The organism is Bacteroides reticulotermitis JCM 10512, assembly GCF_000517545.1.
Classification (GTDB): Bacteria; Bacteroidota; Bacteroidia; order Bacteroidales; family Bacteroidaceae; genus Bacteroides; species Bacteroides reticulotermitis.
The window spans coordinates 1-115,343 of record NZ_BAIV01000017.1 but is presented as its reverse complement, the minus strand read 5'-3'; the positions used below and the strand labels follow the sequence as shown (position 1 = coordinate 115,343).

72 protein-coding genes, 3 tRNA genes and 20 pseudogenes are annotated in these 115,343 nt (G+C 44.3%); 33 read left to right on the top strand and 62 right to left on the bottom strand.

Going from position 1 to position 115,343, the window contains the following annotated elements:
* The first annotated feature begins 693 nt into the window (after positions 1-693).
* Complete coding sequence (locus JCM10512_RS22780; protein ID WP_158332214.1) at positions 694-864, top strand: hypothetical protein; 171 nt, start codon at positions 694-696, stop codon at positions 862-864.
* A gap of 121 nt (positions 865-985) precedes the next feature.
* Here the strand turns inward: JCM10512_RS22780 and JCM10512_RS24845 are convergent, their stop codons facing one another.
* From JCM10512_RS24845 to JCM10512_RS11795, 9 genes are all read right to left on the bottom strand, one after another.
* On the bottom strand, positions 986-1,612 hold the full coding sequence (locus JCM10512_RS24845; RefSeq protein ID WP_369346470.1) for a glycoside hydrolase family 76 protein: 627 nt from the start codon (positions 1,610-1,612) through the stop codon (positions 986-988).
* A complete protein-coding gene (locus JCM10512_RS24840; RefSeq protein ID WP_369346469.1) occupies positions 1,588-2,160 on the bottom strand; it encodes a glycoside hydrolase family 76 protein in 573 nt (190 codons plus the stop codon). The genes JCM10512_RS24845 and JCM10512_RS24840 overlap by 25 nt, the downstream gene beginning before the upstream one ends.
* Entirely contained in the window at positions 2,154-2,561 is a 408-nt protein-coding gene (locus tag JCM10512_RS23885) for a hypothetical protein (protein WP_244437138.1), read from the bottom strand. Before JCM10512_RS23885 ends, JCM10512_RS24840 begins: the two co-directional genes overlap by 7 nt.
* Positions 2,562-2,579: 18 nt before the next feature.
* Entirely contained in the window at positions 2,580-4,217 is a 1,638-nt protein-coding gene (locus JCM10512_RS11820) for a LamG domain-containing protein (RefSeq protein ID WP_044163295.1), read from the bottom strand.
* A gap of 59 nt (positions 4,218-4,276) precedes the next feature.
* Positions 4,277-5,248, bottom strand: coding sequence for a BT_3987 domain-containing protein (locus JCM10512_RS11815; protein ID WP_044163293.1), 972 nt, complete (start codon positions 5,246-5,248; stop codon positions 4,277-4,279).
* A gap of 21 nt (positions 5,249-5,269) precedes the next feature.
* Positions 5,270-7,249 carry a RagB/SusD family nutrient uptake outer membrane protein gene (locus tag JCM10512_RS11810; RefSeq protein WP_044163290.1) on the bottom strand — a complete coding sequence of 660 codons (1,980 nt, stop codon included), beginning with the start codon at positions 7,247-7,249 and terminating at the stop codon, positions 5,270-5,272.
* A 17-nt stretch (positions 7,250-7,266) separates the two neighbouring features.
* Positions 7,267-10,371, bottom strand: coding sequence for a SusC/RagA family TonB-linked outer membrane protein (locus JCM10512_RS11805; RefSeq protein ID WP_044163288.1), 3,105 nt, complete (start codon positions 10,369-10,371; stop codon positions 7,267-7,269).
* A 22-nt stretch (positions 10,372-10,393) separates the two neighbouring features.
* Entirely contained in the window at positions 10,394-11,758 is a 1,365-nt protein-coding gene (locus JCM10512_RS11800) for an IPT/TIG domain-containing protein (protein ID WP_044163286.1), read from the bottom strand.
* Positions 11,759-12,091: 333 nt separating this feature from the next.
* Entirely contained in the window at positions 12,092-16,126 is a 4,035-nt protein-coding gene (locus JCM10512_RS11795; RefSeq protein ID WP_044163284.1) for a hybrid sensor histidine kinase/response regulator transcription factor, read from the bottom strand.
* Positions 16,127-16,383: 257 nt separating this feature from the next.
* On the opposite strand from JCM10512_RS11795, the gene JCM10512_RS11790 reads away from it, so the two are divergent.
* The 5 genes and pseudogenes from JCM10512_RS11790 to JCM10512_RS11770 all read left to right on the top strand — a co-directional run bounded on the left by JCM10512_RS11790 (position 16,384) and on the right by JCM10512_RS11770 (position 23,629).
* Positions 16,384-18,618: a GH92 family glycosyl hydrolase gene (locus JCM10512_RS11790; protein WP_394354208.1), complete on the top strand. Its 2,235-nt coding sequence runs from the start codon at positions 16,384-16,386 to the stop codon at positions 18,616-18,618.
* Positions 18,619-18,668: 50 nt separating this feature from the next.
* Positions 18,669-19,609 (top strand): annotated as a pseudogene (locus JCM10512_RS11785) (endonuclease/exonuclease/phosphatase family protein).
* Positions 19,610-19,644: 35 nt separating this feature from the next.
* The gene (locus tag JCM10512_RS11780; protein ID WP_044163279.1) at positions 19,645-20,802 is read left to right on the top strand and encodes a glycoside hydrolase family 76 protein; all 1,158 of its coding nucleotides are present in this window, start codon (positions 19,645-19,647) and stop codon (positions 20,800-20,802) included.
* Between the two features lie 62 nt (positions 20,803-20,864).
* Positions 20,865-22,310, top strand: a complete 1,446-nt coding sequence (locus JCM10512_RS11775) for a glycoside hydrolase family 125 protein (RefSeq protein ID WP_044163277.1) — start codon at positions 20,865-20,867, stop codon at positions 22,308-22,310.
* Positions 22,311-22,477: 167 nt separating this feature from the next.
* Entirely contained in the window at positions 22,478-23,629 is a 1,152-nt protein-coding gene (locus JCM10512_RS11770) for a beta-1,2-mannosidase (RefSeq protein ID WP_044163310.1), read from the top strand.
* Positions 23,630-23,951: 322 nt separating this feature from the next.
* Here the strand turns inward: JCM10512_RS11770 and JCM10512_RS11765 are convergent.
* From JCM10512_RS11765 to JCM10512_RS11745, 5 genes and pseudogenes are all read right to left on the bottom strand, one after another.
* A pseudogene (locus tag JCM10512_RS11765) lies at positions 23,952-26,239 on the bottom strand (GH92 family glycosyl hydrolase).
* Between the two features lie 242 nt (positions 26,240-26,481).
* A pseudogene (locus JCM10512_RS11760) lies at positions 26,482-28,748 on the bottom strand (GH92 family glycosyl hydrolase).
* A gap of 135 nt (positions 28,749-28,883) precedes the next feature.
* A complete protein-coding gene (locus JCM10512_RS11755) occupies positions 28,884-29,555 on the bottom strand; it encodes an RluA family pseudouridine synthase (RefSeq protein WP_044163308.1) in 672 nt (223 codons plus the stop codon).
* A gap of 9 nt (positions 29,556-29,564) precedes the next feature.
* Positions 29,565-30,311, bottom strand: a complete 747-nt coding sequence (gene fabG, locus JCM10512_RS11750; protein WP_044163273.1) for a 3-oxoacyl-[acyl-carrier-protein] reductase — start codon at positions 30,309-30,311, stop codon at positions 29,565-29,567.
* A 16-nt stretch (positions 30,312-30,327) separates the two neighbouring features.
* A complete protein-coding gene (locus JCM10512_RS11745; RefSeq protein WP_044163271.1) occupies positions 30,328-30,918 on the bottom strand; it encodes a TetR/AcrR family transcriptional regulator in 591 nt (196 codons plus the stop codon).
* Between the two features lie 238 nt (positions 30,919-31,156).
* Here JCM10512_RS11745 and JCM10512_RS11740 point away from each other — a divergent pair.
* A tRNA-Met gene (locus JCM10512_RS11740) sits at positions 31,157-31,229 on the top strand.
* Positions 31,230-31,690: 461 nt separating this feature from the next.
* On the opposite strand, the gene JCM10512_RS11735 is transcribed toward JCM10512_RS11740, so the two are convergent.
* The 19 genes and pseudogenes from JCM10512_RS11735 to JCM10512_RS11645 form a co-directional block, all read right to left on the bottom strand.
* On the bottom strand, positions 31,691-31,978 hold the full coding sequence (locus tag JCM10512_RS11735; RefSeq protein WP_500778527.1) for a DUF4890 domain-containing protein: 288 nt from the start codon (positions 31,976-31,978) through the stop codon (positions 31,691-31,693).
* 274 nt (positions 31,979-32,252) lie between these two features.
* Positions 32,253-33,044: a sialate O-acetylesterase gene (locus tag JCM10512_RS11730; RefSeq protein ID WP_081741292.1), complete on the bottom strand. Its 792-nt coding sequence runs from the start codon at positions 33,042-33,044 to the stop codon at positions 32,253-32,255.
* A gap of 57 nt (positions 33,045-33,101) precedes the next feature.
* Positions 33,102-34,523: a sialate O-acetylesterase gene (locus tag JCM10512_RS11725; protein ID WP_044163269.1), complete on the bottom strand. Its 1,422-nt coding sequence runs from the start codon at positions 34,521-34,523 to the stop codon at positions 33,102-33,104.
* 24 nt (positions 34,524-34,547) lie between these two features.
* Positions 34,548-37,223 (bottom strand): glycoside hydrolase family 2 TIM barrel-domain containing protein, encoded by a 2,676-nt coding sequence (locus JCM10512_RS11720; RefSeq protein ID WP_044163267.1) that lies wholly within the window; start codon positions 37,221-37,223, stop codon positions 34,548-34,550.
* Between the two features lie 62 nt (positions 37,224-37,285).
* Complete coding sequence (locus JCM10512_RS11715; RefSeq protein ID WP_044163265.1) at positions 37,286-39,082, bottom strand: glycoside hydrolase family 99 protein; 1,797 nt, start codon at positions 39,080-39,082, stop codon at positions 37,286-37,288.
* 38 nt (positions 39,083-39,120) lie between these two features.
* Positions 39,121-40,104: a DUF6528 family protein gene (locus JCM10512_RS11710; protein ID WP_044163263.1), complete on the bottom strand. Its 984-nt coding sequence runs from the start codon at positions 40,102-40,104 to the stop codon at positions 39,121-39,123.
* A 57-nt stretch (positions 40,105-40,161) separates the two neighbouring features.
* The gene (locus tag JCM10512_RS11705) at positions 40,162-41,718 is read right to left on the bottom strand and encodes a hypothetical protein (RefSeq protein WP_044163260.1); all 1,557 of its coding nucleotides are present in this window, start codon (positions 41,716-41,718) and stop codon (positions 40,162-40,164) included.
* A gap of 364 nt (positions 41,719-42,082) precedes the next feature.
* The gene (locus JCM10512_RS11700) at positions 42,083-43,621 is read right to left on the bottom strand and encodes a hypothetical protein (protein ID WP_044163257.1); all 1,539 of its coding nucleotides are present in this window, start codon (positions 43,619-43,621) and stop codon (positions 42,083-42,085) included.
* Positions 43,622-43,648: 27 nt separating this feature from the next.
* On the bottom strand, positions 43,649-44,257 hold the full coding sequence (locus JCM10512_RS11695) for a fasciclin domain-containing protein (RefSeq protein WP_044163305.1): 609 nt from the start codon (positions 44,255-44,257) through the stop codon (positions 43,649-43,651).
* A 13-nt stretch (positions 44,258-44,270) separates the two neighbouring features.
* Positions 44,271-45,731: a RagB/SusD family nutrient uptake outer membrane protein gene (locus tag JCM10512_RS11690; RefSeq protein WP_044163255.1), complete on the bottom strand. Its 1,461-nt coding sequence runs from the start codon at positions 45,729-45,731 to the stop codon at positions 44,271-44,273.
* A 14-nt stretch (positions 45,732-45,745) separates the two neighbouring features.
* On the bottom strand, positions 45,746-48,883 hold the full coding sequence (locus JCM10512_RS11685) for a SusC/RagA family TonB-linked outer membrane protein (protein WP_044163254.1): 3,138 nt from the start codon (positions 48,881-48,883) through the stop codon (positions 45,746-45,748).
* Positions 48,884-49,099: 216 nt separating this feature from the next.
* Positions 49,100-53,100: pseudogene (locus JCM10512_RS11680) on the bottom strand (hybrid sensor histidine kinase/response regulator transcription factor).
* 77 nt (positions 53,101-53,177) lie between these two features.
* Positions 53,178-54,077 carry a helix-turn-helix domain-containing protein gene (locus JCM10512_RS11675; protein WP_044163252.1) on the bottom strand — a complete coding sequence of 300 codons (900 nt, stop codon included), beginning with the start codon at positions 54,075-54,077 and terminating at the stop codon, positions 53,178-53,180.
* A gap of 139 nt (positions 54,078-54,216) precedes the next feature.
* A pseudogene (fucO, locus tag JCM10512_RS23080) lies at positions 54,217-55,369 on the bottom strand (lactaldehyde reductase).
* A gap of 81 nt (positions 55,370-55,450) precedes the next feature.
* Positions 55,451-56,259, bottom strand: a pseudogene (gene rhaD, locus JCM10512_RS11665) (rhamnulose-1-phosphate aldolase).
* Positions 56,260-56,273: 14 nt separating this feature from the next.
* Positions 56,274-57,288: pseudogene (gene rhaT / locus JCM10512_RS11660) on the bottom strand (L-rhamnose/proton symporter RhaT).
* A gap of 3 nt (positions 57,289-57,291) precedes the next feature.
* Positions 57,292-58,548, bottom strand: coding sequence for an L-rhamnose isomerase (locus JCM10512_RS11655; protein ID WP_044163250.1), 1,257 nt, complete (start codon positions 58,546-58,548; stop codon positions 57,292-57,294).
* Positions 58,549-58,594: 46 nt separating this feature from the next.
* On the bottom strand, positions 58,595-60,052 hold the full coding sequence (rhaB, locus tag JCM10512_RS11650; RefSeq protein ID WP_044163248.1) for a rhamnulokinase: 1,458 nt from the start codon (positions 60,050-60,052) through the stop codon (positions 58,595-58,597).
* Positions 60,053-60,399: 347 nt separating this feature from the next.
* On the bottom strand, positions 60,400-60,657 hold the full coding sequence (locus tag JCM10512_RS11645; protein ID WP_044163246.1) for a hypothetical protein: 258 nt from the start codon (positions 60,655-60,657) through the stop codon (positions 60,400-60,402).
* A gap of 33 nt (positions 60,658-60,690) precedes the next feature.
* Here JCM10512_RS11645 and argR point away from each other — a divergent pair, with 33 nt between their 5' ends.
* The 8 genes and pseudogenes from argR (at position 60,691) to JCM10512_RS11605 (ending at position 68,347) form a co-directional block, all read left to right on the top strand.
* Entirely contained in the window at positions 60,691-61,164 is a 474-nt protein-coding gene (gene argR / locus JCM10512_RS11640; protein ID WP_044163243.1) for an arginine repressor, read from the top strand.
* A gap of 26 nt (positions 61,165-61,190) precedes the next feature.
* Positions 61,191-61,769: a GNAT family N-acetyltransferase gene (locus tag JCM10512_RS11635; RefSeq protein WP_044163241.1), complete on the top strand. Its 579-nt coding sequence runs from the start codon at positions 61,191-61,193 to the stop codon at positions 61,767-61,769.
* 13 nt (positions 61,770-61,782) lie between these two features.
* Entirely contained in the window at positions 61,783-62,991 is a 1,209-nt protein-coding gene (locus JCM10512_RS11630; protein WP_044163239.1) for an argininosuccinate synthase, read from the top strand.
* Positions 62,988-63,959, top strand: a complete 972-nt coding sequence (gene argC, locus JCM10512_RS11625; RefSeq protein ID WP_044163237.1) for an N-acetyl-gamma-glutamyl-phosphate reductase — start codon at positions 62,988-62,990, stop codon at positions 63,957-63,959. The genes JCM10512_RS11630 and argC overlap by 4 nt, the downstream gene beginning before the upstream one ends.
* 21 nt (positions 63,960-63,980) lie before the next feature.
* Positions 63,981-65,102 (top strand): aspartate aminotransferase family protein, encoded by a 1,122-nt coding sequence (locus tag JCM10512_RS11620; protein WP_044163235.1) that lies wholly within the window; start codon positions 63,981-63,983, stop codon positions 65,100-65,102.
* A 134-nt stretch (positions 65,103-65,236) separates the two neighbouring features.
* Positions 65,237-66,009 (top strand): annotated as a pseudogene (gene proC / locus JCM10512_RS11615) (pyrroline-5-carboxylate reductase).
* 121 nt (positions 66,010-66,130) lie between these two features.
* A complete protein-coding gene (locus JCM10512_RS11610) occupies positions 66,131-66,685 on the top strand; it encodes a helix-turn-helix domain-containing protein (protein WP_044163232.1) in 555 nt (184 codons plus the stop codon).
* A gap of 7 nt (positions 66,686-66,692) precedes the next feature.
* Positions 66,693-68,347, top strand: a pseudogene (locus JCM10512_RS11605) (AMP-binding protein).
* 334 nt (positions 68,348-68,681) lie between these two features.
* Here JCM10512_RS11605 and JCM10512_RS11600 read toward each other — a convergent pair.
* Positions 68,682-71,161, bottom strand: a pseudogene (locus JCM10512_RS11600) (DUF4962 domain-containing protein).
* A 522-nt stretch (positions 71,162-71,683) separates the two neighbouring features.
* Between JCM10512_RS11600 and JCM10512_RS11595 the strand changes: the two are divergent.
* Positions 71,684-72,592, top strand: coding sequence for a DMT family transporter (locus JCM10512_RS11595; RefSeq protein WP_044163229.1), 909 nt, complete (start codon positions 71,684-71,686; stop codon positions 72,590-72,592).
* A 98-nt stretch (positions 72,593-72,690) separates the two neighbouring features.
* Here the strand turns inward: JCM10512_RS11595 and JCM10512_RS11590 are convergent.
* From JCM10512_RS11590 to prmC, 7 genes are all read right to left on the bottom strand, one after another.
* A tRNA-Leu gene (locus JCM10512_RS11590) sits at positions 72,691-72,775 on the bottom strand.
* Positions 72,776-72,790: 15 nt separating this feature from the next.
* Positions 72,791-72,863, bottom strand: a tRNA-Gly gene (locus JCM10512_RS11585).
* A gap of 92 nt (positions 72,864-72,955) precedes the next feature.
* A complete protein-coding gene (argH, locus tag JCM10512_RS11580) occupies positions 72,956-74,296 on the bottom strand; it encodes an argininosuccinate lyase (RefSeq protein ID WP_044163227.1) in 1,341 nt (446 codons plus the stop codon).
* Positions 74,297-74,313: 17 nt separating this feature from the next.
* The gene (locus JCM10512_RS11575) at positions 74,314-74,724 is read right to left on the bottom strand and encodes a hypothetical protein (protein WP_044163303.1); all 411 of its coding nucleotides are present in this window, start codon (positions 74,722-74,724) and stop codon (positions 74,314-74,316) included.
* Between the two features lie 98 nt (positions 74,725-74,822).
* Positions 74,823-75,461, bottom strand: a complete 639-nt coding sequence (pyrE, locus tag JCM10512_RS11570; RefSeq protein ID WP_044163224.1) for an orotate phosphoribosyltransferase — start codon at positions 75,459-75,461, stop codon at positions 74,823-74,825.
* Between the two features lie 78 nt (positions 75,462-75,539).
* Positions 75,540-76,022: a regulatory protein RecX gene (locus JCM10512_RS11565; RefSeq protein ID WP_044163223.1), complete on the bottom strand. Its 483-nt coding sequence runs from the start codon at positions 76,020-76,022 to the stop codon at positions 75,540-75,542.
* Positions 76,019-76,858 carry a peptide chain release factor N(5)-glutamine methyltransferase gene (gene prmC / locus JCM10512_RS11560; RefSeq protein WP_044163221.1) on the bottom strand — a complete coding sequence of 280 codons (840 nt, stop codon included), beginning with the start codon at positions 76,856-76,858 and terminating at the stop codon, positions 76,019-76,021. The genes JCM10512_RS11565 and prmC overlap by 4 nt, the downstream gene beginning before the upstream one ends.
* 56 nt (positions 76,859-76,914) lie before the next feature.
* Here prmC and ribD point away from each other — a divergent pair, with 56 nt between their 5' ends.
* From ribD to JCM10512_RS11520, 8 genes and pseudogenes are all read left to right on the top strand, one after another.
* Positions 76,915-77,967 carry a bifunctional diaminohydroxyphosphoribosylaminopyrimidine deaminase/5-amino-6-(5-phosphoribosylamino)uracil reductase RibD gene (gene ribD, locus JCM10512_RS11555; RefSeq protein ID WP_044163219.1) on the top strand — a complete coding sequence of 351 codons (1,053 nt, stop codon included), beginning with the start codon at positions 76,915-76,917 and terminating at the stop codon, positions 77,965-77,967.
* A 134-nt stretch (positions 77,968-78,101) separates the two neighbouring features.
* Positions 78,102-79,601: a BamI family beta-barrel-assembly machinery protein gene (gene bamI / locus JCM10512_RS11550; RefSeq protein WP_044163217.1), complete on the top strand. Its 1,500-nt coding sequence runs from the start codon at positions 78,102-78,104 to the stop codon at positions 79,599-79,601.
* Between the two features lie 25 nt (positions 79,602-79,626).
* The gene (locus tag JCM10512_RS11545; protein WP_044163216.1) at positions 79,627-80,361 is read left to right on the top strand and encodes an isoprenyl transferase; all 735 of its coding nucleotides are present in this window, start codon (positions 79,627-79,629) and stop codon (positions 80,359-80,361) included.
* Between the two features lie 28 nt (positions 80,362-80,389).
* Positions 80,390-83,043, top strand: a pseudogene (locus tag JCM10512_RS11540) (BamA/OMP85 family outer membrane protein).
* A 24-nt stretch (positions 83,044-83,067) separates the two neighbouring features.
* Positions 83,068-83,583, top strand: coding sequence for an OmpH/Skp family outer membrane protein (locus tag JCM10512_RS11535; protein ID WP_044163214.1), 516 nt, complete (start codon positions 83,068-83,070; stop codon positions 83,581-83,583).
* A gap of 61 nt (positions 83,584-83,644) precedes the next feature.
* Complete coding sequence (locus JCM10512_RS11530; protein ID WP_044163302.1) at positions 83,645-84,160, top strand: OmpH/Skp family outer membrane protein; 516 nt, start codon at positions 83,645-83,647, stop codon at positions 84,158-84,160.
* A gap of 202 nt (positions 84,161-84,362) precedes the next feature.
* The gene (gene murI, locus JCM10512_RS11525) at positions 84,363-85,205 is read left to right on the top strand and encodes a glutamate racemase (protein WP_044163212.1); all 843 of its coding nucleotides are present in this window, start codon (positions 84,363-84,365) and stop codon (positions 85,203-85,205) included.
* 74 nt (positions 85,206-85,279) lie between these two features.
* Positions 85,280-85,513: a DUF2007-related protein gene (locus JCM10512_RS11520; RefSeq protein WP_044163210.1), complete on the top strand. Its 234-nt coding sequence runs from the start codon at positions 85,280-85,282 to the stop codon at positions 85,511-85,513.
* Here the strand turns inward: JCM10512_RS11520 and JCM10512_RS11515 are convergent.
* Positions 85,482-86,632: pseudogene (locus tag JCM10512_RS11515) on the bottom strand (pyridoxal phosphate-dependent aminotransferase). The gene JCM10512_RS11520 and the pseudogene JCM10512_RS11515 overlap by 32 nt on opposite strands.
* Positions 86,633-86,737: 105 nt before the next feature.
* Here JCM10512_RS11515 and proB point away from each other — a divergent pair.
* Positions 86,738-87,820: a glutamate 5-kinase gene (gene proB / locus JCM10512_RS11510; protein WP_044163208.1), complete on the top strand. Its 1,083-nt coding sequence runs from the start codon at positions 86,738-86,740 to the stop codon at positions 87,818-87,820.
* Positions 87,821-87,868: 48 nt separating this feature from the next.
* On the opposite strand, the gene JCM10512_RS11505 is transcribed toward proB, so the two are convergent.
* The gene (locus JCM10512_RS11505; RefSeq protein ID WP_044163206.1) at positions 87,869-88,723 is read right to left on the bottom strand and encodes an alpha/beta hydrolase; all 855 of its coding nucleotides are present in this window, start codon (positions 88,721-88,723) and stop codon (positions 87,869-87,871) included.
* A gap of 259 nt (positions 88,724-88,982) precedes the next feature.
* Between JCM10512_RS11505 and JCM10512_RS11500 the strand changes: the two are divergent.
* Positions 88,983-90,235 (top strand): annotated as a pseudogene (locus JCM10512_RS11500) (glutamate-5-semialdehyde dehydrogenase).
* Positions 90,236-90,282: 47 nt separating this feature from the next.
* Positions 90,283-91,237 (top strand): annotated as a pseudogene (locus JCM10512_RS11495) (Rossmann-fold NAD(P)-binding domain-containing protein).
* 1,208 nt (positions 91,238-92,445) lie between these two features.
* On the opposite strand, the gene JCM10512_RS11490 reads toward JCM10512_RS11495, so the two are convergent.
* The 8 genes from JCM10512_RS11490 to rpmH all read right to left on the bottom strand — a co-directional run bounded on the left by JCM10512_RS11490 (position 92,446) and on the right by rpmH (position 98,311).
* Positions 92,446-92,805 carry a hypothetical protein gene (locus JCM10512_RS11490; RefSeq protein WP_044163204.1) on the bottom strand — a complete coding sequence of 120 codons (360 nt, stop codon included), beginning with the start codon at positions 92,803-92,805 and terminating at the stop codon, positions 92,446-92,448.
* A gap of 112 nt (positions 92,806-92,917) precedes the next feature.
* Positions 92,918-93,310: a rhodanese-like domain-containing protein gene (locus tag JCM10512_RS11485; protein WP_044163202.1), complete on the bottom strand. Its 393-nt coding sequence runs from the start codon at positions 93,308-93,310 to the stop codon at positions 92,918-92,920.
* 13 nt (positions 93,311-93,323) lie between these two features.
* On the bottom strand, positions 93,324-94,034 hold the full coding sequence (locus JCM10512_RS11480; RefSeq protein ID WP_044163200.1) for a NigD1/NigD2 family lipoprotein: 711 nt from the start codon (positions 94,032-94,034) through the stop codon (positions 93,324-93,326).
* A complete protein-coding gene (locus JCM10512_RS11475; protein ID WP_044163300.1) occupies positions 94,031-95,179 on the bottom strand; it encodes a myosin/kinesin family protein in 1,149 nt (382 codons plus the stop codon). The genes JCM10512_RS11480 and JCM10512_RS11475 overlap by 4 nt, the downstream gene beginning before the upstream one ends.
* Positions 95,180-95,196: 17 nt before the next feature.
* Positions 95,197-96,171 (bottom strand): D-alanine--D-alanine ligase, encoded by a 975-nt coding sequence (locus tag JCM10512_RS11470; RefSeq protein ID WP_044163198.1) that lies wholly within the window; start codon positions 96,169-96,171, stop codon positions 95,197-95,199.
* Complete coding sequence (locus JCM10512_RS11465; RefSeq protein ID WP_044163299.1) at positions 96,168-97,241, bottom strand: RluA family pseudouridine synthase; 1,074 nt, start codon at positions 97,239-97,241, stop codon at positions 96,168-96,170. Before JCM10512_RS11465 ends, JCM10512_RS11470 begins: the two co-directional genes overlap by 4 nt.
* Positions 97,242-97,266: 25 nt before the next feature.
* Positions 97,267-97,914: a PASTA domain-containing protein gene (locus JCM10512_RS11460; RefSeq protein ID WP_044163196.1), complete on the bottom strand. Its 648-nt coding sequence runs from the start codon at positions 97,912-97,914 to the stop codon at positions 97,267-97,269.
* A 232-nt stretch (positions 97,915-98,146) separates the two neighbouring features.
* The gene (gene rpmH / locus JCM10512_RS11455; RefSeq protein ID WP_044163193.1) at positions 98,147-98,311 is read right to left on the bottom strand and encodes a 50S ribosomal protein L34; all 165 of its coding nucleotides are present in this window, start codon (positions 98,309-98,311) and stop codon (positions 98,147-98,149) included.
* A gap of 188 nt (positions 98,312-98,499) precedes the next feature.
* On the opposite strand from rpmH, the gene efp reads away from it, so the two are divergent.
* Complete coding sequence (gene efp, locus JCM10512_RS11450) at positions 98,500-99,066, top strand: elongation factor P (RefSeq protein ID WP_044163192.1); 567 nt, start codon at positions 98,500-98,502, stop codon at positions 99,064-99,066.
* Between the two features lie 104 nt (positions 99,067-99,170).
* Positions 99,171-100,570 (top strand): annotated as a pseudogene (locus JCM10512_RS11445) (alkaline phosphatase).
* A gap of 668 nt (positions 100,571-101,238) precedes the next feature.
* Here the strand turns inward: JCM10512_RS11445 and JCM10512_RS11440 are convergent.
* The 6 genes and pseudogenes from JCM10512_RS11440 to pta form a co-directional block, all read right to left on the bottom strand.
* Positions 101,239-102,002, bottom strand: a pseudogene (locus JCM10512_RS11440) (UDP-2,3-diacylglucosamine diphosphatase).
* Positions 102,003-102,058: 56 nt separating this feature from the next.
* The gene (locus JCM10512_RS11435) at positions 102,059-102,370 is read right to left on the bottom strand and encodes a metal-sulfur cluster assembly factor (protein ID WP_044163191.1); all 312 of its coding nucleotides are present in this window, start codon (positions 102,368-102,370) and stop codon (positions 102,059-102,061) included.
* A 45-nt stretch (positions 102,371-102,415) separates the two neighbouring features.
* Positions 102,416-103,110 (bottom strand): annotated as a pseudogene (gene radC, locus JCM10512_RS11430) (RadC family protein).
* 20 nt (positions 103,111-103,130) lie between these two features.
* Positions 103,131-104,219, bottom strand: coding sequence for a glycosyltransferase family 2 protein (locus JCM10512_RS11425; protein WP_044163188.1), 1,089 nt, complete (start codon positions 104,217-104,219; stop codon positions 103,131-103,133).
* Positions 104,220-104,400: 181 nt separating this feature from the next.
* Positions 104,401-105,603 carry an acetate kinase gene (locus JCM10512_RS11420; protein WP_044163186.1) on the bottom strand — a complete coding sequence of 401 codons (1,203 nt, stop codon included), beginning with the start codon at positions 105,601-105,603 and terminating at the stop codon, positions 104,401-104,403.
* A 26-nt stretch (positions 105,604-105,629) separates the two neighbouring features.
* Positions 105,630-106,649: a phosphate acetyltransferase gene (pta, locus tag JCM10512_RS11415; RefSeq protein WP_044163183.1), complete on the bottom strand. Its 1,020-nt coding sequence runs from the start codon at positions 106,647-106,649 to the stop codon at positions 105,630-105,632.
* A 191-nt stretch (positions 106,650-106,840) separates the two neighbouring features.
* Between pta and JCM10512_RS11410 the strand changes: the two genes are divergently transcribed.
* The 4 genes and pseudogenes from JCM10512_RS11410 (at position 106,841) to JCM10512_RS11395 (ending at position 109,871) form a co-directional block, all read left to right on the top strand.
* Positions 106,841-107,179, top strand: coding sequence for a CidA/LrgA family protein (locus JCM10512_RS11410; protein ID WP_044163182.1), 339 nt, complete (start codon positions 106,841-106,843; stop codon positions 107,177-107,179).
* Complete coding sequence (locus JCM10512_RS11405; protein WP_044163180.1) at positions 107,176-107,871, top strand: LrgB family protein; 696 nt, start codon at positions 107,176-107,178, stop codon at positions 107,869-107,871. Before JCM10512_RS11410 ends, JCM10512_RS11405 begins: the two co-directional genes overlap by 4 nt.
* Positions 107,872-107,929: 58 nt before the next feature.
* Positions 107,930-108,844 (top strand): annotated as a pseudogene (locus JCM10512_RS11400) (DUF2156 domain-containing protein).
* 13 nt (positions 108,845-108,857) lie between these two features.
* The gene (locus JCM10512_RS11395; RefSeq protein WP_044163178.1) at positions 108,858-109,871 is read left to right on the top strand and encodes a GNAT family N-acetyltransferase; all 1,014 of its coding nucleotides are present in this window, start codon (positions 108,858-108,860) and stop codon (positions 109,869-109,871) included.
* On the opposite strand, the pseudogene JCM10512_RS11390 reads toward JCM10512_RS11395, so the two are convergent.
* From JCM10512_RS11390 to JCM10512_RS11370, 5 genes and pseudogenes are all read right to left on the bottom strand, one after another.
* Positions 109,839-111,000 (bottom strand): annotated as a pseudogene (locus tag JCM10512_RS11390) (glycoside hydrolase family 88/105 protein). The gene JCM10512_RS11395 and the pseudogene JCM10512_RS11390 overlap by 33 nt on opposite strands.
* A gap of 16 nt (positions 111,001-111,016) precedes the next feature.
* Positions 111,017-112,309, bottom strand: coding sequence for an alpha-l-rhamnosidase (locus JCM10512_RS11385; protein ID WP_044163174.1), 1,293 nt, complete (start codon positions 112,307-112,309; stop codon positions 111,017-111,019).
* Between the two features lie 3 nt (positions 112,310-112,312).
* The gene (locus tag JCM10512_RS11380) at positions 112,313-113,356 is read right to left on the bottom strand and encodes a glycoside hydrolase family 43 protein (protein WP_394354207.1); all 1,044 of its coding nucleotides are present in this window, start codon (positions 113,354-113,356) and stop codon (positions 112,313-112,315) included.
* A gap of 22 nt (positions 113,357-113,378) precedes the next feature.
* A complete protein-coding gene (locus tag JCM10512_RS11375; RefSeq protein ID WP_044163169.1) occupies positions 113,379-114,632 on the bottom strand; it encodes a DUF2264 domain-containing protein in 1,254 nt (417 codons plus the stop codon).
* A gap of 24 nt (positions 114,633-114,656) precedes the next feature.
* Positions 114,657-115,343 (bottom strand): annotated as a pseudogene (locus JCM10512_RS11370) (family 43 glycosylhydrolase); the annotation flags it as partial.

The following is a 115,343-nucleotide window of genomic DNA, read 5'->3' as shown; positions in this document are numbered from 1 at the left end:
CAGGGCATTTCTCAAACAGCCCGGGGCTATTGACTCAACCACCCACTTCTTTTGGAATGCCCAAGTAATGCAAAAGGAGCAATCCTACTTTCATGCCCAAAAAGAAGAGTAAACTGACTGAAAATAGCGCATTACAATGCCTAAATACTTTGTTTTGTTTTTCCCTTTCAGCTTTCAGTTTCAGCTATAAACAACTAGCAATTAATAACTTAATCCTGAAACCTATTACAAAGTCGGCCTTCAGCCTTTCTCTATCAGATTCGATTCAGTTGTTCTCCGCACTAACCCGGCAATTTATGTAAGGAGTTTGCAGGGCAAAGGAACTGAAAGAGGCATCCCCACCTTCAGCCTCAGGTTTCAGCCTTATTCAACTGTATATCTGCTTATTATCTAGCAAACTGAAACCTGAAAGCTACAAACAAACATTGCGTAGAGGAGCTGTAGCTATGGTAGGAAGGCAGACGGGCAAGTGTGGAAATATTCCACACTCGATTCCACACTTTCCACACCTTTTGCACACTCTCCCCGGTTGCCCGTTTTAGAATAAACACTGATTTAAAGCAAGTTACCCAACACATTCATCTTTGGCATGCGCTTTGATCCTTATTAGATAGAAATAATAAAACAACCGTTTCCTTAACGTCAAACGAGAGAATTGAAAATAGAAAAAGAATCATTTAAAAGTAACTGGTTATGAAAAAGTTAGTATTAGTAGTAGCAATGTTTATGTTTGTTTGTGGTGGTTCATTCCTTGTAAAGGCTCAGAATGCAGCAAGTGTTTCTATGGAACAGGGGGCTGTAAAAGACACAGTAGTTACTGACACAGTAGCTAAGCCTGCACAAGACGAGCCTGTCAAGGAATAACCACCCACAGCTTCGCGGCAAGTCTGCTGAATAAAAGTAAGCACACTACAAAAAAAGCCATCCCCACTTGTCTATTCCAGGGATGGCTTTTTTCTTTGTTTAAATCCTTATCGATTCAGCACTATCGATTGCCTCGCTCCAACACGGCCAATTGGGCATACAGTTCAACCAAGGCCCCCTGCTGTAAGATCTCCCAACTATCTTTAGATGTTCCACCTCGTAAATCATTATCGTTCAACAGATTGTTACTCTGGTGGCAACTACTGCTCCAGGCATGAAGCATTGACTTCTCAATATCATCTACATACTTCCGATCGTTATCGATGGAGTAGAGTTCAAAAAAGCCCCTACACATTATCGTATTGAACCAGGCATGTCCCGGAGCGAGAATATTGAAAGATAAACTCAATTCTTTTGAGCGATAAGGCATAAACCACTTATTATGGCAAGCTTCCGCTATAGCATAAGCTTCGTCCAAATACTTCTGCTCTCCCGTGATTTTATATAGCAGACACGCCGCTTGCAAAGGTTGCCCGGAATTATAAGAATACTTATTGGTTTCAATATCTCCCGGTAAATTCGGATCGTCCTTATTGGGGCGTACGTTGTCATAAAACAGATGATCAGACTTATCCTGCAAAACATTCAACATATAGTCGTAACATTTGATTGCCCAATCCAGGTATTCCTGTTCGTGCGTGACCAGATACATTTTGCATCCCATTACGGCCGTTGGCCGGTAGAGCAAGCGTGTTTGCTCTTAGTATGCTCATTCAACTCTTTCCAGTGTACACCTCCCCCACAAGTTTCATCCCAGCCGTGATCAATGAGGTAACGCCACACTACCTTGGCCTGCGTTAAGAAACGCATTTCTTTGGTTTCTACATACCAGTCCACCATATCAAGTCCGATCCAGACATTGTCATCATAAAAGCGTTCGTTACCTGTAGCCGGATAACAAGAATAGGCCAACACTCCACGATCTAACTGACAGAAGTACTGTATGCCTTTGAACATCATATCATCCATGGCATGATACATATTCTCCACTTCACTCTCTTTGGTTGCCTCACGCATAGCGACAAAAGCCGAAAGGCCTCCACCTTGCCCCCAAACGAGCGCATCACCATCCCAATAACCTTTTCCATCATAAGGATAATTACTGCGCCAACAGCTTCTGGAACTCTTACCAAAATAATAGCCAATAACAGAAGTCATATACGAATGCGCACGTCCCAACATGGCTGGTAACTTCAATTCCGGTTCCTCTACTTTCTCATGATAAGGCATCACCATACGAGTTTCGGCAACGGAGCGCTTGCCGCTTTGCTTATAGCAACCGCCGAAACTTCATAAGTTGAGAAGTAAGGAAGCTTCAACAGATACTCTTGCAGCGAGTCACGCTCCACCTGCAAGATAATATGCCCCGGCGTAAAATCAACAGCCCGGGATAAGTTCACCCCTACATCCCGATAAGAGAGTTCTACCATATCCACATCACGGTTACTCGGGTTTATCCATTTCACCAGAAGTTCATTCTCATTACCGGTAGCTTCGACAGCAAACGAACCTACGGGAGAAATATTACCACTAACGGGATCATTCATTTCTGACTTCGACTTATCATCATCACTGCAAGACGGTAGGAGAAGCAGAGCCAATAGAGTGAATGTAAACAGCTTGAATATTATTTTCATTTTAATTCGATTTAAAGGTTACTTAAAAGGCGATTCAATAGGAGCCTCAACAAATCTGGTTATAGGGAATTCAGTATCATTCCAACTATCATACTTCGAGATGTGCATCAACAACTCGTGATCGGAATTGGTTCCATCTTCAATATACGAAGTCGGAGCACCGGCCGAGAAATCCCAACGAGCTAACAAGCCTACAGGGTTTACTTCCTGAAGATTCCATGCGTTGGCTTTAAGTTGTTCTTCCGTACGACACACATACCAAATACGTGCTTCAAGTATAGCACCATCCAAGAAACGCTTGTTATCACTAGCTTTACCGATACTAACCCTTCCACCGTCATTACCGGCACAAAGATCTACCTCCGTGTAATCGATATCCGTTTTGTGGCTATCGTCCCATTTAACCTGCTTGCCATTGATGTAGAGTTTGTATTTCTCATTATAATCATCTTTGCCTTTTGAGCCATCTACCACCAATGCGATATGCGACCACTTTCCGAGTTCAAAGGCTCCGTGTCCGGTTCTGAGTTTAAGCTTATCATTCGTACCTACCAACTCCATCTGTCGGCCTTTGTTGTTTTCCCAGTCACCGCCTCGAAGAATGAAGTAACCTTCTTTACCCATAAAGGTTTGCAGCCAGTTCATTCCATCAATACGGGCAACCAACTCCCAAGTCATTTTCTTCAACTTAAAGTCGTTCGTCGCGGTTTTAATAGCTCCCAGCCCGTCGCCGGTCATCTCTCCGAAATGCGTCCATACGGCATACTCTTTACCCAAATCCATATACCAACGTTTGTCAGGCGCAATTTTCACCTGGATAGGTTGCGATACTTGCCCTTTCGCGTCAGTCAAAGTAAATGAGGTTTCTCCGGGTTTTCTTCCGGTCACTTTTACCACATTGCCATACACCTCCAAGCGAATAGTCTTCGAATCACCTGCGTCCTGAATCTTATACTCGCCGTTACCGGTAAGTATCTTCACTTGCTGAGAACCTTGGTTCGCTTTTATCAAAACACCATTCGCATCAGCATCCGTAGTGATCTGCTTGGGTGCAATCACATTCAGATTGACGAAAGCCTCTTTGCCTTTTTGGTCCGTCACCTTGATCTCGGCATTTCCCTGACCGATACCTTTCACTGTAAACGTTTCCGTATCTTCGAGTGTGGACTGATCAACTTCCACACACTTGTTTTCGTCAATCACTTCCAACGAATAACCTCCGTTGCCGGTATAAATCTTGATCAGCGCTTCGTCGGCACCCTCCACCTGTGAGTAGAGGGTAAATAGCGTCTTATTTAGTTTCAAGTCGAATTCTGCGGCCGTATGCACCAGAATCTTAGCACGTTTGAAATACTTATCATTGATATAGACTACGCCCTGCGCATTGTTCTGCCCTTTGACAGCGGTTAATTTCACGGTGTTACCATCGATCTCTGCCGTCACGACTTCTTCATTTGCTGAAGTCACAACATAGTCTCCATTACCGGATGTTATGTTTATAATACGGGTGTCGCCTTGCGCTATATTGATTTCATTGGTATCAATCTGTAGCTCAACCGCATTGTCGGGAGCCTCACTATTCCGGTTGTCGTCATCATCGTTGCAAGCACAAAGGCAAATCAATAACGAGAGAGCGAAATACTTTATAACTTTCATATATATTATAATTAGGGTTTAACATTTCCGGCTGAATTATTCAGCCGGAAAAAAGTGAATTACTCTTCTACATCTACATTCGGATATTCAACTCTCAGCACATCTTTAGACATGGAGAAAGTTCCTTCGAACGACATTCTCAAGGGTTCGCTTTGTGTTGAGTCCAGATACTCATAGGCAAGTTCAACAGTCGTGATCTCGGTGTAGTAACGTTGATCATTATAATTATATGTATACTTACGACTGAGTTTGGCACTGTATGGCTTAAACTGCAATCCGGCTACCTTGCTGGACAGAGTAACACCTCCCCACTCATCGCGTTCTATCTCAACCACATAATTTAAATAATCCGACGTGTTGGCACGTGTTTTTTCACCCACAAACATATAGCAGATATCATTATTAATCGCATAGAGTTGCGTACTGGTGATCTCTGTCTTATATGTTGTTCCTTGCTGTGTAATAACGCCTTTACCGCTATACGTACCGGAGTAGTCGTTCTTGAAACCAATGTGAGCCAATACTTTAGTATACTTATTCTGCCCCATAGGTTCACCGGTCGAAGAAGCTATACGTATCGGTAATACATAATCGTCGTATAAGCTTCCTACTTCAGCGATCTTATTCAGATCGATTTTGACAGTTGCTGTTGCCTTCAGCTCACCTTTCGGAATGGTCCATGAATTAGCATCAAAAGCATAGGCTTCTTCCGGCAATGTCTTATAATATAGGTTCGTTTGATTCTTATACTTATCCCAGTTATACCCGGCTAATGTATCCGGATCAAGCTCTACTGTTAACACAATTTCTTTATCATTCCCGGAGGTTCCGTTTACCCCGAAGTAAATAGGCAGCATCGTTGTATTGTCTTCGGCTACTTCCAGGGCATATTCCTGCCATCCGTTATGGACGATGTATGAATTCTTCATGAACAGTTCATCGGCCAAACCGTCGTTACAAGAAGTGAGTCCCGCCATTGCAGTGGCCAGAAGGCACCCCATTATTCCATATATATATCTTATTTCTTTCATAACAAGCTCATTTTATTAGTTTTACCATCCTGGGTTTTGTGTCAAATTCACGTTACGCTTCAATTCGTAAGTAGGGAAAGGCCACAAGTACATTCTTTGTTCAAAAACTTTATGCACGGAGGTGATGATTGTCGGTTTATAGAAATCGGCAATGCGCTTTTCGTCATCACTAATATTAATGTTACATCCTTGCAACAACTGGTTTTCCTCTATCATCGCATCCTTCCAACGACGCAAATCAAAGTAACGCATGCTGTTCTCGCCCAACAATTCAATCTGACGTTCTCGCTTTAATTTCACACGGAAATCATTGCGGTTGTTATAAGTCGCATCGGTGTAATCGGGTACTCCGGCACGCATACGAATACGTTTAATGGCGTAACGCATCTCGTCTACATTGCGTTGGATTGCAACGTCACCACCTGTATAAGTCGCTAAATGATAAACCTGTCCATCGCTCAACTCATTCAACGCCTCAGCATAAATCAATAGCATTTCTCCATAACGGATAGTCATTTCGGTTTTAGCAACTAAATATCCACCTTCAGTTCGGGAGTCTTCCTGATTATAGAACTTCTTCAAAGTAACACCTGTAAGCGGACAGTCTTCTTTGAATCCCTGCTTACCGTCATTTAATCCGCGATAGTAGAATACCTGGAAATCGCGAAACTCCGGTTCGGAAGCACTGGAAGCCTCCCAAAGCGATCCATTATACCCTATGGATGCATAGAAGCGAGGCTCACGGTTGTTGTACATCAAGCTAACCTTAGCAGGCAGGAAGGGATTGGTGGTAGCATAGGCTTGTGTGGTAAAGCCTTCCTTTTGATAGTCACCGGCAGCCTGAGCCTCCGTGATCGAACGTCCATCATTCATCGCATAGGCATCCACTTGCTTTTGAGTAACTGCTAATCGATTGTTTCCTTTCAATGTTTTTGGAGTAGCTTGATAGGCCCAGTCATTGATGTGCCCCGTCCCTTCTTTTGTTCTGGTAAATATCAGTTCCGGATTCTTTGAGCCCAAGATAGTACCATCGAAGATTGATTTATACGACAGTAGCGGATCCACATTCGCCCATCCCTCGGGATAATTCTTATCCGAATACAGATCATTATGAGGAGGGCGCTGAGATGGCAGAACGGTAGCTCTAGGCGGTATAACATAGAGTTCATACAAGCCGGAAGCAGTAGCTAAATCAATCACATCCTTAGCGGCAGCAGCAGCTTTCGCCCACTTTGCTTCATCATAAGTCTGAGACACCAATTGTTTGCCATAGCAGTCTTTTACATTAAAAAGATCGGTATTCCCATTGTAGAGTGGACTGGCAGCGTAAAGTAGTACACGGGCACGAAGTCCTAATGCAGCCCCACGAGTTGGGCGTCCGAGGTTATTAACCGTTCTCTTAGTAGGTAGAGAGCGAGCAGTTTCGGACAACTCTTTATCAACGAAATCGACCAAAACATCAAAATGTTCGCGTGGCAAAGAGAGATCTTCATACGAGAGATTAACATCTAAACCTTCTGTCGGAATCAACGGTACCGGACCATAAACCCGCATCAATGCCCAATAACAGTAGGCACGCAAGAAGCGAGCTTGTCCTTTCATATCCGTTTTCTCATCCATGGTCAGTTCCGGGCAACGGTCGACATTCTCCACAAAGGTAGAGGCTTTACGGATTCCTTCGTAATACTTCCACAAACGTGATTCATTCCGGTTATCATCACTTATCTGATGATCGGCGCTGTAATTGCCTTCAACATATTCTTGCATATCGGGATGATAGAGGTCGTCACTAGCCCAGCGAAATGGTTCGCGATACTCACCAATACGGTCCATTACGCCATACGCACTCGACAGCCATCCTTCGACATATACGCGTTTAGAAAACGCCGAGTCCAAAGAGACCTGATCGTAAAAATATTTGTCCACATTGATATAATCGGTACATGATGAGAAAGAAAGTGTACCTAAAGTCAACAATATGGTATATAGTATCTTTTTCATAATTCGTTGTTTTTATATTAGAAGCTAAACTGGAGATAGCATGAATACGTTTTATTTATCGGATAGTTCTTTCCATCTTCTTCTGTTCCTTCCGGATCCCACCATTTAAACGGAGCCCAAGTAAGCAGGTTCTGCCCGATAAATCCAACTCGTAAATTACTCACAAAGAATTTACGTGTCCAGGTCTGTGGGAAATCATAAGATAGTTCCACATTCCTCAAACGCAGATACTTCCGATCTTTCAACCAGAAAGTCGATGCCCGGTTATTCATGTTGTTATTGCCATAAGTCATAAGAGGCCAATCCGCATTCGGATTCTCGGTTACTGCTGTTCCCGAGATTTCCTGAGGAATCCAGCGATTACCATCGACCATTTCCTGTAAGATGTTACCCGTACGTCCCTGGTGGAAAGCATGAGGTCCATAGCCACCTACAAAGAAGTCGCATTTGCCGGTACCCTGAAACAACAGGCTAAGATTCCAATTCTTCCAGTTAGCACTCATACCAAGACCATACTGAAGCCCCGGTTGCTGTCTATATCCCAGAGGCACCATATCATCATCATTGATTATACCATCTCCATTCACATCTTTATACTTAATATCTCCGGGAAGTATCGTTTTATTAGCCAATGACTTCTGCGAAGGGCTACTGTCGATGTCTTCTTGATTTTTAAATAGGCCCAAAGCTATCAATCCACGGCTCTGATTCAACTGAAAGCCTTTATCCATTTTGTACCACAACTCATTAGCAGCCTCATCTTTATCTAGAATATCGGTTGTTTGATACGTGAAGTTAGCACGAAACTGCAAATTCACTTGACCAACCTGTTGGGTATAAGCGACATTTCCATCCCAACCCGTAGATTTCATCTTACCCACATTGGCCATAGGAGTCTGGTCTGCCAACCCGGTGGTTAATGGCATCTGATTACGTTTCATAAAGATGTCATCACGCTTATCCATAAAATAATCGATCGTTCCGGTGAGTTTGCCATCTAGAATACTGAAATCCACACCAAAGTCATATTTCTTAGCGATCTCCCACGTCAGATAAGGCGTTCCCAACGTTTTGATACGATACCCCAGCACTTTATTTGTACCGAACTCACCAAATGTATAAGATCCACTATCATCCGTATCTACTAAAGTGATATAGGGGAAACGACGGCCATCTAATTCGTCATTGCCGACTTCACCGTAAGAACCTCTGATCTTAAACATATCCAACCAAGGCAAAGCCTTCTTCACAAAAGGTTCTTCAGAAATAACCCATCCGGCAGATACAGCTGGAAAAAAACCAAATTGCTTGCCATGCTCGAAGTTCTCCGAACCGGTATATCCCCAGTTGAATTCGGCCATGTACTTATCTTTATACGCGTAGGTAAAGCGTCCGGAATATGCCAGATTACGGTGAGGAATAGATCCCATCAGATCTTTCGCATCGAAATTAACATCCGAAGTTTCCTGTTGATAAACCATAGCAAATGCTCCTAATCGATGCTTGTTAGCAAACAACCGGGTATAGTCGAGTGATGCCTGTAAATAATAACGCTTATCTCCTACTACTTCTTTATTTTGGCTCATCGCACTGGCATTCTGTACTCTTTTCAAAACCAGGTTACCATCTTCATCCCGATAATTCTGTGCTTCCCATAGTTCTTGAGACTTAGAACGAATGATCGTATTTCTATTATAGGTGTCGAAGGCAAATACACCAGAGAATTTCAAGCCTTCTGTTATGAAATTCAAATCCTGATCAATGGCGACACTGGTTTCCAGTTTATTCTCCCAAATCGTACGATATCCGGTCTGTGTCATCCGGTATTCAGGCGTCTCCAGATTATTCACCCGCGCCCATTGCCCGGTAGACCACTTACGTGGTGAAGACAAAGGAGTATATAGGGCAAAGGATTTCCAAATATCATCCGAACTACTGGAAGGAGAGTTGCGGTTTACCAACCAACCTCCTACACTCACCTTCAATATGGTGGTGCGAGTCAAGTTCATATCCACATTCGCACGGTAGTTAAAGCGCTCATAGGTAGCATTGGTGTTATACTTGTTTTCAGAACTCGAAGTTCTGTAACGTCCATCCTCTTTCGTATATTGACCGGATACGAAATAACGTACATTGTCACTACCTCCCGAAAAGTTCATGTTGGCATAATAACTCGGCGCCCCCTTCTTTAACATCAAATCTCTCCAGTCAACATTCGGATATAAATCGGGATCCAAACCATTTTGGATGATGCTCATCTCTTCATTGGTATAAAGCGGAGTCTCGTAACGACCGCTCCGGGCCTCATTGGCCAGACGTGCCCAATCATAAGCATTCGCATATTCGGGAACTTTCAACGGAGTATTCCAGTTGAAACCTGCCTTAACATTAATCTTTACTTTCCCTTTCTCCCCACGCTTGGTTGTAATCAAAACAACACCGTTCGCACCACGTTGCCCATAAATAGCCGTAGCCGACGCATCCTTTAGTACGGAGAAAGATTCAATATCTTCTACCGGAATCTCATTAAAATCACGTTCGACCCCATCCACTAAAATTAAGGCTCCGGATTTAGCGCCGAATGTACTCATACCGCGAATCCAGAACTGCGACATATTTTCACCCGGTTCACCACTCGTCTGCATGGCTATGATGCCCGGCACTACGCCCGCCAACGAGTTAGAAAGATTCACGCCCGGAGAATTCAATTGTTTTATCTCCACATTCGTAATGGCACCCGTTAGAGTTTTCTTCTTTTGGATACCGCTGGCAGTAATCACAACCTCATCAATCTTGCGGCTATCTTCCACAATCTTCACCTTTAGGTTATTTCGGTCTTTGACAGACAATACCGGTATTTCGGCTATCTGATAACCAATAAAAGTAACCTGAATCACGTCATACGGCCCCACCTTGATGGAGAACTCTCCGTCTAAGTTCGTAATGGTACCTACACCCGGCTGGTTCTTGGCAATAATCGATGCGCCGGCAACAGGGCCGAGATCATCTTCTACCACACCCTTGATTATAAGTTCTTGCTTGTTCGCCTGTGCCCACGCACGATCCGGCATGAACAGCATGGCTATCAAGAGCAATACAATATATTTTTGAATATTCTTCATGGATAATTCTTTTTATAGATTATTATTCTACAGTCACGCGGCGGATAACATGATTGTCACGGTCGGCCACATATACAGAGTTGTCCGGATAAACGGTCACACACTCCGGCTGATTAAACTTAGCTTCTTCGGGTAATCCATCACCAAAGCCTTTTTGTCCCGGTTGTCCAGCATATAAAGAAGCGGAACCTGCCGGAGTAATCTTGCGGATAATATGATTCTCTCGTTCCGGCACAAACATATTTCCATCGGCATCAAAGGCTAATTGCTCCGGTCTAGCCAAGCGAACTGTTGCGCCGGTACCGTTTACGTATCCACTTTCATCCCATGAACCTACGAAAAGAGTAGGCACTCCAAATGTCTGGGTATTTGCATCATAGGGAACTTTATAAATACAGTGCCGGTTACAGACCGCTATATAAAGAATGGTACCTTCCGTATTAAAAGTCATACGAGTTTCTATTCCCGTAGCGTTGTTGATTTTGAAAAGAGGTGTGTAGTCTTCATTGTCTGCTCCGTCAAAACGATACACATAACCGGTACCTTTATTCTGGAAAAATATCTTTCCTGTTTTGGGATGCACAGCTATTCCGGTCGTTCCACCTTTCTTGAACCGACTAAGTCCTTTTACATCCACAAACCCACCTTCACGAGTTACATAGAGAATATTGAAATCCGTTTTTGTATTATTTTCATCGGTATATGAATACTGAGAGATATAAAGCGTATCCTGAGCCGGGCTGAACGCCAGGCAGGTTGGAGACTGAAACGGTCCGCTAGAGCATTGTACTAACGTTTCGACTTCGCCACTACGCGCACGACGCAAGGCACCATTCTGCTCTTGTCCACGCCCTTCGTCTATAAAGAAGACGGATCCATCTTTATCCGTCAACAGGAACCAGGTTCTCTGTAACTTAGCTGCCGCATAACTACCATCGTCACGACCATTCTCTCCCGGTTGGCCTACCATAGTCGTCACATTGCGTTTGAACTGGTAGCGGAATCTGGTTTGAGAAGCATATTCCTCTATATTATCATCTTTACCTACAAATAAACGGACGTAACCGGTATCGGCACGAGCCGGAACGATGGCATAGATTATATCATCGGATACTCCCACAATGGATGCCGGTTTATTATTTACTGTTACCTTTAGATAACTAGGATCTGAACCGAAGTTCTTACCACGAATAATCAACTGGGTTCCGATACCGCCACTGTCGGGAGAGAAGCTTTCAAAAACAGTTGGTGCATCCAGATTAGGAGGCAAAGCCTGACTTTGATTTATCGGAGCCAGTTCGTTGCTACATCCCCAAAAGACTGATATAGCAAGGATACAAAACAGGCCAAGTTCTGGTCTGAGGCGTTTTAATAGTTTTAAATTCATAAGTTATTAAATTTAATTCAAACAAAATAAAAAGATAGTAAATACGATATAATGCATTACTCAAATTGGAGGATCGTGTTGCTGGGTCATAGTTATTAGAAATATAAATTAGACATTTTATGTATCAGCAAAAGTAGAGCGTTTGGCTAGCTTATCATATTTTATAGTTGAATTTTACATTGCACGGCAGGGAAGCTTACTACTTTGGCATGATTCTATAATATCGGTTCTCTTCAAAAGTTCCTTTTCAAAAAGTGCAAATACACGCATAGGATATGAGACCGGCAGCATTAACTGCCGATCCATCAATTTATAAGCGAGCAAACGATCCGATTATAGATTAATCTCTTCTAGATGCTTCATCCGAAACTCTTTTGGCGTGCATTCGTACTTTTCACGAAAGGCTTTAAAGAAAGTTACCTTATTGGAGAAGCCCGAGTCAAACACAATTTCATCAATCGTCTTTTTGGTTGTCAACAATAGATCTTTGGCAATATGCAAGCGACATTCTTTGATCAGATTGGTGGGACTATCTTCACCCATCTCTTCCATTTTACGGTATAGACTGCGTGAGCTAATGGCTAGCTTATCAGCAATAAAACGTGGTGATAATTCTCTATCGGTAATGTGGTTATTGATAATCTTCAGTACGGACTGCAAAAACTTCTTCGTCTCTTTATGGGTTAACTTTCCATCCGATTTCTCAAATGAACTGATCGGCGAACTGAAATAACTCTTCAGAACTTCTTTACGCTCCATCATCTGAAACACCGATATGCGAAGGAAGTCGGCATTAAAGGGTTTCGTGATATACATTTCCGCACCGGCAGAGAGGGCTTCCATCTGCTGTTCCATTTCATGGCGGCCGGAGACTATAATGATCGGAATATGAGCTGTTTCTTTGACTGACTTAATCCGCTTCGTCAGTTCAATACCATTCATTCCTTGCATCATTATGTCACTGATAATGACGTCCGGGTAGACTTCATTCATCACCTGCTCTATCTTTTCCGGTTCTTGCAGGGGTACGACATTGAAATCGGCCGAGAATATTTCCCCAATAAACCAAAGCATCTCAACCTCGTCATCAATAACTAATAAGGTAGGCCTCATCTTATCTACCTCATAACGGGGTAGCTTGATAGCTGGGTGTACGTCTATGCTGGGTACGTATCCCGAAGTGACCCGATCAGAGCAAGTTTGTTCAGCAGATAGTTCCATAGTCGGCAGGGTTAAAGTAAAGAGCACCCAACCGTCGGGTGTATTTTCAACTTTCAACTTACCATTCAGCAACTTTGCCATATTATAAGAGATGGCTAATCCCAAACCATTCCGGGAAAAGTTCTTTTCATCCTGTTTCTCAAAGTTATCCAGAATTGCGTACCGGTTGAATATGTATTGAAAATCTTCTTCTTTTATCGAACTTCCTTCATTGGCTACACGAAGTATTAAGCTATTCACGTCAGTAGTATCAACTTCTATCTTAACATGTTTTCCATCCGGCGTATATTTGAAGGCATTGGATATGAGATTGATTACGATCGTATTCAGAAAACCTTTATCGGAATTCCAACTTACCTGATCGGGGATCTTACTCAAAAAGATGATGTCTCTCGACTTAGCCATCTCTACAAAGGTCTTTGCCGTATTCCGCATCAGCGCAGATACATTTATTGACTCAATCCTTATTTCCCGATTACCTGTTTCAATACGCCGGAACTCGATTAATTCGTGAATCAGATTGTTCAAACGCTCCGCATTGGTTTGTATCATCTGCACATAGTCAACCACAAACCGGCTGAGTCCCTTTGATGAGAGGATACGTCCACAAGGTCCGTAGATGAGTGTCAGTGGTGTGCAGAACTCGTGAGCAATGTTCGTAAAGAATCGCAGTTTGGATTCAAAGACATTTTTCTGATGCCGCTTGGCTATTTCATTCAGTAGTTTCTGCTTTTTGCGACGCGAGCGAAGTGCAAAGGAACGCACAATAAGCCCAGCCAGTAAGAGCAGACATAGTGTATAAATTGAATAAGCCCACCACGAAGCATACCACGGATCACCAATCCGAATGATAATGGAATAAACATCGCTCTCCTTATCGAACACACTATTATAGTATTTCACCAACAGCGTATACTCCCCCGGCGCCATATTGGTAAAGGAGACGGCACTTTCCGAACCATTATTAATCCACTGCTCGCTCAAGCCCTTCAACTTATAATAATACACACAGTTGTTCCCATTCAGGTAATCGACAGATGTGAATGAGACGGCAAAGAAGTTTTGGTCATATTTCAGGTTTAACACTTCCTCGTCTTTCTCACGTGTGAGAAATTCGCCCAGATTATATTGCTCGCCGAATATCGACAACTTATCGAAATAGACCGGGGGCATATAGAGTTTTTCCGGTCGACCATCGGCCCGAATAGCAATAAAACCGTTGATTCCCCCAAAGAACAGCGTACCGGTTTGTTCATCCCGAAAAGAGGCTCCGTCACTAAACTCCACAACATTCAGTCCATCGCCAAATCCATACGAGCGAAAGACACTTCGCTTAGCGTCAAAGTTAATCAACCCCAAATTGGTACTCAGCCAGAAGTTATCAGGAGAGTTCTTTAGGATGGCATGAATCGTATTATTCAGAAAACCGTTTTTGGTATTAAACAACTGATAGGTGTTTTCGGAGGTATACTTAATCAGCCCGTAGCTGGTTCCGAACAGATAATTATTGCTACTATCCTTGCTGATAGCCAAGATATTATTTAAGGTTACATTTTCGTACTTATGAGTCGTTATGGGCTCTAACCCACTTGTCGTTTCATTAAATCGGAACACGCCATAGCCTTTGTTACCGAACAAGAGTTTCATATCACTTTCGGGATAGATTGTGAAGAAATAGTTAGAGCCGAATTCTCCCTCATTGATAACGTAACGCTGCACTTCTTCCAGAATGGGGTTGTCGGGCGTTCCCCCGATACGTGCTTTAGCGACTCCCATCCCCACACTTGCCAACCAGAGTTCTGAGTTGGCTGTTTCGTAAATATCATGAATGTATTTAAAGTCTTCTCCATTTACTCGAACCGGCAGTTTCTTCATGCGTCGTTCCCGATATGAATAATAACTTAACCCCTCTTCATCGCCAATCCACAAAACATTACGGCGACTTTTAGCAAAACAGTAAATCGCATTACTCCCAAGCACGCTGTTGGCTGTCGTCAAAATCTCCGTTTGACAAGCGGATATACTCTTATCAATTTCATAATCATAAATTTTAAGAATGCCGCTTCCCTTGGTTCCAATCCAGAAAGTCCGCTCTTGATCCAAGTACAGGGCGCGCACAGGGCGTTCGATCTTCTCTGTATAATTACCCAACACGACCGATTTAATGGAATACAGCGGGTTCGAATACAAATAAACCCCTTGTCCGTCAGTCCCTATCCAGACGATGTCCTGAAAACGATCCTTCTTCAAACAGAATACTCCACTATTGATGCTCAACGGCTGAATCCGGCACCCATCTCCATCCTTTTCCAACATCAAAACTCCATCCATCAGGAATCCGATGAAATAGCTATTATGATAGCGAACGATGGCGGTGATCTTACCACGTGCCTGAATCTCTTTTGTCAGGTTGTAGACAAGCACCTTCTTTTTGCTCTGTATGTTATACGTATAAAAGTTATAGCCCTTATCAACATAATACAGATTCTGTTCATCGTTAAAGCAATAAAGAAGAGATGTTTGATAATCAAACCCATTTTTCCGTTGCACCAACGATACATTACCCGACTCCGCATCCAGATTGATATCATAACAACGGCTATACCCCTTCATGATAATCCACATTTGATTATCGCCATCGACAAAAAAAGCCAAGATATCCGATATGGGTATTCCGGTGATATTGATCTTCTTAAAGATCTCCTCTTTTTTGTTATAATAGTAAATGCAGTTGCTATCCTGGATAATGAATAAAGTCCCTCGGTTGTCTTTATTCATAAAGAACTGTTTCTGGAACTCGTTGTAATGTGTAATCGCATTTGTTCGCCGGTCCAACCGATTCAATCCGTAGTAAGTCTGAACCCAATAGGTGTCATCGCCTGTATATATGATATTATCAATCAGATTGCCGGATAAGTAATCCTCCTTGTCACGGGTTTTAAACTCTTCAATATCCTGGCCATCATAAATATTCAATCCGTCACAGGTACCGATCCACATCAACCCTCTTTCATCCTGACATAAAGAGGTAATTGAACTATTGGACATATATTCTTTATCTGCCACTTGCTTCAAATTATAGGCGTAGGATGTATGAATAAGCATATTCAAACAGCAAAAGCAGTAGATAATACAATGTTTCTTCATGTCATACTATTCTTAGATTTATGATATGACAAAGGTAAACAAAAAAACATTCCGCATTTTTTTCAGGCTGTTTATAAGTAAAGCTTTGCGCCAGAATAGTTAACCACAGCGACAAGCGACAATTATGTGCAGTATTTCCTAGAAGCACATTTCTTTTCTCTCTACTTTCGTCCTAGAAACTATTTTCAACACAATAAATTCATTTGTTCATGAAAGCACATTTTTCATTTAAACACCTATTTTTCCTCGGAGGTGCCATGTTGTGGAGCCTACAATCGTCTGCCGTAAAAGACCCGGTAGATTACGTCACTACATTAGTGGGCACACAGTCCCGGTTTGAACTGTCTACCGGAAACACCTATCCGGCGACAGCATTGCCGTGGGGTATGAACTTCTGGACTCCCCAGACAGGCAGTATGGGAGACGGTTGGGCATATACATACAATGCCGAGAAAATCAGGGGATTCAAACAAACGCATCAGCCTAGTCCATGGATAAACGATTATGGACAGTTTGCCATTATGCCGATTACCGGGAAACTAGTATTTGATCAAGACCAGCGAGCCAGTTGGTTTTCGCACAAGGCGGAAGTGGCTAAACCTTTTTACTATAAAGTGTATCTTGCCGATCACGACGTAACAACCGAGCTTGTACCTACGGAACGTGCGGCTATGTTCCGTTTTACATATCCGGAAACCAAGGATGCCTATGTTGTAATTGACGCGTTCGATAGAGGTTCTTATGTGAAAGTGGTACCGGAAGAGAATAAAATCATCGGCTATACGACAAAGAATAACGGCGGAGTACCGGAGAATTTCAAGAACTACTTTGTAATCAAGTTCGACAAGCCCTTTACTTTCACTTCCACGGTGAAAGATAATACGATTCTTCCGAACGAAATGGAGGTGCAAACCAACCATGCCGGGGCCGTTATCGGATTTTCGACTCAGAAAGGTGAAATCGTTCACGCCCGGGTAGCTTCTTCCTTTATCAGTCCTGAGCAAGCAGAACTAAACCTCAAAGAATTGGGGAACAATAGTTTCGACCAGTTGGTAGCCAAAGGGAAAGAGACCTGGAATCGTGAAATGAGCAAAATAGAAGTAGAAGATGATAATATAGATAACCTGCGCACCTTTTATTCGTGCTTATATCGTTCCATGTTGTTTCCACGCAGCTTCTATGAGATTAATGAGCAGGGAGAAGTCATGCACTACAGTCCTTACAATGGGAAAGTGCTTCCAGGCTATATGTTTACGGATACAGGTTTTTGGGATACATTCCGTTGCCTGTTCCCCATGTTGAATCTGGTATACCCTTCGATGAGTCAAAAGATGCAAGAAGGCTTGGTTAATGCATACAAAGAGAGCGGTTTTTTGCCGGAATGGGCAAGTCCCGGTCATCGTGATTGCATGGTTGGCAACAATTCGGCATCTGTCGTAGCCGACGCATATATCAAAGGAGTGCGGGGATACGACATTGAAACACTTTGGGAAGCTGTTAAGCATGGCGCAAATGCACACCTAAACGGAACAGCCTCAGGACGTCTCGGCTATGAAGCGTACAACAAGCTTGGCTATGTACCCAACAACATAGGGATTGGACAAAACGCAGCCCGTACCTTGGAATACGCTTACAACGACTGGACTATTTATACATTAGGCAAAAAACTTGGTAAACCCGAAAGTGAGATTGCCTTATATAAAGAACGTGCGTTGAACTATAAAAATGTCTACCAACCGGAACTTAAGCTTATGGTAGGTAAGAACGATCAAGGAGTGTTCAATCCCAAGTTTGAAGCAGTGGATTGGAGTGGAGATTTCTGCGAAGGCAATAGTTGGCATTGGAGTTTCTGTGTGTTTCATGATCCGCAAGGTTTAATAGACCTGATGGGCGGAAAAAAAGAATTCAACACGATGATGGATTCCGTCTTTGTCATCCCCGGCAAATTGGGATTGGAAAGTCGTGGAATCATTCATGAAATGCGGGAGATGCAAGTAATGAATATGGGACAGTATGCGCATGGAAACCAACCCATTCAACACATGATCTACCTCTACAACTATTCCGGCGAACCTTGGAAGGCGCAATACTGGGCGAGAGAAATCATGGGTAAACTCTACAGCGCTACTCCAGACGGTTACTGCGGAGATGAGGATAATGGACAAACATCGGCTTGGTATATCCTATCAGCATTAGGCTTTTACACCGTTTGCCCGGGAACCGATCAATATGTGTTGGGTGCTCCTCTCTTCAAATCGGCCAAACTACAATTAGAGAATGGCAAAACCGTAACTATCAAAGCCGAAAATAACAATTGCGAGAACCGTTATATTAAAGAGATGAAGGTAAATGGGAAATCATACAGTCGAAACTACCTGACGCATGAACAGCTGACTAAAGGGGCAAATATACAATATCAAATGAATAAAATGCCTAATAAACAGCGGGGAGTTTCCGAAAAAGATGCCCCTTATTCTCTCTCAGTTGAATAAAATGTCGTACTTTTGAGCTTGTAAATCATCTACCTGATAAAAAGAAAAACATGAAACTGAAAAACCTTTTACTTATTGCTATCGCAATGATTGTTTTTGGCAGTTGTCAAAGCTACCAACCCACTTCGTTCTCTGTTGCGTCTTATAATTTAAGAAATGCCAACCGCTCTGACTCAATCCAGGGAGATGGTTGGGGACAGCGTTGCCCGGTTATTGCCCAAATGGTGCAATATCATGATTTTGATATTTTCGGTACGCAGGAATGCTTCGCCCATCAACTTCAAGACTTGAAAAAAGCCTTCCGGGATATGATTATATTGGTGTAGGCCGTGATGACGGTAAGCAGAAAGGTGAGCATGCAGCCATTTTTTACCGTACCGATAAGTTTGATATTATCGAAAAAGGAGACTTCTGGTTGTCGGAAACGCCCGACAAACCCAGCAAAGGATGGGATGCTGTCTTGCCACGGATTTGTAGTTGGGGACATTTCAAATGCAAAGACACCGGTTTTGAGTTCCTTTTCTTCAATCTGCACATGGACCATATCGGTACGAAGGCACGCGTAGAAAGTGCGTTTCTGGTACAACAGAAGATGAAAGAATTCGGAACAAAGCTACCGGCTATTCTGACCGGCGACTTTAATGTGGACCAGACGCATTCATCATACGAAGCGCTCGTTGCTCAGGGAGTACTTTGCGACTCATACGTAACAAGCGACTTCCGCTTTGCTCTGAACGGCACTTTCAACGGCTTCGACCCGAATAGTTTTACAGATAGCCGCATCGACCATATTTTTGTTTCCCCCTCCTTCCATGTGAAGAAATATGGGGTGCTTACCGATTCATATCGGAGCATTAAGGGAACCGGAGAAAAAGCGAATGTCAAGGACTTCCCGAAGGAAATAGATATTCAAGCCTATCAGGCACGTGTGCCTTCCGATCATTTCCCTGTCAAAGTGGAACTGGAATTCGACAAACGCCGTCAGAAGTAATCCTAACTAGTAACTTATCAATTATCTAATGCCTTATGAGAAATGTATATTTTGTCGCTTGCTTATTATGCTGCTTCTCTTCAGCTTACGGAAAGAAGCATGTAACAACGCCCTATATCACCATTGCTGATTCAATTCTGTACAATGTACTGAACTTATATCAAACTCCGGACGGGTTGCTCACGGAAACTTATCCGGTAGATCCCGAACAGAAAATCACGTATCTGGCGGGAGGAACTCAACAGAACGGAACGCTGAAGGCTTCTTTTCTCTGGCCTTACTCAGGCATGATGTCAGGTTGCGTAGCGCTATATAAGGCGACAGGAGACAAGAAATACAAGAAGGCACTGGAGAAACGCATCTTGCCCGGACTGGAACAGTATTGGGACGACAGCCGTCTGCCGGCTTGTTACCAATCGTATCCGGTTAAGTATGGACAACACGGACGTTACTACGACGATAACATCTGGGTAGCCTTGGATTATTGCGATTATTACCAACTGACCCGCAAACCCGCTTACCTGAAAAAGGCAATCGATCTCTATCAGTATATATATAGTGGTTGGAGTGATGAGCTGGGCGGAGGGATCTTCTGGTGCGAACAGCAAAAGGAAGCAAAGCATACTTGCTCCAATGCGCCGTCTACTGTACTTGGTGTGAAACTATACCGTCTGACTAAAGATAAGAAGTATCTGGATAAGGCCAAAGAAACTTATGCATGGACCAAAAAGCATTTATGTGACCCTACGGATTATGTCTATTGGGACAATGTAAATCTAAAAGGTAAGGTTTCTAAAGCCAAATACTCATACAACAGTGGCCAAATGATTCAGGCCGGCGTCTTGTTATATGAAGAAACAGGCGATAAGCAATACCTACTCGATGCGCAAAAGACAGCGGCAGGAACCGATGCTTTTTTCCGTATTCAGGCCGATAAGCAAGACCCCGCGATAAAAGTACATAAAGACATGGCATGGTTCAACGTCATTCTGTTGCGAGGTTTTAAATCACTTAGCAAGGTAGATGGCAATACGACTTATGTAAAGGCTTTGACCGAAAACGCACTCCATGCGTGGAAGAATTATAGAGATACAAACGGATTACTGGGACGCGACTGGTCGGGACACAAGGAGGAACCACACAAATGGTTACTCGACAATGCTTGTATGATCGAATTATTTGCCGAAATGTAGCCTCCCCTATTCCCCTCCATAAAGTGAGGGCTGTACCATTAACAATTTAAAAAATAACATTCATGAATATAACCAAAACTCTTTGTTTCTGCCTGGCACTCTCCGGAGTTGCCGGTACACAGGCTATGGAAACCTGTGAATTTACAATCCGACAAGACAATACGAAAACTGCCGATTATCGGACAAAGCGTCCGGAAGCTTCCAAACGTTTGTTTGTTTCGCAAGCAGTGGACAAGAAAATCACGTATATCAAACAACTACTCACCAATGCCAAATTGGGCTGGATGTTCGAAAATTGCTTTCCGAACACATTAGACACTACCGTACATTTCGATGGCAAAGACGATACATTCGTCTACACAGGTGATATTCACGCCATGTGGCTACGTGACTCAGGAGCTCAGGTTTGGCCTTATGTCCAATTAGCTAACGAAGACCCGGAATTGAAAAAAATGCTGGCAGGTGTTATCAACCGACAGTTTAAATGTATCAACATCGATCCCTATGCCAATGCGTTTAACATGGGTGCTATCGGCGGCGAGTGGATGAGTGATTTGACAGATATGAAACCGGAATTGCACGAACGTAAGTGGGAGATCGACTCACTCTGCTACCCAATTCGCCTTGCCTATCATTATTGGAAAACAACCGGCGATACCAGTGTTTTTTCCGAAGAATGGCTGACTGCGATTGCCAATGTACTGAAAACATTCAAAGAGCAACAACGTAAAGAGGATGCAAAGGGAGCTTACAGATTCCAACGCAAAACCGAACGTGCACTGGATACCATGACTAATGACGGTTGGGGTAACCCCGTGAAACCGGTCGGGTTAATCGCTTCCGCCTTCCGGCCTTCGGATGATGCTACTACTTTCCAATTCCTGGTTCCCTCTAATTTCTTTGCCGTTAGTTCCTTGCGCAAAGCTGCCGAGATTCTAAACACGGTCAACAAGCAAGCTACACTGGCAAAAGAGTGCACCACGCTGGCAACCGAAGTAGAAAACGCTTTGAAGAAATATGCAGTTTACAACCATCCGAAGTATGGCAAGATTTATGCGTTCGAAGTAGATGGATTCGGCAATCAATTGTTGATGGACGATGCAAACGTACCGAGCCTCATCGCTATGCCTTATCTAGGTGATGTCAAAGTGAACGACCCTATTTATCAGAATACACGTAAATTTGTATGGAGCACAGATAATCCCTACTTCTTTAAAGGAACTGCCGGAGAAGGCATTGGCGGCCCACACATTGGCTACGACATGATATGGCCTATGAGCATTATGATGAAAGCTTTTACCAGCCAAAATGACGCGGAAATAAAAACTTGCATCGAAATGCTAATGCATACAGATGCCAGCACCGGATTCATGCACGAGTCTTTTCATAAAAATGATCCGAAGAATTTCACCCGCGCTTGGTTTGCTTGGCAGAACACCTTGTTCGGAGAACTAATTCTCAAGCTTGTCAACGAAGGAAAGACAGACTTACTGAATCGTATTCAGTAATCCACATTCCTCTCCATCTAGTATTTAAGCTGTTGCTGATGTTTTTCCGCAACACTTCTAGAATACTATCTGCAACAAAATAAGAGACTAATTAGTAACTAGTTAACTTTATTTTGTCGCAGATAGCAGCTAATACTTATTCAATTTATCAACATAATACTACAGATATGAAATCAACTTTTCTACTTTTATTCGCTTCGGTAACACTGACTTGCTCTGTACATGGGCAGTCGCCAACCAACAAAGAAAACAAGTTACCCGAATGGGCTTTCGGAGGTTTTGAGCGTCCGAAAGATGTCAACCCGGTTATCTCACCCATAGAAAGCACTAAATTCTATTGTCCGCTAACCAAGGCGTCCATCGCTTGGGAATCGAATGACACCTTCAACCCGGCTGCCGTCATACATAACGGAAAGATCGTTGTGTTATATCGGTCTGAAGACAAATCGGGTGTAGGAATCGGTCACCGAACATCACGCCTGGGCTATGCAGCATCAACTGACGGCATCCGTTTCCAACGGGAGAAAAAGCCTGTATTCTATCCGGATAATGATAGTCAGAAAGAGCTAGAGTGGCCGGGCGGTTGTGAAGATCCCCGTGTTGCTGTGACCGAAGAAGGTTTGTATGTGATGACGTACACACAATGGAATCGGCACGTTCCTCGTCTGGCTGTAGCAACTTCACGCAACCTGAAAGATTGGACCAAGCACGGCCCCGCATTTGCCAAGGCATATGACGGTAAGTTCTTCGACTTAGGCTGTAAATCAGGTTCTATCTTAACAGAACTCGTCAATGGCAAACAAGTCATCAAGAAGATTAACGGGCTATATTTCATGTATTGGGGTGAGGAGCATGTCTTTGCTGCTACCTCAGATAATTTAATCAACTGGACTCCTGTTGTCAACATCGACGGATCGCTAAAGAAACTCTTTTCTCCCCGCGATGGCTATTTTGATAGTCAGCTTACCGAATGCGGACCTCCGGCAATCTATACGCCACAAGGCATTGTACTTTTATACAACGGTAAAAATCATTCAGGCAGAGGTGATAAGCGTTATACAGCTAATGTATATGCTGCCGGTCAGGCACTGTTCGATGCTGCTGACCCCACCCGCTTCATCACCCGCCTTGACGAGCCCTTCTTCCGCCCGATGGATAGCTTTGAGAAGAGCGGACAATATGTAGACGGAACTGTATTTATTGAAGGAATGGTTTATTTCAAAAATAAATGGTACCTGTATTACGGCTGTGCCGATTCAAAGGTCGGTGTCGCTATTTATGACCCCAAGCAACCGGCTAAAGCGGATCCGCTACCCTAGCAAACAAACTATTAGGGTTTGATTTTAAAAGAATCACAAGGAGGAACCTCGCTCTTTTGAATAAAGAGGAGCGATTCACGCTTTGTGGTTCTTTTTCATTTCTAGTTGTATCTTTTATTGCCGAAGACAGCTTCCAAAACGAGCTTTCGAGGTCAAGATCTTTACAATATTCCATATAAAGAGCTCAGATACTAAACCCCAAAAAAGAACAAATCAAACGATTGGGTACAATGAGCGTTAACAATAAGAATGGCCTCCAAATGCAAGACTAGCAAACATTTGAAGGCCATTTAACCTAACCAGGTATTCTAACTACCGATATTTATTTATTCAAAACAACCGGTCGATCGGCGAAAGCTTTGCCAAAGTTCTTATTGGGCTTCTTACCCATCACAAACGTCAAGGTACTGCCACTTATAATATCATCATAGGTGATGTAGCTCTTAGCATACGGTTTACCATTCAGATACACCTTCTGAATATAAATATTCTCTTTGCTATTATTCGGCGCTTCCACGGTAAAGACTTTGTTACCGCGAACCTTCACCACCACTTTGTTAAATGCCGGACTGCCGAAAGTAAATACACCATCAGATGGATTTACCTGATAGAAGCCCATGGCGGAAAGAAGATACCAGGCAGACATCTGACCACAGTCTTCGTTGCCGATAATCCCGTCGGGCTGATCTGTATAGAAGTCACGCATGATGAAACGGACTTTCTCCGCCGTCTTCCATTGTTCGCCGGCATAAGCGTAAAGATAGGCTATGTGATGACTCGGTTCATTGCCATGTGCATACTGCCCAATAAGTCCGGTAATATCACTGGAAGCTCCTTCGCCCATACTATCATTATTCGCAAAGAAAAGATCGAGCTTGTTCGTAAAAGGTTTGTCGCCACCAAATAAGTTAATCAAACCATACGGGTCCTGAGGAGCGAAGAACGTATACTGCCATCCGTTACCCTCACAGAAATCACCAACCCCATGAATGGAACGTGCCGGATCATAAGGGGTACGCCAAGAACCGTCTTCCAACTTCGGACGAATGAAATGGATGGAGGAATCAAAATAGTTTTTATAGTAATGCGCACGTTTCGAGAAGGTCTCATAATCCGCAGTCCTTCCCATCTTTTGTGCCATCGCAGCAATTCCCCAATCATCGACCGCATATTCCATCGCAATGGAAGTAGCCTCATGAACTCTATCGGCAGGGATATATCCCTTTTCCATCACAAAAGGAACGCCATTTTGTCTTTCGTAGGTAGCTGTGGCCTTCATGGCTTGCAAGGCCTCACTCGCATTGAAACCTGTAAATCCTTTCAGGTAAGCATCGGCAATCACCGGAACAGAGCTATAACCCGGCATACAGTTCGTCTCTCCACTCATCAATGGCCATATCGGAAGTTTATCTTGCTGCCGATAGATAGAGAGCATCGAATTGACCACATCATCTACCCGCTCAGATTGCGTGATAGTCATCAACGGATTCAGCGCACGGTAGGTATCCCACAAAGAAAGCGTTGTATAGTTTGCCTTCTTCGGATCTGTGTAAATCATATCGTTCATGCCTCGATACGCTCCGTCTACGTCACAATAGCGTGTAGGAGCAATCATGGTATGGTAGTGTGCCGTATAAAAGACCCGTTTAGCAGCCTCATCGTTTGATTCTACCACCATCTTCTCTAACTGCTTATTCCAACGCTCACTACTCATTTGCACCACCTTATCAAAGTCCCAGTGAGGAAGTTCGGTTTGCAGGTTCAATGCTGCATTGTCACAACTCACGGAAGAAATGGCAACCTTAAGCTTCACCTCTTTTACATTACCGAAAGTAAGTACGCTCTTGACAGATTCTACCTTCAGTTGATTCCAGGGCTTCGGAGTATTGTCATCATAGGCTGTAAATTTCTCTATTTTCTGATCGCTCTTCAGCACAAAGTAGACCTTTCTGGACGGGCTCCACCCTCTCACGTACCGATAGCCTTCCACCGTATAATCATCTATCTGACGAATATAGCTATCATAAGCATTCGATCCGTTACCTTCACGCAGGTCGATCAGAATAGAAGCCGGCTTCCCTGCCGGATACGTATACCGATGAAATCCCACCCGGTCGGTAGCGGTCAACTCCGCCTTGATGTTATATCGATCCAAAATCAACGAGTAATATTCCGGACGCGTAATCTCATTCTTATGCGAATAGGTAGAGGCATAACCGCCACTTATATCATCCTGATTCCCACGGGGAGTACGAATCTCATTCAACGGCATAATCAAGACATCGCCAGATCGGTACATCCCGTACCACTCAGATGCGTATGTGAGAAACCAATCAAAATACTATCGGAATAGTGATAACCCGAGCACCAGTCCCATCCTTTGTGAATATTGTTCGGTCCCAGTTGCACCATGCCATACGGCACACTCGTTCCGACAAAGACATGTCCGTGGAAACCGGAACCGATATACGGATCCACATACTGCAATAAGCCTTCACTTTTTGCATAATCGTGTTGAGCTATTCCGCTTGTTGCTATGCCTAGGAAGCAGCAAATAAGTGTGAAGAGTTTAAGCTCCTCCAATTGTCGTCTTTTTGTAATTTGTTTCATGGTATGATTTAGTTGATTAATAAAGATTTCGATCTTACAAAGATACTCTCAATCAAACACATACAAGTGAATAATCGGTTTTTTTTCAAAGTATCGGCACTCATTTTAATTCTTTTAGCAGCATGGCTTCTGACCTGATTTACAGGTTCATTCCTAAAAAGGGAGAGGAAAACCAGCAGCTTGTCCCCTCCCCTCTTATCCTGTAACCTCACAGCTACTACCTATCTAAAAAAACTAATGATCTATTTCATTTCAAATGATGGAGGCACGGCGTTATCCTCCGAGGCCCAGGCCTTATTCGGATGGCGTCCCATGACAAATTCGAGTGTACCTCCTCGCATCAATTCCTCATGACTGAACCAAGACTTGTTCCAAACCTTTCCGTTGAGCTTAGCCGACTGGATAAATTTATTCTCCGGAGCGTAGTTGCGGCAGACCACTTCAAACGTTTTGCCGTTGCTCAACTTAATTGTCTGCTTCTCAAACACGGGACTACCAATAACATACATCGGCAAACCGGGAGTAACCGGATAAAATCCCATCATCGAGAAGACAACAAATGAAGTCAATCCGCCTCCATCCTCGTCGCCGGGAATACCCATCAGATCATTGCGGAACCATTGCGTCAGCAAATTACGCACCCGTTTCTGCGTGCGCCAAGGTTGCCCGGCATAATTATATAAATAAGGAATATGCATGGCCGGTTCATTCCCCATTGAGAACTGCCCGACATTACCGGTATGATCACCAAACTGATGATGAAAATCCGGACGTCCTTTGCCCAGAGGCGTATTATACATCCGCTCCAGCTCCTCTACAAAGCTCATTTTTCCACCCATCATATTTACTAAATCACCTACATTGTGCGGAACATCCCACCGATATACCCAACCGTTGTTTTCATCATAGGCATCACGCGCACCTATTCCACTGGAATAGCGATAATCAAACGGTTGTATGAAGTTTCCGAAAGAATCCTTCGGATGAAAGAAGCGAGTTTCTGTATTGAAAATCGTATGATAGTTCAAACTTCGCTTCAAGAAATAGTCCGCATCCTTTTTATCTCCTAAAGTCTTAGCGATATTCCCCAGACACCATTCATCATAAACCGTACCTAAAGTTACCGCTGCGGGCTGACGTCTTTCCCAAGAATGAACCTCCGGCACAGTCTCTTTCTCTCCCACGGCCAGTGCCGGGAAATAGCCATGATCTTTATAGAACTGATCCAACACGCCCGCCGGCTTAGACGACCAAGGCGCCAATGTTTTTTCAGTAATGGCAGCTTTACAAACCTGATAAGCTCTTGCCAAATCAAATGAGCGCATACCTTTATTATATGCATCAAGTACCGTCGATACCCCGTGATTACAATTCATACGCCGGCTATCACCATTGACTTCCGGAAAGGTAGGCATCCAGTTAGGCTGCATCTGGTCGGCCATACGTAGAAATGAATTGATCATATCACTCTCCATTTCCGCTTCAATAATTAAGCGCAACGGATGCGTAGCCCGATACGTATCCCAAATCCAATCATCCACATAGAAAGCAGTCCCTTTATCCTCGTGTACTTTACCATCATAGGCGCTGAAATACTTGCCATCTTCAGAAATGCAGATCATACGCTCATAGGTGCGATAAAGTGAAGTATAAAACACCGTTTTCTCATTCTCCGTACCACCGGTTACCGCAATCTTCCCGAGTGTTTCATTCCACAAGTTGCGGCCCTTACCGGCAACCTTCTCTAAATCATAGGTATTGATTTCCCGTCGAAGATTCTTTTGAGCCTGTTCGGCAGATATAAATGATACGCCATAGCGTAAGGTTACCGAGGAAGTCCCTTCGGGAACTCCATGATGTAGTAAGCGTTGTTCCCCCGAGTCGTCTTATCGGTAGTTTGAATTGTCTGGCCTTTGTGAGTACCTATTTTCAAAGGAGGAGTATTTGTTTCCAGATAGATATAAACCTGAGTCTGATTACCCAACTTCTGATATCCGGTGATTGTTTTGCCATCCGTAACCAACTCCCCGTCACGGGTATTAAAAATAAGATAAGAAGCCTTGTTCGCTTGCGAGAAGGCTATTTGGTAAATACCCGATTGATGAGAAGGAACATACTTCACATAAATCCCTTCGTCATCCAGATCGACAGCATAATAATAAGGAGTAATGATTTCATTGTCATATCCATAATGTATGGTACTGCCTGCATTCAATAAGTCTCCTTGGAAAGGGCTCAAATTGAAGGCCGAACTTCCCCGGTGACTGGTTACGATAAGCGGTAGGCCGTTGATTGTATTTCCGGTAAAGTTCTCACGTTCGGGATATACACGCAGCATACTGTTAGGTAAATGAACGGTGGGATACGTGGGAACCAATAAATGGCTGATATTTCCGATATACGGGTTGACATAGTCGACAGGAGTTTTGCTTTGCGCCTGAGCCGAGGCTACCTGAAAAGACAAAAAGCACGCCAATAAGACGCTTAAAAATGATTTCATTATGTTCATGGTTAGATTTTGGTAATTACGTATTGCTGTCACAAATATAGGCGTAATCTGTTAACAAATACATTGTCGCCGGAGTTTACCGAATGAATGGCAGGTTAGTTTACTCTTTTGGCAAAAGAAAAGGATTTGTACTGACTAAAGCAGTTCAAATCCTTTCCATAAATTATCGTTGGGAACGGGAGCTTCCAACTCGATTAGTTCTTTAGATACCGGATGTGTGAATTTCAACCTTCGGGCATGAAGGCAAATACTGCCATCCGGATTGGAGCGAGGGAAGCCGTATTTCAGATCGCCTTTAATGGGAGATCCCATTTTAGCTAACTGGCAACGTATTTGGTGATGTCGTCCGGTTTTCAGATCAACTTCAAGCAGGAAGTAATTATCCGAATGCCCTATCAGATGGTAATTTAAGATAGCCTTTTTACTATTCGCCACCTCTTTGTCGTACGCATAGCTTTTATTCTGCTTCTCATTTCGCACCAAGAAGTGCACCAATTCACCTTCCGTTTCTTTAGGTTCATTCTTCACCACTGCCCAATACGTCTTCTTAACATCACTCGTCCGAAACATTTCATTGAGACGAGTAAGTGCTTTACTCGTTTTGGCAAAAATAACAAGGCCGCTTACGGGGCGGTCCAGCCGATGGGTCACACCGATGAAAACATTTCCGGGTTTCTGATACTTCTCTTTCAGATACTGTTTCACAATCTCCGAAAGAGGTGTATCGCCCGTCTTATCTCCCTGGACAATCTCGGAAGCGGTCTTGTTGACTACAATAATATGGTTGTCTTCGTATACAACAGTCATTTCGTACAATTACATATTCATACCACCATCTACCTGAATCACTTGTCCCGATACGTAAGATGACATATCTGAGGCCAAGAAAGTAGCGATGTTCGCCACATCTTCAGGAGTACCACCACGGCGCAAAGGAATTTGTTTTGCCCATTCAGCCTTAACCTCTTCGGATAAAGCGGCAGTCATATCTGTGATAATGAATCCCGGAGCGATAGCGTTCGCACGGATACCACGTGAACCCATTTCCTGAGCTACGGATTTCGCCAAGGCAATCATACCCGCTTTGGAAGCTGCATAGTTCGCCTGTCCGGCATTTCCATGAACACCCACTACAGATGCCATATTGATTATATTACCAGCTTTTTGACGCATCATGATAGGTGTACAAGCATGAACGAAGTTGAATGCCGACTTCAGGTTCACATTGATTACCATATCCCATTGTTGCTCGCTCATACGCATCATCAAGCCATCGCGTGTAATACCTGCATTATTCACCAGGATATCAATACGACCAAAATCTTTATGAATTTCTTCCACTACTTTGGCAGTATCTTCAAAGTTAGCGGCATTAGAAGCATATCCTTTCGCTTTCACACCCAAAGATTCGAGTTCTTTCGTTGTTTCTTCAGCGTTTTTGTCAATAACAAGATCGGTAAATGCGATATTCGCTCCTTCAGCAGCAAATTTCAGAGCGATAGCTTTGCCAATGCCACGAGCAGCACCGGTTACAATAGCTGTTTTTCCGTCTAATAATCCCATAATAATCGTTTATTAATTAAATTTCAGTTCTATGAAGTGCGCCAAATACAATGTTTGACACATATTTATTTCTTGTTTGATCATCCAGGTCGGCACCTATTTGTCCACGGATATAAGGGACTTCGATTCCCTTTACACAATAATGTATAATAGCCGCCGCCATATCTATATCATCAATATGAAACACCCCTTTACTCTGTCCTTCTTGCAGCACAGCTTTAAATAGTTGTATTTCTTTCGCATCAAATTTCTTACGAACTTTCTCCACCCTCCATATATCGCGGAAGAAGTTAGCCCGCAAAGTTCCGTTCCGATACACCACCTCTTTAATCGCATCCAAACGTGTATAGATGATTTCAAGCATCTTTTTATCCGGTGACATATCCTTTTCGGAAACTTTTTTCATCATATCCGACAAAATATCCAATTCCGATTCTACAACAGCCAGATAGATCTCATCCTTACTTTTAAAATAGGTATAAAGAGTTCTCCTACCTTTTTTAGAAGCAAGTGCGATATCGTTCATCGTTGTATTTTCCACCCCCATCTTAGCGAAAAGTTGGCGGGCAACATCTACTAACTTAGCTTTTGTTCTAGATACAGTCATAAATTATGAATTGCACATTGATGGATATTTTGAGCAAAAGTAATTCTTTTCTTTAGACCACACAAGATTTTGCCCAGAATATTAACATTTGAATATTAATTATTGGTAAGAAAAAACTTCATCTTATAGCCTTCTCATTCTCAGCAGTATAACGAACAAGCCCACATTTTTATAAAAAATAAATGAGAAATAGTTTGCAGCATTCAAAGAAAGCAGTACCTTTGCACTCAATAAATATCGCGGAGTGGAGCAGTTGGTAGCTCGTTGGGCTCATAACCCAAAGGTCATTCGTTCGAGTCGAATCTCCGCAACTCAGAAGAACCGTCCAAATGACGGTTCTTTTTTTATACCCCTTCGCTAAATTAGCCCGATTGATCCCACTTTCTCCTCTCCCCTACATGCAAGAAATATTTTTTTATCTCTCATGGTCTCATAAGAAAGGAATCAATCAACTGAAATACAACACAATAGTACAATGAGAGATAAATTAAAATAGGCTATCTCTCATCATTTTCTCGTGTTTTTAGGTGTTTTTTAGGCCATCTCTCATACATTTTGAGGTATCTCTCATTGTTTTTTCATGTATTTGGTATCATTTATAGCTGTATATTCACACATCAACTTGGTATTTATCAGCAACATCTCACGATGCGGGGCGATTAAACAAAATAGACTGTGCAAATAGCAAAGTGCAGGATTCAAGTATAAAACCTGAACCCTGCACTTTACTATTTATAGAATACATGAGATAATCCCTCATGCCTGCGGTTACTTATCGATTCGACCGTCTTTCTTTCATTTGTTTCTCACGTTCGGCTTGCTTCTTCACGTAAGAGTCATATTGGTCCTTGGAAAGAATCTTCTTTAGTTGAGCTTCATAATCTTCGCGGGATTTCTTCATCTCATCTATTTTCTTAGCCTGTTCTTCCTTACTCAGCTTAGCAGTTCCTTCGCCCTTCGAACCTCCGGGTAGATTGGCCGCCATCTTTTCCGCCCATGCCAGATTGACTTCCAGCAGTTGCTTGCTTTGTCCTTCATCCAGTGCGTATTCTTTTACCATACGCTCGGTCATATGCTGCGCACGAGTTTTCGGTCCATACGTTCTCCACCTCTGCGATTTCCTTGCTGTGCCATAGCTGTACCACTAACCAGTAGCAAAGCTACCATCCAAAATACGATTCTCTTCATGTCTTTTTTCTTTTAAAGTTAATTTGATACTAAACCAATTGCTGAATGCAATTTCATATTTGACCAAATTAAAGCCAAAAGGTTAATCCAAATTTTCAAGATTAACATTAAATAACCATAAGAACCAGACAGTTAGGTGCTAAATCTCAACGAATCATGCGCAATACCTTTTCAGCATAACGCTCTCCCAGCAGCAATTGGCCTTTAGTTCCGAAATGAGGATCGGTTTCATCTTTATAACAATCTAAGTCTTTGGTAGAAACCCAATCGGTATGTGGGATGAACGACGATACTTTGCGGATCATCTTATTAAAAGGAGCTGTCCCTTCCTTGCGCTTCGTCCAGTTCCATTGAGAAATCTGTCCGACAACTACAGGCAATTCCGGATTATTCAAGTCTTCCCGGAAACTCTTTACCAGTTGTTTCAATTTCTCTTTATACGCATCGGGATTGCCACAATCGGCTTCCCCCTGATGCCAAAGAATCGCTTTTAGCGTACCTCCCTGTTTCAAAGCTTTCCGAACCTGAACTAATGCTTGTTCGTAATAACCATCGTTACTTCCTTTCAGCCAGGAATTAATCGAAGAGCCTCCCCGTGCATTGACAACTAATCCAACGGGACGTTTTGTTTCCTGAACCATCTTTTTAGCAAAGGCATACGAGGGGCCTAAACGTTGCATGGATAATTCTTTCCGAACGGTTGAATACCGATTCAACGGATTCGCCGCAGGTTCAAAGCACCCTTTATCATTTAGTAGATAAACGTTTGGTAACGTATCCATCAATTCCGGAGTTAACTTGGCACGGCCTGCCATATTAGACTGGCCGATACATAGGTAGATATCCAGATTGGACGGGATATTCTCTTTAGTTCCCTGAGCAGAAATTGTCCAAGGGGTTAAGAATAGGATTAATAAAAAACAAAAGAATCTGTTCATTTTTATAATATTGTATTTCATACTTTATCTCATTAAGATTAAATAAATCGTAGAAAACTACTCCACATCATCCCATTTATCCGAACGGAAACTGGAGACAGGTAAGCCATTGGACCCAAATAATGTACCATTAACGTATCCCTTAAACGCATAACGTACAGCCACCGGATGCTCAACCTTATCGGAAACCACCTCAATCGTACGATTATATCTATTGATACTTGCTTCTGCCGGGTAGAACTTACGATCTTCTCCGGCAAGTTCAAAACCAGTCAGTGGTTGTCCAAAGGTTGAAAACCCAAGTCCTACTTTATCAAAAGAAGCTACCGCCTTACCACCTTCTTTGAATACGGCCTCTTTAAATATAGGACCTTCATACGCCAAATTTTGATAACCGTAATCACGAGCTAGAGCAATGTAAGCCAAACGTTCTCCCGCTACACACTTATTAGCCGGATGTACACAATCCAAATCACCGGCATCAGTCAATACAGCTATGCCCGTTCGTGGCTGTGTCTGTGCAATATACATCTGAGCTTCCCGCATGAACGCCTTAGCTGCCTTTTCGGGTTCTCTATGCGGTGCTATCTGACAAAAGTAAATCGGGAAATCACCACATTCCCAAACTTTGTTCCATTCGCGATGCATTGCCTTGAACAGTTCAGGATAACTCCTATACCGACTGGCATTTGTTTCGCCCTGATACCAGATGGCCCCTTTTATGGGGAAACCAACAAAAGGATGAAGCATACCGTTAAACAAGCCGATAGGAACTTCATGAGCGGGTTTCAGATCAGCTTGGCTAGCTGGTAACTTAATATGAGGGAATGCAGCAAAACACTCACGCGGCATCCACGCTTCAATCGAGGCTCCGCCCCAGCTAGCATGAATAATGCCCACCGGTATTTGTAACAGTTCTTGCAGCAAGCGAGCAAAATAATACCCGGTAGCGGTGAAGTCCGGTGTAGTATTCGGCGAAGCCAGTTCCCAGTTACCCACACAGTCTGTTTGAGGAATTATGCTACTATTTCTCTTTACTGTGAAACAACGAATAGAAGAATTGGTGGAATGTACGATATCATCCTGCCCACCTAATATTGGCTGCGAGGGAAATCCTTTCATGGGCATTTCCATATTAGACTGGCCACTGCATAACCACACCTCGCCCATCACAACATCTTTAAAGACTCTCCGTTCTTTACCCGAAGCAATTGTCAATTGAAAACTACTGTTTGATGCTGCCGGAGTATGTATGCGCACTCGCCACGTGCTATCCGAAGCAACCGTAGCAGTATATTGTTTATTGTCCCAACTACTCTTCACCGTCACACGCTCTCCCGGAACAGCCTTTCCCCAAACAGGAACTTCCGACTGTTGTTGTAGCACCATATTATCGCCAAAAATAGCTGGTAACTTTACCTGAGCAACAGCAGCTAGCGAAAAGCTAGCCAACATAAAAGTCAAAACGTGTTTTTTCATACGAATATATGATTATAACTAATCTCAATAGTTTCTATAAATGCGAATCGCATTCAACAGCGTCTCCCCCTCCTTCGGATGGAAGTCAACACGCAGTCCTTCGCCATTCTTGATCGTTACCATAAACTTCTTTATCACAGCACGGGCATAGCCATAATCACGAGCGATATTCAAATCATCCAGCACCGTTACGCCATTCATCGATAGGCCGAAGCTACGGTTTCCGGCAAGCACTTGTTCCGAATCAGCACCCAGGTTGTAGACTAAGGCTTCTTTCTTCTTATCCGAATCCAGTTCCGCCCAGTACAAATATACGGAATATTCTCCATCGGGCATATCTGCTTTAAAAGATTTGATACCCATACGTTGTGTTTGGAAGATGGGATTCTGGTTAGTTCCGTAAATGTCAATATCCGAACCGAGCATCGTTCCGAACCCTGTTTTCCGACGATAGGGAGTTCCACCCACAAATCCCCAACTACCCGGTTTATATTCCTGTTCGGGAATCCAAAGCATATTAGCTTCCCGATCTTCAAAATATCGGGGAGAGCCAAGCATTACATTTAACTCTGTAAACGGTTTCTGACTATCCTTCAAGAACGATTCGATCAGTTCGAAGCGAACGGTCAACAGATCGTGCACCCGGCAACCATCCACGAGCGCCACCGCCTCCAATTGATTGTCACCATCCACAAACGGAACGTCAAAAAACGCACAACCGGCTTCTAACCGCTTGTTTCCCAAACTTTGGCCATTCGTAAACAGTTCAACCTCCTCTGCATTAGAGAAAACAGGAATCGACTGCAAGCACGCGCGATTATCGGTATTCACAACACCGCCCCGCGCCTTCCATTCCCGGTTGCCGATTACAACCATCGGCTTCTGAGTTAGAAGCGCTTTATAAAACCAATACGAATCTTTGTGCTCCCGATCAAGCCCGACTATCCCCTTATTATTAACATGAGGAACGACATCGATACGTGACTCGGAATAGAAATCATTCAGATTCCACAGACTGGCACCGGCAATGAAAGGACGCTTCATCATTTCTTTCATATAATGCCGATGATACACAAGCCCATACTCCTGAGAGAAGTCAAAAAGCTCCGGTTGATAGGAATGAAGACGTTCATCGACACCCGGCCCATACTCCGTGACCATCAAGACTTTTCCTTTATACGTGTGATGCGCACGATCAAGCAACCGTTGAAACTCATTGATGTCCGGCTCGTACCACCCTTGATACAGGTTCCAACCCTGAATCATGGGAATATCCGTCAACCGGGCATCTTCATAATACTGGGGAGCATTGTGATAAGCCATCATTGTATAGCGGGAAGGGTCTTCTTGCCGAACGGTCGCCTCTAAAGCACGGGCTACCTTTTCGGTATACCGGTAATAATCTTCAAGTTGTTTGCCTTCGGTATAAGGACGTCGCAAAAGAATCTCATTCATATACCCCCAAATCATAACTGAGGGACGATTGAAGTCCTGACGTATCATTTCCTTGGCCATTTCCACGGAGTTGTTCAGGAACTCTTCGGTTTCGGTAACCGCATTGACTACGGGAATCTCCACCGAAGTCACAATGCCCAACTTATCGCACATCTCCATGATGACAGGATCTTGGGGATAATGCGAAACCCGCAAGAAGTTACCGCCCATTTCTTTCAATAACAGCACATCCCGTACATGCATCTCATCCCGAAGCGCGTTACCTTTCTCAAAATAGTCTTGGTGACGAGCCGTACCGATGAGTTTACGTGCTTTGCCATTCAGCGAGAAACCCCGTTCCGAATCGAATTCAAACCAACGCAAGCCCAAGGGGTTTACCACTTCGTCCAACAGAGCCCCACGCTTTTTATCCAATATACGAGTATAGACTCTATACCGATACGGATCGTCGATGTCCCACAAACGAGGAGAAGTGATTTTAATCTTCTTCGAAACATCGGTTTTCGTTTCGCCCGCTGCCAAGCGAACGGACGCATCGGTTTTCCGGACCTCTTTCCCGGTAGCATCACAAATCACATTCTCTACAAGCACGTCGACCGCCCGATCCGTTTGATTAGTCAGCAAGGTTGTGACCTCAACGGTCGCTTCGGATTTGTCGACCTGCGGCGTACGGATATAGACTCCGCAAGAAGCGTAATCATGCGTAGCCACATGCACCGGATTCATAAACTGCAAATAGACATCCCGATAGATACCTCCGTAGAAAGTGAAGTCGGCAGACAAAGGCGGGATATTCGGGTTATGCACATTATTCACACAAATGGCGAACAGGTTCTCCTGTCCATAACGAAGATGCGGAGTGATGTCGAAGCAGAAACGGGTATAACCGCCTTTATGCTCGCCGACAAAGGCTCCATTCAGATAGACTTGTACTTCCCGATTAGCTCCTTCGAAATAGATAACGGCCTGACGACCTTCCTGACTCTTATCAAGAAGCAGACTCTTCCGATACCAGGCCGGTCCGCGGTAAAGTCCCGGAGTTTCATCGTCTCCGTCTTTATCATTCCACGTATGAGGGATATTGATCACCTCCCAAGAAGAGTCATCACAGCTTGTCAACTGCGCTTCAAAGAGAGATCCTTTTTTGAACTTCCATCCGTCGTTTATGGTATACACCACACGCTGTTGTGCCTGTGCCCATCCTACAATAAACAACAGAATAAATATAGAGAGAAACTTCTTCATGACTTATGCATACTTATAATTTAAACTAATACCTAATTCTTTCAAACACTTCATCGACACCGTTATTTGACCGTATAGATGGTATAACCTACTGACAGATTGCGAATGATCACATTGCCTTTCAGGTAGAAAGTGGGCTTATTGAACCCGTAGACGATATTGTCTTTGTACAGTTCAACCTTGGCACTCTTCCATTCGCCCGTATCATCGGTACGAATGCGAGATACGATTCGAAACGGTTCGGCCGGTTCACGTGAGGTAGACGACCGGATAAAAAAGGTTTCTTTCCCTCTATCGAGGTATTCAAAATATAGGTAACCCACGTAATTGTTCATTTGCAATTGCGAGACCAGTTCTTTCGGGAAACCAATAGATAATGACTCCGACAGATTGTATCCTCCGGATTTTCGTTTTCCCTGAATATTCAATTCCGACTCACGCAAACGCTTCATCTCGACAGTTAAAGAAGCTTTGGCACCTTTAACGTCATTGTCTATTTGCGACAACAAGCCGATAGCAACCGGATAGCGTCTCTGGCTAATCAATAAAGCAACCTTATCCAACGCACGGATACAGCCGGATACATCCATTTTGGATTTCTCCAGAAAACGTGCTTCTTTGCGCAAACGGAAAAGCTCCAACGGAAGCGTCAGTCCCCGTTCATCCGCTTGTTCGTCTTTAAACTCGGCGGCATATTTAAGAGTCGTCCGCAACTCGCGGTCACCGTTTTCAATAGTCGGCTCAATCTCATGGCCTTCGGTATAGTCGCTCCAAGAAGCGATAAACATCATATCCAAATGTTCCTTTTCCTCCATGCAGAATTTCCACATATTGCTGTAAGTCTCTCCGTTGTTGCGCGGGATGTAGTAGAAGTGTCCACGCCCCCAACCTGCGCATCCCCGGTTATCCATTCCCGGCATGGCAAAACCTGACTTCACCGTATAGGCCGGATTAGTGCTGTGCCAGATAGAATCCCGAAAAGGTTTCATGAATTCGATCACATCATTCGGAGTCGCATAGTTATCCCATGCTGCGTGCGCCTCATCTCTTGGGCGAACGCGTGCCGGTAGCCAGGCAGTCGGCACTTCGCCCACTTGCTTCCAGGCATCCATATCGGCACTCTGCGTAACCGGTATATAGGTATTGTTCTCCAATTTGCCCCAATCGGCCCAGCGGCGTAAGGCAACAGGCTGCTTCATCCCCTGAGGAAGCTTCACCTCCGAGAGCACCTTGCGGTATTCGTCGATTGTGGCTCCGGGACCGAAATGGTAAAACACCGGCATCCCCTTCACAATCGGTGCCGTAGGTCCGGTAAAAACACTATCGACCAAATACTGATAGCACTGCGCCATATATTCAGTCTTTGCTTCGCGGGTATTGATTTCGGGATAGATCTTTGTGATCCAATTGTAATACAGCCAACCGTCACACCAGTTTACTCCGATTTCGAAGTCATACTTGGCCGCTACCTGCTGCATCGCACGCAATAACTCATCGTTCTCATGAGGTTTAAAACCCCATTCGATAAAGAAGCCGTCTATTTGAGCCGTTTTGGCAGATAATATCTGATATTCAATATAGTCCGGATCGAGGTTGGACTGCATACCGACCTGCGGATAATAGACAGCAGCGATCTGATTGCGTCCGTCAGCGTCAATCAAGTCGGCATTATAACACAACGACTTTCTGCCCGTAGCAGACTTCTCGGTGTTGGCATACAATTCCCAACGCCCCAGCTTCCCATCGTGCTGACGCGTATAACGCACGCCGTGAAAGTCAGCATATACTTTCTTTCCGTTCTGTGCCCAAGCAACCTGCAAAGCTGAAAGCATACATAGTATAAGAAGAAGTTTTCTCATGGTTACAAACTTAATTATTCAATTTACCTACTTTATTATTACTCACCCAGCAGCAACTCATGCTTCACCGGATAACTAAAGGTGTTGTCGATCATCCAACGGCCTTTATAAATCTTCGCTCCATCCATTTGGAAGAGCGCTTTGCCTTGCTCGTTCGTCAGTCCTTCCGCCCACCATTCTTCGGTCGGGCTGAGCATTAAGACTCCGTCCGGCCCGTTGCAAACGCTTTTTATATCGGGCAAGCTATATACTTTCTCGCATGTAGGCGTATCTGTAGATAGATCGACCTGATAGACAGCCGAAGCTGCCGTGAGCCACAGTTTATCTTCCGCTCCCACCACCGGGAACAGATCGTGTCCGCCCGATTCTTTCTCGAATGTATAGATACGTTGCTGATTGGTTAGCTTCGGATTGTTCCGGTCGCCGTTGTATTTGAAGCGGAACAAGGCGGTGACGCCTGCCTGCATGGTAGCCGTTGCATAAACACACGCTCTTTTCTGATCCCAAACTACATTATGCGCATTGCCTAACTTCACCGTATTGGCTTTCATACCCAATACTTTAAGCGTATCGACAACGAACGTATTGATTTCGCCCGACCGGGACTCAGCGGTAACAATATTCCCATCCGGCAACAGTTCGGCCGAGTGAGGATTCTGTCCGCAGTTGGCGTAGAACATCAGTTTGTGATCCGACAAACGGATGAGAGCAACCGCTCCACCCGAAGCCGTCATCAGGATATAGCGTTTATTAAATACCGGTTTCACTTCGCTCGGATTGATAAACCAATTCTGATGAGCCGAAGGCACACAAGCCGTATACGGGTCCCAACTCCATACATTTTGATTGGTTTCGGCATCCCGTATCACAATAGCCCGCCTGGATTGTTCGGCCAGTACATAGGCCTTTTCCGGGAGTTGGAACGGTTTATTCTGCGCCACTGCGATCGTGTCGTCATCCGAACAGGCAGCCAACGATATTGTAAGTCCTAAAAGGATTGCAAACAAACTCAACTTCTTCATGATCGTTTCTATTTTAATTTATTTCTTGCTGTTTATTAGTTAATTACCTTGTTCCAATCATTGCCGCGACTGCTTATCATAGTAATCAATCAGCGGATGAACGGACAGATTCAACTGCCGCATATAGGAAAGGAAAGATTCATAAGGTTCATACTCCAGCGAGACAATGCCTTTGTTCGAGGCGTTTCCATCCGCGGCATAGCCATCGTTGTATTCAAAGTGCACCCAACCGATGCAATTGCGGGCTTCGAGCAGACGCAGACCAAAGTTCTGATAAAACTCTCCCCGGTTCTTTTGCGTATGCACCAGCCATCCGCCTCCTTCAATATTGGTGTACTTCTTGCCTTTATAGGCAGCCTCATCGGCTTTGACGTAGAACTCTGAGACCAGAAAAGGTTTACCGATGCACCATGTTTGCAGACTCTTCAGGAAGTCCGGTTCCGGTTGCCAGCGGCCATAATAATTAATGGAAACTACCTCGCAGTAACGGGCGCAGGCTTCCAGCACTTGCTGATTGTATTTGCTCCAATCGTGCAGGCGGGTGCCCAGAATTAAATGCTCCGTGTCATAGCGTCTGACTGTTTCCGTCGTCAACCGATAATAGGTATCGGCAACGAGTGCGCGGAAGCTCTCCTGATCTTGCTGCGTGATCGCTCCGGGAGCGGAAATTCCCCGTTCCTTCATGAACTTCTCCGCATAGGTGCGCGCCGCTCTGTAGCGATCGGGCAAACTCAGGAAATGTTTCAGGTCGATTCCTCGCAACGGGTCGGCATTTTGATAACTTGCGAAGGGCAATTCATTGTCCAGATAGTAGCCGATGAAGTGCTTGTCGCCTGCAAACAAAGCGGATTTCTCACGTACAAGGTCGTCGATATAGGACGCGAAGGTCGGTTCAAAAAGAAGAACGAACCGGTTGTACGTACCATCTTCGAACGCATAACCGAGATTCTTACGCATGTCCCACATAAAAGTCCGAAGCAGACTTAGATTCTCCGCATAAGCTATTTTCTGCGTTTGGGGTGTAAGCAGGTTCGCACGCATCGCAACCGGAAAAGCTTCGATCCGATTCGATCCGTAGGAGATGTAGTTGATATGATTGTCGGCCAGGAGTTTACCCGTTTCTTCGCTCCAGCGGGCATCACTGCCGAACTTCCTGTTGAAAGCTTCCTGATGGGGTACGGATGTTCCCGGACGTACATGCTGGATTCCGTGCAAAACAACCGCTCCGTTATCAGGATCGAGCAGGTAATGGCGGCCTTGGCAAGTAGCTACCCGGAAAAAACCGTCTTTGCCGACTACGGAAGATGCCTGTAAACCTATCCGTCCGCCCCAAGCCGTCCGTTTGTAATCGGTTGATGGAGCGTACCAATTCATCCGATCGATCACACGAGTCTGGTGGGAATCGGTTGTCGCCCACGGTTGGAAAGCTCCGCTCTGCCATTTCCGGTACGCTGTATTCAAAAAGGTGTATTCATCTTCCGTAGGAGCAATAGGTGTTTCGGGCACTTCCGGTTCCGGAATATCCGCCACACGGGAAGAGGAACAGCTGGTGGTCAACTGCATCAGTCCGGCTACATACAAAAAGAGGAAATACGAATAGATCTGTTTGCTCATATCACGTTCATCTATTACATCTGGTTAGTTAATCTTCCTGCTTATCATTACAAGTCGTCGGGTGAACGCTTATTGGTCTTCACCCAAGCTAATACTAGTAAAGTTGTTCTTTACCAATAGATAACTTCATTGCTTCAACAGCAATCTTCCGTTTCTCTAACTGTAAACTTTAAACAAAGGCTTCAGTTATAAAACCAAAAGCTTTGTTTTTATAAACGCAACTTGCAATTATAAAAATGCAAGTTACGTTTATAGTTAAGATCGAACAGCAAGTAACTTTACTTCCACTGAGAAGGAAGTTTAGTACCTATAGAAAGAGAGTTATCTAGTAATACATTATACGGCAAGTAGTATTGCCCATGCGTCACTTCTTCTTAGGGAATTTGATCTCAAGAGTCATTACGCGTGCGGTGGCGTTACTAGGCAGTAGTTCTTTCGGTTCGGTCATGCTGACCACTTTCATGATTCCAACTCTCGCTCCGCCTGCTGTTGACGAACTTCCGGTACGGAAAGCGATCACATCGCCCACCGCGAAAGGAGTCAGCTTGGAGATCGAGATACTGCTCGAGAGTATTTCCGAAATGGAAGTAACCGTAGCATTGTCAAAGTCGAAATCGGTCAAGGTCGCGAAACGAGTCATATTCTTCGCTTTAATAGTCGACAGTTTACCCGTGGAACCATTAAATTCACTATCTTTCTCGGTATTATCCATCGAGTATAAGCGAGGAACACCGGCACCGCCAAAGCAGTAGAACTTCAAGTCCACATTCTTCGCGTTGGCTTCGCTGGATATCGCATAATCAATGGAGTATGTTTTCATATCATTGAAAGAGAGCATACCGAAAGCGTCCGGGAATTTATCGTGTGCGTTGTTAGCCAGTGGCTGACTACCGACATGTACAGTGGCAACATCCATGTTGACATACGTCTTCACGTAGCCAATCGCTTCTTTACCCGCCCGGCCATCGGAAACAACTACTTTGAGTTGAGAGGTGGATTCGGTCAAGTCTATCTTCGGTGCATAGTTCAGGGCGTGTTCTCCGTTTTTCTGTTCCCGGTAAGCTTCAACTTCCTGTCCGTTTTCAATGCGATAGATCACGACTTCGTGGACACCACGAACCGATTCTGCCTGTATGTTTACGCCGGTTTTAACATCGGTATCGGCAAAGATCACTTGATCGGCCAGCGTCAATTCCGGTCCGGGGATCGTTTTGTAGGTAACGGGCAGTGTAGCGATGGTGATATAGCCATAAGTGTCTTCGGCTTTTACCTTGAAACCTTTATCGCCTTCCTTATAATCGATCATTTCGTCGAAGTTGTATTCCGCTTCATTGTTCAGTTCGGCGGTTCCTTTCGATACTTGTCCGCTGACCGATACCAGATACATCTCTACTTTCTTCAAGCCGGCTTCCGAAGTAACCTTGAAGGTAGTACGGGGAATCGTAGGATTCTCTTCCATTTCATCGTACACAATCTCCGCCGGATCGAACGTGATGGCGGGGCGTTCTACTACATCGGTAACGACTATGGGCAACGTTTCGGTAACGACGTGATTGAGTTTGTCGGTGGCTTCGATCACAAATGCCTGAAAGTTGGCTTCGTACTCCACTCTTTCCGAGAGGCTGTAAGAGTTCGGGTTGAAGAAGTCCGTCACGGTTTTATAATCAACCGTGCCCTCGGCCGTTTGTATTTTCATGGTTACACTCCGCAAGCCGGCTTGCGACTTGACTACAGCTACAACGGGCAGGTTATCGACTTTATTCAGGTCAACGTCCAGTTGTTCCATCGGAAACTTGATAACAGGAGCGGCCGCATTCGGGTCGACGTTTTCATGATCGTCGCCGCAAGCCACAAGGTTCAAGCAAAGTCCGATTAATAAGATGGTATATAATTTACGAATCATAATAAACTCTTTTTAATTTAATACTGATTATTGCTGGTAATAACAATATTTCTCGAAGATGTGAATCACACCGTTCGTAGGCAGGATGTTACTTGTTTTGGCGTTACGCTGAGGCGACTTCCCGTTGCTACCGGTTTCATTGACCAAAATCTTACCTACCGCGGCTTGCCAAGGATTCTTCCAAACGGACATGGTCATTAGTCCCCTTTCTCCGGGAAGCAGGGTCAATACAAACATGGCTTCTACCTGCAACTCACCGTACGAGCTATATTCGCCATCGACAATGTGATACAGCAACATGTTCTTCACGGTCTCTCTGTCGCAGTTGGTAATCGAAGTCTCTCCCGGAAACACATTATCACGGTAGGACTGCATGGCGGTATTATTCAGTGCCAGAAAGGTGTATTTATTCTCAGTCTGGGTATAGTAATCTTTCAAGCCGGTATATTCGATGGCCTCGGTAAACTCGGAGAAAATATCGGGATGATCCTGAAAGTATTCCCAAGCCACCACGTTGACATGCGGATCGGCTACCGAGGATTCGTAATCGTAATTCTTCTGTAAGTCGAGTCCACAGCCTGTAAATAGCAGGGCGGCCAGACCGAAGAAGAGGGTTCTGTATAGTGTCTTTTTCATTGTTTCAATCGTTTTAGTTGTTACCATAATATGAGTTCTGAACTAATTTAGGATTCTCCAACACATGGGAATAATGGATCGGGAACACTTCGTTGCCATCTTGGCTCATTCCGTTGATTGGCTCCATTACTTCTTTCCACTTGCCGGTACGCACCAGATCGAACCAACGGCGGCCTTCGCCCACAAGTTCTACCTGACGTTCGCGCAGGATATAGTCGATAATCTCATTTTCCGAAGCAAAGTCGAGCGCGGTAGGAGTCACCAAGCCGGCACGGTCGCGTACTTTCTTCACTAAGTCCAACGCTTCTTCCCATTTCCCTAAGCGGGCACGAGCCTCAGCCTGCAATAGCAGCATATCGGTATATCGGTAAATGGGATAACCGACCTCGCACATTTTGTTTAGCGAGTTGCTCACGTCACCGGACATGTACTTGCGAAGTTCATTACCATTCTGATAGAGTTTCACCGTATAGTCTTTGCGCAAGTCGCCTCGCATATCGGCTTCGTTGAATATATTCATATACTGATCGGACAGAACGGCGGCACGGTTGCCGGAACCGGAGAACCATTGATACATATAGCTGTATCCGTTGGTACCTACTTCATCCATATTGAAATGAACGAGGAAGATAAATTCTTTCGTGGAATACTCGTCATTCTCCGGAGTATCATCCGACGGTTTGTTGTTTAGTTCTTCGGTGAACATGGTATGCCAAGCCTGAATCGATGGTTCGAAGTCGACGAAACGTCCTTTCGAGGAGCTTATATCCGCCATTTTATCAATGGTCTGATCGGCTAGGTTATACTGGCCGGTCCACATATATACATCGGCCATGATAGCCCAAACGCCACAGATAGAGATACGTTTGCGTTCGAAGTTCTTGTTACGGTTGATCAACGTCTCGGCCTTCTTCAGGTCCGGAATAATAACTTCTTCCAGAATCGTTTCGCAATTGGTACGCACTTTATAAATATCTTTCGAGTATTTCTCGGTAGGTTCTACAAAAAGAGGTACATCACCCCATACCCGAATGGCGTAGAAGTAGGCTAAAGCACGCATCGCATAGGCCTGACCGAGGTAGTCGTTGCGGTCGGCAACATCGGGCATGCTGATACCCGGTACATACTTAATGGCGAGGTTTGCCTGATTAATCAGCTGATACAGCGTAGTCCAGCGCGCGCTTCGCTCGTCGGTTGACATCAGGTTGTTGATAACCCGTGCCTGATCGGCCATAACGGGAGCACCGGGAGCTACATTATCCGAACGGAATTCTCCCCAATAGAAGTAGTTTTCGCGCAACGTGGAGCGTAGCAATCCGTAGATTTCATTGACTCCAGCTTTCGCATCACGGGCTGTCTTCCACATTTCGCCGGCAGGAATCTCACTTACCGGTTCTTCATTCAGAAAGTCTGAACAACTAGTTAATGACAGAGCCAGACAGCAGGCTCCAAGCATATATTTTATCTTTTTCATACGATAATCTTCAATTAAAAGTTAGCGGAAAAACCAATACCATACTCACGCTTTCTCGGATAACGATACGAGTCCTTACCAATCTGAAGCGGGTTATTTGTAGAGAACTCAGGATCGAAACCGGAGTAATTGGTCCACGTCAAGGCATTATTCACAAACGCGTATACATTGACGTTCTTCAACAGCAGCTTCTGCACCCAGTTGTTAGGCAAGTCATACGCCATACGTATATTCTGCAAACGGATGAAGGAAGCATCTTCCAGATAGAATGAGTTACCTACACGGGCATTGTTAAAGTCATCATTGTAGGGACGAGGATAAATTGCCCGATCACCCGGACGCAACCACATGTTGTGGATCACTTCGGGAGAAGGTGTTGTGCCCGAATACTTGAACATATTGCGGTTGTGCTCGGCGGCGTTATAGATCTTACCACCCAGTGAATAATAGAATCCCAGGTATAAAGAGAGCTTTTTCCAGGTCACGGTCGTATTCAGTCCACCGGTTACATTCGGCATCGCATTGCCGATAACCATACGGTCGTTGTCATCGATCACGCCATCGCGAGAACCTTCCGGCTCAGACCAGTTGTAGTCGCCGCCACGGAAAGGTTTGCCGTTGGGCAGTGTTTTGCGGTGTATATCACCGGTATACTCTTGTCCGTTCAACATATATTTATATTGAAAGACGCCACCTTCAAAAACAGGGGTCAGCTGTTCCCAACTATCCGTAAATGCGTTCGATTCATCGTACGCAAAGACTCCGGCACTCTTAAAGCCGTAGAAATCGCCTACTTGTCCGCCTTCCTGCATCCACCAGATATCGCCTTCCATATAGGCTTTACCTTCGGAGAGTTTCTCGATGCGGTTTATATTGCGGGAGATATTGAACGACGCGTTCCATTGCCAATCCTTCGAACGAACAAGGTCTCCTGTCACAGCTATCTCAAAACCACGATTGCTCATCTCGCCAACGTTGGTTTTCATGTATGAGAAGCCTGACTCCTTGGGCAACTGGTAGTTGGCCAGCAAACCATCGGTGTACTTATCATAGTAATCGGCGGTGATAATCAAGCGGCTATCCCAGAAGTTCAAGTCGAGTCCCAGGTTAAACTGCTTGGTCTCTTCCCACTTCAGGTTGTCTTTACCGATACGGGTGGGAACTACGCCGCCCACTCCATCATAAATAGAATTCGGCGAATAGGAATAGATATAGTCATAATTGCCAATCGCTTCATTACCTGTGATACCGTAGCTTACGCGAATCTTAGCATCTTCCAGAAAACCTTTCGAGAACTTCATGAAATTCTCGTCGGAGAAACGCCATCCCATCGATACGGACGGGAAATTACCCCATTTGTTTTCCTTGGAGAAACGAGAGGAACCGTCGCGACGGATATTAGCCGTGAACAGGTACTTGCCCAGATAGTCATAGGTGACGCGGGCAAAGACGGAAGCCATGGCGTGGTTGGACAACGTCGATCCGGTAGCGGATAAGTCGAGGTTGGCAGCAAAGGCATTCATCGTATAGATAAAATCGGTCGACGAATTCATTCCTACAAAGGTTTCGTTCTCATAACGCCATTGTTGCGCGCTGACTCCCGCCATCACACTGAAGTTATGGCCTTTGATCTTACGGGCATAGGTGATGAAGTCTTCGTTCATCCAGTTCCAGTTGAGGTAGTTATAAGAATATCCTCTATTCTGTCTCTGCCATTCATCGGTAATCAGGCTAGGCTCCAGCTTCTTACGTTTGTCTAAATAGAAGTTCGCGCCGACATTGGCCCGGAACTTCAGGTATTTATTGAACTTTATTTCAAAGAACTGAAAGAAGTTCGCCTTATAAGAGTCGGTGAAATCGGTTGTATAGTTGATTTGAGCAATGGGATTCTTCTGGCCATTGAACACGCCAACCAACGATCCGTCGGGATAATAGGTATTGAAATACGGACGACGGCTTAATACGGAACTCAACAATTGTCCTTCATTCAAACCTTTCTTCTTTGAATAGGTCAGCGACAGACGGCTACCCATATTCATCCAGTCTGTTGGCGAATAATCGGAGTTGATACGTGTATTCAATCGTTGGAAACCGGTATTCGAAATAATCCCTTTCTCGTTATAGTAACCGGTATTGATGAAGTATTTCAGCTTCTTCGTACCGCCTCCTACACTCACATCAATCTGATCTTTCTGAGCCGTACTGGTAATCATATCCAGGTAGTCGTTGTCGACATTGAAGAAGGAGTTGTAAGGATCGTCCAGTATGTCGATACTTTCGGCCGGATTGCCCCCGCCGTATGTTTCGAAATACTCTTTGCGATACTGGTCGTACTGCAAACGATCTAAGCGGTTGGCTTGCGCCACTTTATGGGAAAGGGTTCCCCAGGAGTGATTGTACTTAATATCGATGCGGGCTTTTCCTTCTTGGCCGCTTTTGGTCGTTATGATGATAACACCGTTGGCCGAACGCGATCCGTAGATAGCAGCGGAAGCAGCATCTTTCAGGATCTCCATCGAGGTAATGTCATTGGTGTTTATTCCATCAATACTTTCCAAAGGTACCCCGTCGACAATATAAAGAGGTGTAACTCCTTCTGCTGAGAACGTAGAGGTTCCGCGAATCTTAATAGACGAAGATTCTCCGGGTTGCCCCGAACCGGACACAACTTGTACACCAGCAGTTGTACCTTGCAAGGCTTCGAAAACACTCGTCGCCATTTTCTTCTCAATAGCTTCGCTGGTGATAGAGGTTATCGCGCCTGTTACATCACGCTTTTTCATTGTGCCGTAACCTACCACAACGACTTCATCCAGAAGTTTGGAGTTTTCTTCGAGAACAATGTTCACGGTTTGATCCTTCACGACTATATCTTTAGAAGTATATCCCATGAACGATATGGTCAGGGTGGTTCCTTTCTTGGTTACACCCAACGAGAAGTTTCCATCCAGATCGGTGATGGTTCCCGTAGTCGTTCCTTTCTCCATCACATTGGCTCCCGGCAACGGGAAACCTGTTTTATCTACAATCACTCCTTTTACCGTAAACCCGCCCTGCGCATAAATCGGACCGGTCAGTAAAAGGAGACTTAAGGATAGCAAAAGAAACGACTGAAGCAATCGTACTTTTGTCCCGCTTTGCAAATCTTTCATAACTAGAATAAATTTAAAATGGTTAATTACAAAGGTATAATTCGTTCTTTACTATAAAGAGGAGGTAATCTGGTATGTACATACACACCACTTGCTTAAAGGCATTACCAACGTCACAAAAGTAGGGCGTATTGGAGCATACAACCCTATCCGATCGTTCGTTTTATAAGGTCTAAAAGTTCGGATACCCTGTCTCAAGCACTAAATAGGGGCTTTTTAAGCGGGAGGCTGCTGAGATTTCCGATATTGCGTGGGAGCAACACCGAAAAGTTCTTTAAAGCATTTGTTGAAGTATTGAGGATTTCCAAATCCCAAGCGATAGGCAATATCTGATATATTCATCTCGGGAGCGTTCAATAAAAAGTAAGTGGCTTTTTTCAAACGCATATTCATGATGAAATTGTTAGGCGTACTTCCGGTAATTCCTTTGATCTTCTGAAATAAAACCGTGCGTCCCACGCCCATCTCTCTTGAAAACAGTTCGACACTAAACTCCGGATTCTCTAAATGAGCCTCTACCACCTGCGTGGCTTGCTCGATAAACTGCTGATCGAGCTTATTGGTCGCAATCTTTTCCGCTTTGCCATCCAACTGACGGGCATACTTCTGCTGCAAAATCCGACGGGTGTTAATCAGGTTGTTGCACTGCATCACCAATCTTCGCATATTGAAAGGCTTCACGACATAACAATCGGCCCCGATTCGGAGTCCTTCCAGTTCGCGTTCGGGCGCACTGAGCGCGGTCAACAGAACAACAGGAATGTGGCAGGTTTCTATATGATTCTTAATTTTAGCGCACAACTCGGTTCCGGGCATTCCCGGCATCATGATATCCGAAATAACTAAATCGGGTTGTAGCTTTCTTACTTTATCATAGCCTTCTTCACCATCGCTTGCGGTTTCAACCGTATATAAAGGAGAGAATATATCGACGAGAATATTTCGGATCTCTTCATTGTCGTCGACAACCAGCAACTTACAGTCGGTTGTTCCACTCTCGCTTTGTGCAGTCTGCCCCTCTTCGATCAGAGCCTGCTTCTCTTCCGAGAAGTAAATATACTCTTTATCATGTGCCGGGTCGACTCGGGTAACGGAAGAATCAAAATGAGCGTCCCCCTTTTTAAAAGTAACACTGAAACAAGCGCCTTGCCCAATCTGACTTTCGACCGCAATGTCACCCTGATGGCTTTTACGATACCTTGACTGAGGGCCAGACCGATACCCGTTCCGCCATATTGCCCGATATTCTCCACCTGATAGAACCGCTCGAATATCTTGGCGTAGTCTTCTTTCGAGATCCCCGCCCCATTGTCGGATACTGAGAACGAACAGTCATCGGCTCCTTCTGTCAGCTTTATCGCAATAGAACCGCCATCGGATGTATACTTAAATGCGTTCGACAACAGATTATTGATAACTTTTTGTATCTGTAAACGATCACCCCACATCAGGCATTGCTCGCTGTCGGCATCCAAGGTAAAGGCAATCCCTCTGTTGGCAGCCAACTCTTTGAACAGAACATAATGCTCTTTCAGCAGAGCATACAAATTGAAACGGGATACTTTTAAGTTTACGAGCCCTTGCTCCTGCTTCCGGAAATCGAGCAATTCGGTTATCAGCGACTTGAGGCTACCGGCATTCTTATATATATTCAACAACTTGGAATAAGCGTATGTCGACAGTTTGCCGGAGTTCAACAGCATATCTACTTGCCCCAAGATTAGGGTAATGGGGGTTCGGATCTCATGCGAGATATTGGTGAAGAAACGCAGCTTGGACTGATTCATTTCTTCGATATGCTGTTTCTCCCGAAGTTCAAACTCGAGTGATGTCCGCAGGAAGATACGAATCCGGTATTCGCGCACTACGAAAAAGAGGATCGTTAGCACAAGCCCCACGTAAATAAGATACGCCCACCAAGTTGCATAGAATGGCGGCGTTATGAGAATCTCCAAAGAGCTGATTACTTCCGGCGAATTCTTCAAGCGGATTTCGAAAACATACTTACCCGGCGATATATTGGTATAGGTAATGTCATTCCCTGCCCGGCTCTCACTCCACTCATCATTATACCCTTCAAGCCGGTATTGCACTTCACCTCCACTGATATGCAGGTAATTGTCGGTCGAGAAGCCGATGGAGAATACATTCTGTCGATAGCTCAACCGTATCTGATCGGTATAAGCGAAGGCTTTATCGAGAATACCGCTTTGGTCGCCCGTTCTCACTTCTTTATTGTTCACATAGAGATGCGCCAACTGCAAATCGTATGTTTTAGGAGGATACTGTAAACTGCTCTCTCGGATAACAACCAAGCCCGTTGCCCCACCCATATAAATATCGTTCTTACCGGATACGTACAATGACTTCCGGTTAACCAACGTTAGCGGGAATCCGGTCTTGGAATTAAAATTAGTAACTCTTCCATCTTGCCTGTCCAACATGGATAGGCCGTGTCCGGTTCCCATCAACAACTTTCCGGAGGGTGTCTCACTCAACACCCGTATATTCTCCCCCGAAAGCATCTCTTCACCGGTATGCAGGAAAAACGTTTGCTCTTTTTCGTTCAATAGGAACAATCCGCTACCATGTGTGCCCACCCAAACATCTCCGTTCCGGTCTTCATAAATGACGTTAACCAGTTCTTTTTGAGACTTCACACGCTTCTTTAGGCTTATTTTATAGGTTTTTGTCTGCTTGGTATCGATCGAATAGGCAATACATCCGGCATCGGACGCAAACCACAACCGCTTCTTCGAGTCGAGCAACAACGTATTATAGTTATGTGTAAACAGTTCTTTCTGATGAAACAGTACTTCCGTTTTGAGTGTTCGTTTATCCAAACTAACCACTGCGGACGTTGTACCTATATATAAGGTGTCCGGTGTATCGGCCAATGCGAAAAGAGCCTCGCCAACTTCCGCTTCTTTTCCGGTAGCTATCGCATATACCTCATTCCGATAGGTGTCCAGTCGGAAACAGTTAATCTGATTCGTATAATCGGCCGCAATCCACAAACAGTTATGAGCCTCATCGTAAACAATGTCTTTCAGGAAGTCGGAACTGAAATGATGTCCCGTATGCACGTTGAAATGCTTGAATTGATCTTTCCCCGGCTGATACAAATTCAATCCGCCACCTTCGGTGCAGATCCAAACTTGACCGAGTTTATCTTCGGCCATAGCCCCTACCACGGAGAAGGAAAGTCCGTCAGCAGATGCCTGGTAATGTCGTAGGTTCTGGTATTCGGGCGAGAAATAATTCACGCCACCCCAATACGTACCCACCCAAATAGTACCTTGATTATCGGTATACAAAGAAGTTATCGAACGGTTAGACAAAGCGCCCATGCGCGTAGGGTCTGCCTGATAATGGTAAACTCTCCCCGTAGCAACCTCTATCTTACTCAGTCCGCTTCGATACCCAACCCAAATATTTCCCTCGAGATCCTGAGATAACGCTCTCGCCATATCATCCCGAAGCTTATGGGTCTCTTTTCCTTCATATTCATAATGATGCAAAGGCTTCCCATCGGGTGAGAAACAAAAGACGCCATGGCCTTGGGAACCGATCCATATATTCTGATTACGGCTACTCATGAGCTTCATGACTTTGATGCCGGGTAGCTCCAGGCCTATCTGTCCGCTAGTATCTAGTCGCATAACCCCATTTTCTTTCAGCGCAATCCATAAAGTTCCCGCCGCATCCTCAATCATACTTGTGCCGCATTCCGGAAGTTGTATGCCCGTATGCATCTGTTTCAGGTGACGAGTGGTCTTTTCGTACAGAAAAAGTTTATTGTTCTTCACAATCCATACCCCATGTTTACCTTTTGCCAATATAGAAGGGGAAGATATGGGAAGCAGGTGGTAGTTCTCAGTTGCCAAATCAAACTGAAAGACTCCGGTAGAGGTCAATAAAAAAAGGCTCCCCTGCCCGTCATCTATCATCTGAGTGACGTAAAGGTTGCCATAACTAATTGAATCATTATGGAAATAGTTGAAAACCTTGATACGATTACCGTCGTAACAATTCAACCCATCTAAGGTAGCAATCCAAATCCGGGACTTCTCGTCCTGACAGATATCGCTCACCGTTATTTGAGACAGCCCATCCTCGACACTTAATGTTTCGAATCGGTACTCCTGCCCAGAAAGAGTTAAGATATTTCCTAAAAAGAAAAAAAAGAGAGGTATAAGTAGCCTTTGTGCACGCATACGATGATCCAAGGTTTAATAAGTCTATGTTTAGCATACAAACATAGGCATTTTTACGATAACCACCAAGTTGCTTTCTATTCTTCCCGCCCGAAAGAGCGATATTCCAAAGGTGTAAGTCCGGTCCGTTTCTTGAAGAAAGAGAAGAAGTATTCCGTTGATTGATAACCTAATGTAAAAGCAATCTCTTTAACCGACTGCGAAGTACCAACCAACAATTGTTTAGCTTTACGAAGTTTTAGCTCCTGAAAATATTTGGCAGGCGCATAACCGGTGTAGTCTTTGAATACACGGCGAAACCAGGAATAACTGATATTTAAGCGCATCGCCAACTCTTCCGGATCAATCGACCCAGCCACATTTTCATTCATTATGATTTTAGCCTGTTCGATTTTCTGATCAACATCACTTATCTCATAAACCTTATTTTTAGATACAGTCAGGATGAGTCCGATCATGTGCAAAAGGATGCCTGAGAGATATTGCTGAGCCGAGATTTTATCGGCTTCGGCCACTTCAATTGCCCGAAGAAATAAAGACGTAAGTTCTTCATTTATCCCGATTTCCAGTATTTGTTGCTCCAAAGATAAGAAAGAATCGCGTACGATAGCATCCATAATGGGGCCTTCAAATCCGATATAATATTCGGTCCATCCGGTCTGTCGAAGCGGAGTATATGTATGCCATTGTCCGGGAAACAGTACAATTAGCCGGCCTTTACAGACCTGCTTTTCCAGTGTAGAGTCCGAAGAAAACAGTCCCCGGCCTTTCGTAATATAAACCAATTGATATTCACGCAACACGCGGCCCTTGTCTGCATTAAAGAAGTAACCCGAAGGGTGGTTTTTCAACGGATAGGGAGAGTCGGGAGGTATAGACTGATAGCCAACCGCATTCACCCACAGACCGAACTTACGGTCCATATCGTTCACGATCAGGTATTTAAATTCTAATCCTACGTTGTTGTCTTCAGTCATATAAGCGTGCTTTCATGGCGTTGAAATGAACAAAAATAGATATTATTTTCATAATACACACGCTAAAACACAAAAAACATCCGCTACCCGCTTTGAGGTACGCCCGGATGTCACTATATAAACTTTATGCAATAGGATTTCAGAGAGCTTTCCGATACAATGCTTCAATATCTGCAACCGATGTCGGACGCGGATTACCGCCTGTACATACATCGTTGAATGCAGCCACTGACAATGCCGGAATATCTTCTTCTTTCACGTTGATCTCATGCAGTTTCTGCGGAATACCCACGCTCAGCGATAAAGCTTTAACAGCTTCAATAGCAGCCTGTACGCCTTCTGCTTCACTCATGCCATCCGTATTCACACCCATTGCTTTGGCAATCTGGATGTATTTAGGAGCAGCGGGAGATGCGGCATTGTATTCCATCACGTAAGGCAGCAACAAAGCGTTAGCCACACCGTGCGGAGTATCATAGAAAGCACCCAACGGATGAGCCATGGAATGGACAATTCCCAAACCTACATTCGAGAATCCCATACCGGCGATATATTGTGCTTGCGACATTGCTTCGCGCGCAGCTACATCTTTGCCGTTATCAACTGCCGCTTTCAGATTCTGGGCAATCATTTCAATCGCTTTCAGTTCGAACATATCGCTCATTACCCAAGCTCCCGGAGTGATATAACTCTCGATCGCATGAGTCAGCGCATCCATACCGGTAGCCGCAGTCAGTCCTTTCGGCATCGAGTACATCAATTCCGGATCGACAATCGCTACAGCAGGGATATCGTTCGGGTCTACACATACCATTTTCTTACGGGCTTCTTCATCAATAATCACGTAATTGATGGTTACCTCAGCCGCTGTTCCGGCAGTAGTAGCAGTGCAAAAGTAGGCACAGCCTTATGTTTGGTATCGGCTACACCTTCCAACGATTTCACATCAGCGAAATCGGGGTTGTTAACCACAATACCGATTCCCTTAGCCGTATCAATGGCAGAGCCTCCACCCAGCGCCACGATAAAGTCGGCACCGGAAGCCTTGTAAGCAGCTACTCCGCTTTGCACATTGGCAATGGTCGGATTGGCTTTTACATCACTAAATAGTTCGTAAGGGATTTGGTTATCATCAAATACTTTCACAATTTCGGCAGCCACACCAAATTTAATAAGATCTTTGTCGGTTACAAAAAAGCTTTTTTAAAGCCACGGCGGGAAGCTTCTACAGCAATTACGCTTCTGCATCCGGCACCAAAGTAAGAAGTTTCGTTCAGAATAATGCGGTTCATAAGGATAACATGAGTTTTAAAAACTGCCGTAACATTCTCTTTACACAAGTCTGTTACGGCAGTTGAATATAAATTGTTCTATTATTTAGGCAGGTTGAAGGCGACACTCATCTCCTTCATCTGTTCCTGAGACATTCCGTCGGGTTCGAAGCCATATTCTTAGCAGCAATATAAATCAAAGCCGATTTATTGAGCACATCGATCTGGTCAAAAGCTTGCATCGCATCGCAGTCTATGGCAAACACGCCGTGTTTTTCCCACATGACAACGTCATATTCTTCCAACTCTTTGATGGTTGCTTCAGCCAATTTCACCGAACTAGGCAGTTCGTAAGGGATAATTCCCAGGCCAAGCGGACAAAATGCTTTCGTTTCGGGAATCATGCTCCACAATAAATTGGAAGCTACATCTTTTCCCAAGAACGCTTTACAATGTGTCATGGCAATCAGTTCGATCGGATGCGTATGAACAGACGCTTTATAAGGAGAACCTTTAGCGATCAGATTATTGTGTACGCTCAAGTGTGAAGGGAGTTCGGAAGTAGGAGCAACCGGTTGGTCGGCGATGATCACATAGCTGGCGCAGTCGTCCAGAATACGAATTACCGAACCGTTTTCCATCGGCCAGCGAGCCAGGTCACGCATACGTTTGTTGGTTCCCTTGCAATAGAAATAACAGCCTTTCAGATGAGGAAGTGTGGTTCCGATAGATTTCACCTCACTGATCGGTGCCAGTTGGCGTATCTCTTCATCCACAAACTCAGTGATATTAACGGTTATGTTTCCACCATTGCGTTCCGCCCATCCTTTTTGCCACAAGTAGCCGGCAACTTCCGCTACTTTATTCACTTCTTTGGCTAGTCCCGGACGATTTTCTAAAATTGATTTCATATCTATTTATTTAATTACAGGTTTGGGAAAACCAGTGAGAAGATCAGGACTAGCAATCCGCTAAGCAATACAACGATTGTCTTGGTAGAAACGCCCTTCCACTCTTTCAGGATAATCCCCCATACATTGCTAAATGTTACATTCAGCGCCATCAGGATACACCAAGAGAAAGCCAAAAGTACCGGATTGCCGGTGAGGAAGCTCTTGCCCATCTCCAGTCCGAAGAATTGCATATACCACAAACCTCCAGCCAATGCGCAGAACAATAAATTATTTCCCCATACTTTTCCTTTCGCGTAGTCACCCATTGATTTGTTGGCTACATTCTGCTGCAAGCAGTAAACCGCATTGGTCAGGAATCCGCCCACCGTAACCAGGAAGATTACAGGAAGACCGGCATACAAACCTTCAACGCCACCTGCCAGAGCAGCTTCTTTAATCGGGGTTCCGGCGTCAAGTCCCAGTGCGAAGCAAGCACTCATCACACCGGCAAGCAGAGCTACGAGTAAACCTTTGGTCAACGCAAAATCTTTTACGGCAGCACGTTTCTCTTCTTCGCTCATGTTCTTCGCACGCAGACTACCGGCATAGCAATAATGGCGATACCTGCAAGGTGATACAAACACCGAGCAGCAAAGTCAAGCCGTCACCTTCGAACAGGTTAGTTCCGCCAAAGAGAGCCGGAAGAAGCGTTCCGAAACCGGCACAGGTTCCCAAAGAGATACTCTGTCCCAACGCAACGCCGAGGTAACGCATAGAGAGTCCGAAAGTCAATCCGCCTACTCCCCACAATATACCATAAAAGATGCTCATTCCAGCACCTCCCGATCCCCATAGTTCGAGCAAACTGCTCCCCTGGGGTACTCCCAGTAGTGATCCCAGGAACGGGAACACTAACCAGGCAAATACACCTTGTGTCAACCAGAAGCTTTCCCAGTTCCACTCCTTTACCTTATTAATAGGTACATACGAGCTGGACTGGCAAAAGCTACCGATAGCTATAATCAACAAGCCTATTAGAATGTCCATATCTTATCGTTTAGAAGTGACATCGGCTTCGTATTTCTCAATTTCCGCAATAAAATCTTCACCTACCGGAACATTGTTCTTCAAGCAATACATATCCCATACGGCATTCCAAGGAAGTGCTTTAGCTTCTTCAAGCAACGCCAGACGTTGGAAACCTTGTCCGTTTGCTTCGTATTCGCGCAGTTTAACGATCGGTTCAAGCAAAGCACGAGTCATGCTCTTCTGAGCAGCACGGCTACCGATTACATAAGCACCGATACGGTTGATAGAAGCATCGAAGTAGTCAAGGCCATAATGTACGCGATCTAAAGCATTGCAACGAACGATTTCGCTGAACAGTTCCAGTGTCGGATCATCCATGATTGTAACGTGGTCTGAGTCCCAACGAACCGGACGGCTTACGTGCAACATCAGTTCAGGAACATAAAGCAACAGTGAAGAAACTTTGTCGGCTACGCTTTCTGTCGGATGGAAGTGACCGGTATCCAGTGTAACCATCTTGTTGCGAGAAGCGCCATAACCGATGTAGAAGTCGTTCGAACCAACGGTATAGCTTTCCAAACCGATACCAAATACTTTCGATTCGATACAGTCTTTCATATTCTTATATTCGGTAGCGAAGATCTGATCCAAAGAATCTTTCAGCAACGCACGGTATTTCATACGATTTACAGTAAGGTCCTTGCTTCCGTCATGTACCCAAAGATTCATGATACAAGGATCACCTTGTGCCTTACCCATCTCTTCGGCTACAGCACGACAGCGTTTTGTATGCTCGATCCAGAATTGGCGGATGCCTTCGTCGGGGTTAGACAGTGATAAATCACCAGATTTCGGATGTGAGAAAGAAGTAGAGTTGAAATCAAGCTTCATGTTGTTCTCTTTACCCCATTCGATCCAGCTTTTGAAATGTTCGGGTTCTACTTGGTCGCGGTCTACTACCTTGCCTTGGAAATCACCATAGATTTCGTGCAGGTTCAAACGGTGAGTACCCGGAATGTAAGAAGCTGCTTTTAAAATGTCAGCACGCAGTTCCTCAATGTTACGAGCTTTGCCCGGATAGTTACCGGTAGCCTGTATTCCTCCGGTCAATGCACCGGCTTGTACCTCAAAACCTGTTACATCGTCAGCCTGCCAGCAATGAAGTGACAAGTGGAAGTCCTGCATAGTCTCCAACACTTTTTCAGTGTCAACACCTATGGCTGCATAACGCTCCACAGCAATCTCATACGCTTTCTGAATCATTTCTTCTTTCTTCATGATATTCTAATCTTTAAAATTAATATTATTTCGGTTATATATTTTATTATCGAATACAGTTTTTAAAGTGGATATAAGCTGTATCCCAAGCCTCGGTATCCTGCGGGTGATAAGTTTTCAGTGGGATCGAACGATTAATCAGCTGACGCATGCCGGCAACATCGGTCGCTTCGCCTGCCGCCATTGCCTGAATCATCACATTACCGATAGCAGTTGCTTCGGACGGTCCTGCAACAACCGGAATACCGATTGCATTGGCCGTAAACTGATTGAGCAAATCGTTGCGGCTACCTCCGCCAATCACGTGCAGCGTTTCAATAGGCCGGGGAGAAAGTGCCCGCAAGTTCTCCAACACCTGCCGATAGCGCAAAGCCAGACTTTCGAAGATACAGCGTACGATCTGTCCACGTTTCTCCGGGACCGATTGTCCGGTAGCCCGGCAATAGTCCATAATTGCTTTCTCCATATCCGCGGGATTGGCAAAACAAGTATCATCCGGATTAATCAGGCTACGGAACGGTTCGCAGGAATCGGCTTCACTGATCAATTCAGGATAGCTTGCCTCCGTCCATTTCAGACGGCAACGCTCCAACAGCCACATACCGCAAATGTTTTTCAGTAGACGGATGGTTCCTTCTACGCCGCCTTCATTCGTAAAGTTGAGAGCCTCCGTTTCCGCGTTGATCACAGGAGCGTCTGTTTCAACACCCATCAAGGACCAAGTACCGCTACTTAAATACGCAAAGTTGCGATCGAGCGCAGGCACAGCGGCAACAGCCGATCCGGTATCATGTCCGGCTACCGCAATCACAGGGATTGCACCCAGCCCGGTTATCTTTTGTACTTCTTCAGTCAGCACGCCAACCTTTTCTCCCGGAAAGACGAAGCGTCCGAAGTTCTCTTCCGACAGTCCTACCGCTTCCAGCAAGGATGGATCCAAACGCTGAGTCTGTGCATTCACCATTTGCGCAGTCGAAGCGATGGTATATTCAGTCACCATGTTTCCAGTGAGCATATAGCTCAACGCGTCCGGCATAAACAATATCTTATCGGCCGCTTCCAACGCACTGTCATTATTGCGGCGCAGGGTATCTAACTGAAATAGTGAATTAAAATTCATCACCTGTATACCCGTTTTTCCATAAACTTCGCTACGTGAGATCCGGGCAAAGAACGCTTCCGGTGCTCCCACGGTATGCGGGTCACGGTATGCGTAAGGTTGGCGAAGCAGATTGCCATCTTTTCCGACACAAACAAAATCGACTCCCCAGGTATCAATACCGATGGAAGCGATGGATTCACCACGGTGAGCTACCAGCTTCAACCCGTCAATGATGTGACTATATAATGCGTAAATATCCCAGTAGAAATGTCCGCCGACTTCGATCAGATGGTTTGGAAAGCGGTTGATCTCTTCCAGATTCAATCCTCCTTCAATGAAAGATCCTAAGATGGTACGGCCGCTCGTTGCGCCCAAGTCGACTGCGAAAAAGTTTTGTTTCATGGTATTCTGTCTATATGTTTAAGGTATACATTTACCTACATGGCAAAGATAGGCTATTCTATCCCCCTTTTCCTTATTCATTTTGATAGAAAGGGTGTGCATTTTGACACAAAGATACCATATCCTATGAAACACAAGGAGTTAAATAAATGAAATGTTCTAATTCCAGCCTACACCGAGCCTCCGGTATCGGGAAGCCCGGGCATCTGTTTTAACAGATAACGCCTTCCATCGCAGCGTTTATCTCTCTCCGATGCACTAATTATTCAGCGCCATTGCCTTTATTATTTCGTATAACTATAGTCTCCCTTTCGTATGACTATAGTGTCTCTTGCGTATGACTGTAGTTACTCTTTCGTATAACTATAGTCATACGAATAAATAGCAGCAAGCGAGCTAACAAACGAATGCAGCAGGAAGAAGAGAAAAAGGCATGCGGGAGCAATACCGTATATCATTCCCGAATCGCCAAACTCCATCACAGGCCATTCACAAAACAAAGCATCCTCATAAAATAAATAAGCGGAACTGCCCTCTCCGAATGTTTTTTTCGCTTTTATGCAAAGAAAGCTTGTTTTTATGCATGTTTCTCCAAAATTATGCATACTTTTGCAGCTCTTTCAGAATAATTATACAAAATGAAGAAAAAAGCAAACCGGTTAGACGCCATCAAAATGATTATCTCCAGCAAGGAAATAGGCTCTCAAGAAGAACTGTTGCAAGAGTTGAACCGCGAAGGCTTCGAACTAACGCAAGCTACTCTTTCGCGCGATCTGAAACAACTCAAAGTAGCTAAAGCTGCCAGCATGAGTGGGAAATACGTATATGTATTGCCAAACAACATCATGTACAAACGTCCGAACGACCAAAGTACCCGCGAGATGTTGGTCAATCACGGCTTTATCTCTCTCCAGTTTTCGGGCAATATCGCAGTAATCCGTACGCGTCCGGGATACGCCAGTAGCATGGCTTACGACATCGACAACCACGAATACAGTGATATATTAGGAACAATTGCCGGTGATGATACGATCATGCTGGTGCTACGTGAAGGAGTTTCGTCGACTGCGGTACGCAATTTTCTTTCATTTATCATTCCCAACATACAATAAACCTATTTAGATTAGTTAGTAAAAAAATGGATACTCAGCAAATAGATGTTATGGTAGCCGACGCCTCACATGAGGTTTATGTTGACACTATTTTGGACACAATCAGAAAAGCAGCGGCCGTACGTGGAACCGGGATCGCCGAACGCACGCATGAGTATGTGGCAACCAAAATGAGAGAAGGCAAAGCAATCATCGCCCTGAGTGGCGATACCTTCGCCGGCTTTACCTATATCGAGTCGTGGGGAAACAAGCAATATGTGGCAACCTCCGGTCTGATTGTGCATCCCGACTTCCGAGGAGCGGGATTGGCCAAACGCATCAAACAAGCTTCATTTCAATTAGCACGGCTTCGATGGCCGAGAGCTAAAATATTTAGCTTAACTTCGGGGGCTGCTGTGATGAAAATGAATACCGAACTAGGTTATGTACCTGTGACTTTCAACGAGCTTACAGATGATGAAGCTTTTTGGAAAGGATGCGAGGGATGCACCAACCACGACATATTGGTAGCCAAGAATCGTAAATTCTGCATCTGCACAGCCATGCTATATGATCCGGAAGATCCCCGAAATCGTAAAAAAGAACAAGAGAATAATAACATTTAATATATACAGCACTATGGACGGAAAAAAGAAAAAAGTAGTGGTAGCATTCAGTGGTGGATTGGATACATCGTTCACCGTCATGTACCTCGCCAAAGAAAAGGGCTATGAAGTATATGCAGCTTGCGCCAACACCGGCGGCTTCAGCGAAGAACAGCTGAAAACGAATGAAGAAAATGCCTATAAACTAGGAGCGGTAAAATATGTAACGCTCGACGTTACACAGGAATATTACGAGAAAAGTCTCAAATACATGGTCTACGGTAATGTACTCCGTAACGGTACCTACCCCGTTTCCGTGAGTTCGGAACGTATCTTTCAGGCATTATCCATTGCGCGCTACGCCAATGAAATCGGAGCTGACGCCATCGCTCATGGTTCCACAGGAGCCGGCAACGACCAGATCCGCTTCGACATGACCTTCCTTGTACTGGCACCAAACGTAGAGATCATAACACTGACTCGCGACATGGCGCTAACTCGCCAGGACGAAATAGATTACCTGAACAAACATGGTTTCAGCGCCGATTTCGCCAAGCTGAAATACTCCTATAACGTAGGCTTATGGGGTACCTCTATCTGCGGAGGTGAGATACTCGACTCGGCTCAGGGATTGCCCGAAACCGCCTACCTGAAGCATGTAGAAAAGGAAGGAACCGAACAGCTACGCCTGACTTTCGAAAAAGGCGAACTAAAGGCTGTCAACGATACCACATTTGACGATCCGATCGAAGCTATCCAAAAGGTAGAAGAGATTGGCGCCGCATACGGCATCGGACGTGATATGCACGTAGGTGACACGATTATCGGAATCAAAGGCCGGGTAGGCTTCGAAGCTGCCGCCCCGATGTTGATCATCGGCGCACACCGCTTCCTCGAAAAATACACATTAAGCAAATGGCAGCAATATTGGAAAGACCAGGTGGCCAATTGGTACGGTATGTTCCTTCATGAGAGCCAATACCTGGAACCGGTGATGCGCGACATCGAAGCCATGCTTCAAGAGAGTCAGCGTAACGTCAACGGAACCGTTATTCTGGAACTGCGCCCTCTTTCTTTCTCTACCATAGGGGTAGAATCGGAAGACGACCTCGTGAAAACCAAATTCGGTGAATATGGTGAGATGCAAAAGGGATGGACTGCCGAAGATGCCAAGGGCTTTATCAAGGTTACTTCCACACCGCTACGTGTTTACTACAATAACCATAAGGACGAAGAGATATGATTAAAGCAGGAATCATCGGTGGAGCCGGATACACAGCGGGCGAATTAATTCGCTTGCTGATCAACCATCCCGAAACTGAAATCGTATTTATCAACAGCAACAGCAACGCAGGCAATAAAATTACCGATGTACACGGAGGGTTATATGGAGAAACGGATTTGGTATTCACCGACGAACTCCCATTGGACAGCATCGACGTGCTTTTCTTCTGTACCGCTCATGGCGATACCAAGAAATTCATAGAGAGCCATAACTTACCGGAAAATCTCAGAATCATCGACCTATCGATGGACTATCGCCTGAAAAGCGACGATGAGCACGAATTTGTATATGGGTTACCCGAATTGAATCGCCGGGCCACTTGCACCGCCAAATACGTGGCCAACCCCGGCTGCTTCGCCACTTGCATTCAGTTGGGACTTCTTCCGCTGGCCAAACACCTGATGCTGAAAGACGACATCATGGTAAATGCAATCACCGGAAGTACCGGAGCCGGCGTTAAACCCGGAGCCACTACTCATTTCAGCTGGCGTAATAATAATATGAGTGTTTATAAAGCATTCGACCACCAGCATGTGCCGGAAATCAAACAATCGTTGAAGCAGTTGCAAAACAGTTTCAATGCGGAGATTGATTTCATCCCCTATCGCGGGGACTTTGCACGCGGCATATTCGCCACGCTGGTAGTAAAAACAAAAGTGGCGCTCGATGAGATCACGCGTATGTACGAAGAGTATTACGCAAAAGATTCGTTTGTACACATCGTGGACAAGAACATAGATCTCAAACAGGTGGTCAACACCAATAAGTGCCTCATCCATCTGGAAAAGCACGGCGACAAGCTTTTAATTATTTCCTGCATCGACAACTTGCTAAAGGGGGCCAGTGGACAAGCGGTTCACAACATGAACCTGATGTTCAACCTGGAGGAAACAATCGGCCTACGCTTGAAGCCGAGTGCATTTTAACGTAAAACGAACCAAAGTATTATGAATTTATTCGACGTATATCCATTATATAATGTAAACATAGTAAAGGGAGAAGGCTGCTACGTATGGGACGAAAACGGTACAAAGTACCTCGACCTTTACGGAGGACATGCTGTGATTTCCATCGGACATTCACATCCTCACTATGTGAAAGTGGTTAGTGACCAGATAGCCAAGCTTGGCTTCTACTCTAACTCGGTCATCAATAAGCTTCAACAGGAAGTTGCCGAACGATTGGGTAAATTGTCCGGCTACGAAGACTATTCGCTATTCCTCATCAATAGCGGTGCCGAAGCCAACGAGAATGCGCTCAAACTGGCATCTTTCCACAACGGACGCACCAAAGTGCTTTCATTCAACCAATCGTTCCACGGCCGTACTTCACTGGCAGTAGAGGTTACACAAAACCCTAAAATAATTGCCCCGATCAACGACAACGGGCACGTAACGTATCTTCCGCTGAACGATATCGAAGCCATGAGAACCGCATTGGCCGGAGGTGAGTTCTGCGCTGCCATCATTGAAGGCATTCAGGGCGTGGGAGGCATTCAGACTCCGACAACGGAATTCATGCAGGAGCTCCGCAAAGCTTGTACGGAAACGGGTACCATCCTGGTACTGGACGAGATACAGAGCGGATATGGACGGAGTGGCAAATTCTTCGCTCACCAATACGCTGACATCCGTCCGGACCTGATCACGGTTGCGAAAGGAATCGGCAACGGTTTCCCAATGGCAGGCGTACTGATCAGTCCCATTTTTACACCGGTATACGGACAGCTCGGCACGACGTTTGGTGGCAATCACCTCGCTTGTGCAGCCGCGCTTGCCGTGATGGACGTAATTGAACAAGAAGACCTGGTGCAAAACGCCCGCAAGATAGGAGATTATCTATTGAACGAGTTCAAGAAGTTTCCGGAGATTAAAGAGGTTCGCGGTTGCGGACTCATGATCGGCCTGGAGTTTGACAAACCGATCAAAGAGATGCGTAGCCGGTTAATTTACGATGAACATGTATTTACCGGAGCTAGCGGTACCAACGTACTTCGCTTGCTACCTCCCCTTTGCATTCGCAAAGAAGAGGCCGATGAGTTCCTGACTAAGTTCAGAAAAGTCCTCTAACCCTCTTTTTTGATTAATAAACAGCCAACCTCAAAAAGTAGCCTGCCCGAGAAGTCATTTCTTACAGGCTGCTTTTTGTTTTTTCACAATTTACCGTTACCTTTGTCTATAACAATTCACCAAAACAAGCGCATATGAAAATAGCTATTATCGCGCCGGAAACATGGGTGGTTCTATCGCCCGCGGACTAGCAAAAGGAAGCATGATTTCCGAATCAGACATCATCGTTTCGAACCCCAGCAGGGGCAAGTTAAAGGAATTGAAAGTTAACTTCCCCATGATCACAACCACGCAGAGCAACACAGATGCCGTTGCCGGAGCGGACATTGTGATACTCTCCGTCAAACCGTGGCTAATTGAATCAGTCGCACGCGAACTGAAGCTCAAGAGCAAGCAGATTCTGATTTCCGTAGCCGCCGGGATAAGCTTTGAACAGTTAGCTCACTACGTTGTGGACCCCGAAATGCCTATGTTCCGCCTCATCCCCAATACGGCTATCAGTGAGCAGGAAAGCATGACACTAATCGCCTCTCGCAACACCACAAACGAGCAGGAACTCTTCATCCTCAGCCTATTCAACGAGATGGGAATGGCAATGCTTATTCCTGAGGATAAGATGGAAGCGGCTACTGCCCTCGCCTCCTGCGGGATTGCTTTTGTGCTGAAATATATTCAGGCAGCTATGCAGGCGGGAATCGAAATGGGCATCCGTCCGAAAGACGCGATGCAAATGGTAGCCCAATCGGTAAAAGGCGCAGCAACTCTGATCTTAAATAATGATACGCACCCGAGCGTTGAAATCGATAAAGTAACAACTCCCGGAGGAATCACCATCAAAGGCCTCAACGAGCTGGAGCATACCGGATTCACTTCTGCTGTGATTAAAGCAATGAAAGAGAGCCGGTAAATAACTTGTGCGCGGTTCTTCATACAAGAAGCGCAACCACGAATTGATTTACGTATAAGATAGTATTTAGTATTAAACGATAAAAAAGCCTTCTTATCAATAAGAATGGGAACGTTAAATTATGGACGAACAAATTAAACAAATAGCAGAACGCCTGCACGGACTACGCGACGCTCTTGAGTTGAGTTCAGAAGATATAGCTCGCAGCTGTGACATCTCTGCAGAGGAGTATCGGCTTGCTGAATCTGGGAATCACGACATTTCCATAAGTATGCTGCAAAAGATAGCCCGTAAATATGATATAGCTTTAGACGCTTTAATGTTTGGCGAAGAACCGAAGATGAGTAGCTACTTCCTTACTCGCGCCGGCACAGGAACCAGCATCGAACGTACCAAAGCATATAAGTACCAGTCGCTTGCCGCCGGGTTTATAAACCGTTCGGCAGATCCGTTTATCGTAACCGTAGAGCCGAAGGCGGATAGCGAACCCCTGCATTTCAACAGCCATAGTGGACAAGAGTTCAACCTCGTTATCGAAGGACGTATGCTTGTTAGCATCGATGGTAAAAACCTGATACTTAATGAAGGTGATAGCCTTTTCTTCAATTCAAAACTTCCACATGGCATGAAAGCGCTCGACGGCAAAACCGTACGCTTTCTGGCAGTAATCATGTAATTATATTATGGTAGAGAAATTTTTAGCACAAACTGCTTTCGCCTCACAAGAGGATTTCGTCGAGAACTTTAAAGTGAATGTTCCGGAAGATTTCAACTTCGGATATGACGTTGTAGACGTCTGGGCTGAACAACAGCCCAATAAGAAAGCATTGCTGTGGACAAATGACAGAGGAGAAAGCCGTCAGTTCTCTTTTGCGGAAATGAAAGAGTATTCGGATAAGGCAGCCTCTTACTTTCAAAGCCTGGGCATCGGCCAAGGAGATATGGTTATGCTTATTCTCAAACGCCGGTATGAGTTCTGGTTCAGCATTATTGCCCTGCACAAACTCGGGGCTACGGCTATTCCGGCCACACACCTCCTGACCAAAAAGGATATTGTGTATCGTTGCAATGCGGCCGACATCAAAATGATTGTCGCGGCAGGCGAAGGTGTTATCACCAAACATATTGTCGATGCCATGCCCGAAAGCCCGAGCGTTAAACAATTAGTAAGTGTCGGCCCCGAAATATCGGAAGGGTTTGACGATTTCCATCAAGGAATAGAAAGTGCGGCTCCGTTCATACGTCCGTCGCACGTAAACACCAATGATGATATTTCGCTGATGTACTTTACATCAGGTACTACCGGCGAGCCGAAGATGGTTGCGCACGACTTTACGTATCCGTTGGGACATATCGTTACCGGTAGTCTCTGGCATCATCTGGACGAACAAAGCCTGCACCTCACCATTGCTGATACCGGATGGGGAAAAGCTGTCTGGGGAAAACTCTACGGACAGTGGATAGCCGGTGCTAACATCTTTGTATACGATCATGAAAAGTTTGCGCCCGGTGACATTCTGGAGAAAATACAAGACTATCGCGTCACGTCTCTCTGCGCTCCCCCGACTATCTTCCGTTTCCTAATCCACGAAGATCTGACTAAATACGATCTATCTTCGCTTCAATACTGTACGATTGCCGGAGAGGCTTTAAACCCGGCTGTATTTGAAACATTCAAGAACCTGACGGGCATTAAACTGATGGAGGGCTTCGGGCAGACCGAAACAACCTTAACCATCGCTACCATGCCGTGGATGGAGCCTAAGCCCGGAAGTATGGGATTGCCGAACCCACAGTATGACGTCGACCTGATTGACCAGGAAGGGCGTTCGGTGGAAGCCGGTGAACAGGGACAAATCGTAATCCGTACCGACAAAAGCAAACCGTTGGGGCTCTTCAAAGAGTACTACCGTGATCCGGAGCGCACACATGACGCTTGGCACGACGGTATCTATTATACGGGCGACGTAGCTGGAAAGACGAAGACGGTTATCTCTGGTTTGTAGGCCGCTCGGATGATGTTATCAAAAGTTCCGGTTACCGCATCGGCCCTTTCGAAGTAGAAAGTGCCTTGATGACTCACCCGGCTGTAATCGAATGCGCCATCACCGGAGTACCGGACGAAATACGCGGACAGGTAGTAAAAGCTACAATTGTTCTTTCCAAGGATTATAAAGCACGTGCCGGAGAAGCACTGATCAAGGAGTTGCAGAATCATGTAAAGAAGGTAACGGCTCCTTATAAATATCCTCGCGTAATCGAATTCATCGACGAACTGCCTAAAACAATCAGCGGTAAAATACGCCGGGTAGAGATTCGGAAAAATGATGAGAAATAAATAAGGGGGTAACTCTCTTATCCACCTTTACAGAAAGTCCTTCCGATTGGCTACAACCCCATTCGGAAGGACTTCTTATTTACATTCAACCGTAAAATGAATCATTCGCATACCTATCCTGACACAAATGAGCCATTCCGTTTCTACGACATCTCTTAAATTTGCAGTCGACCAAGTCAACAGGCAAGATGTGCCGGACGCGTGTCGCTAAGTATGCTTCATTGGTTTTAGGTTAATATATTTAGGTTTAAGCCGGTTGCGATGGGAGATCACGACCGGCTTCTTTATCAAACACGACCTTACTTGCCCTCGATTTATAAGCCAATTGCGCCGATCACCATTTACCCATCGATTGTATTCTTTGGTCACCCATCTCTTGCGTTTCCCATTTACCATCGACTTGATCGAATAGCACAGAATTTCCTTTCGCTTTACTGGAGTAGGACTGTCCCCCAATTTTCAAGTTCTGTTTCCCATAGCTGAAAACGGCTTTATTACTTGTATTATGTATAGATAAGCTTGCCGGTTTTTTAGCATTCAACTCTGCGTCAATCACCCACTCGCCACATTGGAACCGATTATTGCTCCGCACAATTTCAACGGTCCGATCTCCGGCAGCCTCTACCTGAATAATAGTCAGTATGCGATTCGCTTTGCTGGGCCCAAAGCTTGCCGTAAGTGCCCATGAAGGCGTAAAGTCTTCTCCACGCTGAGCAATCTTTTCATTAGGCGCTGCCGCATACGTATCGGTCTGTGTTATGTCACTTTTCTGTTCGCAGAACAATTGAGCAACGGACTTCACATTCATCGCTTCGTAGACCGTTGTCAAGAGGGATGATTGCTTATCGATCTCAAATTTCACCGGACTATGCAGTAGCCAATCCCAACGCACTTCCTCTCCCGCTTCCAACTCATCATAGATAACGATCTTATTGGGATGCAACAAAAAGATATGCCTGCGGTATTTCTTCAACGATGTCTCACCAAAACCATTTTCGGGCGACTGTTCCAGTTGATACTTCTCGAAACTGCGTTTCCACAAACGTACATTGCTGATTCCGCAATACGCCCTAGAAGCATCACCCAAAGCATACGAGATGTGATCGCCATTAAACATACGTACGATGTATCCATTAGCGTCGGTTGTAAAAGGTTGCCCAATGCCGTTTATCAACATTGTGTTATGAGCACGCGTATTGCGATAAGACAATAGGTTGTGAGGATCACTGAAATTCATATAATGACCGGCTGCATGATAAATAGCCTTCCCGGCATAGTGCAGATTAAAAGCGTTCTGATTGGAATGTGTATGATTACCTGAGCCAAAAGGACTGGAACGGAAACTTAAACTGAGGTTCTGCTCCAAATTATTTAAACTGCTATTCGCTATCATTTCTCCGCAATCTCTGAACCAGACAGCCTTCGGTGCATTTATCGGCAACTCATGGTTCATTGGGCGGTGCTTGCCGCTTGCCAAACGATACAAGCGCGTTTCTGGTTCGGTCTTATAGCGATCATTCAGCGAAGAGTACCAAGTTGCATACGGATCGCCTGTGTTACGAGCCAAGAAGTCAGCAAAAGCACTCCGAATGCGCAAAGGTTTACCATTCATTTTTTCGTGGCCATCACCGAAGCCTGCACTAAGCGAGCCCGGCTGCCATGTATACGCAGTACCCATACCGGCATTTTTATACCAAGGATGTTGCAGAAAATCCGTTCCGGTTATATAGCTGAACAATGTAGGCATATAAGATAAGCTCACAGCATTCGCGCTGAAATAGTTGGCTCCATTATGCCAAACCCCGTCCCGATTGAATCCGGTAGCGGGTCCGCGGGTATTCCAAAGCTCGTAGTAATATTCCAAGTATTCTTTTGCCAGAGGATATTTATCGTATACAACCAGTGAGGCTTGCACAAAGCGGCGGATGGTGAACTGCCAGATATGTTCATCAAAGAACATATTTTCCTCACGTCCCAAAATACGCCCTTCATAATAATAAGAAAGGATCTTCATAATCCGAGCTTCTATCTGTTCACGTTCTTCCGAAGAGAAATACGCATAGCAGTTTTCGTACGTACAAGCCAATAGATAAACCAGCTCTCCCGCACTGAAATCATTCTGTACAAACCGCTCATCAGGCTCTATGGGTAACAGACACCGCACATTGGCCACCATTTTATCGGCATAAACTTGCTGCTGTAGCATTTGATAAGCCGTATTCAGGTTATCGCAATACTCCGACATGGTAAAGACATGTTTATAGGGTTGAGTGTCCGTACTAAAATCCATCGCAAGTGCCTTGCGGGAGTCTGTAATCATCTCCTCGAATTCGGGGTGTGAACGCATATCCTTTCGGGCTTCTTCCAGGTGATCATTCAAGAAACAATAGATACGTGGATATTGCTGAGGGATATTTTCCAGGAATGTAGCAAATGGAGGTGTTGCAAACTTGGGCGTAGCTCTTCGATTATGAAGCTATACGTTTCGCCCCAAGGCAGTTCGTCTCCCGATTTACTAACCGATCGGAAACGCCAATACCAGGTTCCCGTTTTCAACACCTGATGCGGGTTGAACATACACCAAGGAACCGGCTTGGATAAAATCGTGTTCCGCCCGTTAAAATTCTTGTCTTGTGACAAACAGAATTGAAGGTAATCCGATTGCTTCATTGCCAGTGGCACCAACAGTGGAGCGGGATTCAAATAAACAATATTACGTTGTTGGGGGTAAGGCTCCTTACGCTGCGGATTATTGGCGTTCAAAGGAAGCATACCCAAGCACAATGCTAAAAGAATAATCATTTGTGTTCTCATTAGGCTACATTTTTAAGTCTGTGATTCAACAATAAGCTGAGTTTATATAAAAGTTATTTATGAGCGTCCGCAAGGGAGTGAACCCTTTCAAGACTTCCGGTTCATACCAGTCAGCACTGTTCGGTAGGAGTTCCAACCGATTGTCGTCCGGCAGAGTTTCTCGGTTTGTAAAATTAGTCATTGCTACTCACTTAGCTATGACAAAGACATTCTATAGAGTTGAGATTATAAAGAACATATATCGATTATGTCTTTTATTATGTGGTTTTTATCCAATCGCTTGGCTGAAGCGATAAGTTATCGTAATTTGGGTACGGAAAATTTGGTTTGGCAAAAGATATCAGGGTTGTTTCAGCCAATGGAATATTCAGAAATAAGAAATTACAGAATAAAAGTCAATGTCACAACTGCGGTTTGTACAATTGGCATATATATTTAGACGTTTCTATTAGTCTTTTCCTTTCGCATGATGCATCTTTGCAAGTATTAAATCAAAGAGCAATATAGAAGGATTCAAGAAAGATGAAAGCAAACACGCAAGCGGTGATCTACGCAGGAGCAGCTGTATTAAGCTGGTCTACGATAGCAACCGCTCTCAAAGTAGCATTAAAATATCAAACGCATTTTGAAATGTTATTGATAGCAAGCAGTACAGCTCTTTTATTCTTTTTAATGATAGTGACTGTTCAGAAAAAGTGGAGCAAAGTAAACCAACTATCCGGCAAACAATGGAGAACTTTTGCGGGAATAGGCCTACTCAATCCGGTAGCCTACTACCTGATATTATTCAAAGCCTATGATTTGCTTCCTGCACAAATAGCCCAACCACTTAACTATACCTGGCCTATTGTTCTTTTAATCCTGCTAGCCGCATTTGCACACCAACCGATACCACCCCGGAAGTACATCGGTATGTTCATATCATTAGGAGGTATCGTGTTGATTACAATGAGCAGTGGTCAAGGAGGAAAAAATGCTTCTGCCGTAGGAATTGCACTTGCACTTTCAAGTGCCATACTTTGGGCATCATACTGGCTGATCAACAACCGACAACGTAAAGTGGATACCAGCGTGGCATTGCTTATTACGTTCTTATTTGGAACCGTTTACCTAATACTTGCAGCATCCATCATTGGTACTCATAGCTATTCACTCTCCGGCCTACTCTCCAGTATGTACGTTGGATGTTTCGAAATAGCCATTCCTTTTATCTTTTTCGGTCTAGCCATGCGGAAAACGACCAACCCGGCACTGATAAATCAGATGTGTTATTTCTCCCCATTCCTTTCGCTTCTCTTTATTACTCTCGTGCTGGGTGAACAGATTGTTTTCACTACTTACCTAGGATTAATCTTGATTGTAGGTGGCATCATATTCAATCAGTATTGCGTGAAAGTAGTGTGCAGAAAAGAAATCATACCGAAATCCTGAGATCTTGAAGGATCATCTGCATGTTGTGTAAATGTTGTGCAACCAACATAAAACAAAAACGCCAACCACCTTTTACAAGGGGTTGGCGTTTCTTCAAGTACTCGAAGCGGGACTTGAACCCGCACAGCCGCAATGGCCAAGGGATTTTAAGTCCCTCGTGTCTACCGATTCCACCATTCGAGCATCCTTTCAAAGAAGAGCGGAAAACGAGACTCGAACTCGCGACCCTAACCTTGGCAAGGTTATGCTCTACCAACTGAGCTATTTCCGCGTTTTTTCAACGGGTGCAAAGATAAGCAGTTTACTTCTTACTGCCAAACTTTTTCAGAGGAAAGTTTTATCTCAACCCGCTAAAAGAATTAACTATCTGGCTAGCAAACGCTTTTCGGCTTCTTCCATCTCCTGAAAGCTAAACCCATCGACTACTTGCTGCATCAATGCAGAGATTTCATCGTTACAGAGATTTCCAATGCTACCTTCGTGGGTATGATGAACTTCTTTATTATGCGCAAATTTACCAGCCTCAATATCCAATCCCACTTTTTTATAAGCATCCCGGAAAGGCATTCCTTCGTGAGCCAGCCGGTTTACTTCCTCGACACTGAAGATCAAAAGGTATTTATCATCATCCAGAATATGATCGTTCACCTTGATCTCATTCATGATATAGGTGGTCATTCGCAAGCAATCTTTCAATTCTTGAAATGCCGGAAGAAAGATTTCCTTGATAATCTGCAAATCACGAAAATAGCCGGAAGGCAAATTGTTCGCTATCATCATAATCTGTTGAGGCAATGATTGCAGTTTATTGCACTTGGCACGTGTCAATTCGAATACATCCGGATTCTTTTTATGCGGCATAATACTAGATCCGGTGGTACAATCGTCAGGAAGCTTCACAAACCCAAAGTTCTGACTATTGAACATGCAAGCATCAAAAGCAAGTTTGGAGATGGTACCGGCAATAGTAGCCAATGCAAACGCTACATTACGCTCCATCTTTCCACGCCCCATCTGCGCATATACCACATTGTAGTTTAAAGAATCGAAGCCCAGCAACTGTGTAGTCATTGTACGATCCAACGGAAAGGACGAGCCATAGCCGGCAGCCGATCCCAACGGATTACGATTACACATTTTGAAGGCTGCTTGCAGAAAGAGCATATCATCAACCAAACTCTCAGCATAGGCACCAAACCATAAACCGAACGATGAGGGCATCGCAATCTGCAAATGGGTATATCCGGGCATCAAAACGTCTTTGTATCGCTCGCTTTGATGAATGAGCACATGAAAGAGCTCTTCGACAGCTTCTGCTATCTCTCTGATTTGCGTACGGGTGAAAAGCTTTAAGTCGAGTAATACCTGATCATTGCGGGAACGTCCGCTATGAATTTTCTTCCCAACATCTCCCAAAGAACGGGTTAGCAACAGTTCGACTTGCGAGTGCACATCCTCCACGCCTTCTTCAATCACAAACTGCCCATTCTCAGCAGAAACATAGATTCGCTTCAATTCGGCAAGCAATTGCGCCAATTCTTCTTTAGTTAGCAAACCGATACTTTCGAGCATCGTAATATGAGCCATCGAGCCTAACACATCATGCTTGGCCAAATAGAGGTCCATCTCACGGTCACGTCCAACCGTAAAGTTCTCGATATCTTTATTTACCTGCGTGGATTTCTCCCAAAGTTTCTGCGCCATTTTCTCTACTTCAAGAATTAATATTTAATCATTGCAAGCATATCAACCATTTTCCCTAAACCTTCTTGAATAGGTTTTTGTATCATCGCCTTCATAAATGGATTGATTTCCAGCCCAATGGTGATCTTGATTTTACATTCTTCTTCGGTTACCGGAACCAATTGAATCCAGAGATTGAAGGGGAGCGGCGAGTTGATACTCTCGAGCTTGATGCAACTGCACGGTTCGCGCTCAACAATCTTAAGCGTCATTTGTCCTAGCGGAGCAGCATTGAAGCTAAGCGTATCGGTATCAAAGCTCATATCTTTCACCTTATCCTGAGGCAAGTGATCTTTGATCTTTTCCACATTACTCAAATCGGATAACTTTTCGTACACGCGTTCTTGCCCATAAGATAGTGTCTTTACCTCACTCTCAAATTTATTCATAGTTTCTTGTATTATAAAAACAAAAAAGAACAATCCGAACAATTAGTGTCCGAATGGTCCTTTCTACTTTTGTACATATTTAAATTCAAAAACGAATCTTATTTCCCTGCGTCCCAATGAGCTGGGTCTTTACGCCATTCATTCAGGGTTGCAACGTCTTCTTCTTCAATATAACCTGTACGAAGAGCCACATCAAGCACAGCTTCATAATTCGTCAATGTCACCAAAGGAACCTTAGCTTCTTTAAATGCTTGCTCTGCAACCGGAAAGCCATAAGTATAAGCGGCCACCATACCAATTACTTCACAACCATCGCGACGAATAGCCTCAACTGCTTTCAAACTACTTCCACCGGTAGAGATGAGGTCTTCTACAACCACCACTTTCATACCCGGGCGTAACTCTCCCTCAATAAGGTTTTCCAATCCATGATCTTTCGGAGTGGCACGAACGTACACAAATGGAAGGTTTAATGCGTCTGCAACCAAGGCTCCTTGCGGAATAGCACCGGTAGCAACACCTGCAATAGCATCCACTTGTCCGAATCGTTCCAATATCAGACGTGTAATTTCAATCTTCACAAAATTACGAAGAGAAGGATAAGACAGTGTCTTACGGTTATCACAATAAAAAGGTGATTTCCATCCTGAAGCCCACGTAAACGGATTAGCCGGCTGAAGCTTAATGGCTTTTATTTTAAGAAGCTTCTCCGCAAACAGTCTCTCTAAGTTTTTCATAACTAAACCAACTATTAATTATTTTCCGCAAAAATACGGAAATAGAATGAGAATTGAAAGAAGAAAGTAGTTTATTTTTCACCCTTCATACACATCTTCATCCGAGACTTCAATACATCGACGAATATCCTTTATCTCAAATCCACGGCTCATAGCAAAACGAATCAGCTTTCCGGCCTCTTCCCTATCATCCTGAGCATGAATACTTTTACGCTTTGAAGCGAGCAAGGAGCGTAGAATTGAAAGATACTCTTCTTCATCCACTCCATTTAAATGTCGCCAAGCAACATCCGACGGAATTTTTTTCATATAAAGCCCTTGGGCTATTTTAACTTTACCCCACTTGGCAAACCGAAACTTATCGTTAACATAGGCACGACAATAGCGCTCTTCATCAATAAAATTTTCGGTTTCAAGCCAGGTTAATATACGAGCAACCGCTTCATACGCAATACCCCATCGCTGCAATTTATCACTAATCTCCGAACGACAGCGCTCCGCTGTGGAACAATAGGACGCTACTTTCTTTAATGCTTCTTCTTCAGTTACTTGTGCACTCATTTATTCGCTTTTACCATTCTAGGATTACCAAAAAAATCATTTATTACTTCAATCTCTTTATAATGCATTTCACGCAACATATCCCTAACTTCATTACCGTATGCTTGATTTATCTCAAAATAGATTTTACCATTCGGAAGCAACAACTCCCTGCCCAAGTCAGCGATTCGCCGATAGAACAACAACGGATCATTATCCGGTACGAACAAAGCCTGCTCCGGTTCCCATTCAAGCACATTCGCCTCCATAGCAAGTTTCTCACCCTCTAGTATATAAGGAGGATTACTCACAATCACATCGTATTGTACTTCACTGCTTATCCCCTCCAAAAGTACATCCTGTTTTTCAAACCGTACATTCACCTCCAACTTCTCGCTGTTATAACGGGCAATCGTCAAGGCTTCTTCCGAAATGTCCCACGCGGTAACCTTCGCTTTGGGCAAAGCTTTTGCTAATGAAATGGCAATGCATCCACTCCCCGTGCCAATATCCAACACCGCAGGAGCCATGGCAGTATGTTCTTTTACGATCATCTCGACCAACTCCACGGTTTCAGGACGCGGAATCAACACGCCGGGAGCTACCCGAAATGAATTACCATAAAACTCAGCAAATCCGCGGATATACTGAATTGGCTCGTGTTTTTGCAAACGCAATAGAATGTTTTCCAATTCGCAGTGCGTGCTTGCAGATAATATTATATCTTTGCCCGTATAAATATCAAGTGCATTTAAGCCAAGCATATCACAACAAATCATCATTGCCAACGCTTTGGCTTCCTCAGGGGAGTAAGTTTTTTGTAAAGTCTGGCGAATACGAGATGTGAGACTGTTCATTTCTACCTTTTATTTGAGAGCGCAAAAATAAGAATAAAATAGTTAAGTCTAAAAGAATGGAAGAAAGAAAATATATGCAACGCTGCATACAACTAGCCAGAAACGGTTTATGCAATACCCCACCCAACCCCATGGTAGGAGCTGTTATTGTACATAACGGACGTATTATTGGCGAAGGTTATCATGTACGTTGCGGTGAAGCTCATGCAGAAGTAAACGCCATCCGTTCTGTTTCGGAGCAAGATAAACCTCTATTAAAAGAGTCGACAATCTATGTCAGCTTAGAACCATGTTCACATCAGGGTAAGACACCTCCATGCGCCGACCTTATTATAAAGAAGCAGATACCCCGGATTGTCATCGGCTGTCGGGATCCTTTTTCGGAAGTAGCTGGCAGAGGAATACAAAAGCTTAAAGATGCCGGCCGGGAGGTTATCGTGGGGGTTATGGAGAACGAATGTCAGCAACTCATTCGCCACTTCATTACTTTTAATACGAAGCAAAGGCCGTACATAACTTTAAAGTGGGCAGAATCTGCCGACGGTTTTATCGATTTAATCCGCACCGCAGGTACGCCAGTCATCTTGTCGTCGCCTCTAACTGCTATGCTTGCACACAAAAGACGGGCCGAGTCTGCCGCAATCCTCGTAGGTACTCGCACAGCCCTCTTAGACAATCCTTCATTAACTGTACGTAACTGGTACGGAGAGAACCCTGTACGAATTGTACTCGACCGGAGCTTGACACTTCCTCCTTCGTTGCATTTATTCGACGAAAAGGTCTCTACGATTGTTTGCACTGCCCAACAACATCCACAAAAGCACTTCATATCTTATTCAATATTTGATTATAAGAAACCGCTACTTCCTCAACTAATGACATACTTATACCAACAAAAAAAACAAACACTACTTGTAGAGGGGGGGACTCAGCTACTTCAATCATTTCTCGATTCCGGTTTGTGGGATGAAATTTACATTGAAAAGAGTTCCATGCAACTAGGCTCAGGCGTAAAAGCCCCACAGATAAGCGGAGAAAGCACTTGTTTGATAGAAAAACATTTTGGAGTACACTTCTGTCATTACACTCCCCCAAAAAATGTAAAATAGCGAGGTTCAGAGGCTTTTATGTCGACAAAATCGTCGTTGTTATCTATAATTTTATATAAAACTTCCCCTTTATGTTCTAAATCGGAAAAATTGTTTCTATTTTTGCAACTTGTAAATAAACACTATCTTTCAACATGAAAATAAAGTTTTTATCAGTCATTGCGAGTTTCTTCATCGTATCATTAGTCATTACTTCATGCCTTGACAATGATGATAATATCGAATACAGCCCTGATGCTACTATACGTGCATTCGTACTCGACACTATAGGTTATGGGGTCACTTACCCATTCACAATCGACCAACTAAAAGGAGAAATCTATAACGAAGATTCACTACCCGTTCGGGCAGACACAATTATCAATCGCATCTTGATCAAAACCATAACTACTGCGGGAATTGTTACAGTAAAGGATCAAAACGGCAATGACTCTATTCTGAGTTTATCCGATTCAATAGACTTGAGTAAAACCATCAATAAAGGAGCTCCACTGGTATTGAAAGTGTGGGCACCCGATATGCAACAAACCAAAGAGTACAAACTCTGGGTAAATATACACAAACATGATCCGGACTCAGTATCTTGGAAATACATGAATACGAATCCCAGCATTCTAAACAATGAATCGTTGAAATCTGTAATACTTAAAGGTAAAATCATAACTTACTCCGGTAGCACTTCATTGAAAGTTCACACAGCTCCTTTGAATAATCCGACTGCATGGAGTACATCAGCCATGGGTTCTGATTGGCCAAGCGGACAACCTTTGACATCAGTGATCAACTTTAAAGAGACACTGTATGCTACGAGTGGAGACAATCACGCATTTAAGTCAAGTGATGGTATAAACTGGGTAGCAGCCTCTTTCCCCGCTGCTAATGGAGATGGTTCCGTAGTCGATTTATTTTTAGCGGCTTATGATAACAAAATCCTATACAGCAGAATAGCTGGCGAAGCACGCACTTTTTACTCAACGGGAAGTGATACGGAAACCGGAAACAAGATCAGCGTGGACAGCGATGATCTAGATAAGTTCCCTGTAAAGAACATTTCTTATACGCTTCACAAGACTTCGTCAGGAATGCGAGGGGTTATGTTAGTGGGTGAACCTAAAGAGCCTACTACGATAGAAGGATCCAACAGTACCAAGATCAATACCACAGAAACTTGGGCGTATATGGAAGGGGCATCAGGTTGGATAAACTTGCCGGCAGGCTCTATCAACTCATATTGTCCGGAACTTAAAAATCCGTCAATCCTCTATTACAACGATTTATTCTACTTATTTGGCGAAGGGTTTAATGGTTTTTATAGATCAAATTCCGGACGTGACTGGAAGTTGGCAACTAAATTCAACTTCCCTCAAGTAGATTGGTCAAAATCAGGTGCTAACCATACGATTGCGACTCCTGAATTCAGAGGAAGAAAGAACTATGCCATGGTCTCTGACACACTGACTCATAACTTAATCTTTATGTTCAGTGGCGGAGAAGCTAGTTTCACAGAAAAAGTGACAGTGGCTGAGAGCACAAAAGAAACGACTGACGTAACACGTACTTATAATTATAGTTCGGAAGTATGGAGTGGACGCTTGAACCAACTTTGGTTTGACCTTGCGAACTCCGGCAAATAACAGACATATAACGTTTGATACAAAGATGTCCTATATAGAACAAATAGATAAGGATCGGATACCCGAACATGTGGCCATCATTATGGATGGTAACGGACGGTGGGCTAAACAACGGGGAAAAGAGCGCACATTCGGGCATTATGCGGGAGCGGAAACGGTACATAAGATTATCGAGGAAGCTGCCCATTTGGGTATTAAGTATCTGACTTTATATACTTTCTCTACTGAAAACTGGAACCGCCCACTCGAAGAGGTCTCTGCCCTAATGGGCTTGCTCCTCGATTCGATAGAAGAAGACACTTTAATGAAAAACAACATTAGTTTCCGCGTTATAGGCGACTTCAAGAAACTTCCCCCCGATGTACAAAGTAGTCTTCAAAAATGTATTGATCATACCAGTAAGAATACCGGTATGTGCCTTGTGCTAGCTCTCAGTTATTCATCCCATTGGGAAATAACCGAAGCTGTCCGAAAAATAGCTGCACTTACCAAAACCGGAGAAATATCGCCGGAACAAATAACAGATAAATATATATCGTCTCACCTAAATACTAATTTCATGCCCAACCCCGATTTATTAATTCGTACAGGCGGTGAGATCCGATTAAGTAACTATCTGCTATGGCAATGTGCCTACTCAGAACTTTATTTCTGTGATACATTTTGGCCGGACTTCAGCAACGAAGAGCTATACAAAGCCATTTGTGAATATCAGAAAAGGGAACGCCGCTTCGGAAAGACCAGTGAACAAATCAGCTAATTACTCGAAACATCAAATTATAACATAAATGCATTATCGTATTACCTTTATATTCGTAACGTTTATCTGCCTGTTCAGCTTCGCTGCTACAGGCGTTGCGCAAAATGCCAATACTGACGAAGAGTCTAAACCGGTGATCTTGTATTCGGGAGTGCCCAAGAAATATGAGATTGCAGATATTAAGGTTGAAGGCGTGAAGAATTATGAAGACTATGTATCATCGGACTATCGGGATTATCTGTCGGACAGACTATCACCATTCCCGGCGATGAGATTACAGGGGCTATCAAACGTTATTGGCGACACGGTCTGTTCTCTAACGTACAAATCACTGCCGAGAAAATGGAAGGTAGTAAGGTTTGGTTGAAGATCAGCCTGACACAACGTCCACGTATTGCAGACGTACGATACCACGGCGTCAAGAAGTCGGAACGCACTGACCTCGAAGGCCGATTGGGTATGGTTAAAGGGATGCAAATCACCCCGAATAGCGTAGACCGTGCAAAGACGTTAATCAAACGTTATTTTGATGATAAAGGATTTAAAAATGCAGAAGTAATCATCGCGCAGAAAGATGACGCTTCGAACGAGAACCAAGTCATTGTAGACATCAACATTGACAAGAAAGAGAAAGTGAAAGTACACGAGATTCAGATCGTTGGTAACAAAGCCATTAAAACATCGAAGTTGAAACGTGTCATGAAAAAGACGAATGAGAAAGGTAAACTACGCAACTTATTCCGCACGAAGAAGTTTGTACCTGAAAACTATGACGCAGACAAACAGCTCATTATAGATAAATACAACGAATTAGGATACCGTGATGCAATGATTGTAGCAGATAGCACATCTCAGTATGATGCGAAGACTGTTAATGTATTCATGCAAATCGAAGAGGGACAGAAGTATTATCTTCGTAATGTCACCTGGGTAGGTAATACGCTTTATCCGTCTGAACAACTAAACTACCTGCTTCGCATGAAAAAGGGAGATGTTTACAACCAAAAGTTGATGGATGAACGTCTTTCGACCGATGATGACGCGATAGGTAACCTTTATTATAACAACGGTTATTTGTTCTATAATGTAGACCCGGTAGAGGTAAATATCGTAGGCGACTCGATTGACCTTGAAATGAGAATTTACGAAGGACGCCAGGCTACAATCAGTAAGATTAAAATTAGTGGTAATGACCGTCTATACGAGAACGTAGTTCGTCGTGAACTTCGTATCCGCCCGGGACAATTGTTCAGCAAAGAGGACTTGATGCGTTCTTTGCGCGAGATCCAGCAAATGGGACACTTTGACCCGGAAAAACTGCAACCGGACATTCAGCCGGATCCAGTAAACGGAACAGTAGATATAGGTTTGCCGCTGACTTCCAAAGCCAATGACCAGGTAGAGTTTTCGGCCGGTTGGGGACAAACGGGTGTGATTGGTAAACTGAGTTTGAAGTTTACAAACTTCTCGGTAGCTAACTTGCTACATCCGGGAGAGAACTATCGGGGTATCCTCCCGCAAGGTGATGGACAGACTTTGACCATCAGTGGACAGACCAATGCGAAGTACTATCAGTCTTACAGCATTTCGTTCTTTGATCCTTGGTTTGGTGGTAAACGTCCGAATTCACTTTCTGTATCTGCCTTCTTCTCTGTACAGACAGATATCAGTAGCCGGTACTATAACTCCAACTATTTCAATAACTACTACAACAGCTATTATGGTGGATACGGTGGATATGGTAGCTATAACTACGGTAACAACAACAGCTACGAGAACTATTATGACCCCGACAAGTCGATCAAGATGTGGGGACTCTCTGTAGGTTGGGGTAAACGTTTGAACTGGCCGGATGACTATTTTACACTTTCAGCCGAATTGGCTTACCAACGTTATACACTGAAAGATTGGCAATACTTCCCGGTTACTAACGGTAAATGTAATGACCTAAGCATCAACTTAACGTTGGCACGTAACTCAATCGACAACCCGATCTTCCCACGTGTAGGTTCGGATGTATCATTGTCGGTACAGTTTACACCTCCTTATTCGTTGATTGACGGTAAAGATTACAAGAGCTATTTCTCTAATCCGGAAGCCGGAACTATTACGCAGGACAATATGAATAAGCTCCATAAATGGGTAGAATACCATAAATGGAAATTCAAAGCTAAGACCTATACTCCGTTGATGGACTATGTAGCTCATCCGAAATGTCTGGTGTTAATGACTCGTACAGAATTCGGTTTGCTGGGACATTATAACCAATACAAGAAATCACCGTTCGGTACATTCGACGTGGGTGGTGACGGTATGACCGGCTACTCAAGCTATGCAACAGAAAGTATTGCTTTGCGTGGTTACGAAAATAGCTCATTGACTCCCTACGGAGAAGAAGGATATGCCTATGCACGTTTAGGACTGGAATTAAGATACCCGCTGATGCTGGAAACAAGTACCAACATTTATGTGTTAGGTTTCTTGGAAGCTGGTAACGCATGGCATGATATTAAGAAATTCAATCCATTTGAGCTGAAACGCTCGGCCGGTGTCGGTGTTCGTATCTTCTTACCGATGATCGGTATGATGGGTATCGACTGGGGTTACGGTTTCGACAAAATTAATGGCAGAAGCGATTACGGTGGAAGCCAATTCCACTTTATCTTAGGACAAGAATTCTAATGTTTCACTAAAAGATTAAGCGTTATGAGAAAGTCTATTTTATCCATTGTGCTATTGTTTGCCATCAGTATGGCAGCTAACGCACAAAAATTTGCACTGATTGATACGGAATATATACTGAAGAATATTCCTGCCTATGAGAACGCTAATGAGCAGCTGCAACAAGCAACTCAGAAGTATCAGGCTGAAGTAGAGGCTATAGCTAAGGAAGCACAGAACCTATTCAAAGACTATCAAGCTAAATCATCTACACTCTCTGCTGCTCAAAAGACTAAGAAAGAAGATGAGATCGTAGCCAAAGAACAATCGGCCGCAGAACTAAAGCGTACCTATTTCGGTCCTGAAGGTGAGCTTGTCAAGATGAGAGAGAAATTAATCTCTCCGATTCAAGATAGCATTTATGAAGCCGTAAAAGCTGTTTCTGAGCAACAAGGATATGCACTCGTAGTAGACAGAGCTTCGGCTTCCGGCATTATTTTTGCCAATCCACGCATCGACATTAGCGATGAAATACTGAGGAAATTAGGATATTCAAATTAATTTCATACATTTGCACAGGAAAAATAAACCTATGATAATCATTCAAATAAATAATAGAACTATGCTTAAAAAAATTGCACTCTTAATTATGCTTGTACTGCCTATGGGAGTATTTGCGCAAAACTTGAAATTTGGTCATATTAATGCTCAGGAGATCATTACTGTGATGCCTGAATTTACAAAAGCACAAAATGATCTTCAAACGTTAAATACTCAATTGACAAACGAAATCAAAAGAACGCAGGAAGAATTCAATAAAAAATATCAGGAGTTCCAACAAGCAATTTCTAAAGACTCTCTACCTCCTAACATTGCAGAAAGAAGACAAAAAGAATTGCAAGATATGATGCAAAGACAAGAGCAATTCCAACAAGATGCTTCTCAGCAAATGGAAAAAGCTCAAAATGATTTGCTAGCTCCTGTTTACAAAAAGATGGACGACGCTATCAAAGCTGTAGGTGTATCTGAAGGTGTTATCTACATCTTCGACCTGGCTAGAACTTCGATTCCTTATGTAAACGAATCACAAAGCATCAACCTTACAACTAAGGTTAAAGCTCATCTTGGAATTAAGTAAGCAATCTACAACAGAATAAGAAGTGTGGTGTATCGGTTCTCCGGTACACCACACTTTTTTTATCCCCTATCGCTCACCGCAACAAACCCGGTCGATAAGTATACACGGAACTCCCCTTTTCAAGCCCACTTTTTCTTTTGAAGTTTTATGGCGGTTTCTTAATTTTATCGTGTACATTTGTACTTCTAAACCATATTACGTCATGAAAAGACCCTTACCCCAGATTCCCGGTCCGATCGGAGTGTTCGACTCCGGATACGGTGGGCTTACCATCCTCAGTAAAATCAGAGAGGTTCTACCCCAGTACGATTATATCTACTTAGGCGATAATGCGCGGGCTCCTTATGGCACCCGATCATTTGAGGTTGTGTACGAATTCACGTTGCAGGCAGTCCAGAAGCTATTTGAGAAAGGATGCCACCTGGTGGTATTAGCATGCAACACAGCCTCTGCCAAAGCACTACGAAGCATTCAGATGAACGACTTACCAAAGATGGATGCCGACCGACGTGTACTGGGAGTAATCCGTCCTACAGTAGAAAGCATCGGAGATATGACCCAAAGCAGACACATCGGTGTGTTAGCCACCGGAGGAACCATCAAGTCGGAATCTTATCCGTTGGAAATCCACAAGCTTTTCCCCGACATTCAAGTAAGCGGCATGGCGTGTCCGATGTGGGTATCGCTCGTAGAGTATAACGAAGCCCAAGATGAAGGGGCCGATTACTTTATTCGCAAATACATCAATCAATTGCTTGAGAAAGATCCATTGATCGATGCGCTTATTCTGGGCTGTACGCACTACCCTATCCTACTACCGAAGATCAGACAATATACACCTGAAGGAATTCAAGTGATCGCACAGGGAGAGTATGTAGCGCACAGCCTTGAAGATTATCTTCGCCGTCACCCCGAGATGGATGCTAAATGCACCAAAGGAGGTAATTGTGAGTTCTATACCACAGAAGCCGAAGAGAAATTTATTGAATCAGCATCCACTTTTCTCAATCAGCAAATCGATGTAAAACGAGTGTCGCTCGAATAAAAAACCACGGAATAGAGAACGTTTTACCATTCTTTTGTGTTATATTTGAAGAACAACAATTAAAGCCTACAATTATGAAAGAAGAAGACTATAGCAAATCCGTTGAGGTATTCTCCGGTTCACCTTGGGAAGCAGAAATCATCAAAGGTTTATTGGAAAGCAATGACATCCGCTGCGTGATCAAAGATGGTATTATGGGTACCCTCGCTCCTTATATTGCTCCGGCAGTATCCGTCCTCGTTACCGACGATCAATACGAAACAGCTGTTGAGTTAATCAAAAGCCGCGAAGAGAAAGATACCGACTAAGCCGATCCAGCCCCTCTTTGATATTTTCCAAAGAGTTCGCATAGGAGAAGCGCACATAGCCTTCTCCTCCGGTTCCAAAATCAATGCCTGGAGTGATGCCAACATGCGCATTCTCCAGGACATCGAACGCAAAGCGATAAGAATCGGATGTAAACTTGCGGGCATTGGCAAAGATATAAAAGGCTCCTTGCGGTTCAACTTTAATGCCGAATCCCATTTCACGAAGCCGATCGATCATATACCTTCGGCGTTCATCATAAGTCTGCCTCATCCGTTCTACATCCGGCCCGGCCTGCCGCAAAGCAGCGATCCCCGCTTGTTGCGCAATGCTGGATGCACAGATAAATAAGTTCTGCTGTAACTTTTGCAAAGAGCGCATACAAGGTTTGGGAGCAATGAGATACCCTAGCCGAAGTCCGGTCATTGCAAACCGTTTGGAAAAGCCATTCAACACAAAAGCCTGATCAGTATATTCGAGGATGCTATGCGCACGTCCTTCGTACACCAAGCCGTGATAGATCTCATCGGAGATAATCGGCACACCAAGAGAAGCAATCTCCTTCAGAAAAGACTCATCCAACAACATCCCCGTTGGGTTCATCGGCGAATTGATAAAGATCGCCGCCGTACGTGGAGTTACACATTTACGTATAGCCTCCATATTATACTGCAAACCGGTAGCCTCATTCAACGGAACAAGTACCGGATTGGCCTGCGCCGCCAATACAAAATTACGGTAACAGGCATACCCCGGATTGGACAGAATCACTTCACTGTCCGGATTACACAGCAACATCAACACAAGCAAGATAGCCGGCGAAGAACCGGAAGTCACAACCATGCAATCGGGATCAACCACTACCCCATACTCACGTTGATGGAAAGCAGCTATTTCCTTCCGCAATTCCGGATCACCCAGCGAATGGGTATAATGAGTGTGATGATTATCATAAGCAGCTTTCGCGGCATCAACACACACGAGGGGAGATCAAAGTCGGGCTCGCCAACTTCCAAGTGAATGATATCGACTCCTTCTTTTTGTAATTCATTGGCACGTTCCAAAACATCCATTACAATAAAGGAAGTCATTTGGTCTACCTGACGATTGGTAAATTTCATTGTTGGCATTTTGTTTAAGCAAGTGCAAAGATAATTCTTTCCGAGCTGTTTTAGTAACATATCAGTAAAAAACTCTATATTTGTGCTTTCAAATCGTCAGAAAGCATGGAGCAGAAATTCAAACGGATTGCGGTAAAAATAGGTAGTAATGTATTGGCACGTCGGGATGGTACACTGGATATCACCCGTATGTCGGCACTTGTAGATCAGACAGCCGAACTCTATAAAGCAGGTATTGAAATCATTCTCATTTCTTCCGGAGCAGTAGCATCGGGGCGCAGTGAAATACAACCGCAGAAGAAACTAGACAGTGTAGATCAACGCCAATTGTTTTCCGCTGTCGGACAAGCCAAGCTAATCAACCGTTACTACGAACTTTTTCGCGAGCACAGCATTCCGGTTGGCCAGGTACTGACGACTAAAGAAAGCTTTGCCACCCGTCGGCATTACCTGAATCAGAAGAATTGCATGACCGTGATGCTGGAGAACGGTGTGATACCCATTGTCAATGAGAACGATACCATCTCAGTCAGCGAATTGATGTTTACCGATAACGATGAGTTGTCCGGACTTATCGCATCAATGATGGATGCCGACGCGCTCATCATCCTAAGCAACATCGACGGAATCTACAACGGAGCGCCCACAGATCCGGCTTCCTCCGTAATCCGCGAAATCGGACAAGGCAAAGATTTATCAGCTTATATACAAGCCTCCAAGTCGAGCTTCGGACGAGGCGGGATGCTGACTAAGACCAATATAGCCCGCAAAGTAGCCGACGAAGGCATAACCGTGATTATAGCCAACGGCAAACGCGATCATATCCTGGTTGACTTGCTTCAACATCCCGATGAAACAGTTTGTACCCGCTTCCTCCCCTCGAGTGAACCGGTATCCAGCGTCAAGAAGTGGATTGCGCATAGCGAAGGATTCGCCAAGGGAGAAATACACATCAATGCGTGTGCCACCGATGTTCTGAATTCCGAAAAGGCAGTCAGCATTCTACCGATAGGCATCACTCACATCGAAGGTGAATTCGAAAAGGACGATATTGTACGCATCATCGACTTCCAAGGAAAGCAAGTCGGAGTCGGAAAAGCCAATTGTGACTCTCGCCAAACCCTCGAAGCGATGGGAAAGCACGGGAAGAAAGCCGTGGTGCATTACGATTATCTATACATCGAATAATCGTTACCGAATAGTCATTCAGCTGTCGAAAGCTCCGTGATTGGGGCTTTATTTATGAGCGGTGGAATCTTTGTACAGAAACTTAAAAGCGTCGAACATGCCCGGCAATATCATAGAGCCGTGCCCTTCATCCTCGTAATACTTCCAGTCATAAACTAACCCGCTAGAACGAGTCTCAGGCAATACGGTCTTACAAAAGTCCCGGATAGTATAAGTCCGGTTTTTAGCATCTCCCTCTTTATCCTCTCGGGAAGAACCGATAAAAACCTTTTTGTTTCTCAGGTCTTTATGCTTTAGGAGTTCGCGAGCCTCCTTATACACCTTAAACTGATCCCACCACAAACTGGGATCGAGCGCTACATAGTTATCGAAAGCATCCGTGTGATGAATAAGCGTATTGACGACAAACAATGCGGTCAGCGAATGCCCAATAATCGTCGATTGCTTATTCGTCCGGTAAGTCGATTCGATCCAGGGTTTAAGCTCCTTTAGAAGAAAAGCGGTAAAGTTCTCACTCTTCCCACTTGTTTGAAAGATATCTCGCCCGTGATGTTTCTCGGCAGAAAAAGAAGGAGTCATATCCCGGGGACGATCGGTATTTGTAATACCCACAATAATAGACGGAGACGTTTCGTCGTGAAAGCCACGAACCAAGGTTTGCTGAACACCCAGCAGAATCTGAAAGTTCTTTTCCGCATCCAGCAGATAAATAACCGGATAGGTGCGGTCCTTACCGGCATCTTCATTATACTCCTTGGGAAGAGAGATCCAATATTCCCGATCCTCATTCAAGAGTTCGGAATGAATTCGACACTTTTCACCCGATATGATATATGTTTGCGCGAACAATTCCGGGATGCAAATGATTAGCGACAAGAGAAGAAATAGCCCTTTGATATTCATACATTAGTCTTTTATACAAGTTTCACACAGTAGCCATACTGCCTATTTATTATAACTCGAAACGGCTTGCAAAGGAATACATTCCAAACCAGAAGGACAATCACGATAGATTGGTAGTTTCAATGGAGCGTATACCTACTTTTAGGGAGTGTCTGGAGCAGATCGGATCAACTTTTATTTCAGTTTTCGGCGAGGTTTATTCGCATCATTCACTATATTTGCATAGTTTATCTTTCTATTTATCGCTAAAGTAAAGCTTATGATTACAAATACTAACCAGATATTCGCCGCCGTACAGTCCGCCAGCCGCCAGTTGGCTTTACTAGGTGATGAAACAATCAACCGGATTTTGAATGCTGTAGCGGATGCCGCCATTGAGCAAACCCCATTTATTCTTGCCGAGAATGCGAAAGATCTGGCCCGCATGGAGGAAAGTAATCCGAAATATGATCGATTGAAACTAACCGAAGAACGCCTGCGAAGCATCGCTGCCGATACGCGTAGTGTTGCCACGCTTCCCACCCCGTTGGGCAGGGTTCTGAAAGAGAGCGTTCGCCCCAACGGAATGAAACTGACTAAAATCAGCGTTCCTTTTGGAGTCATCGGAATCATTTATGAGGCTCGCCCCAACGTAAGCTTTGACGTATTCTCGCTCTGTCTCAAAAGCGGTAATGCCTGTGTGTTAAAAGGAGGAAGCGATGCGGACTCTTCCAACCGGGCCATTGTCAGCGTGATACACCAAGTTCTGAAACAATTCAATGTCGACACACATATAGTCGAACTTCTGCCGCCCGACCGGGAAGCAACTACGGCTCTGTTGAATGCGATCGGATGGGTCGATCTGATTATCCCCCGGGGAAGCAGTAGCCTGATCAACTTCGTACGGGCGAATGCCAAAATACCGGTTATCGAAACAGGAGCGGGCATTTGTCACACCTACTTTGACGAATATGGCGACGTTAACAAAGGGGCAGCTATTATCCACAATGCGAAAACACGCCGCGTGAGTGTCTGCAACTCACTCGATTGCACAATCATTCATGAGAAGCGATTGAATGATTTACCCACCCTCTGCCAAAAGCTATCGCAGAATGAAGTGGTTATTTATGCCGACCCGCAAGCGTATCAGCCTTAGAAGGGCATTACCCGGCCCATCTTCTGCTACATGCAACTCCGGAAAGCTTCGGAACCGAATTCTTGGATTATAAAATGGCGGTAAAGACCGTAAAAAGCTTTGAAGATGCCTTGGGACATATTCAGGAACATGGCTCCAAACACAGCGAGTGCATCGTGACGGAAGACACATCACACGCCCGTTTATTCACTCAAATAGTGGATGCGGCATGTGTTTATACCAATGTATCCACCGCTTTTACCGATGGCGCTCAGTTTGGCCTGGGAGCTGAGATAGGTATCAGCACACAGAAGTTGCATGCTCGCGGCCCCATGGGACTGGAAGAAATCACTTCGTATAAATGGATCATTGAAGGAGACGGACAGACCCGGCAATAACTAAGAGAATAAACCAACAGAAATTTAAGACATAAATAATAAGTATAATGAAGAAATTTACTTGTGTACAGGACATTGGCGATTTGAAAGCCGCCCTTGCCGAAGCATTTGAGATTAAGAATGACCGCTTTAAGTATGTGGAGTTGGGACGTAACAAAACGTTGATGATGATCTTCTTCAACGCTAGCCTACGTACTCGTCTGAGCACGCAAAAAGCAGCAACCAACCTGGGAATGAATGTGATCGTACTCGATATCAACCAAGGAGCCTGGAAGTTGGAGACCGAACGGGGTGTTATCATGGATGGAGACAAGCCCGAACATATTTTAGAAGCTATTCCGGTAATGGGTTGCTATTGCGACATCATTGGCGTACGTTCGTTTGCCCGCTTTGAGAACCGCGACTATGACTACCAAGAGGTAATTATCAATCAGTTTATCAAATACTCAGGAAGACCTGTATTCTCGATGGAAGCGGCTACCCGCCATCCGTTGCAAAGTTTTGCCGACCTGATTACCATTGAGGAATATAAGAAAACACCACGTCCTAAAGTTGTTATGACTTGGGCACCGCATCCGCGTCCATTGCCACAAGCCGTACCGAACTCGTTTGCTGAATGGATGAATGCAACGGACTATGACTTCGTTATTACGCATCCCGAAGTATGAACTCGATCCGGCTTTTGTAGGGAATGCTCGCGTTGAGTACGACCAGATGAAAGCTTTTGAAGGAGCCGACTTCGTATATGCCAAGAACTGGGCTGCCTATACCGGCGAGAACTATGGACAGATTTTGAGTAAAGATCGTGAATGGACAGTAGGAGATCGACAGATGGGGGTAACCAACAACGCGTTTTTCATGCACTGCTTACCCGTTCGTAGAAATATGATTGTGACGGATGATGTAATCGAAAGCGCACAGTCTATCGTTATACCGGAAGCAGCCAACCGTGAAATATCGGCTACTGTTGTATTGAAACGTATGCTGGAGGGCTTGAAGTAAATTCGGGCAACTCCTCTTCCATACAGCTCGATCGAGCGTATTCGATGAGTAGAATAGGCCGGAGGGCATAATAAATATACATGTAAAGGGTCATCTGCTAAGCAAGATGGCCCTTTATATGTATAAAGTGGATCACCTGCAAAAGGCTGGGGATTACGCCTGAATCTTCGTGAATCTATACAATAATAAGAGGATATTCATTATTCCCCTTAACTGAAATCTAGGAATATAGCCTGCATCTACAAACTAATTAACCGGTAAAACATGCAATTGAAGCGAGTACACAATGATACAAGACTCTTATGTCATAATCACTTTTTGATATAAACTACTGATTGACAGTTTGATATATTGCGTCTACTTTTCTCAGACTGATCTACTCAATAAATAATACCGGTTTCCAAAGACTGTGTACTTAGCAAAAATCTCCCGCTAGCTAGTAGTAAACAACTAGTAAAAGACATCTTTGCCCATAATATTTCCTGTTCCACAACTGTGGAACAGCTGACTCACATATTGTGAAGCACGTGTCCCACATAATGTGGAACAGCCGTCGCACATAGGTGCGACAGGAAATAGAAGGGAATAAACATAGAAAAGACTGTTTGAATTTACGAATAGTTGCGCACAATACGGTTCTAAAACAGGCTTGTTTGGTGAATTGAAGGCTCTGTTTTTTGAGAAAATAAGTAATAGCGGCCACTCATCGAAATGAAATGATCTAAAAAAAGAAGACGCAAAATAAGACACTGATATACTGAATGATACGCAAAAAAGTGATTATGACATAAGCGTGTTGTATCATTGTACAAAGTGCTTCTGTCAAGCCCCGATGATGAAATTAGGAACACAGAATGGCTACACGGTATTGCACAGTTTGCCAAAAGAGTCAAAACTTAAATAGTACTCAGGTAAAAAGAGAGATCCCATACTTTTGCAAGCGATCCGTAAGTTAGCTTACGGGGGTAGTAAGGTTCGGAAGTCCGGGGCGAACTATTGAAGAAGTTCGATCATTTATTAAAGAAGTTGGTAGACTGAAAGAGGGAATTACACCGAATTCCTAAGGAGTTTAATGGCTATTCTCTTAGCTTTGTCGCAAAGACATATAAATGAAGCTCCCTTCGCTTCACCTTTCCTGATGGTATGTTTGATTACCTCGACAGGCCCGATTTTGTGCTTTTATTATGACAATACCGCCTCAATCAACTTTATTGAATCCCATTCATCTTCTCTTGAATAAAAGCTTCTATATCAGAATTAGATTTATAAGCAGCTCCCTCAAGCTTCAAATATTTAGAATTTACGAAGAGGTTATAATCTTGTTTTTGATCTTTAAAAGAGACTTTATACTTTGTGACAAATTTTCGAGGTTCTTCGGTGGCAGTATTTATATAAGTATCAAATAGTTCTTCAATCCATTGTTTATCAACAACCTTCGTATCAATTCCTGTAGTTCTATCTGTAATAATAATTGAGTTGACAGATTCAGACTTAACATTGATAGGAAATTTGTTTTGAGTTCTACAGATGGTAAACATGAATAGTAAAGGATACAATAGAACTTTCATCTAATTACATTTATAGAGGGTCATGCCCCTCCATTATATACATTCCCCGGTTTAGCATAACCGGATTATGCGTATTGTGAATCTGCCGGAAAGTAACCGTGTAAGGCCTGGATTAACGCTCGATATCTTTTCCGGCCATTTGCCAGGCATTGAATCCTTCATCCAGCTCCAAGACTTTATAGCCTTTCTCGCTCAAGATCATAGCCGCTTTCTTACTGCGTTTGCCACTCCGGCAATACAGAGCTACCGGACGATTCTTTTCGAGTAATGTATCTGCCATAGCTCCGAAGGAGTCATCCAGCACATTGATATTGATAAACTTCTTAATGCGGCCTTCCGAGTACTCACCCGGCGTGCGGACATCCAGCCGTTGCACCTCTTCATTCTCTATGCGGGACGCAAACTCATCGACCGACAAGGACTCAAAATCTCCTTTCGGCCGACAGCCGTAGAGAGAAGACAAAAAGAGTAATATTCCCATAACCAATAGGTTCGCTTTCAACATTTCTTCTACTTATTCAATTGCCTGAAACCACATAATCAAATCCCGGTTCCATGTATTTATCTTCTTCAACCTTATTACCCGCCTTATCATACGTGTAATATTTAAATCGAACTGTTACCTTTTTCGTTTGGCCCTCTTTTACATATTTAGCCAGAGGAACGGAGATGTAAGCCCGGCGGTTGTACCATTCCAAATCACCACTCGCATTGTGATAGAGCAACAGAGTCACCTCCGTTTCGAAAGGAGTTTCCTCGATCACTTCTTCTTCTACCATACCGAAGACATGCTGCACATCACCTTTTACTTTCAGGTTCAAGATCATATTGAGGTATCCTCCTCCGAGCCAGATACTGGTCACGTCTACCGGATCGGTTACCACTCCATCTTTATAGGGATCCTCATTCCTCGACTTAGGTTCCGGAGCCACCAGAGACTGAACGGCATAAATCACAGCGGAGCTGACTCCACCCGAAGATACCTTCTCATAGTTGCTCAACACACGTCTGGAACTATTAGAGGCAATTGTAGAACCTGTACGATCTTTAGAAATCGGCAAGGCTTCACCCTTATCGGGAATAAGCCGTTGCAGAGTTCCGTCTGCTCCTGCTTCTACAGTTACAAACTCGAGTTGTACCGATGGATAATAATATTCATCATCACCACAGGCCGTCACGGTAAGTAACAGCGCCCAAAAACAAATGATATGCAATTTCAGTCCCCTCATTGGCAAGCAGCTATATAGTTAGTCAACGGATTGGCATACATTAATAACAATTTCTCACGCAAAAAGTCTTCATCTTTATTCGGAATTTGAATCTTCTTTAGCTGATTGTCGATATAAGTCTCAAAACGCTTCTCATCTTCCGCTGTATAATGAGATGCAAACTCATGCGTTCCAGCGAGGAGATCGTGAGCGACATAGTTGCCCGAATAGATTCGATAGTTACGATGAATCTGCTGATCGACAAGTGTGGATATCCGCGTAAAGAGCTCTACCTTAGGCCCTGTACGGTCCAATCCTTTCAGTTGCTCATTCAGACAAGGTGCAGCTTGAAAATGAACCTTTCCCTTATATCCGAACAGTCCCGTTTCCATATTGAGCAGATCATCTTGCGTAGTTTTCTTATATCCCTCGATGTCTCTCTTTAATTGAAACTCCTGAGCTTTCAGGAAGTCGCAAGGATCATATTCGTACGAAATAGCCAGAGGAGCGATGTTCATCTCGATCAAGCGATCGACTACATCGCCTTCACCTCCCATTGCTAACATCTTGAGCACACTGTCTTGCGTACGGTCGTTCGAGTCTTTGGCACGGCCTTCACGTTGTGCCAGCCAAATGGACTGATTCTTCTCGGCAATGGTATAGTGCATATAGCGCGACATCCGGGTCGATGCCTCCAACATCTGTCTCATCGTTAAGGCTCGCTGCACAATGAAGGATTTGTTTACCCGCACCAACTTCTTTATCCATGGGTAAACAAATAAATTGTCCCCAATGGCTATCTCTACCGTGTCCATCCCCTGATCGACCAGTAGAATGGATAAGAAGCCGGAGTCGAGAATAATATCCCGGTGATTGGATAGATAGGTATAAGCCTTGCTCTTATCGGGCAAAGCCGTATGGTCTAAAGTCAGGCCATCGGTATGATCTCCCGCTATTTTCCACAAGATACCATAGCAAAATGCTTTCTGAAAATCTAATTTAGTTTTACAGGTACGCATCTTCTGTGCCAGAAGTTCAAATGGAACGTTCGGTACTGCTTCGCAGGCTGCCTTTTGAAAAGCAGGATCGGCAATCAACTCCTCAAAAATCGGAGGAAGTTCCTCATCATGATAAGGACGAATCTCATCAAACTCTGTAATATCCACCATATAAAACGCTAATCTTAAAATTTATTTTCTATTATATCGGTCATGACCTCCTTAATATCCAGCCCGGCAGCTCGCACTTGCTGCGGTATAAAGCTAGTCGCTGTCATTCCCGGAGTCGTATTTACCTCCAATAAGTTGATCTTTTCACCGGCCGTCACAATATAGTCGATGCGGATAATACCGGAGCAGCCCAATATATCATAAATAGCTGAAGTAAGGGTCTGTATGCGCAAGGTCAATTCGTCGGAAATGCGTGCCGGGGTGATTTCGTCCACCTGACCGTTATACTTGGCATCATAATCGAAGAACTCATTATGCGTTACAACCTCGGTAGGCGGGAAGACGAGAGATTTATCGAGCGTCTTATAGCACCCGCAAGTCAGTTCCGTTCCATTCATAAAGGCTTCGACTACAACTTCCTGAGCCTCTTCGAAAGCCTTGGCAATGGCTGGTTGTATCTGTTCCTTATCTTTTACCTTGGTAACACCGAAGCTGGATCCCCCCAGACTAGGTTTGATGAAGCAAGGCAAACCAATTTTCTCAATAACGTCTTCATCGGACACGGCTTGTCCCTGACGCAAGAGTAGAGATTCGGCAACACGAACACCAAACGATTTTAAATACTGGTTGCACGCGAACTTATCGTATGTCAAAGCCGCCGCCAGTACGCCACAACAGGAGTAGGGTATCTGCAACAGGTCAAAATAGCCTTGCAGTCGTCCGTCTTCACCCGGAGTACCATGGATGGTGATGTAGACGAAGTCAAACTTCACCTTCTCTGCTCCGTTCTGAAAGCTGAAATCGTTCCGGTCTATCGGCGCTTTTGTACCGTCCGACAATTGTACTTCCCAACGAAGCCCTTGCATTTCAACTATATACAATGTGTATTTCTCCTTATCAATAAAGGAGTAGATGCCCTGTGCACTACGCAGAGACACGTAAAACTCGGAGGTATCCCCTCCCCCTACAATGGCAATTGTGCGCTTCATTCTAAATTTCGATTACTTATATAGCCCCTCCACTTCTCGATAAGCCGAGTCATGTCTTCCGGAAGTTCGGATGTGAAATTCATCTCCTCACCGGTTGCGGGATGTACAAATCCCAAAGTCATGGCATGCAAAGCTTGTCGGGGACAAGTGTCGAAGCAATTGTTTACAAATTGTTTGTACTTACTAAAATGAGTTCCTTTTAGAATATCATGTCCGCCGTAACGTGCGTCGTTAAACAACGTATGGCCGATGTACTTCATGTGAACGCGAATCTGGTGTGTACGCCCCGTTTCGAGTATACATTCCACCAATGTGACATAACCTAACCGTTCTAACACCCGATAATGAGTTACCGCATGTTTGCCTGTCTCCGGATCGGCCATAACTGCCATCTGCATCCGGTCTTTCGGATTACGGGCAAGGCTACCGACAATGGTACCTTCGTCTTGCTCTACCGTGCCCCACACAAGTGCCTGGTATTTACGGCTCGTGGTTTTATTATAGAACTGAATGCCTAAGTTTGTCTTGGCATCAGGCGTTTTGGCTATTACGAGTAAGCCGGAAGTGTCTTTATCGATACGGTGCACAAGACCGACATGCGGATCATTGGCATCATAACCGGGTGTATCCTTCATATGCCAAGCCAATGCGTTGACCAGCGTGCCGTTATAGTTACCGTGTCCGGGATGTACGACCAGCCCGGCAGGCTTGTTGACCACCATCACATAGTCATCTTCATAGACGATGTCCAGGGGTATATCTTCGGGAATAATATCATTTTCGTACCGGGGCCGATCCATCATGACGGTAATAACGTCGAGCGGCTTCACCTTGTAGTTGCTCTTCACCGGTTTGCCGTTGGCCATCACGAACCCGCCTTCAGCGGCTTTCTGGATGCGGTTGCGCGAAGCATTGACAATACGTTCAAACAAGTATTTGTCGACCCGTACCATTGCCTGCCCCTTGTCTACCACTACTCGAAAATGTTCGTACAATTGACTTTCGTCGCCGATGGGCTCTATATCGTCAATGTCATTTTCCAGTTCGTCCGGTAATTCGTCCTCGTTCATGTTAAGCAGTATCTGTTTTATCAAGTTAGAACCAACTGTTGTCCTCTGTTGCCGTTTCCGATGCAACGGGTTTCTCATCGGTAGCTGACGTATCGACTGAATCTTCTTCCAAGAATTCAGTTGTACCATTACCTATCATCAGCGTCAGCGAAGCTCCCAAGGGAACTTTATCACCCGCCATAAGTTGACGCCCCTGATATTTCACACCGTATACCCAGTCTTTCTCTCCACTCACGGTCTGCATCTCGCCTAACTTAAAGCCGGCTGCCAGGATCTTTGCCTGCGCTTGTCGCACAGAACTATTGTCCGCCACATCGGGGATGGGACGCAAGGGAATATTTAATGTATTAATAGTAAGATAGATCACCCGGCCTTCTTTTACTTTCTGACCGGCTGCGGGGCTCAACTCCAGAATGATGCCTGCCGACTTATTCTTGACGTAGTTAGAGTCCGAAACAACACAGTTGATCCCATGGTTGCGAAACATCCTTGTGGCTTCATCTACCGTCATACCCTTCACATCGGGCACAACGACTGCTTCGCCATGACGGGTATATACATCAAGTCCTTTCAATGTAACAAACAGTAGACCAATCACTACTATCACCATAGCAATGATATTGATCCAAAAAAACTTGTTCGTTTTAAAAGAAAAAAAATCTTTTATTGACATACTCTTTGCTGTTAATCTGCGCCAAAGATACGATAAAATAGTTGAATTGTGGAAATGACTGGCATGAAAAGTCTTCCGATGCAAAAAGAACCTTCTATAATAGATGCATCAAATTCGTTAGCTCTACTACCGGCAGCGCGTTCATCGGTACCAGGCTATTGTCAACGTCTATAAACAATAAAAGCAGGGCGTATCGCTCTGCTTTTATTGTTTTCGTTAACAAACGGAATGATTAGTTTTTCACTCCTCCGTTGTACTCGTCAGAAACGGTTAGTTTCTTTCTTCCTTTTGCACGACGGGCAGCCAATACTCTACGACCATTAGCTGTTGCCATTCTCTCACGGAAACCGTGTTTGTTTTTTCTCTTTCTGTTAGAGGGTTGAAATGTTCTTTTCATTACTGTATCTTGTTTTATGTTATTATTCTACGTAATCGGGCTGCAAAAATAGACACTTTTTTTAAAATCTCCAAGAGATAAGTCATTTTTGCTCAAAAGTTTTGCGTTTTTTACTGATTTAGATTACTTTTGCGGCTGCGAGAAGAATGATTATCACTAAATAACATTATAAATAAGAACATAGAAGTATGATTAACGCTCAAGACATCAAAAACGGAACTTGTATCCGTATGGACGGAAAGCTTTATTTTTGTATCGAATTTCTGCACGTAAAACCTGGTAAAGGTAACACTTTCATGCGCACCAAACTGAAAGACGTAGTAAGCGGATACGTAATCGAACGTCGCTTCAATATCGGTGAAAAATTGGAAGACGTACGCGTAGAACGTCGTCCATACCAATTCCTTTATAAAGAAGGAGGCGATTACATCTTCATGAATCAGGAGACATTCGATCAACATCCGATCGCTCACGACTTGATCAACGGCGTTGACTTCTTGTTGGAAGGCATGGTAGTGGAAGTAGTTTCTGACGCTTCTGCCGAAACTGTACTTTACGCGGATATGCCTATCAAAGTTCAAATGAAGATTACCTATACGGAACCGGGCCTGAAAGGCGATACGGCTACTAACACCCTGAAACCGGCTACGGTAGAATCGGGTGCGACAGTACGTGTACCTTTGTTTGTAGGCGAAGGTGAAACAATTGAAATCGATACACGCGATGGTTCTTATGTAGGACGCATCAAAGGATAAGTGTCATCTTATTGTAATAAAGAAACGGCGGACTTGCAACAGCACTTCCGCCGTTTTTTATTACCTTTGCCCCAACCAAAAACAACTTTTAAATAAATAATCCAATGAAGAGACTACTCTATGCTCTACTCTTTGTCATGGTGTCCGTCGTTGCAAATGGACAGGCAAAGTATGTGTTCTATTTCATCGGCGATGGAATGGGAGTAAACCAAGTGAACGGAACGGAAATGTATAATGCGGAAGTTCAAAACGGACGCATTGGAATCGAACCGCTAACCTTTGCTCAATTTCCTGTAGCTACTGTAGCGGCTACGTTCTCTGCTACCAATTCGGTTACCGATTCGGCCGCCGGAGGTACTGCTTTGGCAACCGGAAGCAAAACGTATAACGGTGCGATTTCTGTAGATCAAAGCAAAAACCCGATCGTAACAATTGCCGAAAAAGCAAAAAGATCCGGCAAGAAAGTCGGCGTTACTACTTCTGTCAGCGTAGACCACGCTACACCGGCTTCTTTCTACGCACATCAGCCGGATCGTAATATGTATTATGAAATCGCGCTCGATCTTCCAAAAGCAAACTTCGACTTCTATGCCGGTAGCGGTTTTCTGAAACCTACTACTACTTTCGACAAGAAAGAAGCTCCGAGCATTTACCCGGTATTCGACAAAGCCGGCTACACCGTAGCACGTGGTTATAATGATTATAAAGCCAAATCTTCCACCGCAGAAAAGATGATTCTGATTCAGGAAGAAGGTGCTGCCTCTGACTGCCTGCCTTACGCTATCGACCGGAAAGAAGGCGACCTGACTCTGGCGCAGATAACCGAAAGTGCCGTTGACTTTCTGACTAAAGGCAAGAATAAAGGTTTCTTCCTGATGGTAGAAGGCGGCAAAATCGACTGGGCTTGTCACGGCAATGATGCGGCAACTGTATTCAACGAAGTAAACGATATGGATCAAGCCGTTAAGGTAGCTTACGAGTTCTACAAAAAACATCCGAAAGAAACACTGATCGTAATAACCGCTGACCACGAGACCGGTGGCATTGTATTGGGTACCGGTAAATACGAATTGAATCTGAAAGCATTGCAATATCAGAAACACTCTGCCGACGGACTTTCTAATCGTATCAGCGAACTTAGAAAATCAAAAGGGAATAAGGTGACTTGGGAAGAAATGAAAACATTCTTAAGTGAAGAGATGGGTTTCTGGAGCAAGCTTCCGATCTCTTGGGAACAGGAAAGAAGACTGCATGATGAGTTCGACAAGTCCTTCGTGAAGAACAAGGTGGTATTCGCCGAAAGCATGTATTCTAAAAGCGAACCGATAGCAGCGTGTGCCAAAGAGGTAATCAATGAGATTGCATGGTTGGTTGGACTAGCGGCGGACACTCCGGAGGCTATGTCCCGGTATTTGCCATTGGCGCAGGTTCTCAACTCTTCGGCGAGAAGATTGACAATACGGAAATTGCCAAACGCATAGCTAAAGTTGCCGGATATAAATAAAGATTATACCGGGATCTAAAGAACTGCTGTTCCAAAACAAATAGTGTTTTGACCGAAAAGAAGCAGTCTTTTAGACTCAAACAAGCATACTTTTACATCACAAGAACCGGGCATCTTAAAAGGTGTCCGGTTCTTTTTTTATCAAATCATACCGGAATCAGCTTAAACTGAATGAGAGATAAGTCCAAAATTGATGAGAGATAAGCTAAAAAAGGGGCAAAAATACGGGAAAATGATGAGAGATACCGCTTTCAGAAAACATCTCTCATTGCATATCAGATTGATTACCTGAGCATTAATCAAGAAATGATGAGACCATGAGAGATGAAATTTTATTTCTTTCTTGTAGAGAGGAAGGATGTAGGCCTTGAGCAAACACGTTGGGTGAAAAGAACAGACGCGTTTCTGAATGGTTTCGCGGAGTTCCTCTTTCCAGCAGATCAGGCTCTTACAGACGGGTTCTCAACTATTAACACTTGAACGTTCAAGTATTAATAGCCTATTTCTTAAGTATTAACAAGCTAGAGATTAAGCATTAACAGCCTAGTGCTCGATTTACTCAATCCAAGTACGGGCTGAAGTAACTTGAGTACTAGGTTAGGGTAATCCGAGTCTTTAGTTGCAGTCAGTTGATCGCCTATAAAACAGATACAGGCGTGTCCGTAAGTTTAGAACTGCGTTTCGCCCTCTACAAAGTTTTCCAAAAACAGATTTTCACCGTCGAACACGGCATAAGAAAAGTAACTGATCCAATCCCCCAAGATAAGCACCCGAGCGGTGGCACTGAGCATAAGATCTAATTCGATATGACGGTGTCCGTAGATAAAGTAGTTGATATTGGGGTGTCCTTGCAGATATTCTTTGGTATAGAGAACCAGGAATTCTTTATCTTCCCCCATATACTCAGGTTCTTTTCCTTCCACCCTCTTCAAGCGGCTACGTTTAGCCCACGACAGTCCGAGTTCTATACTCCAACGGGGATGAAGGGTGGAAAAAAGAGTTCGCAACGTTTTGCTTCGAAAAGCATAACGCAGCAACTTAAACTTCTTATCAGGGTCGCCCAATCCGTCACCATGCGCCAGATAGAACTCCTTTCCATAGATTTCGGTTGTCAACGGGTTGCGATGAATGATCACCCCGCACTCTTCCGTAAGGTAATCATCGCACCAAAGATCATGGTTGCCGACAAAGAAGTGTACCTCTACCCCCATATCGGTCAACTCGGATAACTTACCAAGGAAACGAGTATACCCTTTGGGCACCACCAACTTGAATTCGTACCAGAAGTCAAATATATCTCCCAGTAGATAAACCGCAGCAGCCTTATGCTTGATGCTATCCAGAAAATTCACCAAACGGCGTTCTTGTGTACGCCCATGCGCTATCGCACGAGAACCAAGTGTGCATCGGAAAGGAAATAAACATTCTTCATAAGACGGATATTAAAGGATTAGGTACATAGAAAAGCATCCGGAGACGAGAACTCTTTTACAAAAAGCCCAGTTCCAGTTTTGCTTCTTCACTCATCATATCTTTATCCCACTCCGGTTCGAAGACCAGATTGATAACGGTTGACTTCACACCGGCTACCGATTCTACTTTCTGGCGTACATCTTCCATAATGAAATCAGCAGCCGGACAGTTGGGAGCAGTCAAAGTCATATCAACAACAACATCACCGGTTTCGGCAACGTCTATCTTATAAATCAACCCAAGATCGTAAATGTTCACTGGAATTTCAGGGTCATACACGGTCTTGATTATATTTACTATTTTCTCTTCTATTTCAAATGTGGTCATAACGTTCGTATTTTAATGGTTGCAAAGATAAGAAATAAAAAGAATTCAGATCAGTCCTTCATCGGCAAAACTGTAATACTTCTCCTCACAAACTATAACGTGGTCTATCAGATGAATGTTCATGGTCTCCGTTGCTTTGTGGATATGCTCCGTTAAGACGCGATCGGCTTGGCTGGGGGACGCATTCCCCGAGGGGTGATTATGAACGGCCGCTAGTTGCGTGGCTCGCTGCATAAGCGCTTCCCGCAGAATGGTACGCACATCGGCATAGGTTCCATCAATTCCTCCGGTACTGATACGTACTTTATCAATCACACGCCCTGCCTGATTCAACAGCAATATCCAGAACTCTTCCTGATCCAGATCGCACATCAAGGGTTGGAACAGTTGATAGATATCTTGCGAGCAAGCAATGCGTAATCGTTCTTTAGTTTCTTGTAGTTTACGACGTTTCCCCAGTTCCAACGCCGCCATGATGGTTATGCTTTTTGCCGGGCCCATGCCTTTAAACTGTGAATAATCGCGCACTTTCCACTTAGCCAATGTATTCAAGTTATTATCACAGGCGCAAAGTACCCGTCGCATTAACTCCACCGCACTCTCGTCGGTGTTTCCGGAACCAATGAGTATAGCCAACAATTCGGCATCACTCAAGCTTCGGTGCCTTTTTCCATCATCTTTTCACGTGGACGGTCTTCCAAGGCCCATTGATTGATGGAGAGTTTGTGTTTGTTTTCCATCCTGATATACGTTAATGAAACTATTTATAGAAATTGTGACGAAACGCTTCAAATTCGTCCTTACCCAATACACAGCGTTTCCACCATGCCCGCCAGAAGCCGGCTCCATAGCCGATTAGTTGAACAAAAGATGCCCCAACAGATAAAAGCCCTATTCGGAAGCTCCGGTTACGGATACCCGCATCGACACAAACCAGCAAAGAGTAGAATAGCAAAGGGAGTAGAGCGATTAACATGGTCCAGAGGGAACACATCAGCAGAATCGCTTCTCCGGTTACCGAACGATGAGCCGCTGTCTGCATCCATACAAGAGCACACACCCCACCCAACAATCCTACGCCAAACAAGATGGTGAGCAGAACGACTCCCAGCGTAAAGATTCCCGGTAGCAAATGGACCATCTTCAATGAATCCGGATATTTCTTATATAGGTTGATACGCGCAATGCCCGAGTTATGCACTTGCTTGAAGAACTTCCTCAAATCGGTACGGCGCTTGTGATAGACCCAAGCGCCAGGGAAAAGCCGACACGAATAGCCTCCTTTGAAAATACGAATGCTAAAGTCGATATCTTCACCAAAGCGCATCTTCGAGAACCCACCCAAGGTCTGATAAACTTCACGGCGAATGCCCATATTAAAACTGCGGGGATAGAACTTATCCATTTTCTTCTTCCCGCCGCGGATTCCTCCGGTGGTGAAGAAGGAGGTCATCGAATAGTTGATTGCTTTCTGAATAGCTGTAAAAGACTCATGAGCACGGTCAGGCCCTCCAAACGCATCGGACGGACTGGTTTGCAGTTCTTCCTCGATCGAAGCAAAATAGCCTTCGGGGAGAATCACATCCGAGTCTAATATAATAAGGTAGTCTCCTTGACTCCGTTCGGCACCGTAGTTACGTGTTTGCCCCGGCCCGGAATTCGGTTTGGAGTAATAACTGACATTTAAACGATCGGCATATCGGTCGCATACCTCCTTGCAAGGAATGGAGGAGCCGTCTTCAACAATAATGACTTCAAAGTCTTCAAAGGTCTGTGTAGTCAGGCTATACAGTAACTCGTCCACTTCATCGGGACGGTTGTAAACAGGTATAATAACGGAATAGCGCATTCTATTTTCGGCTTTAGGCTGCTAATAACTTGAATCGTGTATGCAAATAAAAGGAAAAAAAATGAGAAGCGGGATCTTTTCTACGGTTTTATTACAAAAGCCACACCAACAACAACTAAAAAAGGCTATATCCCACGTCTTCGTGAAATATAGCCTTTACTTATTCTATTCTTGGTACTTCTTACTTCCGACTCAGAATATCCATTGTATCTGAAGCAATCAGCAGTTCTTCGTCTGTTGGGATTACCAATACTTTGACTTTGGAAGCCGGAGTTGAAATAACCGTTTCCGTTCCACGGATTCTGTCATTCAATTCGTAGTCGATCTCAACGCCCATGTACTCGAGTCCTTTACAAACGTCACGGCGACATTCAAACTGATTTTCGCCTACACCGCCTGTAAACAAGATGATATCGACCCCTCCTAAAACAGCTGCGTAAGCACCGATATATTTCTTAATGCGGTAGTAATACATTTGCTCAGCCAAGATAGCTCTTTCATTACCAGCTTCACAAGCTGCCAGAAGTTCGCGCATATCACTAGATACACCTGAGATACCGAGTACACCACTCTTCTTATTCAGCAGATTGGATACTCCGGTCGTATTCAGTCCTTCCTTATCCATGATAAAAGTAACTGCACCGGCATCAATATCGCCACTACGTGTACCCATCATCAGGCCTTCCAGCGGAGTAAGTCCCATGGTGGTATCTATACATTTACCGTTTTTAATCGCAGCAATGGAACCTCCGTTACCAATATGGCAAGTGATAATTCTTTGTTCTTCCGGATTCACTCCCAAGAATTCGCATACCCGTTTGGATACATACCGATGAGATGTTCCGTGGAAACCGTAACGACGTATGCCGTACTTCTCATACAATTCAAACGGAATAGCATATAGATAAGCGTAATCCGGCATCGTTTGGTGGAAAGCAGTATCAAAGACACCTACTTGTGGCACCTTAGGCAGAATCGCAGAGATCGCATTCACACCTTTCAGGTTGGCCGGGTTGTGCAAAGGAGCCAAGTCGTTGCAAGCTGTAAACGCGTCCAATACTTCTTTGTTCAACAGAACAGATTCGCTAAAACGCTCTCCGCCGTGTACCATACGATGGCCAACTGCACCAATTTCTTCAAGCGAACGAATTGCTCCATATTCGGAATTGATCAATGTATTCAGAATAAATTCAACTCCTACGGTGTGTTCGGGAATATCTTTTTCCAATACTTTCTTCTCGCCACTAGGCAAAGTCAGTTTCAGGAAAGAACCTTTCAGTCCGATTTTCTCAATACCTCCCTGGGCTATGACCTCTTTACCGGTCATGTCAAACAACTTATATTTAATCGATGAACTACCACAGTTCAATACTAAAATCTTCATTTTTTCAACAATTATATGATTAATATTTATTGGGCAGACTTCGCTGCAATAGCTTGATTCGCAGTAATGGCTATCATACGGTATACATCTTCAATAGAGCAACCACGTGAAAGGTCATTCACCGGACGAGCGATTCCTTGCAAGATTGGTCCAACTGCATCCGCATGTCCCAGACGTTGCACCAACTTATAAGAGATGTTACCAACTTCAAGGCTCGGAACAACCAACACATTGGCATATCCTGCTACACTTGAACCCGGTGCTTTGCTTGTACCAACTTCCGGTACTAGAGCGGCATCCGCTTGCATTTCACCATCCAAGTTTAAGGAAGGATCCATTTCTTTCGCTATTTTAGTCGCTTCTACTACCTTGTCAACAACTTCATGTGAAGCCGAACCTTTCGTAGAGAAACTTAGCATCGCCACTTTGGGCACCTCAATACCTGCAACCGCCTTAGCTGTCTTTGCCGTACAAATTGCAATCTGAGCTAATTGATTCGCATCCGGAACCGGAGTAACTGCTACGTCACCCATTACCAAAACACCGTGATCTCCACATTCGGGAGCATGGGTTAACAACAGCATTGCACCTGATACACAGGTAATACCGGGAGCTGTTTTAATGATTTGCAACGCCGGTCGAAGCACGTTACCGGTCGTGTTGCGAGCACCTGCCAACTGACCGTCGGCATCACCGCTTTTAATCATCAAACAACCAAAAAACAAAGGATCATTAGTAAGCTTACGAGCTTCTTCGATAGTCATCCCCTTCTTCTTACGAAGTTCGCACAGCAATTGTGCATACGCTTCGTGTTTCGGAGAATCCTCCGGATCGATTATCGTAGCCTTACCAATATTACCCAATCCCCACTTCACAGCAAGTTCGTTTATTTCGTCCGGTTTACCCAGCAGAATTAAATCGGCAACTTCGTCTGTCAAAATCTGATTGGCAGCTTTTAATGTACGTTCCTCTGTTCCTTCAGGAAGAACAATGCGTTGGCGGTTAGCTTTTGCCCGCTCTACAATCTGGTTGATTAAATTAAGCATAGAAATATAATGTATGTATATAAACTCTGGTAGTATGCATCAATTGCAGTGCAAAAGTACTCAATTTTGCAACATACACATTACAATTTCGCCTTATTTTCGCTTCCTATTCTAAAATATTATAATATTTAACACGTTATTCCTATTTTTCATACCTTTGCACGGTTTTCAATATTCAACAGGTAATAGTTATGATACGTCAGTGCGCCATTTTATTTGGCTGTTTGGCTTTAGGTGAACTTCTTGTCTATCTCACGGGCGTAAAGCTCCCGTCCAGCATTATCGGAATGCTGTTTCTCACCTTGTTTCTAAAATTGGGATGGATTAAACTGCAATGGGTTCAGGGGATGTCCGACTTTCTAGTGGCTAATCTCAGTTTCTTCTTTGTTCCTCCCGGAGTGGCATTAATGCTTTATTTTGATATTATTGCCGCTCAATTTTGGCCGATTGTAATTGCCACTTTAGTAAGTACCATCTTAGTCCTTGCTGTCACCGGATGGGTTCACCAATTAACACGTAAAATCAGATGAGTTTCTTTGAAAATGAATTCTTCCTGCTGGCCATCACCTTCGGGATCTTCTTCCTCGCTAAGTTATTACAGAAAAAAACCGGGCTGGTTTTACTCAACCCCATACTACTCACCATAGCTATACTCATTGTTTTCTTAAAGACAACTAACATCTCGTATGAGACATACAATGAAGGAGGACACCTCATTGAGTTTTGGCTTAAACCGGCAGTAGTTGCGTTGGGAGTCCCCCTCTACTTACAACTGGAGACCATCAAGAAGCAACTGCTACCAATCTTACTGTCCCAGTTAGCTGGTTGTGTTGTGGGAGTTATCGCTGTTGTTCTAATAGCGAAACTGTTGGGAGCTTCGCAAGAAGTAATCCTTTCACTTGCGTCGAAATCGGTCACCACCCCGATAGCGATGGAAGTAACAAAGTCCATCGGGGGAATCCCCTCACTCACGGCTGCTGTAGTGGTTTGCGTAGGTTTACTAGGTGCTGTTTGTGGTTTTAAAACCATGAAAATAATGCGGGTGGGGAGTCCTATTGCGCAAGGCTTATCCATGGGTACGGCTGCTCACGCCGTAGGTACTTCTACCGCCATGGATATCAGCAGTAAGTATGGTGCTTATGCCAGTCTGGGGCTAACACTAAACGGGATACTCACCGCCTTGCTAACTCCCACTATTCTGCGACTATTAGGCATGCTATAGCAACAAAATAGCGGTCTACAGCGTTATATAGTTAATAGTTAAACGTAATAAACATTTCATGATTGATTTTAAAGACATCACTTTAGCAGATAAAGACTTAATAACCTCTTATACAATGAACAGTTCCCGCCGGAATTGTGATCTTTCTTTTTCAAACTTATGTAGTTGGCGATTTCTCTATAACACGAAGTTCGCGATTGTAGATAATTTCCTGGTTTTCAAGTTCTGGCTGAAGATAAATTAGCTATATGATGCCTGTGGGTACAGGTAATCCGAAAGATGTGTTACAAAAGCTCATCAACGATGCGACTGAGGAGAATCAGCCGTTTTGTATATTGGGAGTATGCACAGGAATGCGGAATGAACTGGAAGACACCATGCCGGAACAGTTTCAATTTACTGCCGACCGTGACTATGCCGATTATATATATCTGCGTAGTGACCTCGCTACGCTGAAAGGAAAGAAATTCCAAGCTAAACGGAATCATATTAATCGTTTTCGCAACTCTTACCCTAATTATGAGTACACGCCCATTACGCCCGACCGTATCAAAGAGTGTATGGAACTGGAGGCTGAGTGGTGTAAAGTAAACAACTGCGACCAACAAGAGGGTACCGGTAACGAACGTCGTGCATTGATTTATGCCTTGCACAATTTTGAAGCATTGGGATTGACCGGAGGCATTTTACATGTGGATGGCAAAATCGTAGCTTTCACCTTTGGAATGCCTATCAACAAGGACACTTTCGGTGTACATGTAGAGAAGGCTGATACTTCCATCGATGGTGCATACGCTATGATCAACTACGAATTTTCCAGCCGTATTCCGGAACAATATACGTATATCAATCGGGAAGAAGATCTTGGGATTGAAGGACTTCGTAAAGCCAAACTATCTTACCAACCCACAATTATTCTAGAGAAATATATGGCATGCTACAAACCTGTCCAATGGAAATGGTAAAATGGTAATCTGCAACGAACTATGAAAGAAGAAGTAAAAGCATTATGGAAGCTCTGTTTTAACGATAGCGAGGAATTCATCGACATGTATTTCCGCTTACGCTATAACAATGAGGTAAATATTGCTATACGGAGTGGTGAGGAAGTAGTTTCCGCCCTTCAGATGCTTCCATACCCTATGACCTTCTGTGGGCATACGGTACACACCTCTTACATTTCGGGGGCTTGTACGCATCCGGAATTCAGGGGAAACGGCATCATGCGCGAACTTCTTTCACAGGCTTTCACTCGCATGTTTCGGCACCGGATATATTTCAGTACGTTGATACCTGCCGAACCTTGGTTGTTCGACTATTATGCACGGATGGGATATGCTCCGGTTTTTCGCCATGCAATCAAAGAAAGCACAATTCCCGACTTCATTCCTTCCAAAGAGGTTTCGGTTGATACCATTACTGAATACGAAGAAGATGTTTATCAGTATCTAAACGCACAACTGGCCAAACGCCCTTATTGCATCCAGCATACGCAAGCGGATTTTCAAGTAATCATGGCCGATCTGCCAATTAGCGGTGGATATCTGTTTACGGCTAGGCAAGATGGCAGCGTGGACGGGGTAGCCATTGCATATAAGAGAGGGAAAAAGCTTATTATCAATGAGTTTATTGCAGACAATAAAGATATTGAGCATTGTTTGTTGCACCACATTAAAAAGCATACCGGGTGTAATCATATAACGCAGCTCCTTCCTCCCGATGATAACACACAAGAGTTACATCGGCTGGGTATGGCTCGTATCATTAATGCCAAAGAGGTACTGACGTTGTATGCTTCCGCTTTTCCCGAAGAGAAAATGCAGTTGGAACTCACGGATAAACAGTTGACTGGTAACAGTGGATATTATTATCTATATGGCGGACGATGCATGTTCAGCGACCAACGCCTTCCAGGTGCTCACGTACAAATGAACATAAGTGATTTAACCGCCAAAGTTTTTGAACGGCTAAATCCTTATATGAGTTTGATGTTGAATTAGTTATTCAGATAACGTACCCGCTCACAGGCTGCCAAGAGAAAAGCTCCCACACCGAAGTTAGATGTAGAATTCGCGTCGACAACTTGTCCGGGTATGGCTTTCTCACCGATAGGCTGTACATAGCCTACTTTACCGTCAGGCTGTAAAGCTACTTTAGATAAATACTTCCATGCTTTTTCCACAACCGGTTGGTAGCGTTTAGAATCCAGAAAACCATTGTTGATTCCCCACTGCAAACCATAGGTAAAGAATGCGGTTCCACTGGTTTCCGGCCCCGGAGCATGTGTAGGATCAAGCATACTGCGCGTCCAATATCCTTCCGGTTGCTGACAGGCGGCTACTGATTCGGCCAACCTACGAAAACGTTCGATGTAATGCTGACGGTACTTATCTTCTTTGGGAAGATCCTTCAAGACTTTGGCTAGCCCGGCCAGTACCCAGCCGTCACCACGCGCCCAGAAGTCCTTCTTTCCATTCGCACTTTTATGCTTAGGGTATACGTACTTCCCGTCCCGATAATAGAGTCCGGCCTCATCATCATACATAATGCTGTCAGCGTATTCCAGGTATTCGTGCAACTTCTCCAGATAAAGCGGATTCTTAGTAATGTTATACAGTTTAGTCATTACCGGCATCACCATATACAAGCCATCAGCCACCACCAATAATCACGTTCAGGGGTGCTCATCTGATATTCCATCACTTCACGGGCCCGGGCAATCTTATACGCATCCGGCTCCAGATTATATAAATCGGCATAGACCTGAAAACAAATCTGATAATCGCCAAAGAGTACATAATCGTCACTCTCTCCATAGCCGTATTTCCAATTCGCCTTATTATCCGACTTGGCACCTTTCCACTCGTTATGCACGGCCCAGTCTTTAGAGAATTGCAGGTATTCCGGCTTGCCTGTTAAGAAATAGGCCTCCATATTGCCCGTGTGATAAGCTGCGTTATCCCAGAAAGCACGTCCATGCTTAGGGTGAGTGGTTTGCCAATAGTTATTCACTTTGTGGATAATCTCAATCACTGCTTTCGAAGAACGGGCTTCGCTCTCCACACAACCCGCAAGAACGGTATGTCCCCAAAACAGGGCCAAAGAAAGAAATATATAAATCTTCTTCATCAGGTTCTACTATTATTTACTTAATACTTAAATCGACTTCGACCACATAAACCATTTGTGGTTCCACCTCCACCGTACGTTCACCGTCTCCTTGGGAAGTATGCTGCACAAAGAGATGCAATTTCCGTTGCTGCTTCCACAACTCCGTATCATGCGAAGGTTCCCAGGCATCTACCGAAAAGTTTGTCAAGTCCGCTACTGCCCATTTCCCTTTACCTACATTCCGGGTATATGCCATAGAAACACGACTGCCTAGTTCCGCATCTCTAAAGATATAGTACACTTTCTTCCCATCAACCACAATACGTGGGCGAGCAATCGGAATCATTTTTGTACCACCGCCTTTTAACGTAAAGGGTGTCTTTCGATCAGAGACCTGATATTGATGCCACTTTTTACCATCATGCCAAATCATGCGATATTGAGGTATCTCGCTATCCAGGTCCCGCCAATAAGTGGCGATATACGGATTTCCTTTTGCATCTGCACTCATACTGGTCTGGTTGATCAGCTCCGAGTTTTGCGGAATGCGGCAAGCGTATTCCGCATTCGACATCTTAATTGGGAGTTCATATTGATCGCCATTCGTCTTATACCAGGTCACACCATTATCATAAGAACGGGCATAACAAAGATCATGGTTAGTCTCTACCAACCAACTTTCCCGCCACACCCACGATAGGTGAATAGTCCCGCGTTCGTCGACATAAAGCTGCCAATATGCATTACGCTCATTCTCGCCGTCAATCAAAATATCTTGTACGCGTGTCCAAGTGTGCTCTTTAAGTGAGTAACGGTTCATCACCAGGTTTCCGCGGCCGGAGGATCCGGAGCGATAGACAAACAAAAGATCACCGCCTGCCAAAGAGTAGAATTCCGGATAAGTAACATTCCCTTCGTCATTCCCGGTCATCGGCATTTTATCTCCCAACTCCAAGGAGCCGGGGGCAACACTGCGACAATAGTTCAGTGGATGTCCATGATGATCGAAAGAGATATGCACATAGCCTTCTCCATCAACCATCATGCTAATTACATTATGCGCATCTTTTACGTTACCTTTATATTGTGAGCGACGCAACTGCCATTGTTCTTCTCCTAGCTGACGCTTGCCTAAAGTCAAATAACCATCGGAATCGTAATAGCTAATATACTGTTCATTGCCATGTGTGACCAATGAATTATTACGGAATATCGTAGTATTCACAGAGGTACGGCTATATCCCTTCCCTACTTCAACCAACTGTTGAGAGAAGCAGGTGAGGGTGAAAAACGCCAGCCCAAAGATTGATAGCAGCAGATGTCTCATCTTTTATTTTTTCTTTTTATCAAAAACACTCATATCCCATTTAGCATGCCATGGAATCGTGATCTCGCCTTTCTCTATGAATAGCGGAAGCCACACATACCGCGAATCTTCCATATCTTTCTTTTTCCAACGGTCAAATAGAGCAATGTATGCACCTTTCTTTCCCATCACAGGCTGCACATACGTACTCTGTGCATAGAATGTTTTATCTGCATCGGGGCCTGTACAAGGGTTACCGATGGTTTTCCAAGTACCCATAATAGAATCGGCAACAGCAATCTCAGCAATATTGGGATCCCATCCCGAGCAACCTGAACTCAACATATAGTATTTACCTTCATGCTTAAAAACAGCAGGAGCTTCCCGAGACTCTTTGATAAAGTTACGCGTAAAACGTCCGCTCGGTTTGAGGTAATCGTCTGTCAGCAGGCTGATATACATAGTCGCATTATTCTCGGAAGAATAAAACTGGTAAGCTCTGCCATCATCATCGACAAATACGGTCTGGTCCCGGCTCATAGCATCGTTCGGGCGAAAACTACCTAAATAGGTAAACTCTCCGTTCGGTGTATCCGAAACAGCGACTCCTGCACAAGCTTTGCTGTAATCGGCACTCTCTACATGTGCCCACATCACAAACTTCCCGGTCTTCTTATTATAAACAACTTTGGGACGCTCCAATACTTTAGACGTATGCAAATCATGCTCTGGATCATCCTTGACAGCCGGAAGCACGATGCCTTCAAACTTCCAGTTCAATAGATCTTTGGAAGAATAACAGCCAACACCGGTTACATCGGTACGATAGCATTCCCAGGTTGCCCAATCCGGTAAGATCGTCTGCCCTTTTTTATACTCTCCATACCAATAATAGGTTCCCTTGTGATAGAGCAATCCTCCACCGTGCGCATTGATGAGATTGCCATCCGTATCACGCCACACTTCTCCGGGAATAAAACTTTTATTCTTCTGAGCACTAAGCTGCTGTGCCGGGAAGAGTCCCACACAAACGACTGCTACCAACAGCAGTTTATTCACATACTTCATCATTTCCATCTATTATCTAATGTTATTCATAATACGCATGATCTTTGGGAAAGTCCTCGCCTTCCCAAGCCTTTTTCGAAGTCCAAGACTGTGCAGGGTCTGTCCAAAATGGATGATCTGCCGGGAGTCCCAAAGGTAGGAAAGCCAGTGAGGCCATATAAAGGCTTCCATTATTCGTGTACCAATCGGATATATTCGGTTGTTTGCCGTTAAATCCTAATGTAAGAAAACCCTTCTCATTGAAATTACGGTTATCGCCGAACATGCGCTTGATTACAGCAGTCATAGCTGCACGCACCTGTCCATTCGGTAATTCTTTGGGTAACCATTCGCGCCAAGCCAACATAGCTAAAGGCTGTAAGGTACCTGTTCGATACGTAATGGAACGTCCAAAGACAGGAAGTGTACCTTCGGGCGAGATAAAACGTTCCAAGATCATTCCAAAACGCTGCATCCGTTTCAAAGCACGGCCGTAATTACACTCCGACATATTCCAGACCTTATTCTTACCTCCTTGAGTCATGATCTCCAAAGGCTCCATATACATCGGGTGCAATACAAAGCTATTGTAATAATCGAAAGCAAATCCCGGTCCGTCTGAGTACCAGCCATCGCCGACATACCACTCTTCTACTTTTCGCAAAGCCGATGCGATGCGATAGGTATCACTAGGAGCTCCTGTCTTGCGTAGAAAAGATTCTACCATCGCCGAGAATAACAACCAATTGGTATAGGGAGGATCTACACGACGGAGTTGCGTGAACTCTTCAATATAGCGTTTCTTAGTCAGATCATCCAACGGCAACCAAAGTGCATCATATCCTCTCAAAAAGCTCTCTGCAATATAGGCCGCATCGACCAGTGTTTGCCCTTCTTTGCGCCACAATAAATAGTCCGGACTTTCCGGATCAACAGCCTGTGCATAACTTTTCAAGGCCCATTCACGTACTTGTTTCCGTTGTACACCTTCCGCAGTATCATCATCCGGTAGAGATATCCAGGGAGCCAGACCTGCCATCAACCGTCCGAAGCACTCCATATAAGTGACTTTTTTATTTCGTCCGTCCCAAGTCGGGCTAAGTTCTACCAACATATTTTGTTGAAGTTTGCCTTCACTCATATTACTAAGTACCGGTGCAGCCATCTGATACAGCACTCCCGTCCACAATTCACGTTCAGTCGGTTCTTTTACCGGTTTCTTCTTTGCCGACAAATCCATTGATGGCAGTAATAATACGGCAATCAATATACCAATATACAGTCTATTCAAATTCATGATTCTAATTTTATATTTCCTTTATTATATACGTTCAAGCTCAGTATTCCACCTATCTTTCCATTCAATAAAAGGTATATCATTCTCGTCAAATTGAATAGGTAACCACATATAACGAGAATCTTTCAAACTCTCCGGGCGCCACATATCCGCCATAAAGATATACAAACTATCCGTACCTTGTATCGGTAAAATGTATGTACTTTGTCCGCCAAAGGTTTTATCGGCATCTATTCCTACACACGGATTGGGCAGTTGTTTCCATTCCCCGAAGATAGACGTAGCTGTTAATAAGCGAGCTTTATTAGGCTCCCAGCCCGTACAGCCGGAAGTTATCATCCAATAGACTCCGTTCTTTTTAAAGATGGCCGGTGCTTCATTATGTCCTCCGGGAAAGATGCGTATGTATTTTCCGGAATGATTAAGATAATCATCGGTTAGTTCGGCAATCTGCAAGGTAAGGTTGTCCTCTGAAGAATAGATATGATATGCTTTTCCGTCATCATCCATAAACAACGTCATATCCCTTGACATCTGTCCTCCCTGCAAATCTCGTTTCACAAACAGGCCTTTCTCAATTGCCACATACCACTGAGCGTCCACCACTCCTTATATGCAGAGAAATTCCATTTCTGCTTTCGCTCTTGCTTACTCATGTTCTGTGGATAGATGCCCGGATTGACACGTCCGGAACGGATAAAACGAAAAGGA

What these genes read in the sequence shown, in the direction of transcription:
- JCM10512_RS11800 (WP_044163286.1), bottom strand. Translation starts at nt 11,758, where the DNA reads ATGAATTTAAAACTATTAAAACGCCTCAGACCAGAACTTGGCCTGTTT.
- JCM10512_RS11695 (WP_044163305.1), bottom strand. Translation starts at nt 44,257, where the DNA reads ATGAAAAAGACACTATACAGAACCCTCTTCTTCGGTCTGGCCGCCCTG.
- efp (WP_044163192.1), top strand. Translation starts at nt 98,500, where the DNA reads ATGATTAACGCTCAAGACATCAAAAACGGAACTTGTATCCGTATGGAC.
- JCM10512_RS11690 (WP_044163255.1), bottom strand. Translation starts at nt 45,731, where the DNA reads ATGAAAAAGATAAAATATATGCTTGGAGCCTGCTGTCTGGCTCTGTCA.
- JCM10512_RS11385 (WP_044163174.1), bottom strand. Translation starts at nt 112,309, where the DNA reads ATGAGACATCTGCTGCTATCAATCTTTGGGCTGGCGTTTTTCACCCTC.
- bamI (WP_044163217.1), top strand. Translation starts at nt 78,102, where the DNA reads ATGAAAATAAAGTTTTTATCAGTCATTGCGAGTTTCTTCATCGTATCA.
- JCM10512_RS11735 (WP_500778527.1), bottom strand. Translation starts at nt 31,978, where the DNA reads ATGGTAAAAGAATACGCACTGGATGAAGGACAAAGCAAGCAACTGCTG.
- JCM10512_RS11775 (WP_044163277.1), top strand. Translation starts at nt 20,865, where the DNA reads ATGAATATAACCAAAACTCTTTGTTTCTGCCTGGCACTCTCCGGAGTT.
- JCM10512_RS11700 (WP_044163257.1), bottom strand. Translation starts at nt 43,621, where the DNA reads ATGATTCGTAAATTATATACCATCTTATTAATCGGACTTTGCTTGAAC.
- JCM10512_RS11480 (WP_044163200.1), bottom strand. Translation starts at nt 94,034, where the DNA reads ATGAGGGGACTGAAATTGCATATCATTTGTTTTTGGGCGCTGTTACTT.
- JCM10512_RS11465 (WP_044163299.1), bottom strand. Translation starts at nt 97,241, where the DNA reads ATGAACGAGGACGAATTACCGGACGAACTGGAAAATGACATTGACGAT.
- JCM10512_RS11520 (WP_044163210.1), top strand. Translation starts at nt 85,280, where the DNA reads ATGAAAGAAGAAGACTATAGCAAATCCGTTGAGGTATTCTCCGGTTCA.
- JCM10512_RS11770 (WP_044163310.1), top strand. Translation starts at nt 22,478, where the DNA reads ATGAAATCAACTTTTCTACTTTTATTCGCTTCGGTAACACTGACTTGC.
- rhaB (WP_044163248.1), bottom strand. Translation starts at nt 60,052, where the DNA reads ATGAAACAAAACTTTTTCGCAGTCGACTTGGGCGCAACGAGCGGCCGT.
- JCM10512_RS11820 (WP_044163295.1), bottom strand. Translation starts at nt 4,217, where the DNA reads ATGAAAGTTATAAAGTATTTCGCTCTCTCGTTATTGATTTGCCTTTGT.
- JCM10512_RS11380 (WP_394354207.1), bottom strand. Translation starts at nt 113,356, where the DNA reads ATGAAGTATGTGAATAAACTGCTGTTGGTAGCAGTCGTTTGTGTGGGA.
- JCM10512_RS23885 (WP_244437138.1), bottom strand. Translation starts at nt 2,561, where the DNA reads ATGAAAATAATATTCAAGCTGTTTACATTCACTCTATTGGCTCTGCTT.
- JCM10512_RS11815 (WP_044163293.1), bottom strand. Translation starts at nt 5,248, where the DNA reads ATGAAAGAAATAAGATATATATATGGAATAATGGGGTGCCTTCTGGCC.
- JCM10512_RS22780 (WP_158332214.1), top strand. Translation starts at nt 694, where the DNA reads ATGAAAAAGTTAGTATTAGTAGTAGCAATGTTTATGTTTGTTTGTGGT.
- JCM10512_RS11530 (WP_044163302.1), top strand. Translation starts at nt 83,645, where the DNA reads ATGCTTAAAAAAATTGCACTCTTAATTATGCTTGTACTGCCTATGGGA.
- argH (WP_044163227.1), bottom strand. Translation starts at nt 74,296, where the DNA reads ATGGCGCAGAAACTTTGGGAGAAATCCACGCAGGTAAATAAAGATATC.
- JCM10512_RS11545 (WP_044163216.1), top strand. Translation starts at nt 79,627, where the DNA reads ATGTCCTATATAGAACAAATAGATAAGGATCGGATACCCGAACATGTG.
- JCM10512_RS11410 (WP_044163182.1), top strand. Translation starts at nt 106,841, where the DNA reads ATGATACGTCAGTGCGCCATTTTATTTGGCTGTTTGGCTTTAGGTGAA.
- JCM10512_RS11780 (WP_044163279.1), top strand. Translation starts at nt 19,645, where the DNA reads ATGAGAAATGTATATTTTGTCGCTTGCTTATTATGCTGCTTCTCTTCA.
- JCM10512_RS11460 (WP_044163196.1), bottom strand. Translation starts at nt 97,914, where the DNA reads ATGTCAATAAAAGATTTTTTTTCTTTTAAAACGAACAAGTTTTTTTGG.
- JCM10512_RS11375 (WP_044163169.1), bottom strand. Translation starts at nt 114,632, where the DNA reads ATGAATTTGAATAGACTGTATATTGGTATATTGATTGCCGTATTATTA.
- JCM10512_RS11720 (WP_044163267.1), bottom strand. Translation starts at nt 37,223, where the DNA reads ATGAAGAAGTTTCTCTCTATATTTATTCTGTTGTTTATTGTAGGATGG.
- JCM10512_RS11630 (WP_044163239.1), top strand. Translation starts at nt 61,783, where the DNA reads ATGGACGGAAAAAAGAAAAAAGTAGTGGTAGCATTCAGTGGTGGATTG.
- JCM10512_RS11745 (WP_044163271.1), bottom strand. Translation starts at nt 30,918, where the DNA reads ATGACTGTATCTAGAACAAAAGCTAAGTTAGTAGATGTTGCCCGCCAA.
- JCM10512_RS11705 (WP_044163260.1), bottom strand. Translation starts at nt 41,718, where the DNA reads ATGAGCAAACAGATCTATTCGTATTTCCTCTTTTTGTATGTAGCCGGA.
- JCM10512_RS11635 (WP_044163241.1), top strand. Translation starts at nt 61,191, where the DNA reads ATGGATACTCAGCAAATAGATGTTATGGTAGCCGACGCCTCACATGAG.
- pta (WP_044163183.1), bottom strand. Translation starts at nt 106,649, where the DNA reads ATGCTTAATTTAATCAACCAGATTGTAGAGCGGGCAAAAGCTAACCGC.
- JCM10512_RS11435 (WP_044163191.1), bottom strand. Translation starts at nt 102,370, where the DNA reads ATGACCACATTTGAAATAGAAGAGAAAATAGTAAATATAATCAAGACC.
- murI (WP_044163212.1), top strand. Translation starts at nt 84,363, where the DNA reads ATGAAAAGACCCTTACCCCAGATTCCCGGTCCGATCGGAGTGTTCGAC.
- JCM10512_RS11610 (WP_044163232.1), top strand. Translation starts at nt 66,131, where the DNA reads ATGGACGAACAAATTAAACAAATAGCAGAACGCCTGCACGGACTACGC.
- JCM10512_RS11755 (WP_044163308.1), bottom strand. Translation starts at nt 29,555, where the DNA reads ATGACTGTTGTATACGAAGACAACCATATTATTGTAGTCAACAAGACC.
- argR (WP_044163243.1), top strand. Translation starts at nt 60,691, where the DNA reads ATGAAGAAAAAAGCAAACCGGTTAGACGCCATCAAAATGATTATCTCC.
- JCM10512_RS11425 (WP_044163188.1), bottom strand. Translation starts at nt 104,219, where the DNA reads ATGCGCTATTCCGTTATTATACCTGTTTACAACCGTCCCGATGAAGTG.
- JCM10512_RS11490 (WP_044163204.1), bottom strand. Translation starts at nt 92,805, where the DNA reads ATGAAAGTTCTATTGTATCCTTTACTATTCATGTTTACCATCTGTAGA.
- JCM10512_RS11715 (WP_044163265.1), bottom strand. Translation starts at nt 39,082, where the DNA reads ATGAGAAAACTTCTTCTTATACTATGTATGCTTTCAGCTTTGCAGGTT.
- JCM10512_RS11795 (WP_044163284.1), bottom strand. Translation starts at nt 16,126, where the DNA reads ATGAAGAAACATTGTATTATCTACTGCTTTTGCTGTTTGAATATGCTT.
- JCM10512_RS11395 (WP_044163178.1), top strand. Translation starts at nt 108,858, where the DNA reads ATGAAAGAAGAAGTAAAAGCATTATGGAAGCTCTGTTTTAACGATAGC.
- JCM10512_RS11620 (WP_044163235.1), top strand. Translation starts at nt 63,981, where the DNA reads ATGAATTTATTCGACGTATATCCATTATATAATGTAAACATAGTAAAG.
- JCM10512_RS11575 (WP_044163303.1), bottom strand. Translation starts at nt 74,724, where the DNA reads ATGAATAAATTTGAGAGTGAGGTAAAGACACTATCTTATGGGCAAGAA.
- JCM10512_RS11645 (WP_044163246.1), bottom strand. Translation starts at nt 60,657, where the DNA reads ATGCATAATTTTGGAGAAACATGCATAAAAACAAGCTTTCTTTGCATA.
- JCM10512_RS11565 (WP_044163223.1), bottom strand. Translation starts at nt 76,022, where the DNA reads ATGAGTGCACAAGTAACTGAAGAAGAAGCATTAAAGAAAGTAGCGTCC.
- JCM10512_RS11790 (WP_394354208.1), top strand. Translation starts at nt 16,384, where the DNA reads ATGTTGTGGAGCCTACAATCGTCTGCCGTAAAAGACCCGGTAGATTAC.
- JCM10512_RS11505 (WP_044163206.1), bottom strand. Translation starts at nt 88,723, where the DNA reads ATGAATATCAAAGGGCTATTTCTTCTCTTGTCGCTAATCATTTGCATC.
- ribD (WP_044163219.1), top strand. Translation starts at nt 76,915, where the DNA reads ATGGAAGAAAGAAAATATATGCAACGCTGCATACAACTAGCCAGAAAC.
- JCM10512_RS11485 (WP_044163202.1), bottom strand. Translation starts at nt 93,310, where the DNA reads ATGTTGAAAGCGAACCTATTGGTTATGGGAATATTACTCTTTTTGTCT.
- JCM10512_RS11595 (WP_044163229.1), top strand. Translation starts at nt 71,684, where the DNA reads ATGAAAGCAAACACGCAAGCGGTGATCTACGCAGGAGCAGCTGTATTA.
- rpmH (WP_044163193.1), bottom strand. Translation starts at nt 98,311, where the DNA reads ATGAAAAGAACATTTCAACCCTCTAACAGAAAGAGAAAAAACAAACAC.
- JCM10512_RS11805 (WP_044163288.1), bottom strand. Translation starts at nt 10,371, where the DNA reads ATGAAGAATATTCAAAAATATATTGTATTGCTCTTGATAGCCATGCTG.
- pyrE (WP_044163224.1), bottom strand. Translation starts at nt 75,461, where the DNA reads ATGAAAAACTTAGAGAGACTGTTTGCGGAGAAGCTTCTTAAAATAAAA.
- JCM10512_RS11675 (WP_044163252.1), bottom strand. Translation starts at nt 54,077, where the DNA reads ATGACTGAAGACAACAACGTAGGATTAGAATTTAAATACCTGATCGTG.
- fabG (WP_044163273.1), bottom strand. Translation starts at nt 30,311, where the DNA reads ATGGGATTATTAGACGGAAAAACAGCTATTGTAACCGGTGCTGCTCGT.
- JCM10512_RS11405 (WP_044163180.1), top strand. Translation starts at nt 107,176, where the DNA reads ATGAGTTTCTTTGAAAATGAATTCTTCCTGCTGGCCATCACCTTCGGG.
- JCM10512_RS11725 (WP_044163269.1), bottom strand. Translation starts at nt 34,523, where the DNA reads ATGAAAAAACACGTTTTGACTTTTATGTTGGCTAGCTTTTCGCTAGCT.
- JCM10512_RS11810 (WP_044163290.1), bottom strand. Translation starts at nt 7,249, where the DNA reads ATGAAAAAGATACTATATACCATATTGTTGACTTTAGGTACACTTTCT.
- JCM10512_RS11420 (WP_044163186.1), bottom strand. Translation starts at nt 105,603, where the DNA reads ATGAAGATTTTAGTATTGAACTGTGGTAGTTCATCGATTAAATATAAG.
- JCM10512_RS11685 (WP_044163254.1), bottom strand. Translation starts at nt 48,883, where the DNA reads ATGAAAGATTTGCAAAGCGGGACAAAAGTACGATTGCTTCAGTCGTTT.
- JCM10512_RS11470 (WP_044163198.1), bottom strand. Translation starts at nt 96,171, where the DNA reads ATGAAGCGCACAATTGCCATTGTAGGGGGAGGGGATACCTCCGAGTTT.
- argC (WP_044163237.1), top strand. Translation starts at nt 62,988, where the DNA reads ATGATTAAAGCAGGAATCATCGGTGGAGCCGGATACACAGCGGGCGAA.
- prmC (WP_044163221.1), bottom strand. Translation starts at nt 76,858, where the DNA reads ATGAACAGTCTCACATCTCGTATTCGCCAGACTTTACAAAAAACTTAC.
- JCM10512_RS11730 (WP_081741292.1), bottom strand. Translation starts at nt 33,044, where the DNA reads ATGAACAGATTCTTTTGTTTTTTATTAATCCTATTCTTAACCCCTTGG.
- JCM10512_RS24840 (WP_369346469.1), bottom strand. Translation starts at nt 2,160, where the DNA reads ATGGTGATGCCTTATCATGAGAAAGTAGAGGAACCGGAATTGAAGTTA.
- JCM10512_RS11655 (WP_044163250.1), bottom strand. Translation starts at nt 58,548, where the DNA reads ATGAAGAAAGAAGAAATGATTCAGAAAGCGTATGAGATTGCTGTGGAG.
- proB (WP_044163208.1), top strand. Translation starts at nt 86,738, where the DNA reads ATGGAGCAGAAATTCAAACGGATTGCGGTAAAAATAGGTAGTAATGTA.
- JCM10512_RS11535 (WP_044163214.1), top strand. Translation starts at nt 83,068, where the DNA reads ATGAGAAAGTCTATTTTATCCATTGTGCTATTGTTTGCCATCAGTATG.
- JCM10512_RS11710 (WP_044163263.1), bottom strand. Translation starts at nt 40,104, where the DNA reads ATGAAGAAGTTGAGTTTGTTTGCAATCCTTTTAGGACTTACAATATCG.